General features: G+C 71.1%; 98 protein-coding genes (2 of these 98 running past the window's edge). 51 read left to right on the top strand and 47 right to left on the bottom strand.

Features of this window, described 5'->3' with window-relative positions; genetic code table 11:
• The 3 genes in view from QSK31_RS07895 to QSK31_RS07885 are tightly spaced (at most 4 nt apart) and all read left to right on the top strand, a layout consistent with a single transcriptional unit that may run on beyond the window.
• A protein-coding gene (locus tag QSK31_RS07895; RefSeq protein ID WP_285682364.1) for a basic amino acid ABC transporter substrate-binding protein crosses the window boundary here: on the top strand, positions 1–270 show its final stretch. The gene continues 534 nt to the left of window position 1, outside the view; the window shows 270 of its 804 coding nt (coding positions 535–804); its start codon lies beyond the left edge, outside the window; its stop codon occupies positions 268–270.
• Positions 267–1,055 carry an amino acid ABC transporter permease gene (locus QSK31_RS07890; protein ID WP_285682362.1) on the top strand — a complete coding sequence of 263 codons (789 nt, stop codon included), beginning with the start codon at positions 267–269 and terminating at the stop codon, positions 1,053–1,055. The genes QSK31_RS07895 and QSK31_RS07890 overlap by 4 nt, the downstream gene beginning before the upstream one ends.
• A gap of 4 nt (positions 1,056–1,059) precedes the next feature.
• A complete protein-coding gene (locus QSK31_RS07885; protein WP_285682361.1) occupies positions 1,060–1,800 on the top strand; it encodes an amino acid ABC transporter ATP-binding protein in 741 nt (246 codons plus the stop codon).
• A 107-nt stretch (positions 1,801–1,907) separates the two neighbouring features.
• On the opposite strand, the gene QSK31_RS07880 is transcribed toward QSK31_RS07885, so the two are convergent.
• Positions 1,908–2,312, bottom strand: a complete 405-nt coding sequence (locus tag QSK31_RS07880; protein WP_285682360.1) for a hypothetical protein — start codon at positions 2,310–2,312, stop codon at positions 1,908–1,910.
• Between the two features lie 357 nt (positions 2,313–2,669).
• Between QSK31_RS07880 and QSK31_RS07875 the strand changes: the two genes are divergently transcribed.
• Positions 2,670–3,401: a helix-turn-helix domain-containing protein gene (locus QSK31_RS07875; protein ID WP_352244389.1), complete on the top strand. Its 732-nt coding sequence runs from the start codon at positions 2,670–2,672 to the stop codon at positions 3,399–3,401.
• A 304-nt stretch (positions 3,402–3,705) separates the two neighbouring features.
• Here the strand turns inward: QSK31_RS07875 and QSK31_RS07870 are convergent, their stop codons facing one another.
• The 4 genes from QSK31_RS07870 to QSK31_RS07855 form a co-directional block, all read right to left on the bottom strand.
• Positions 3,706–5,814 carry a SulP family inorganic anion transporter gene (locus tag QSK31_RS07870; RefSeq protein WP_285682358.1) on the bottom strand — a complete coding sequence of 703 codons (2,109 nt, stop codon included), beginning with the start codon at positions 5,812–5,814 and terminating at the stop codon, positions 3,706–3,708.
• 69 nt (positions 5,815–5,883) lie between these two features.
• Complete coding sequence (locus tag QSK31_RS07865; RefSeq protein WP_285682356.1) at positions 5,884–7,599, bottom strand: serine/threonine-protein kinase; 1,716 nt, start codon at positions 7,597–7,599, stop codon at positions 5,884–5,886.
• Positions 7,600–7,679: 80 nt separating this feature from the next.
• A complete protein-coding gene (locus tag QSK31_RS07860) occupies positions 7,680–8,702 on the bottom strand; it encodes a LacI family DNA-binding transcriptional regulator (protein ID WP_285682355.1) in 1,023 nt (340 codons plus the stop codon).
• A 125-nt stretch (positions 8,703–8,827) separates the two neighbouring features.
• The gene (locus QSK31_RS07855; protein ID WP_285682354.1) at positions 8,828–9,913 is read right to left on the bottom strand and encodes a glycoside hydrolase family 26 protein; all 1,086 of its coding nucleotides are present in this window, start codon (positions 9,911–9,913) and stop codon (positions 8,828–8,830) included.
• A gap of 177 nt (positions 9,914–10,090) precedes the next feature.
• Between QSK31_RS07855 and QSK31_RS07850 the strand changes: the two genes are divergently transcribed.
• From QSK31_RS07850 to QSK31_RS07825, 6 genes are all read left to right on the top strand, one after another.
• Entirely contained in the window at positions 10,091–12,679 is a 2,589-nt protein-coding gene (locus tag QSK31_RS07850) for a carboxylate--amine ligase/circularly permuted type 2 ATP-grasp protein (RefSeq protein WP_285682352.1), read from the top strand.
• Between the two features lie 136 nt (positions 12,680–12,815).
• Positions 12,816–14,588 carry an N-acetylglutaminylglutamine amidotransferase gene (locus QSK31_RS07845; protein WP_285682695.1) on the top strand — a complete coding sequence of 591 codons (1,773 nt, stop codon included), beginning with the start codon at positions 12,816–12,818 and terminating at the stop codon, positions 14,586–14,588.
• Positions 14,589–14,607: 19 nt separating this feature from the next.
• Positions 14,608–16,386: a S9 family peptidase gene (locus QSK31_RS07840; RefSeq protein ID WP_285682351.1), complete on the top strand. Its 1,779-nt coding sequence runs from the start codon at positions 14,608–14,610 to the stop codon at positions 16,384–16,386.
• 922 nt (positions 16,387–17,308) lie between these two features.
• Entirely contained in the window at positions 17,309–18,616 is a 1,308-nt protein-coding gene (locus QSK31_RS07835; protein WP_285682349.1) for an MFS transporter, read from the top strand.
• A 55-nt stretch (positions 18,617–18,671) separates the two neighbouring features.
• The gene (locus tag QSK31_RS07830) at positions 18,672–19,427 is read left to right on the top strand and encodes a hypothetical protein (protein ID WP_285682347.1); all 756 of its coding nucleotides are present in this window, start codon (positions 18,672–18,674) and stop codon (positions 19,425–19,427) included.
• 12 nt (positions 19,428–19,439) lie between these two features.
• Positions 19,440–19,946, top strand: coding sequence for a mycothiol transferase (locus QSK31_RS07825; RefSeq protein ID WP_285682346.1), 507 nt, complete (start codon positions 19,440–19,442; stop codon positions 19,944–19,946).
• A gap of 4 nt (positions 19,947–19,950) precedes the next feature.
• On the opposite strand, the gene QSK31_RS07820 is transcribed toward QSK31_RS07825, so the two are convergent.
• From QSK31_RS07820 to QSK31_RS07805, 4 genes are read right to left on the bottom strand one after another with little or no spacing between them, the layout of a single operon-like run.
• Entirely contained in the window at positions 19,951–21,429 is a 1,479-nt protein-coding gene (locus tag QSK31_RS07820) for an ATP-binding protein (protein WP_285682345.1), read from the bottom strand.
• Positions 21,426–23,084, bottom strand: coding sequence for an NAD(P)/FAD-dependent oxidoreductase (locus QSK31_RS07815; protein ID WP_285682344.1), 1,659 nt, complete (start codon positions 23,082–23,084; stop codon positions 21,426–21,428). Before QSK31_RS07815 ends, QSK31_RS07820 begins: the two co-directional genes overlap by 4 nt.
• Positions 23,085–23,094: 10 nt before the next feature.
• Positions 23,095–23,388 (bottom strand): UBP-type zinc finger domain-containing protein, encoded by a 294-nt coding sequence (locus tag QSK31_RS07810; RefSeq protein ID WP_285682342.1) that lies wholly within the window; start codon positions 23,386–23,388, stop codon positions 23,095–23,097.
• 1 nt (position 23,389) lies between these two features.
• Positions 23,390–24,541: an NAD(+)/NADH kinase gene (locus tag QSK31_RS07805; protein ID WP_285682341.1), complete on the bottom strand. Its 1,152-nt coding sequence runs from the start codon at positions 24,539–24,541 to the stop codon at positions 23,390–23,392.
• Positions 24,542–24,731: 190 nt separating this feature from the next.
• Between QSK31_RS07805 and QSK31_RS07800 the strand changes: the two genes are divergently transcribed.
• The 4 genes from QSK31_RS07800 to QSK31_RS07785 all read left to right on the top strand — a co-directional run bounded on the left by QSK31_RS07800 (position 24,732) and on the right by QSK31_RS07785 (position 30,287).
• On the top strand, positions 24,732–26,258 hold the full coding sequence (locus tag QSK31_RS07800; protein WP_285682339.1) for a ricin-type beta-trefoil lectin domain protein: 1,527 nt from the start codon (positions 24,732–24,734) through the stop codon (positions 26,256–26,258).
• Positions 26,259–26,376: 118 nt separating this feature from the next.
• Positions 26,377–27,984, top strand: a complete 1,608-nt coding sequence (locus QSK31_RS07795) for a beta-1,3-glucanase family protein (protein WP_285682337.1) — start codon at positions 26,377–26,379, stop codon at positions 27,982–27,984.
• Between the two features lie 199 nt (positions 27,985–28,183).
• The gene (locus QSK31_RS07790) at positions 28,184–29,464 is read left to right on the top strand and encodes a multidrug effflux MFS transporter (protein WP_285682336.1); all 1,281 of its coding nucleotides are present in this window, start codon (positions 28,184–28,186) and stop codon (positions 29,462–29,464) included.
• Positions 29,465–29,486: 22 nt separating this feature from the next.
• Entirely contained in the window at positions 29,487–30,287 is an 801-nt protein-coding gene (locus QSK31_RS07785) for a PrsW family intramembrane metalloprotease (RefSeq protein ID WP_285682334.1), read from the top strand.
• Between the two features lie 626 nt (positions 30,288–30,913).
• Here QSK31_RS07785 and QSK31_RS07780 read toward each other — a convergent pair.
• Positions 30,914–31,840 (bottom strand): hypothetical protein, encoded by a 927-nt coding sequence (locus QSK31_RS07780; RefSeq protein WP_285682332.1) that lies wholly within the window; start codon positions 31,838–31,840, stop codon positions 30,914–30,916.
• 196 nt (positions 31,841–32,036) lie between these two features.
• Here QSK31_RS07780 and QSK31_RS07775 point away from each other — a divergent pair, with 196 nt between their 5' ends.
• The 6 genes from QSK31_RS07775 to QSK31_RS07750 are packed head-to-tail and all read left to right on the top strand — an operon-like array spanning position 32,037 to position 37,958.
• Positions 32,037–32,432, top strand: a complete 396-nt coding sequence (locus QSK31_RS07775) for a TOBE domain-containing protein (protein WP_285682331.1) — start codon at positions 32,037–32,039, stop codon at positions 32,430–32,432.
• Complete coding sequence (gene modA, locus QSK31_RS07770; RefSeq protein ID WP_285682330.1) at positions 32,432–33,217, top strand: molybdate ABC transporter substrate-binding protein; 786 nt, start codon at positions 32,432–32,434, stop codon at positions 33,215–33,217. Before QSK31_RS07775 ends, modA begins: the two co-directional genes overlap by 1 nt.
• Complete coding sequence (locus QSK31_RS07765; protein WP_285682693.1) at positions 33,214–33,993, top strand: ABC transporter permease; 780 nt, start codon at positions 33,214–33,216, stop codon at positions 33,991–33,993. Before modA ends, QSK31_RS07765 begins: the two co-directional genes overlap by 4 nt.
• Entirely contained in the window at positions 33,990–35,207 is a 1,218-nt protein-coding gene (locus tag QSK31_RS07760) for an ABC transporter ATP-binding protein (protein WP_285682329.1), read from the top strand. The genes QSK31_RS07765 and QSK31_RS07760 overlap by 4 nt, the downstream gene beginning before the upstream one ends.
• Positions 35,208–35,248: 41 nt before the next feature.
• Positions 35,249–37,369 carry a S8 family serine peptidase gene (locus QSK31_RS07755; protein WP_285682328.1) on the top strand — a complete coding sequence of 707 codons (2,121 nt, stop codon included), beginning with the start codon at positions 35,249–35,251 and terminating at the stop codon, positions 37,367–37,369.
• A gap of 10 nt (positions 37,370–37,379) precedes the next feature.
• Complete coding sequence (locus QSK31_RS07750; protein ID WP_285682325.1) at positions 37,380–37,958, top strand: DUF1684 domain-containing protein; 579 nt, start codon at positions 37,380–37,382, stop codon at positions 37,956–37,958.
• Between the two features lie 94 nt (positions 37,959–38,052).
• Here the strand turns inward: QSK31_RS07750 and QSK31_RS07745 are convergent, their stop codons facing one another.
• The 3 genes from QSK31_RS07745 to QSK31_RS07735 all read right to left on the bottom strand — a co-directional run bounded on the left by QSK31_RS07745 (position 38,053) and on the right by QSK31_RS07735 (position 40,875).
• Positions 38,053–38,799 carry a DUF8817 family protein gene (locus QSK31_RS07745; RefSeq protein ID WP_285682324.1) on the bottom strand — a complete coding sequence of 249 codons (747 nt, stop codon included), beginning with the start codon at positions 38,797–38,799 and terminating at the stop codon, positions 38,053–38,055.
• Between the two features lie 180 nt (positions 38,800–38,979).
• Positions 38,980–40,128 (bottom strand): outer membrane protein assembly factor BamB family protein, encoded by a 1,149-nt coding sequence (locus QSK31_RS07740; RefSeq protein ID WP_285682323.1) that lies wholly within the window; start codon positions 40,126–40,128, stop codon positions 38,980–38,982.
• Between the two features lie 51 nt (positions 40,129–40,179).
• Positions 40,180–40,875 (bottom strand): nicotinamide mononucleotide transporter family protein, encoded by a 696-nt coding sequence (locus QSK31_RS07735; RefSeq protein WP_285682321.1) that lies wholly within the window; start codon positions 40,873–40,875, stop codon positions 40,180–40,182.
• Between the two features lie 81 nt (positions 40,876–40,956).
• Here QSK31_RS07735 and QSK31_RS07730 point away from each other — a divergent pair, with 81 nt between their 5' ends.
• Positions 40,957–43,116: a carbohydrate-binding protein gene (locus QSK31_RS07730; protein ID WP_285682319.1), complete on the top strand. Its 2,160-nt coding sequence runs from the start codon at positions 40,957–40,959 to the stop codon at positions 43,114–43,116.
• A gap of 10 nt (positions 43,117–43,126) precedes the next feature.
• Complete coding sequence (locus QSK31_RS07725) at positions 43,127–43,678, top strand: GNAT family N-acetyltransferase (RefSeq protein ID WP_285682317.1); 552 nt, start codon at positions 43,127–43,129, stop codon at positions 43,676–43,678.
• A 6-nt stretch (positions 43,679–43,684) separates the two neighbouring features.
• Here the strand turns inward: QSK31_RS07725 and QSK31_RS07720 are convergent, their stop codons facing one another.
• Positions 43,685–44,026, bottom strand: a complete 342-nt coding sequence (locus QSK31_RS07720; protein ID WP_285682315.1) for a PNPOx family protein — start codon at positions 44,024–44,026, stop codon at positions 43,685–43,687.
• A 186-nt stretch (positions 44,027–44,212) separates the two neighbouring features.
• Between QSK31_RS07720 and QSK31_RS07715 the strand changes: the two genes are divergently transcribed.
• The 3 genes from QSK31_RS07715 (at position 44,213) to QSK31_RS07705 (ending at position 49,645) form a co-directional block, all read left to right on the top strand.
• Positions 44,213–46,462, top strand: a complete 2,250-nt coding sequence (locus QSK31_RS07715; protein WP_285682313.1) for a M4 family metallopeptidase — start codon at positions 44,213–44,215, stop codon at positions 46,460–46,462.
• Positions 46,463–46,892: 430 nt separating this feature from the next.
• Positions 46,893–47,708 carry an SAM-dependent methyltransferase gene (locus QSK31_RS07710; RefSeq protein ID WP_285682311.1) on the top strand — a complete coding sequence of 272 codons (816 nt, stop codon included), beginning with the start codon at positions 46,893–46,895 and terminating at the stop codon, positions 47,706–47,708.
• 224 nt (positions 47,709–47,932) lie between these two features.
• Positions 47,933–49,645 carry a putative bifunctional diguanylate cyclase/phosphodiesterase gene (locus QSK31_RS07705; protein WP_285682308.1) on the top strand — a complete coding sequence of 571 codons (1,713 nt, stop codon included), beginning with the start codon at positions 47,933–47,935 and terminating at the stop codon, positions 49,643–49,645.
• Between the two features lie 21 nt (positions 49,646–49,666).
• On the opposite strand, the gene QSK31_RS07700 is transcribed toward QSK31_RS07705, so the two are convergent.
• From QSK31_RS07700 to QSK31_RS07690, 3 genes are read right to left on the bottom strand one after another with little or no spacing between them, the layout of a single operon-like run.
• Positions 49,667–50,761 (bottom strand): NAD(P)-dependent alcohol dehydrogenase, encoded by a 1,095-nt coding sequence (locus QSK31_RS07700; protein WP_285682306.1) that lies wholly within the window; start codon positions 50,759–50,761, stop codon positions 49,667–49,669.
• A complete protein-coding gene (locus QSK31_RS07695) occupies positions 50,758–50,985 on the bottom strand; it encodes a helix-turn-helix transcriptional regulator (protein ID WP_285682304.1) in 228 nt (75 codons plus the stop codon). Before QSK31_RS07695 ends, QSK31_RS07700 begins: the two co-directional genes overlap by 4 nt.
• Complete coding sequence (locus tag QSK31_RS07690; RefSeq protein ID WP_285682302.1) at positions 50,979–51,383, bottom strand: hypothetical protein; 405 nt, start codon at positions 51,381–51,383, stop codon at positions 50,979–50,981. Before QSK31_RS07690 ends, QSK31_RS07695 begins: the two co-directional genes overlap by 7 nt.
• Before the next feature lie 87 nt (positions 51,384–51,470).
• On the opposite strand from QSK31_RS07690, the gene QSK31_RS07685 reads away from it, so the two are divergent.
• From QSK31_RS07685 to QSK31_RS07675, 3 genes are all read left to right on the top strand, one after another.
• Positions 51,471–52,085, top strand: coding sequence for a TetR/AcrR family transcriptional regulator (locus tag QSK31_RS07685; RefSeq protein WP_285682300.1), 615 nt, complete (start codon positions 51,471–51,473; stop codon positions 52,083–52,085).
• The gene (locus QSK31_RS07680) at positions 52,085–53,821 is read left to right on the top strand and encodes an ABC transporter ATP-binding protein (protein WP_285682298.1); all 1,737 of its coding nucleotides are present in this window, start codon (positions 52,085–52,087) and stop codon (positions 53,819–53,821) included. The genes QSK31_RS07685 and QSK31_RS07680 overlap by 1 nt, the downstream gene beginning before the upstream one ends.
• Before the next feature lie 112 nt (positions 53,822–53,933).
• Positions 53,934–55,838: an ABC transporter ATP-binding protein gene (locus QSK31_RS07675; RefSeq protein WP_285682692.1), complete on the top strand. Its 1,905-nt coding sequence runs from the start codon at positions 53,934–53,936 to the stop codon at positions 55,836–55,838.
• A gap of 65 nt (positions 55,839–55,903) precedes the next feature.
• On the opposite strand, the gene QSK31_RS07670 is transcribed toward QSK31_RS07675, so the two are convergent.
• Together QSK31_RS07670 and QSK31_RS07665 are read right to left on the bottom strand one after the other, a co-directional pair.
• A complete protein-coding gene (locus QSK31_RS07670; RefSeq protein WP_285682296.1) occupies positions 55,904–61,195 on the bottom strand; it encodes a Calx-beta domain-containing protein in 5,292 nt (1,763 codons plus the stop codon).
• A gap of 274 nt (positions 61,196–61,469) precedes the next feature.
• Positions 61,470–61,925: a hypothetical protein gene (locus tag QSK31_RS07665; protein ID WP_285682294.1), complete on the bottom strand. Its 456-nt coding sequence runs from the start codon at positions 61,923–61,925 to the stop codon at positions 61,470–61,472.
• A gap of 37 nt (positions 61,926–61,962) precedes the next feature.
• On the opposite strand from QSK31_RS07665, the gene QSK31_RS07660 reads away from it, so the two are divergent.
• The 4 genes from QSK31_RS07660 to QSK31_RS07645 all read left to right on the top strand — a co-directional run bounded on the left by QSK31_RS07660 (position 61,963) and on the right by QSK31_RS07645 (position 65,381).
• Positions 61,963–62,772 carry a glycoside hydrolase family 16 protein gene (locus QSK31_RS07660; RefSeq protein WP_285682292.1) on the top strand — a complete coding sequence of 270 codons (810 nt, stop codon included), beginning with the start codon at positions 61,963–61,965 and terminating at the stop codon, positions 62,770–62,772.
• Positions 62,769–64,013, top strand: a complete 1,245-nt coding sequence (locus QSK31_RS07655; protein WP_285682290.1) for a hypothetical protein — start codon at positions 62,769–62,771, stop codon at positions 64,011–64,013. Before QSK31_RS07660 ends, QSK31_RS07655 begins: the two co-directional genes overlap by 4 nt.
• 9 nt (positions 64,014–64,022) lie before the next feature.
• Positions 64,023–64,700, top strand: coding sequence for a GNAT family N-acetyltransferase (locus tag QSK31_RS07650; protein ID WP_285682288.1), 678 nt, complete (start codon positions 64,023–64,025; stop codon positions 64,698–64,700).
• Positions 64,701–64,778: 78 nt separating this feature from the next.
• Complete coding sequence (locus tag QSK31_RS07645; RefSeq protein ID WP_285682286.1) at positions 64,779–65,381, top strand: hypothetical protein; 603 nt, start codon at positions 64,779–64,781, stop codon at positions 65,379–65,381.
• On the opposite strand, the gene QSK31_RS07640 is transcribed toward QSK31_RS07645, so the two are convergent.
• The 3 genes from QSK31_RS07640 to QSK31_RS07630 form a co-directional block, all read right to left on the bottom strand.
• Positions 65,362–66,795, bottom strand: coding sequence for a sensor domain-containing diguanylate cyclase (locus tag QSK31_RS07640; RefSeq protein ID WP_285682284.1), 1,434 nt, complete (start codon positions 66,793–66,795; stop codon positions 65,362–65,364). The two genes, QSK31_RS07645 and QSK31_RS07640, sit on opposite strands and share 20 nt — an antisense overlap.
• A 62-nt stretch (positions 66,796–66,857) precedes the next feature.
• On the bottom strand, positions 66,858–67,745 hold the full coding sequence (locus QSK31_RS07635) for a sulfotransferase (RefSeq protein WP_285682283.1): 888 nt from the start codon (positions 67,743–67,745) through the stop codon (positions 66,858–66,860).
• Positions 67,742–68,896: a lipopolysaccharide biosynthesis protein gene (locus QSK31_RS07630; protein WP_285682282.1), complete on the bottom strand. Its 1,155-nt coding sequence runs from the start codon at positions 68,894–68,896 to the stop codon at positions 67,742–67,744. Before QSK31_RS07630 ends, QSK31_RS07635 begins: the two co-directional genes overlap by 4 nt.
• A gap of 151 nt (positions 68,897–69,047) precedes the next feature.
• Here QSK31_RS07630 and QSK31_RS07625 point away from each other — a divergent pair, with 151 nt between their 5' ends.
• On the top strand, positions 69,048–69,257 hold the full coding sequence (locus QSK31_RS07625; RefSeq protein ID WP_285682280.1) for a hypothetical protein: 210 nt from the start codon (positions 69,048–69,050) through the stop codon (positions 69,255–69,257).
• On the opposite strand, the gene QSK31_RS07620 is transcribed toward QSK31_RS07625, so the two are convergent.
• The 14 genes from QSK31_RS07620 to QSK31_RS07555 all read right to left on the bottom strand — a co-directional run bounded on the left by QSK31_RS07620 (position 69,238) and on the right by QSK31_RS07555 (position 84,864).
• Positions 69,238–70,512, bottom strand: a complete 1,275-nt coding sequence (locus tag QSK31_RS07620; RefSeq protein WP_285682278.1) for an O-antigen ligase family protein — start codon at positions 70,510–70,512, stop codon at positions 69,238–69,240. The two genes, QSK31_RS07625 and QSK31_RS07620, sit on opposite strands and share 20 nt — an antisense overlap.
• A 4-nt stretch (positions 70,513–70,516) precedes the next feature.
• Positions 70,517–71,428 carry a glycosyltransferase family 2 protein gene (locus QSK31_RS07615; RefSeq protein ID WP_285682276.1) on the bottom strand — a complete coding sequence of 304 codons (912 nt, stop codon included), beginning with the start codon at positions 71,426–71,428 and terminating at the stop codon, positions 70,517–70,519.
• Entirely contained in the window at positions 71,421–73,031 is a 1,611-nt protein-coding gene (locus QSK31_RS07610; protein WP_285682274.1) for a hypothetical protein, read from the bottom strand. Before QSK31_RS07610 ends, QSK31_RS07615 begins: the two co-directional genes overlap by 8 nt.
• A 40-nt stretch (positions 73,032–73,071) precedes the next feature.
• Positions 73,072–74,994: a WD40 repeat domain-containing protein gene (locus QSK31_RS07605; protein WP_285682272.1), complete on the bottom strand. Its 1,923-nt coding sequence runs from the start codon at positions 74,992–74,994 to the stop codon at positions 73,072–73,074.
• 8 nt (positions 74,995–75,002) lie between these two features.
• The gene (locus tag QSK31_RS07600; RefSeq protein WP_285682270.1) at positions 75,003–75,944 is read right to left on the bottom strand and encodes a glycosyltransferase; all 942 of its coding nucleotides are present in this window, start codon (positions 75,942–75,944) and stop codon (positions 75,003–75,005) included.
• On the bottom strand, positions 75,941–76,762 hold the full coding sequence (locus QSK31_RS07595) for a phosphatase PAP2 family protein (protein ID WP_285682268.1): 822 nt from the start codon (positions 76,760–76,762) through the stop codon (positions 75,941–75,943). Before QSK31_RS07595 ends, QSK31_RS07600 begins: the two co-directional genes overlap by 4 nt.
• A gap of 59 nt (positions 76,763–76,821) precedes the next feature.
• Positions 76,822–78,339 carry a sugar transferase gene (locus tag QSK31_RS07590; protein WP_285682265.1) on the bottom strand — a complete coding sequence of 506 codons (1,518 nt, stop codon included), beginning with the start codon at positions 78,337–78,339 and terminating at the stop codon, positions 76,822–76,824.
• A 380-nt stretch (positions 78,340–78,719) separates the two neighbouring features.
• Complete coding sequence (locus QSK31_RS07585; RefSeq protein ID WP_285682263.1) at positions 78,720–79,040, bottom strand: ferredoxin; 321 nt, start codon at positions 79,038–79,040, stop codon at positions 78,720–78,722.
• Between the two features lie 136 nt (positions 79,041–79,176).
• The gene (locus QSK31_RS07580) at positions 79,177–79,794 is read right to left on the bottom strand and encodes a response regulator (protein WP_285682690.1); all 618 of its coding nucleotides are present in this window, start codon (positions 79,792–79,794) and stop codon (positions 79,177–79,179) included.
• A gap of 17 nt (positions 79,795–79,811) precedes the next feature.
• Complete coding sequence (locus tag QSK31_RS07575) at positions 79,812–80,978, bottom strand: sensor histidine kinase (RefSeq protein WP_285682261.1); 1,167 nt, start codon at positions 80,976–80,978, stop codon at positions 79,812–79,814.
• Positions 80,979–81,235: 257 nt separating this feature from the next.
• Positions 81,236–82,045 carry an ABC transporter permease gene (locus QSK31_RS07570; RefSeq protein WP_285682259.1) on the bottom strand — a complete coding sequence of 270 codons (810 nt, stop codon included), beginning with the start codon at positions 82,043–82,045 and terminating at the stop codon, positions 81,236–81,238.
• Positions 82,042–82,866: an ABC transporter ATP-binding protein gene (locus QSK31_RS07565; RefSeq protein WP_285682257.1), complete on the bottom strand. Its 825-nt coding sequence runs from the start codon at positions 82,864–82,866 to the stop codon at positions 82,042–82,044. Before QSK31_RS07565 ends, QSK31_RS07570 begins: the two co-directional genes overlap by 4 nt.
• 286 nt (positions 82,867–83,152) lie before the next feature.
• Entirely contained in the window at positions 83,153–83,911 is a 759-nt protein-coding gene (locus QSK31_RS07560) for an ABC transporter permease (RefSeq protein WP_285682255.1), read from the bottom strand.
• Positions 83,908–84,864 (bottom strand): ABC transporter ATP-binding protein, encoded by a 957-nt coding sequence (locus tag QSK31_RS07555; protein ID WP_285682253.1) that lies wholly within the window; start codon positions 84,862–84,864, stop codon positions 83,908–83,910. The genes QSK31_RS07560 and QSK31_RS07555 overlap by 4 nt, the downstream gene beginning before the upstream one ends.
• A 273-nt stretch (positions 84,865–85,137) precedes the next feature.
• On the opposite strand from QSK31_RS07555, the gene rnhA reads away from it, so the two are divergent.
• From rnhA to QSK31_RS07540, 3 genes are all read left to right on the top strand, one after another.
• Positions 85,138–85,653 (top strand): ribonuclease HI, encoded by a 516-nt coding sequence (rnhA, locus tag QSK31_RS07550; RefSeq protein WP_285682251.1) that lies wholly within the window; start codon positions 85,138–85,140, stop codon positions 85,651–85,653.
• A gap of 73 nt (positions 85,654–85,726) precedes the next feature.
• On the top strand, positions 85,727–86,170 hold the full coding sequence (locus tag QSK31_RS07545; protein ID WP_285682249.1) for a hypothetical protein: 444 nt from the start codon (positions 85,727–85,729) through the stop codon (positions 86,168–86,170).
• Positions 86,140–87,684, top strand: coding sequence for a multicopper oxidase family protein (locus tag QSK31_RS07540; RefSeq protein ID WP_285682247.1), 1,545 nt, complete (start codon positions 86,140–86,142; stop codon positions 87,682–87,684). Before QSK31_RS07545 ends, QSK31_RS07540 begins: the two co-directional genes overlap by 31 nt.
• Before the next feature lie 20 nt (positions 87,685–87,704).
• Here the strand turns inward: QSK31_RS07540 and QSK31_RS07535 are convergent, their stop codons facing one another.
• A complete protein-coding gene (locus QSK31_RS07535) occupies positions 87,705–88,043 on the bottom strand; it encodes a MarR family winged helix-turn-helix transcriptional regulator (protein ID WP_285682689.1) in 339 nt (112 codons plus the stop codon).
• Positions 88,044–88,199: 156 nt separating this feature from the next.
• Here QSK31_RS07535 and QSK31_RS07530 point away from each other — a divergent pair, with 156 nt between their 5' ends.
• Genes QSK31_RS07530 through QSK31_RS07520 form a run of 3 tightly spaced genes read left to right on the top strand, consistent with a single transcriptional unit; the run spans position 88,200 to position 90,790 of the window.
• Positions 88,200–88,811: a TIGR03086 family metal-binding protein gene (locus tag QSK31_RS07530; RefSeq protein ID WP_285682245.1), complete on the top strand. Its 612-nt coding sequence runs from the start codon at positions 88,200–88,202 to the stop codon at positions 88,809–88,811.
• Between the two features lie 12 nt (positions 88,812–88,823).
• Complete coding sequence (locus QSK31_RS07525; protein WP_285682243.1) at positions 88,824–89,651, top strand: LLM class flavin-dependent oxidoreductase; 828 nt, start codon at positions 88,824–88,826, stop codon at positions 89,649–89,651.
• Positions 89,648–90,790, top strand: coding sequence for an epoxide hydrolase family protein (locus tag QSK31_RS07520; RefSeq protein WP_285682241.1), 1,143 nt, complete (start codon positions 89,648–89,650; stop codon positions 90,788–90,790). The genes QSK31_RS07525 and QSK31_RS07520 overlap by 4 nt, the downstream gene beginning before the upstream one ends.
• A gap of 280 nt (positions 90,791–91,070) precedes the next feature.
• Here the strand turns inward: QSK31_RS07520 and QSK31_RS07515 are convergent, their stop codons facing one another.
• A complete protein-coding gene (locus QSK31_RS07515) occupies positions 91,071–91,940 on the bottom strand; it encodes an NAD(P)-dependent oxidoreductase (protein ID WP_285682239.1) in 870 nt (289 codons plus the stop codon).
• Between the two features lie 76 nt (positions 91,941–92,016).
• Between QSK31_RS07515 and QSK31_RS07510 the strand changes: the two genes are divergently transcribed.
• Both QSK31_RS07510 and QSK31_RS07505 read left to right on the top strand, forming a co-directional pair.
• Positions 92,017–93,171 carry a hypothetical protein gene (locus QSK31_RS07510; protein ID WP_285682237.1) on the top strand — a complete coding sequence of 385 codons (1,155 nt, stop codon included), beginning with the start codon at positions 92,017–92,019 and terminating at the stop codon, positions 93,169–93,171.
• A gap of 81 nt (positions 93,172–93,252) precedes the next feature.
• Positions 93,253–93,606, top strand: coding sequence for an MmcQ/YjbR family DNA-binding protein (locus QSK31_RS07505; RefSeq protein WP_285682235.1), 354 nt, complete (start codon positions 93,253–93,255; stop codon positions 93,604–93,606).
• 239 nt (positions 93,607–93,845) lie between these two features.
• Here QSK31_RS07505 and QSK31_RS07500 read toward each other — a convergent pair whose 3' ends face one another.
• The 4 genes from QSK31_RS07500 to QSK31_RS07485 all read right to left on the bottom strand — a co-directional run bounded on the left by QSK31_RS07500 (position 93,846) and on the right by QSK31_RS07485 (position 98,070).
• Positions 93,846–94,733 carry a carbohydrate ABC transporter permease gene (locus QSK31_RS07500; RefSeq protein WP_285682233.1) on the bottom strand — a complete coding sequence of 296 codons (888 nt, stop codon included), beginning with the start codon at positions 94,731–94,733 and terminating at the stop codon, positions 93,846–93,848.
• Positions 94,730–95,602 carry a carbohydrate ABC transporter permease gene (locus tag QSK31_RS07495; protein WP_285682687.1) on the bottom strand — a complete coding sequence of 291 codons (873 nt, stop codon included), beginning with the start codon at positions 95,600–95,602 and terminating at the stop codon, positions 94,730–94,732. Before QSK31_RS07495 ends, QSK31_RS07500 begins: the two co-directional genes overlap by 4 nt.
• A gap of 73 nt (positions 95,603–95,675) precedes the next feature.
• A complete protein-coding gene (locus tag QSK31_RS07490) occupies positions 95,676–96,944 on the bottom strand; it encodes an ABC transporter substrate-binding protein (protein WP_285682231.1) in 1,269 nt (422 codons plus the stop codon).
• A gap of 118 nt (positions 96,945–97,062) precedes the next feature.
• Complete coding sequence (locus QSK31_RS07485; protein WP_285682229.1) at positions 97,063–98,070, bottom strand: LacI family DNA-binding transcriptional regulator; 1,008 nt, start codon at positions 98,068–98,070, stop codon at positions 97,063–97,065.
• A 160-nt stretch (positions 98,071–98,230) separates the two neighbouring features.
• Here QSK31_RS07485 and QSK31_RS07480 point away from each other — a divergent pair, with 160 nt between their 5' ends.
• From QSK31_RS07480 to QSK31_RS07460, 5 genes are all read left to right on the top strand, one after another.
• Positions 98,231–99,331 carry an acyltransferase family protein gene (locus QSK31_RS07480; RefSeq protein WP_285682227.1) on the top strand — a complete coding sequence of 367 codons (1,101 nt, stop codon included), beginning with the start codon at positions 98,231–98,233 and terminating at the stop codon, positions 99,329–99,331.
• A 67-nt stretch (positions 99,332–99,398) separates the two neighbouring features.
• Positions 99,399–100,421 (top strand): MerR family transcriptional regulator, encoded by a 1,023-nt coding sequence (locus QSK31_RS07475; RefSeq protein WP_285682224.1) that lies wholly within the window; start codon positions 99,399–99,401, stop codon positions 100,419–100,421.
• A 44-nt stretch (positions 100,422–100,465) separates the two neighbouring features.
• Entirely contained in the window at positions 100,466–100,807 is a 342-nt protein-coding gene (locus tag QSK31_RS07470; protein WP_285682222.1) for a hypothetical protein, read from the top strand.
• Positions 100,807–101,757 carry a non-homologous end-joining DNA ligase gene (gene ligD, locus QSK31_RS07465; RefSeq protein ID WP_285682220.1) on the top strand — a complete coding sequence of 317 codons (951 nt, stop codon included), beginning with the start codon at positions 100,807–100,809 and terminating at the stop codon, positions 101,755–101,757. The genes QSK31_RS07470 and ligD overlap by 1 nt, the downstream gene beginning before the upstream one ends.
• Before the next feature lie 10 nt (positions 101,758–101,767).
• Entirely contained in the window at positions 101,768–102,466 is a 699-nt protein-coding gene (locus QSK31_RS07460) for a class I SAM-dependent methyltransferase (RefSeq protein WP_285682218.1), read from the top strand.
• Positions 102,467–102,517: 51 nt separating this feature from the next.
• Here the strand turns inward: QSK31_RS07460 and QSK31_RS07455 are convergent, their stop codons facing one another.
• From QSK31_RS07455 to QSK31_RS07445, 3 genes are all read right to left on the bottom strand, one after another.
• Positions 102,518–106,732 carry a GH92 family glycosyl hydrolase gene (locus QSK31_RS07455; protein WP_285682217.1) on the bottom strand — a complete coding sequence of 1,405 codons (4,215 nt, stop codon included), beginning with the start codon at positions 106,730–106,732 and terminating at the stop codon, positions 102,518–102,520.
• Positions 106,733–106,828: 96 nt separating this feature from the next.
• Positions 106,829–107,488, bottom strand: a complete 660-nt coding sequence (locus QSK31_RS07450; RefSeq protein WP_285682216.1) for a response regulator — start codon at positions 107,486–107,488, stop codon at positions 106,829–106,831.
• Positions 107,485–108,588 carry an ATP-binding protein gene (locus QSK31_RS07445; RefSeq protein WP_285682215.1) on the bottom strand — a complete coding sequence of 368 codons (1,104 nt, stop codon included), beginning with the start codon at positions 108,586–108,588 and terminating at the stop codon, positions 107,485–107,487. The genes QSK31_RS07450 and QSK31_RS07445 overlap by 4 nt, the downstream gene beginning before the upstream one ends.
• 119 nt (positions 108,589–108,707) lie before the next feature.
• Between QSK31_RS07445 and QSK31_RS07440 the strand changes: the two genes are divergently transcribed.
• From QSK31_RS07440 to QSK31_RS07430, 3 genes are all read left to right on the top strand, one after another.
• Positions 108,708–109,247: a hypothetical protein gene (locus QSK31_RS07440; RefSeq protein ID WP_285682214.1), complete on the top strand. Its 540-nt coding sequence runs from the start codon at positions 108,708–108,710 to the stop codon at positions 109,245–109,247.
• Between the two features lie 182 nt (positions 109,248–109,429).
• A complete protein-coding gene (locus QSK31_RS07435; RefSeq protein ID WP_285682212.1) occupies positions 109,430–110,152 on the top strand; it encodes a histidine phosphatase family protein in 723 nt (240 codons plus the stop codon).
• Positions 110,136–110,990: an NAD(P)H-hydrate dehydratase gene (locus tag QSK31_RS07430; RefSeq protein ID WP_285682210.1), complete on the top strand. Its 855-nt coding sequence runs from the start codon at positions 110,136–110,138 to the stop codon at positions 110,988–110,990. The genes QSK31_RS07435 and QSK31_RS07430 overlap by 17 nt, the downstream gene beginning before the upstream one ends.
• 281 nt (positions 110,991–111,271) lie before the next feature.
• Here the strand turns inward: QSK31_RS07430 and QSK31_RS07425 are convergent, their stop codons facing one another.
• Positions 111,272–111,757: an anthrone oxygenase family protein gene (locus QSK31_RS07425; RefSeq protein ID WP_285682208.1), complete on the bottom strand. Its 486-nt coding sequence runs from the start codon at positions 111,755–111,757 to the stop codon at positions 111,272–111,274.
• A gap of 80 nt (positions 111,758–111,837) precedes the next feature.
• Here QSK31_RS07425 and QSK31_RS07420 point away from each other — a divergent pair, with 80 nt between their 5' ends.
• Both QSK31_RS07420 and QSK31_RS07415 read left to right on the top strand, forming a co-directional pair.
• A complete protein-coding gene (locus QSK31_RS07420) occupies positions 111,838–112,263 on the top strand; it encodes a PPOX class F420-dependent oxidoreductase (protein WP_285682206.1) in 426 nt (141 codons plus the stop codon).
• Positions 112,263–112,646 carry a VOC family protein gene (locus QSK31_RS07415; RefSeq protein ID WP_285682205.1) on the top strand — a complete coding sequence of 128 codons (384 nt, stop codon included), beginning with the start codon at positions 112,263–112,265 and terminating at the stop codon, positions 112,644–112,646. The genes QSK31_RS07420 and QSK31_RS07415 overlap by 1 nt, the downstream gene beginning before the upstream one ends.
• Positions 112,647–112,649: 3 nt before the next feature.
• On the opposite strand, the gene QSK31_RS07410 is transcribed toward QSK31_RS07415, so the two are convergent.
• Positions 112,650–115,343, bottom strand: the 3' portion of a protein-coding gene (locus QSK31_RS07410; RefSeq protein WP_285682203.1) for a GH92 family glycosyl hydrolase. The gene runs 516 nt beyond the window's last position; 2,694 of the gene's 3,210 nt are visible here — the last part of the coding sequence; the start codon falls outside the window, past its right edge — the gene reads right to left on this strand; it ends in the stop codon at positions 112,650–112,652.

Raw genomic sequence — 115,343 nt, 5'->3', positions numbered from 1 at the left:
GACCTCGGCTCCGAGCAGCAGGCACTGACCACCGGGCAGATCGAGGCGGCCGTCGGTGACCTGCCCGTGTGGAACGACTACCTGAAGAAGAACCCCGGCAAGGTCGAGGTACCGACCGGTTTCGACACCGGCGAGCAATACGGGTTCGCGGTCAAGAAGGGCAACGCCGACCTCCTGAAGGCGGTCAACGACGTGCTCGCGGCCGCGAAGTCCGACGGCACCTACGACAAGATCTACACCGAGTGGATCGGCCCGAAGCCGACCTCGTGAGACTCCGGACCCGGCGGCGCCTCACGCGAGGCGCCGCATACGCCATCTTCGTCGCCGTTCTGCTCGTGGTGGCCGTGGCCGCCGACTGGGGCCGGCTGGCCGACTCGTTCCTGCGCCCCGACGTCGCCGCCGGCATGTTCCCCGGCGTGGTCACCACGGCCCTGCTGAACACCATCATCTACACGATCCTGGCGTTCGCGTTCGGCCTGATCGCCGGCTTGGCGCTGGCGCTGGCGCGGCTGAGTCCGGTCGCGCCGTACCGCTGGTTCGCCACCGCGTACATCGAGGTCTTCCGCGGCCTGCCCGCCCTGCTGGTCCTGTTCCTGGTCGGCTACGGCATCCCGCTGGCGTTCCCCGACCGCGAGATCCCCGGCGGCCTGTACGGCTCGGTGACGCTCGGCCTGGGCGCCACCGCGGCGGCGTACACGGCCGAGACGCTGCGCGCGGGCATCCAGGCCGTTCCCCGGGGCCAGTCGGAGGCCGCGCGCTCGCTGGGCATGTCCGCCCCTCGATCCATGGTCTTCATCGTCCTGCCGCAGGCCTTGCGCATCGTCCTGCCGCCGCTGACCAACGAGTTCGTCAGCCTGACCAAGGACACGAGCCTGGTGTACGTCCTGGGCGTCACCGCGGGCACGATCGAGCTGACGAAGTACGCCGGCGACGCCCTCAACCAGGAGGTCAACGCGACCCCGTTGGTGGTGGCGGGCCTGCTCTACCTGGTCATCACGCTGCCGCTGTCACAACTGGTGCGCGCCTTGGAGCGCCGCACCTCCAGGGGAAGGTGACCGCGTGTCGACGGTCCGCATCCGCGACCTGCACAAGTCCTTCGGCGACCACGAGGTCCTGCGCGGCATCGACCTGGACGTGGCGGCCGGCGAGGTCGTCTGCCTGGTCGGCCCGTCCGGCTCAGGCAAGTCCACCTTGCTGCGCTGCGTCAACGCTCTGGAGTCGGCAACGTCGGGCACCATCCAGGTCGACGACGTCGAGCTGACCGACCCCGACACCGACCTGGACGCGGCCCGCCGCCGCATCGGCATGGTCTTCCAGCAGTTCAACCTCTTCCCCCACCTGACCGTCCTGGGCAACATCACCGTCGCCCAGCGCCGCGTCCTGCGCCGTTCCCGCTCCGCCGCGGAGAAGGAGGCAGGTTCCCAGCTGGCCCGCGTGGGCCTGGCCGAGCGTTCCCGCGCCTACCCCGCCCAACTTTCCGGCGGCCAGCAGCAACGAGTGGCGATCGCCCGGGCTTTGGCCATGCACCCCGGCCTGATGCTCTTCGACGAGCCGACTTCAGCCCTGGACCCCGAACTGGTAGGCGACGTCCTGGCGGTCATGCGCAAACTGGCCGACGAGGGCATGACCATGATCGTGGTGACCCACGAGATGTCCTTCGCCCGAGACGTGGCAACCCGTGTCGTCTTCATGGACGACGGCCGAGTAGTCGAAACCGGCCCACCCGCCGAGGTCCTGACCAACCCCCAACACGACCGAACCCGCACTTTCCTCCAGCGCATCCTGCACCCGGGCGCCTGACAGACCCTCCGCGAGAGCCAGATCCAGCGGCCAGGTCCAGACCCACCAAGCGCCTCCAGCGTTCCCGCCACGGATCGCCGAGCCGATCCTCTCGCGTCACCGAGCTATCAGCCGCCCAGGACCCGAACATACGCAAATGCGGCGACGTCGACACCGGCTCCGACCGCCCCGCGCAGCATTCCCCAAAGCTTGGTCCCGTCCCCGACCGCAGCAGGCCTCCCGGTCACATACCGCCTTCGTAGCCTCAGCATCAGCACCGGCCTGACCGCCTTCTTCAACGGCGTACAGCCGAAATCGGCCGCACGGCGAGCTCGGCGGCGATCTCCTGGATCCTGAACATCCAGATCCAGATCCAGATCCAGAACCTGGCCACAGGCGACGCCGCACACGGCCTGTACCGCCACATCGCCGAGCAACGCGATCCGACCTGTCCCCACACGACGGCCCTGGCACCCACGACCACAGCGCCGCTCTTTCAGCGTGGGCTGAGCCCATCCCAGGCCGCCCGTCATCCCAGATCCAACATCCGCCCCGCGCCAGCATCACCCCACAGTCCTCCGCAGCGGACACGCTCACCCCCTCATGGCGACGCCCACCGCATGGGTCATGCACCTCACAGAGCCGCCGCACGGTCATCCAACCGACCTCAATGCCCCCACACCGACTCCAGCACCCCGCACTCCCCGTGAGCGCCCGTCCGCCCGCAACCTCACCTCACCATCCCTTTGCTCTGCTTACACATACGCAACACGGCCGCTGGCCTGCGACGATTCACTGGGTCAAACCGCGGCGCCATGTCGCCTGCATCGCTCTGAGTGACAACCCGCCGCCCGAACGACGAGACGAACCCGTTCCGGCTCTGCTTACAAATGGGAAGCACCGCATTTGCGCCGGACAGCGCGTGGCAGCCCTGCGGCCTTGGTGGTCGCGCACAGCCTCGGTGGTGCGTATGTGTAAGCAGAGCAAAGGGGTGCCGGGAACAGGGGTGGGTTTTCCACAACGGGGCGGGGGGTGGCGGTTGTCCACAGGGGAGCGGCGGCAGGCAGGGCGTTTCTGTCACTGTCGCTGCCATGACGGAGCGGAGAGGTGGCGGGTTTCCGGCGGCTGGGCTGGTGCGGCGGGCTCGGCGGATCGCGGACTGCAGTCAGCGGGAGATGGCCGCGGCTGGGCGGGTTTCGGCCGGGTGTGTCGGGCGGATCGAGTCGGGCAGTTTGGCGCCCAGCCTGGCTGTGCTGTTGCGCCTCATGGAGGTTGCGGGGCTTTCGCTTGTCGTTGTGGATGCGCAAGGGCGGGTCGTGCTGCCGATGGATGACTGGGATGACACTCGGGACGGGGCGGAACGGCGGTATCCGAGTCATCTGGACACGATTCTGGATCCGGATCCAGGTGAGTGGTGGGGGGACGTCTATGGGCTTAGCCGGCCGCCGGAGACGTTTCATCGGGATCGGGAATGGCGGGATGTTCGGCGGCGGCGTAGTCAGTGGGAAGTGCGTGTGGCCAAGTATCGGCATGTGGCGCCGCCGCCTATGCCGGAATACTGGTGGCGGGTCAATCGTGCGGGCCGGGACGCTGTGCCCGCCGGCGCGGACGGGTATGGCTAGGCGACGAGGACCGGATCGCCGCGCCAGCCCGCGCCAGCCCGCGCAGGCGGGCGAGGCTCGACGGCGGGGACCAAGACTCTGCGCCAGCCCGCGCAGGCGGGCGAGGCTCGACGGCGGTACTGGGACGCTGTGCGGGCCCGCGTGGACGGGCGCGGCCTGACGACGGATACCGGGACGCTGCGCCGGACCGGGCGAACGAGTGTGACTTCACGGCGGGGCCTGGACACTGCGCCTGCCCCGCGCGGGTGGGGTGGCTTGACGGCGGGGCCTGGCGTTGTGCCGGCCCCGGCGCGGGTGGGTTTGGCTAGGCCGCGGCTATCGGGCGGTGCAGGCCGTGGTCTTCGTCCACGGTGTACATGCGGGTTTCGGCCAGGTCGAAGTAGAGGCCGGCCAGGCGTAGGCGGTTCTCGGACAGGGCCGTGCGGACGCTGGGATAGGTGCGCAGGTTGGTCAGTTGCTGGACGACGTTGTCGGCTATGCAGCGTTCCTCGTCGTCGCCCGCAATTGCGGTGTCGGAGGTGCTCAGCCAGCGGCCCAGGGACGAGTCCCTGGGGGCGCCGCCGGACATCATCGCGCGGACGGCGCCGCAGCCGGAGTGGCCGCAGACCGTGATCACCGAGACGCCCAGGACGTCTACCGCGTACTCGATGGCGGCGCCCACCGAATCGTGGGGGACGCCGAACGGTGGGACGATGTTGCCCACGTTGCGGACGCAGAAGAGGTCGCCTGGGCCGCTGCCCGTGATGAGGTTGGGGACCACGCGGGAATCGGCGCAGGTGATGAAGAGCTGCTCCGGTTGCTGGCCTGCCCTTGCCAGGCCGGCCAGGTGCGGGCGGACCAAGGGGGCCACGGAGCGTTCGAACTCGTCGATGCCCGCCGTCATCGCGTCCTGGCCGCCTCGGTCGTAGGCCTGCCAGCGTGACCAGGAACCCAGGAACCTGGGCGGGCCGCTGCGGGCGGAGCCCAAGCGGCCCGCCGTCGCCCGGTGGAACCAGCTGTCGTGGACCTCGCGGACGGCCACCCGGCCGCCGGAGCGCTCGTAAGCCTCGCGCCAGTCGCGGATGGCCTGGAAGGCGCCATGGTCCAGGTAGTCGAGGTGCAGCTCCACCTCCACCGAGCTCGCCTCGGGCAGCGACTGCAGCTCGCGGGCCAGCCGCGCCGAACCCACGAAGCAGGCGGTGCCGGTGATGTTCACCAGCCAGTGGCCGGGAGTCGTCTCGGTTCGGCGGATGTCGCAGCGCGCCACGCGCCACAGCATGGACAGCGCCGCCACGGCCATGCCCAGGGCCACGCCGGACAGCAGGTCCAGGAGGATCACGCCGGCGGCCGTCGCCAGGTAGGTGGGCAGTTCGCGGTGGCGTACGTACTCCCTGATCTGGCCGAGGTCCACCAGGCGCAAGCCGACCACCACCAGGACCGCCGCAAGGGCCGCGAGCGGGATCTGCTCCATCAGGCCGGCGCAGAGCAGCACGAACACCGCCATCCAGACGCCGTGCAGGATCGCCGAGGCACGCGTACGGGCGCCGGCCGCGACGTTCGCCGAGCTGCGCACGATCACGCCGGTCACCGGCAGGCCGCCCAGCATGCCCGAGACACTGTTCGCGGCGCCCTGGGCGACCAGCTCCTTGTTGAAGCGGGCGCGCTTGCCGTCGTGCAGCTTGTCGACGGCCACCGCGGACAGCAGCGACTCGACGCTCGCCACCAGCGCGATCGTGATGACGGCGACGGCGATCGCGGCCACCGGCGCGGACGGCCACCGCGGGAACACGATCGCGTCGAGCGGATCGTCGGGCAGGTCGACGCGGGCGACGTCCAGACCGGCCGCCATCGCCGTCACGGTGCTGGCCACCACCGCGATCAGGGCGGCGGGCAGCAGGGACGTGCGGACCAGGCGCGGCCAGACCAGCATGATGGCGCCGGCCAGCAGGCCGATCAGCAGCGACGGCGTGTGCGAGCCGAGGATCTGGGCGGGCAGGTCGCGCAGGTTGGCTACGCCGGAACTCTGCGGCCGGCCGCCCAGGACCACGTGCAGCTGGCTCAGGGCGATCACCACGCCGATGCCGGCCAGCATGCCGTGCACGACGGCCGGCGACAGAGCCAGGGCGGCGCGGCCGAGGCGGGCGGCGCCCAGGCCGATCTGCACCAGGCCGGCCATGGCCACCACGGCGGCGGTGCCCGCCCAGCCGAAGTCGGCGACAACCCCGGCGACGATCACGGTGAGCCCGGCGGCGGGGCCGCTCACCTGGAGCGGGGCGCCGCTCAGCGCCCCGGCGACCAGGCCACCGGCGACGGCGGCGATGAGCCCGGCCATCAGCGGCGCGCCCGAAGCGGCGGCGATACCGAGAGACAGAGGGACGGCGATGAGGAAGACCACCACGGAAGCTGGCAGGTCCCGTCGGAACAAATCCGGCATATCGGAAACCGTAGCGGGAGTCGGTTAACCCAGCGTTACGCGACGGCAGCGCACAGCAAAGACACAGTTTCAGTCGGGAAGCGAATATCCCCAGCTCAACCAATGTTCGCGCAGCTCGGCGGCCGGATCGGTGGCCTTCTGGTCCCAGGGAATGCGCATCGTCATCACTGTGGCGCCATCCGGCCGGGTGACCCCGTCGTCCCACCAGATGGCCGCATACCACCGGCCGTCGTCACCGGCCTTGTAGGTGTACTCGATGTACTGCCCGCGCCGCTTGTCGGGACTCATGCCGGTCTGGGACAGGCACCCCTCCGGCGAGTTCTTGTGGAGGTTCTGCACCCGCTTGCGCTCGGCGGTGCGTTCGTCGCGCGGTTCCCGCTTGTAGAGCGCATAGGTGACCGTCACGCCGTCCACCGGGCAGGAGCGCCGCGCGGTCTGCCGTTCGTTGGGGGTGCCGGGCAGGCAGTTGCCCAGCGGCCGGTCGCCGGCGAACGCCTGAAGCTCGGCCAGATCGGGGTCGGACTGGCCGCCGCCCTGCGCGCCGGAGCCGTCGTCGCCGGTCGCGGAGCGGTGCTGCGCCCGGTCCCACCACAGGTAACCGGAAACGCCCGCGCCGCTCAGGATCACCAGTACCAGAAGGAACATCAGCGCGACCTTGCCGCCGCTCCGGCGCAGCGGGGGCGGCGCCGGCACCGGATGGCCGGAGGCGGTCGGGTACGCCATGGCGGGGCCGCCGGACGGGACCGGCGGCTCGTAGATCGTCGGCTCGACCCGGCCGGGCGGCCCAGCGGGCGACTGCGGGACCGGCGGGATGTAAGGGGTGGCCGAGCCGGGCTGATAAGCGACCGGCTGGCCGGGCGGCGAGCCCTGCTGACCGGGGCGCGAGCCCTGCTGAACGGGCGGCGAGCCGGCCGGGCGCAGGCCGGGCGTCAGCATGGTGGGGGCGCTGGGTGGCGAGCTGATCGGGCGCTGGCCGGGCGGCGCCATCAGGGCCTGGCGCACCTGGGCGGCGGTGGGCCGGTGCGCCGGATCCTTGCGCAGGCACGCCCCCACGAGCTCGGCGAGCTGACCGGTGAGCCCGTGCAGGTTGGGCTCGGCCTGGACCACCGCGACGCCGACCGCGACAGGGCTGGAGCCGGGGAACGCGTACTTGCCGGTGGCCGCGAACACCATCGTCGAGGCCCAGGCGAACACGTCCACGGCAGGACCGAGCGGATGGTTCTCCACCTGCTCGGGCGCCATGAAGTGGGCGCTGCCGATGACCCGGCTGGCCGCCTGGTGCACCTGTTCCCAGGCGCGGGCGATGCCGAAGTCGATGACTTTCACGCCGCTCGGGCCGAGGATGATGTTCGCCGGCTTGAAGTCGCAGTGCACCACGTTCGCGCCGTGGATGGCCTCGAGCGCGATGATCGTCTGGATGGCCAGGTCGTTGAGCCGGCTGCCGCGCAGCGGGCCGCGCCCGGAGAGCACGTCCTCCTGGAGCGTCGGCCCGTCCACGAACTCGGTGACGATGTACGGCGGGTCGGCGTCCAGGTCGAACGTGATGACGCCGGCGGTGACGAAGGCGGCGACCGACTGCGCGCTCTCCAGCTCGCGGTTCAGCGTGGTTTTCAGGCGGCCGGTGTCGTCGAAGTCGGTGTTCAGCACCTTGACGGCGACGCGGTCGTCACCGCCGTCGGTGCCCAGGTAGACCGTGCCCTGCCCGCCCACGCCCAGCCTCTTGAGCAGGCGGTAGGGGCCGACCTGGCGCGGATCCCGCGCGCCCAGCTCCATCACACCCGACATGGATGGCAGTGTCCCTTACCCGCGCCAGCCTCGCCGCCCCAGGGTCCCGCCCCATGATCGGCGAAAGCGTCCACTGTGCACTACATGACGCTCGTGCGCCGGGTCAGCCGCGGCGGGATCAGGTCGATCGCCGGTGGCGGGCCGGCCGGGGTGGGTTCGAGCAGCCAGAACAGGGACTGCATGGCGCGGCGGGAAACGTCGCGCGGCTCCAGCGAGACGTTGGTGACCGGAGGTTCCATCTGCTCGGCCGCGACGTCGGTGCAGAGCCCGATGACCGAGAGGTCGTGCCCGGGCCGCAGTCCGCGAGCGCTGAGCGCGTGCAGGAACGGCTGCACGATCTGGGACTGGGGCACGATCACGCCGACCCGGCCGATCTCCACCAGGCCCGGCTCGATCAGGGCGGCCGCGTGGTCCGCCGCCGCGCGGTGCGGCTCGAGCGAGCCGATCACCTCGCACGGCATGCCGTGCCGGGCGGCGGCCGCGGTGGCCGCGTCGAGGAAGCGGCGCACGTAGTTGACGTCCCGATCGATGATCTCGGCCGGGTAGCCGAGCACCACCAGCCGGTCGTGCCCGGTCTCGGCCAGCTCGTCCACGGCCAGTTCGGCGGCCGCCGCGAAGTCCAGGTCGACGCAGCTGAGGCCCATCGGGTCGGCGGGCACCCCGACCAGGACCACCGGCAGACCGAGGTCGGCCGCCACCGGGATCCGGTCGTCGCCGTGGCCCAGGATGTCCATCAGCACGATCGCGTCGCACAGCTGGCGGCCGGCCAGCCGGCGCAACCCGTCCGAGCCCTCGTCCGACGTGTTCAGCAGCACCTCGTGATCCTGTGCCCGGGCCGAGCTGGTGATCGTCTCGATGAACGGCAGCACGCCCGCCGTGTCGACGCCGTGCCCGAACGGCACGATCAGCCCGATCACCCGGGTGCGCTGCGACTTCAGCGCGCGGGCGCCCTGGTTCGGCTGGTAGGTGAGCTCGTCGATGGCGGCCTGCACGCGCAGCCGGGTGGTCTCGGAGATCGGGCGTTTACCGGTCATCACGTACGAGACGGTGCTCTGCGAGACGCCAGCCTTGCGCGCGACGTCCTTGCTGGTGAACGCGACCATCCCGAGAACCTCCCGCGACCCGTCGATTCGTATCGTCGATACGAATCGATTAAGTGATCGTGACAGGCAGATTAAGCGGGTGTTCCACGGCCGCGCAATACCCTTCTCAGCCGGAGAAGCGTGTCTCAGCCGGAGAAGCGTGCGCTCCGGGCCATCGAGCGGTAGGCGGCGAGCGCGTCGCTGGACGTGTCGAACCGGAAGTTGTGCTTCGAGTCGTCCTGCACGTCGGTGTCGAACCAGACCACGGCGCCGATCGACGGCGTGCTCCGGACGTACGCGGAAAGCTTTTTGATCCAAGCGGCCTTGCTGCCGCCGCCGTGGTCGATCGCGGCGGTCTCGGTCACGATGATCGGCTTGCGTTTCCCATACGCCGAGACGACCGGCCGGAACAGTGTCGCCGGCGACTCCGAGTAGAAGTCGTAGCCGGAGACCCCGACCCAGTCCACGTAGTCGTCGCCGGGGTAGTACCTGCTCATCGCGTTCGACGAGGTGTTCGGCGACGAGTTCCAGTTGGGGCTCCACACGAACGCGACGTTGTCCGCACCCTTGTCCCGGAAGATCTTGTGGATCCGGCGGAACGCCTTCACGTACCGGCCGGGATCGTTCCCGTTGTTCGGGCCGCACCACTCGAACCAGTCGCCGTTCATCTCCCAGGCCCAGCGCAGGAGCAGGGGTTTCCCGTACGCGGCCAGCCTGCTCGCCGCCGCCTTGATCACCGAGTCCTGCGCGCCGCTCGCGACGGATGCGAGCTTCGTCCCGTGCCAGGAGATCATCAGCGTCGACGTGCCGATCGACGAGAACGACGACGGCATGCGCTCCGACCAGCCCCAGAACTGGTGCACGATTCGCTGCTCCCGGCCGAGCTGGCCACGCCGCAACGCCAGGCTCTGGGACAGCGACTTCCCACCGAGCGCCAGGTAGGAGCCGAGCATCGCCCGGTCCAGCGCCGGCACCGGCCCGCCCTTGCCGGTCTTCTTTGCGGCGACCGGCTCGGCTTCTTCTTCCGGCTTCGCGGCTTTCGAGGTGGCGGACGGCGTGGGCGACGGAGCGACCGACGGGACCGATATATCCGGTTTGGTCGACATCGGAGTGATCACGGGTGGTTGCGGCGTTGCCGCCGTCGGCGCGGTCCGTGAGCAGGCGGCCATCGAAGCGGTGAGCGCCGCCAGGGTGAGCACTCCACGGCGGCGCAGGCGTAAGTCATCGGTCACAACAACCGACGCTACAGGCCTCTGAGCTGCGCGAATACCCCTCAGGTCACATATTGATCAAGGTGATCACGGGCGCCGGGGTGCTTGACTGCCTCTGGAAATGGGCACGTCACATGCCTGGCACATGAAATGGCGAGGCTCCGGGGAACGACGAACCGGAGGAGCAGAGGCGGACGCATGACGGAGTCACTGAAGGTCACCGCGGACGACGGGGAGGAGGGCATCGACAACGGCACAGACCTCACCCTCGGGGTCGAAGAGGAACTGCACGTCGTCGACCTGAGGTCCCGCGAGCTCGTACCCCGGGCGCCCGACGTGCTGGAACGCCTCGACCCGGAGCACTACTCCGCCGAGCTGCACCGCTCGGTCGTCGAGACCAACACCCCGGTCACCGCGACCCTGGACGGCCTGCGGGAGGGCATCGTCCGGCTGCGCCGCGAGGCGATCGGGGTCGCCGAGTCGCTCGGCCTGGGACTGGTCGCCGCCGGCACCGTCCCGCTCGTCGACCTGGACTCGCTGCCGGTCACGCCGACCTCGCGCTACCGCCGGATGCTCGACGAGTACCAGATGCTCGCCCGGGAACAGCTGATCTGCGGCGCGCAGGTGCACGTCGGCATCCCCGACCGAGACGAAGCCGTGTCGGTCGCCCAGCGCGTGGCGCCCGCCCTGCCGGTGCTGCTCGGAATCTCCGCCAGCTCGCCGTACTGGATGGGCGAGGACTCCGGCTACGCCAGCGTCCGCTCGCTGGTCTGGCTGCGGTGGCCGACCGCCGGGGACAGCGGCGAGGTGACCTCGGCCGCCGACCACGACCAGCTGGTGGCCGACCTGATCGCCTCCGGCACGATCACCGACCCCAAGATGGTCTACTTCGACGTACGCCCGTCCGCCCACCTGCCCACGGTGGAGCTGCGGGTGACCGACGCCTGCCCCGACGCCGACACCGTCGTGCTGCTCGCCGGGCTGTTCCGTGGCCTGGTGCTGCGCGCCCGGCAGGACTACCGGGCCGGCCGGCCCCTGGAACGTGTCCGGCCGCCGCTGCACCGCGCGGCGATGTGGCGGGCGGCCCGCTCCGGGCTCGAGGGCGACCTGCTCGACCTGCCCCGCTCCCCGGTTCCGGTGCCCGCGGCGGTGGCCGTCGAACGGCTGATCAGCGACCTGCGCCCGCAGCTGGAGGAACTGGGCGACTGGGAGCAGGTGTTCGACCTGAGCGTGCAGGCGCTGAGCAGGGGCAGCTCGGCGTCCCGGCAGCGGCGGGCGATGCAGCGCCGCGGCCGGCTCTCCGACGTGGTCGACCTGGTGGTGGCCGACACCCGCGGCGGCGCGACCGCCATCGGGCCCGACGGGCAGACCGTCCCGGCGGGACTGTTCCCCTACGCGACCGAAGGCGACGAGGCGTTCCCGGGCGGGGACGTCGCTCACTCGTACACCGGGATCGTGAATGTCCTGTCGGCCCTGGGCAGCGCCGGTCTGCGCCGGCGGGAAGACGCTCGCGACGACGAACAGCGCGCCCGGGGCATCACGTTCTCGGTGGCGGGCGAGGCGGCCACCCGGCTGTTCCCCTTCGACCTGGTCCCGCGGCTGGTGCCGGCCGACGACTGGACGAAGCTGCGGGCCGGGCTGGTGCAGCGGGTCCGCGCGCTGGACGCGTTCGTCGGTGACGTCTACGGCGACCGGCTCGTGGTCAAGGACGGCGTGGTGCCCGACTGGGTGATCGACGGCTCGCCCGAGCTGCGGCCCAGCGGCGCCCTGGTCGTGCGGCCCCGGGTCCGTGCCCAGGTGGCCGGCGTCGACCTGGTGCGCGACGCCGAGGGCAACTGGTGCGTGCTGGAGGACAACCTGCGGGTGCCGTCGGGCATCGGCTACTCGATGCAGAACCGGCGGCTCACCGACAGCGTGCTGCCCGAACTGCCCCGGCCGGAGGGCCTGCTCGGCGTGGAAGGCACCCCGGCGCTGCTGCGGACCGCGCTGATCGAGGCGGCCGGCCCGGCCGCCGGTGACGACCCCCGGATCGTGGTGCTCAGTCAGGGGCCGGACGACTCGGCCTGGTTCGAGCACCGGATGCTCGCCGAGGAGATGGGCGTCCCGCTCGTCCGCAGCACCGAGCTGTTCGTCGACGACGGGATCGTCTACCGCACCCGGGACGGCAAGCGGCACCGGGTGGACGTGATCTACCTGCGGATGGGCGAGGACAGCCTGGTGCACTCCCCCGGCGCGGACGGCATGCCGCTCGGGCCCAGCCTGGTCGCCGCCCTGCACGCGGACACCATTGTGCTGGCCAACGCGCTCGGCAACGGCATCGGCGACGACAAGGCCGTGTACGCGTACGTGCCCCAGCTGATCGAGTACTACCTGGGCGAGAAGCCGCTGCTGGCGGACGTGCCGACGTACCTGTGCGGCATTCCCGAGCAGCGCGCCGAGGTACTCGACCGGCTGCCCGAGCTGGTCTGCAAGCCGGTCGACGGCTACGGCGGCGACCGGATCGTGATCGGCCCGCACGCCCGGCCGGAGGAGCTGTCCGCGGTACGCCGGCAGATCAACACCGCGCCGCACCGCTGGGTGGCCCAGGAGGTCGTGCAGCTCTCCACCCACCCGGTCTTCGACGGCCACCAGTTCGCGCCCCGGCACGTCGACCTGCGGGCGTTCATCTTCACCGGCCGCGAGTCGGTGGTCGCCCCGGCGGCCCTGACCCGCGTCGCGCCGGCCGGCTCGATGATCGTGAACTCGTCGCGCGGCGGCGGCTCCAAGGACACCTGGCTCCTCGGTTGACGCCGCGGCAGGTCCGGACATGTAAGCAGAGCAAAGCGGCCGCGCACCGACGTACGCACCGGGCTAAGGCCGTTACGGCTACGACATAGATCCGCAACATCCGACCCACACCCTGATGACCCTGGGAGGTCCCACTATGTGCGGCATCGCCGGAGAGCTCCGGTTCGACGGACGGCCGGCGGACGCCGAGGTCGTCCGCTCGATGCTGCCCTGCCTGGAGTCCCGCGGCCCGGACGGCGAAGGCCTGTTCGCCCGGGACGCGGTCGCCTTCGGGCACCGCAGGCTCAAGATCATCGACCTGTCGGACGCCGGGCGGCAGCCGATGACCGACGACGAGCTCGGCCTCACACTCGTGTTCAACGGCTGCATCTACAACTACCAGCAGCTCCGGGACGAGCTCCAGGGGTACGGCTACCGGTTCTTCTCCACCTCCGACACCGAGGTGATCATCAAGGCGTACCACCGATGGGGCGCCGACTGTGTGCGGCGCTTCCTCGGCATGTTCGCCTTCGCGATCCTCGAGCACGACTCCGGCACCGTCACGCTCGCCCGCGACCGGCTGGGCATCAAGCCGATGTACCTCGCCGAGGCGCCCGGGCGGCTGCGCTTCGCGTCCACGCTGCCCGCGCTGCTCGCCGCCGGGGACGTCGACACGTCGCTGGACAAGGTGGCGCTGCAGCACTACATGACGTTCCACTCGGTGGTCCCGGCGCCGCGGACGATCGTCACCGGGGTGCGCAAGCTGCCGCCGGCGACCGTACGGGTGATCAAGGCCGACGGGACCAGCACCGAGCGGGTCTACTGGGAAGCCGACTTCACCCGCAACCGTGACCTGAGCGCCGAGCAGTGGACGTACGAGGTCGGGCAGAAGCTGCGGGTCGCCGTCGAGCGCCGGATGGTCGCCGACGTGCCGGTCGGGGTGCTGCTCTCCGGCGGGCTGGACTCCAGCCTGATCGTGGCGCTGCTCGCCGAGCAGGGGCAGCGCGGGCTGACCACGTTCAGCATCGGGTTCGAGGCGGCCGCCGGGGAGACCGGCGACGAGTTCGCGTACTCGGACCTCATCGCCAAGCAGTTCGACACCGAGCACCACCAGATCCGGATCGGCCGGGACCGGTTCCTGCCCGCCGTCACGCGCACCGTGTCGGCGATGAGCGAGCCCATGGTCAGCCACGACTGCGTCGCGTTCAACCTGCTGTCCGAGGACGTCTCGCAGCACGTCAAGGTCGTGCAGTCGGGGCAGGGCGCGGATGAGATCTTCGCCGGCTACAGCTGGTACCCGCCGCTCGCCACCGTCCCGCGGGACGGCGCCGTCACGGCGTACGCGGCAGAGTTCTTCGATCGTGATTTTGCCGCCCTCGGACGTCAGCTGAGCCCCGAGTGGATGCTCGCCACCGACGAGAGCCAGGCGTTCGTGGAGCGCAACTTCGGCCGTCCCGGGGCCACCACCAGCGTGGACGCGGCGCTGCGGCTGGATTCGCAGGTGATGCTCGTCGACGACCCGGTCAAGCGCGTCGACAACATGACCATGGCGTGGGGGCTGGAGGCGCGGGTGCCGTTCCTCGACCACGAGCTCGTCGAACTTGCGGCGGCGTGCCCGGACGCGCTAAAGCTGGCATCAGGGGGCAAGGGCGTGCTCAAGGACGCCGCCCGCGGTGTGGTGCCCGACGAGGTGATCGATCGGACGAAGGGCTACTTCCCCGTTCCGGCCATCCGGCACCTCGAAGGGCCGATGCTGGACATGGTCCGCGATGCCCTGTTTGCGCCCGCGGCCAGGACACGCGGATTGTTCCGCCCGGAGTACGTTGACGCGCTCCTCGCGGACCCCAATACTCCTCGCACGACGCTCGGCGCGAACCAGCTCTGGCAGCTGGCACTGCTCGAGATGTGGCTGCAGGACAAGGGGATTTAGACCACGAAGGGAGACCTGGATGACCGGTCAGCTCAACCGTGTCGACGTCACTGTTCTGCCGATGGGATGGATGACCCGGGATCCGGGGTCCTTCCCGACGGAAGTCAGTGGCAGCTGGTCCCCGGCGCTGTCGCCGGACGGCCGGCACGCGGCCTACGTCTCCGATCGCAGCGGCGTCCCCAAGGTGTGGGTGCAGCCGGTCGGCAGTGAGCTGACCTTCCTCGTCGACACCGGTGAGGCGCCGGTGATGGCCGTCCAGTGGTCCACCGGCGGCGGCTGGCTGGCCTGCCAGCTGGCGCCCGGTGGCGCGCCCCGGCACGAGGTCTGGCTGGTCCGGCCGGACGGCTCCGAGCTGCACCAGGTGGCCGGCTTCGGGTCTGACACCGCGGACAACATGCGCTGGCTGCCCGGCCGCTCGCTGCTCGCGGTCACCGAGAACCTCACGCGCGCCCTGGTCATCGACCCGGTCACCGGCGAGCGCCGGGAGATCCTCGCCGAGGAGCTGATCTCGCTCTTCGACGTCAGCCCCGACTTCTCGCGGGCGTTGATCAGGCGCGGGTCGCGCGGCGCCCGGCACATCGCGGTGCGATGTCTGGAGACCGGCGCCGAGGAGTACGTGACCAGCGGCGAGGAAGCCGTCTTCGGGCCGGACGGGTCGATCTGGGCCCGCAGCGACGCCGGCGAGTTCCCGGTGCTGATCCGCGTCGCCACCACCGGCGAGGTGACCGTGGTCGCGGGGTCGGACACGGCCGAGGTGGAGTCGTTCGCGCTGACCGCCGACGGTCACCGGGTCGCCGTTCTGTGGAACGTACGCGGAGGCACCTCACGGATCTCCCTCTTCCCGGACGACGCCGAGGTCCCGGTGCCCGGTCTCGTCGCGAGCGGCCCCTCGTGGAGCACCGACGGCAGCACCCTGACCTTCACCGCCGAGGGACCGGGGCAGCCGCACGGCACCTGGGTCTTCACCGACGGCGGCCTCAGCCCGGTTTCCGTCGAGTCGCGATCCGACCGCGCCGTCGTGCCGACGCTGGAGGAATTCCCCGCCCACGACGGCACGGCGCTGACCGGATGGCTGTTCCGGCCGGCCGGCGACCAGCCGCACCCGGTCGTGCTCTGGTTCCACGGCGGACCCGAGGCGCAGGAGCGGCCCGGGCACGGCGCCCTGTTCCAGTCGCTGGTCGACCGGGGCATCGCGGTGTTCGCGGCGAACGTGCGCGGGTCGTCCGGCTTCGGCCGCACCTTCGTCAACGCCGACAACGGCCCCCTGCGGTACGACGCGATCCGCGACGTCGAGTCGTGCGTGCGGCACCTGGTCGGCACCGGCGTGGCCGATCCCGCCCGGGTCGGGGTGATGGGCCGGTCGTACGGCGGCTACCTGACGCTGGCCGCGCTGGTCACGTACCCCGAACTCTTCGCGGTCGGCATCGACGTCTGCGGCATGTCGAACTTCGCCACCTTCTACGAGCACACCGAGCCGTGGATCGCGGCCGCCGCCGTCAGCAAGTACGGCGACCCGGTCACCGACGCCGACCTGCTGCGCGACCTCTCCCCCCTCACCCGGATCGACCGCCTGCGCGCCCCGCTGATGGTCGTCCACGGCGAGAACGACAGCAACGTGCCGGTCATCGAGGCCGAGCAGGTCGTGGAAGCACTCCGCTCCCGTGGCATCGAGCACAAGTACCTGCTCTTCCGCGACGAGGGCCACGAACTGCTGCACCGCCACTCCCGGGCCGAGTACCTCCAGGAGACGGTCGCCTGGCTCACCCACCACCTCCGCGCCGCGGTCCCGGCGGTCTAGCAACTTCCACGGGCGGGCGTCCGGCAGGGCCTCGAACTGCCGGTCTTCTCCGTGCGTGCCCTTGCTGCCGGCGCTTTCGCGGGGCATCGGGTCAGGCAGGGTTGCCAGGCGGCCGGGCTGCCCGCTCGCCGTCGCCGCTGCTCACCGTCGCCGCCGCTCGCCGTCGCCGCCGCTCACCGTCACCGCCGCTCACGGTGGTAGCCGGGCACGAGGGTGGAAGGCTCGGGCGCCATCCCGCCTCGATGACCGCGCTCGGCTACCACTCCCGCGGACGGTGGTAGCTCAGCGCGGCGTTTCGGCCCGGATGCCGCATTGGCCCACCGCTGCGTGCCTGTCTCACCACTCGCGCAGGCTCCTACCACCAACCGCGCCGGGCCGGGGCCGCGAGAAGCGGCCGCGAGCCGCGAGCGACGGCGGCGAGCGACGGCGGCGAGCGGGCATCTGGCACACCCAGCAAATCCCCGCACCCGGTGGGACAACAAGTCGCAGAAATCGTCGGCCACTGAATCACCCACGCCTCACTCACAGTCAGCTCTGGCCCGCTCCGCCATCTCTCCCCGCCACCGCTTTGCTCTGCTTACCTATAGGAAGCGCCGCGCCCCGGCACCCGGCGTCGCGGCGCGGCCGCTGGTGCGTATATGTAAGCAGAGCAAAGCGGCGGCCGGGGAGGTTGTCGGGCTGGGGTGGGGGCGGGGCTTCGGGCCGGACGGAACAGTTACGGCCGGTAGCCGCTGCACGGCCTGGACGGGCCGCCTGGATCGCGGAGCGGGGACGGCGCTGTGGTGCGCGCGTACCTCGAAATGGGTTGATCTTGGGGTCGGTGACCAGGCACACGTGTGTCGTGCGCCCGATTCGTTGCAGGTTGGGGAGCGCCCGGAGAAGGGTGGGGGACGCACCTTGAAGTCCGGCTGGAAGGTTTGAGATGGCCCTGCGACGAGCCTGGGCCGTCTGGGCCGTGGGACTGGCCGCCTATGTGATCGCCGTGCTGCACCGCACCTCGCTGGGGGTCGCGGGGCTGGACGCGCAGGAGCGGTTCGGCGTCGGGGCGAGTGCGCTTGCATTGTTCGCCGTGCTGCAGCTGCTGGTCTACGCCGCGTTGCAGGTGCCCGCGGGGCTGCTGCTCGACCGGTTCGGGTCGTTGCGGATGGTGCTCGCCGGCGCGCTGGTGATGGCGGCGGGACAGACGCTGATGGCGTTCGCCGACGGTGTGACCGGGGCCGTGGTCGCGCGGGTGCTGGTGGGTGCGGGTGACGCCGTGACCTTCATCAGTGTGCTGCGACTGGTGCCACGGTGGTTCCCGGCGCGGCGGGTGCCGGTGCTCACCCAGCTGACCGGCATCATCGGGCAGTTCGGGCAGATCCTCAGTGCCGTGCCGCTGGCCGCACTGCTCGCCTACCGGGGGTGGACCGCCGCCTTCGTCGGCATGGCCGCGGCGGGCGTGCTGGTCGCGGTCGTCGCGCTGGTCGCGCTTCACGACACCCCTGATGTACGGATGAGCGCCGGACCCGCCATCACACCGCGGCAGGTGGCCGCCGACCTGAGGAACGCCTGGCGGCATCCGGGCACCCGGCTGGGACTGTGGACGCACTTCACCACGCAGTTCGCCGGCACGGTCTTCGCGCTGATGTGGGGCTTCCCGTTCCTGCTGGCCGGTGAGGGGCTGGACCGGGGCACCGCCAGCGCGCTGCTGACCGTCTTCGTGCTGACCGGCATGGCGGCGGGACCGGTGATGGGCGTGCTGGTGCAGCGGCATCCGCTGCGGCGGTCGTGGCTGGTGCTCGGCGTGGTCGTCGCCAACGCGGTCGGGTGGGGCATCGTGCTCGTCTGGCCGGGGCCGGCGCCGCTGCCCGTCCTGGTGCTGCTCGTGCTGGCGCTGGGGCTGGGCGGGCCGGGCTCGATGATCGGGTTCGACCTGGCCCGGACGTTCAACCCGCCGGCCCGGCTGGGCACGGCGACCGGAATCGTCAACGTGGGCGGGTTCACGGCCTCGCTGCTGACCATCTTGCTGGTCGGTCTGATTCTGGACTGGCGTACGGGCGGGGCCGCGGACTACGGCCTGGCGGACTTCCGGGTGGCCCTGAGCGTCCAGTATGTGGTCGGTGCGATCGGGGTGGTCGGCATCCTCCGTACCCGCCGTCTGGCCAGGCAAAGGATGGCCGAGGACGGAGTGGTGGTGCGTCCGATCCGCGAGATCCTGGCGGAACGGCGTGGTTTAGCAATACGCCGGTAGGTAAAGGCAGAGGCTTCCGGCGACCGAACTAGCGAGAGCGTGGAGCAAGGAGGACATGTCCGAGCAGGCAGTCGAACGGATCTGGTCCGGTATCGACATCGGTAAGACGCTGGCCGGCGCGCTGGCAGCGGTGTGCGCGGCGGTGATCGGCTCATTCCTGGGCGTCGCCGGCACGCTGATCGGCGCGGCCCTGGCCAGCATCATCGGCACGGTGGGAACGGAGATCTATCACCGCTCGATCAAGCACGGGGCCAAGAAGCTGCAGACGATCGCGCCCACCTTCGTGACGGCGACGGCCGCGGTGGGCACGCCCGACGTGGCCGCGGCGTCCGAGGACGACAAGCCGTCGGAGACGGTTCCGGAGCCGGAACGCACCACCGGGCGCCAGATCCGGTGGAAGCGCATCGCCCTGGTGACGGCCGGTGTCTTCGTGCTGGCGGTCGGGACGCTGTCCCTGGTCGAGCTCTTCGCCGGCAAGTCGGTGGCGTCGATGGTCGGCGGCAGTTCGTCGGGCAGCACGACGCTGAGCAGCGTCGTCGACGGCAAGAGTGGGCAGCACCACGAGCAGCCCGCCACGCCGGTGTCCCCGGGCACGGACGCGACGCAGGCGCCGGCCGACGGTGGCAGCGCCCCGGCCGGGACGCCGACGACCGAGCCGACGGACGCGCCTTCGACCGGCGCGACGACCGAGCCGGCCGAGGCGCCGACGACCGAGGCCCCGGCGACGGACGCGCCCACCGAGCCGGCCGAACCGGACAGTGGAACGGGCGAGGGTGGCGGGGAGCCGGACGGATCGGTCCCCAGCGAGTAGAAGGAGCACGTCGTGCAGGGCACCAAGGTGTTGATCGAGGCGTTCGGACGGCTGCCGGAACTGGTGGCCGGCGCGGTCGAGGGGCTCAGCCCCGAGCAGCTGCGCCAGGCCCCGGCCGCGGGCGCCAACACGATCGGCTGGCTGGTCTGGCACCTGACCCGGGTGCAGGACAACCATGTCACCGAGCTGATCGGCGGCGAGGAGGTCTACGCCTCCGGGGGTTGGGCGGTGCTGTTCGGGCTGCCCGCCGACTCCACCGACACCGGGTACGGCCACACGCCCGAGCAGGTGGCGGCGGTGGCCCCGGAGACCTCGCAGGCGCTGCTGAACTACTACGCCGCGGTGCACGAGCGCACGCTCGACTATCTGCGGGGGCTGTCCGACGACGACCTGGACCGGGTCGTGGACAAGAACTGGGATCCGCCGGTCACCCTCGCGGTCCGGCTGGTCAGCGTCTACGACGACGACGCCCAGCACGCCGGGCAGGCCGCGTACGTACGCGGCCTGCTCGGGATCTGATCCTCTAGGTGGACGAGGGTTCGCTGAGCGGCAGCCGCACGATGAAGCGGGTGTCGCCCGGCTTCGAGTCCAGCTTGATGTCGCCGCCGTGCCGGTTGACCACGATCCGGTACGAGATGTCCAGCCCGAGGCCGGTTCCCTCGCCCACCGCCTTCGTGGTGAAGAACGGCTCGAAGACCCGCTTGCGCAGCTCCTCGGGCACGCCCGGCCCGGTGTCGATGATCGCCACGACCAGCTGGTTGCCGTACAGGGCGGTCTTCACGGTCAGCGTGCCGACGCCCTGCATGGCCTGGACGGCGTTGTCGATCAGGTTGGTCCACACCTGGTTGAGCTCGGCCGGGTGGGCCGGGATCTGCGGCAGCGACCGGTCGTAGTCCTTGACCACCTTGATGCCGTCGCCGATCTTGTGGGTCAGCATGACGAGCGTGCTGTCCAGCCCGGTGTGCACGTCGATCCACTGGTGCGCGGCCCGGTCCATCTGGGAATACTGTTTGGCCGCCGTGACCAGGCTGGAGACCCGGCTGGTGGCGTCCTCGATATCGCTCATCAGCTGCTCGGTCTCGAGCGCGTAGCCGAGCCAGTGCACCGCCTGGTCGAGCAGCTCGGGCGCGCCGACCTTCCGCTCGATCTCGGTGAGGCACTCGACGTCCAGGCCGCCCTGGGCGAAGACCGGCGCGATGTCCCAGCCGCCGGTGATGTGATGCTCGTCCATCCACTCGCCCAGCTCGTCCTCCAGGTCGGAGGTCTGCATGGCGGTCAGGACGGGCGCCTTGGCGGCCCGCTCGATGACCTCCTCCTGCAGCTCCACCAGCGCGTCGAGCCTTGCCGGGTCGACCTTGCCGGCGGCGAGCATGCCCAGCTTGTGGCGCATGCCGGCGACCCGCTGGCGCAGCGAGCCGGTGGCCCGGGACGCCGCGGCGGCCGGGTTGTTCAGCTCGTGCATCAGCCCGGCGGTGAGCGCGCCCAGGGCGGTGAGCCGCTGCCGTTCGCCGATCGCGGCCTGCGAGCTGCGCATGCCCATGGCCAGGCCCTCGAGCAGGTGGACCGCCATCGGGAACCACTCGCGCATCATGTGGCCGAAGTCGAGGGCCTCCATGACGAAGAACTCGGACTGGTCCAGCGCGCGCATCGAGCCCATGTACTGCTGCTGCACGCCGTCGTCGCGCAGGTACGCGTTGGTCGCGCCCATGTACACGCCGCGCTGCTCGGTGCGGCCGGTCTCCACCTCGTCCTGGCCGACCATGCGGGTGAGCTGGATGGTGCCGCTGAGCAGGATGAAGAACTTCTCGGCAGCGTCGCCCTCCCGGAGCACGTACGAGCCGGCCTTGGCCCGCATGGTGCACCCGTGGTCGGCGATCCAGGTCAGCTGCTCGTCGGTCAGCTTCTCGAACAGGAAGAGGGTCCGCAGCTCGTCGATGGTGAGCTTGCCCGGTTCACAGGGTGCGAGAGTGATCTCCCCAGGTTCGGGTCCGGTGTCGGTCATTGCGCCTCCAGGTAGCGGTGCACGAGCGTCACGGCCATCGCTCCCTCGCCGACCGCCGAGGCCACCCGTTTCACCGAGTTGGCCCGGACGTCGCCGGCCGCGAAGATTCCGGGAACGCTGCACTCCAGGTAGAACGGATCGCGGTCCCGATCCCATCCCTTCGGGCGTGTGCCGTTCGTCAAAAGATCCGGCCCGGTGTAGACGAAGCCACGCTCGTCCCGGGCCACCGCGCCGTCCAGCCAGTCGGTCCGGGGCTCCGCGCCGATGAAGACGAAGAGGTAGCCGCACTCGACGGTGGTGCTCATGCCGTCCTTGCCGTCACAGATGGTGATCGCCTGGAGGTGTCCCTCGCCCTGTGCTCCGATCACCTCGCACCGCGTGCGTACCTGGATGTTGTCCTTCTTCTCGATCTGCTGGATCAGGTAGTAGGACATGGACGTCTCCAGCGAGTCGCCCCGCACCAGCAGCGTGACCTTCTTCGCGAACCGGGAGAAGTACATCGCCGCCTGGCCGGCCGAGTTCGCCCCGCCGATGATGTAGACGTCGGCGCCCTTGCACGCCGGCCCCTCGGAGGACGCCGAGCCGTAGTAGATGCCGGCCCCGGTGAGCTCGTGCACCCCGTCGGCGACCAGCGGCCGGTACGCCACCCCGGTGGCCAGGACCACCGAGTGCGCGGACACCTCGCCGCCGTCCGCGAGCGCCAGTGTCTTGGCCCCGCCGTCGACCCGCAGCCCGGTCACCTCGCGGGTGTTGAGCACCTCGGCCTCGAACTTGCCGACCTGCCGCCGCGCCCGGGTGGTCAGGTCGCCGCCGGAGATGCCGTCCGGGAAGCCCAGATAGTTCTCGATCCGGGAGCTCTGCCCGGCCTGCCCGCCGACCGCCTGCCGCTCGACGAGCAGCGTCCGCAGCCCCTCGGAGGCGCCGTAGACGGCCGCGCCCAGCCCGGCCGGCCCGCCACCGACGATGATCAGGTCGTAGAAGTCGCGGTCCGGCGCCGTGGACAGCCCGGCAGCCTCGGCCACCTCGGTGGTGCTCGGCTGGGACATCGCCCGGCCGTCCGTGGTGACCACCAGCGGCACCGCCTCGGGGCCGACCCCGGCGGCGTCGAGCAGGCGGCGGCCCTCCGGCTCCTCGGCGGAGAGCCAGCGGTACGGGACCAGGTTGCGGGTCAGGAAGTCGCGCACCTGGTAGGACTGCTCGTTCCAGCGGTGCCCGACGACCCGGATCGACTCCAGGTCACGGTCGCCGCTCTCCTGCCACGCGTCGAGCAGCGCGTCGATCACCGGGTAGAGCTTCTCCTCCGGCGGATCCCACGGCTTGAGCAGGTAGTGGTCGACGTCCACCTGGTTGATCGCCTGGATCGCCGCGTCGGTGTCGGCGTACGCGGTGAGCAGCGCCCGCCGCGCGTTGGGGAACAGGTCCATCGCCTGTTCCAGGAACTCGATGCCGTTCATCTGGGGCATCCGGTAGTCGGCCAGCATCACCGCCACGCGGCCGCCGCGGAGCTTGAGCTCGCGCAGCGCCTCGAGCGCGTCGGCGGCCGCCGAGGCCCGGATGATCCGATAGGTCTCGCCGTACCGCCGGCGCAGGTCACGGGCGATGGCACGGGAGACGGCGGGGTCGTCGTCGACGGTCAGGATCGCGGGATGGCCCATGTGTCAAACCTCAGGGGTGGGAGTACGTCGGGGCGCCGGGGACGGTGAACACCAGGTCGTCGGAGTAGCACCACCACCAGTCCTCGCCGGGCTCGTACGACTGGACCAGCGGGTGGCCGGTCTCGTGGAAGTGTGCGGTGGCGTGCTTGGCCGGCGAGGAGTCGCAGCAGCCGACGTGGCCGCACATCTCGCAGAGCCGCAGGTGGACCCAGCGGCCGCCGTTCTCGAGGCACTCGACGCAGCCGTCGCCGGACGGCTTGACGTCCTGCGCGTCGTCGAGGTGCGAGCACGGTTTGTTGCTCATGTCAGGTCCCTTCGATCAGGTCGGCGAACTCGGGGTGGCGTTCCAGCCACCCGGTGACGAACGGGCAGGTGACCCGGACCGGGGTGGCCCGGCCGCGGGCGTCGGTGAACGCGGCGGTGGCCAGCCGGCCGGCCAGCCCCCGGCCCTCGAACGCCTGGTCGATCTCGGTGTGCGCGAGCTCGACGAGGCTGCCGTGGCGGCGGTAGTGCAGCACTCCGGCCACCTCACCGCCGAGCAGGATCTCGTACCGGCTCTGCTCGAAGCTGTCCACGACGGTCGCGTCGCCGGCGTCGCCGGTGGTGATCTGGGCGCTGCCCTCGACCCGGAGCTTGCGGCGGGCCCGCTCGTAGAAGGAGGTGCTGCCGAGCCGGATCACCTGGGCGGCGGCCGGGACCGGGACGATCGAGAGCAGTTCGCCCTCGGTCACGTAGCCCTCGATGATGCCGTCCACCTCGACCGCGAGGCGCCCGCTGCGGGGCAGCACGTCGAGGTCGAGCCGTTCGTCGAGGGAGAGCATCAGCGAGCGGTTGAAGGACGAGTGGGCCGCGGAGGCGGAGACGATCAGGCCCTCGACGTTGGGCGAGACGATCGGGCCGCCGGCCGAGAAGCTGTACGCGGTGGAGCCGGTCGGCGTGGCCACGATCACCGCGTCCGCCGCGTAGCTCACGAAGTTTTTGCCCTCCACGCGGATGCCCACGTTGGCCAGGCCGTCGCCGGGCACCCGGACCAGGGCGATGTCGTTGAAGGCCGACACCTCCTTGCCGCCGGGCAGCGTGGTCCGGACCGCGGTGCGCGACTCGATGGTGAAGCGGTGCTCGTCGAAGGCCGACAGCGCGTCCGGCAGGTCGGGCAGGTCGACCTCGGCGAGGAAGCCGAGCCGGCCGACGTTGACGCCGAGGACCGGTGTCTTGCGCCCTTCGACCAGCCGCATGGTCCGCAGCATGGTGCCGTCGCCGCCCAGGCTGACCAGCACCCCTGCCCGCTCGACCATCTCGTCGGGGGTGACCGCGACCGCGTCGCAGTCGATCCGGTCGATCTCGTCCTGGAGGCCGAGCACGGTGACGTCCCGGCCTTTCGCCCACCGGACGATGGCGTCGATCGCGGCGCCGCAGTCGCGCCGCGGGTGCAGCACGAGTCCGACCACCCTGACCATGCCCACTTCAGCCCCCTGTATGTCGCTGTGCCCGGCACCAACCCTCGCACGTCGGCGGCTCGGCGGCGAGTCACCTCGTACGGTCCCCGGACCATGTTGCCTGGAGATTTCTTGACACATTGTTAATAGATAGACAGACTCCGATGAGAGCGCTCTCACCACCCCCTCTTTCCCCCTAAGTGAGGACTCGATGGACCGTCCCTACAAGGCGATCGTGGTCGCCGCTGCGGCTCTCGCCGCGGTCGGCCTGATCAGCCCGCCCAGCCACGCCGCCGAACCCGTTCCCGGACCGACCTTCGACATGGCGCCCGGGATGCTCGACGCGATGCGCCGCGACCTGAAGCTCGACGACAACCAGATCCGCGCCCGGCTCGCCACCGAGGCGGCCGCGCCGGTCGTCGAGAAGCGCCTGCGCGCCCAGCTCGGCAAGGCCTTCGCCGGCGCCTGGATCCCGATCGACGGCACCCGGCTGACGGTCGCGGTGACCTCGGCCGCCGCCGCGGAGAAGGCCCGGACCGAGGGCGCGGACGCGGTCGTGGTCGCCCGCGGCGCCGACGAGCTCGCCGCCGCCCAGGCGAAACTCGACAAACGTGCCACCCAGGCCGCGAAGAGCATCCGCGGCTGGTACACCGACGTCGCCACGAACAGTCTCGTCGTGCGGGTCGCGCCGGGCAGCGAGGCGGCGGCCCGGAAGTTCGCGGCGGACAGCGGCGCCGGCGCGGTCCGGGTGGAGACGGCGGCCGAGCAGGCCCGGCCGCTCTACGACATCCGCGGCGGCGACCAGTACGTGATCAACGGCAACACGCTCTGCTCGGTCGGCTTCTCGGTGGCCGGCGGCTTCGTCACGGCCGGGCACTGCGGCGGCACGGGCAGCCCGACGCTGGGCTACAACAACGTCAGCCAGGGCAACTTCGCCGGTTCGTCCTTCCCGGGCAACGACTACGGCTGGGTACGCACGAACGGCAACTGGGTCTCCCAGCCGTGGGTGAACAACTACTCCGGCGGCAACGTGACCGTGGCCGGGTCGCAGGACGCCGCGGTCGGCTCGTCGATCTGCCGGTCCGGGCGTACGACGGGGTGGCGCTGCGGGACGCTGCTCGGCCGCAACGAGACGGTCACCTACCCGCAGGGCTCGGTGTCCGGGCTGAGCCGCAGCAACGCGTGCGCCGAGCCGGGTGACTCCGGCGGCTCGTGGATCTCCGGCAACCAGGCGCAGGGCGTCACCTCGGGCGGCTCCGGCAACTGCACGTCCGGCGCGACCATGTGGTTCCAGCCGGTGAACGAGATCCTGGGCGTCTACGGCCTGTCGCTGACCACCAGCGGCGGGGGCGGCGGCGGGCAGCCGATCATCAGCAACTGGAACAACAAGTGCGTCGACGTGCCGAACGCCAACTTCTCCGACGGCGTCCGGGTGCAGATGTACACCTGCAACCAGACCAACGCACAGCAGTGGGCGGCCGTGGGCGGCACGCTCCAGGTGCAGAACAACAAGTGCCTGGACGTGGCCTGGGGCTCGACCGCCAACGGCGCGGCCATCCAGATCGTCGGGTGCAGCGGCAACCCGGCCCAGCAGTTCGTGCTGAGCGCGGCCGGTGACCTGGTCAACCCGCAGGCCAACAAGTGCGTGGACATCGACGCCTGGAACGGCAACGACGGAGCGGTGCTGATCCTCTGGGACTGCGTCGGCGGCGCCAACCAGAAGTGGCGTCGCGGCTGAGGAAAAACTGTTATCCGGAAGAGGGTCCGCCGTCGTGCGGGCCCTCTTCCTTTAACAAACTTTAATGATGACTTGGCGGAACGGTTTCACCCGCTGTGAGCAGGCATGATCCCCGGTCATGCGCTTGCGAACAACCCTGCTCACCCTCGCCGCGGTCGTCGCGGCCGCGGGCACCACCTGGATCGCCCTGCCGGCCTCGGCCGCGGCCGCCAGCGCCTCCGTCCGCACCGTCTCCGACTGGGGATCCGGCTGGCAGACCGAGGTCGTCATCGACAACGGCGGCGCCGCCGCGATGTCCGGCTGGAAGGTCGAGTTCGACCTCCCGGCGGGCGCGGCGATCGGCAGCTTCTGGGAAGCCGACCTGGCCGTCGCGGGGTCGCACCGCACGTTCACGAACCGTGCCTGGAACGGCGCGGTGCCGGTCGGCGGGAAGGTCACCTTCGGCTTCGTCGGCTCCGGCGCCAAGCCGGTCAACTGCAAGCTCAACGGCGCCCCTTGTGCCGGAGGCGGGGCCGAGCAGCCACCGGCCCAGCCGCCGGCCACCGAGCCGACGACCCCGCCCGTGACCAGCCCGCCCGCGACGACCGCACCGCCGGTCGAGCCGCCCGAGGAGGAGCAGCCCCCGCCGGCCGCCTCGAACGTCCTCCCGCTCACGGTCACCAACAAGACCGGCCGCAACGAGCAGGTCTTCCTGTACGTGCTCGGCGTCAACCTGGGCACCGGCAAGCTCGGCTACGTCGACGGCTCCGGCGCCTTCCACAACTGGACCGGCGGTCAGCCCGTACCCGTGCCCGCTCCGGACGTGGCGATCGCCGGACCGGCGAACGGCGGCGCGACCACCATCAAGCTCCCGAAGGGTCTCTCCGGCCGCCTGTACCTGTCGTTCGGCCGCAAGCTGGACTTCCGGCTCAGCACCGACGGCCTGGTGCAGCCCGCGCCGTGGGCCGGCGGCGACCCCAACCGGGACATCCTGTTCGACTGGTCCGAGTTCACGCTGAACGACTCCGGCCTGTGGCTGAACAGCTCACAGGTGGACATGTTCGCGGTGCCGCACGTGGTCAGCGTGCGCGGCGGCGACGGCCGGACGATCCGGACCGGCGAGGTCAAGCCGGGCGGGCGGCAGCGGGTGATCAACGCGATCAAGGCGCAGCCGGGCTTCGAACGGAGCGTCTACACCCGCTCGGACGGGACCGTGCTGCGGGTGCTGGCGCCGGGCAAGGCCGCGGACTCCGGCGCCTTCGACCCGAACTACCTGGACCCCTACATCGCCTCGGCCTGGAACGCGTACGCGAGCAAGACGCTGACCGTGACCCCGTTCGGCGACCGTCCCGACGTGAAGTACCTGGGGCGTACCGCCGGGACCGTCATGAACTTCACCGACGGCTCGGGCCGGACGGTGGCCTCGTTCAACCGGCCGAGCACCAGCAACGTGTGGGGCTGCGACGGGGCGCTCGGTGCGCCGAACGACCAGGTCGTCGGGCCGATCGCGCGGACGCTGTGCGCGGCGCTGCACCGGTCGACGCTGGGCACGATCGACACCCAGCCCGGGGGTACGGCCGGTGACTTCTACAAAGGGTCGCTGACCAATCACTACTCCCGGGTAATTCACGAGAACATGGTCGACGGCAAGGCGTACGGATTCGCCTTCGACGACGTCCAGAACCAGGAGTCGCTCGTGCACTCGGGTGACCCGCGAGCCGCAGGGGTCGAGCTCACGGCCTTCTGAGGAACCCAGGCCGGGCCCGGCGCGTCAAGCGAGATTCCACGGAATGGAGCGGCGCGCCGGGCTTTTTACCTGCCCGCAATGTTCGATTTCCCGGAGGTGTGATGGGCGGCACCAAAATGCATTTCCAGGAATTGTCCGGACGCGAGGAGACTTGTTCGTCGTTGTGTCAGACCTGAAGCCACGACGGACGGAACCGACCATGACCATGGCCTCGGAGAAGGCGCCACCAGCGCCCGAACTGACCCCGGGTGAGCTGATGAGCACCCGCCAGCGCGTCAAACTCGTGCTGGTGCTCGGCGCGTTGATCGCCATCGGCCCGCTCACCATCGACATGTACCTGCCCTCGCTGCCCGCGATCACCGTGGACCTGAGCGCCACCGCCGCCCAGGTGCAGCTGACGCTCACCGGCACGCTGCTGGGCCTCGCGCTCGGCCAGCTCGTGATCGGGCCGCTGTCGGACAAGCTCGGACGGCGTACGCCCCTGCTCGCCGGTGTCGCCGTGCACGTTCTCGCCTCGGTGCTGTGCGTGATCGCGCCGAACCTCGAGACGCTGGGCACGCTGCGGGTCCTGCAGGGCCTCGGCGCGGCCGCCTCGATGGTGGTGGCGATGGCGATCGTGCGTGACCTGTTCACCGGCCTGGCCGCGGCGACGCTGATCTCCCGGCTGATGCTGGTGATGGGCGCCGCGCCGATCCTCGCGCCGACGCTGGGCAGCATCACGCTGAACTGGACTTCGTGGCGCGGCGTCTTCGTCGTGCTGGCGGTGATCGGCATCGGCATCATCACGCTGGCCGCGCTGGCGCTGCCCGAGACGCTCCCGGTCGAACGGCGGCGCTCCGGCGGCATCGCGGGCACCCTGCGTGACTACGGCCGGTTGTTCTCCGACCGGGCGTACATCGGCCTGATCCTGGTGGCCGGCCTGGCCATGGCGGCGATGTTCGCGTACGTGGCCGGCTCCTCCTTCGTCTTCCAGGAGCAGTACGGCCTCAGCGAGCAGCAGTTCGGCTTCGTCTTCGGGGCCGGCGCCATCGGCCTGATCGCGGCCACCCAGGCCAACCCGATCCTGCTGCGCCGGTGGAGCCCCGCCCAGGTGCTCAGCACGGCGCTGGTGTTCGGCGCGGTGATGGGCCTGGTGCTGCTGGCGTTCGCGTACACCGGCTTCGGCGGCCTCCCCGGCATCCTGGCGCCGCTGTGGCTGGTGCTGGTCTCGGCCGGCCTGGCCCTGCCGAACGCCCCCGCGCTGGCCCTGTCCCGGCACGGCGAGGCGGCCGGCACCGCGGCGGCTCTGCTCGGCGCCGTGCAGTTCGGCGTCGGCGCGCTGGCCGCTCCCCTGGTCGGCACCCTGGGCACCGGCGCGATCGGCATGGCCCTGGTCATCGCCGGCGGCATGATCGCGGCCAACCTGGTGCTGCTCCTGGTGGCCCGGCCGTGGCAGATCGCCGTCGACGAAAATGAGCCCGCCGTGGCTGTCGCTCACTGAGAAGATCGGACAGACTACGAGCATGCGTGATCGTTCGCGCCGGTGGGCGTGGCTCGGTGTGCTCGTGGTCGGTCTGATCCTCTACTTCGTGGTGCTGCGCACCCTGGTGGGGACACAGAACCCGAACTTCGTACCGGCACTGATCCTGCTGGGCGCGACCGTGGTCCCGATGGCGTTCCTGACCTTCGCCCAGGCGCGGACCGGCCGCTGGCAGGTGCCCGCGTCCGCCCTGGTGGTGGCGGCCTTCTTCGGCGGCGTCATCGGCATCGTGGTGGCCGGCACGCTGGAGTACAACACCCTGCACAAGCTGGGCGTGCTGCCGATGCTGCTGGTCGCCCTGATCGAGGAGTCGGCCAAGCTCATCGTCCCGGTGCTGCTGCTGTTCACCGTGCTGGCGAGGCACCAGCGCCGGCTCCCCTCCGACGGCCTGATCATCGGCGTCGCCGCGGGCATGGGTTTCGCCGCCCTGGAGACGATGGGGTACGCGTTCACCGCCCTGCTGTCCTCCCAGGGCAACATCGGCTCGGTCGAGCAGACGCTCTTCATCCGAGGCCTGACCGCCCCCGCCGGCCACACCGCGTGGACCGGCTTGACGGCCGGCGCCCTGTGGGCCCTGCTGGCCAGCCCGAGCGCCAAGCGCCTCCTCGAGTTCGCCCTGACCTTCACGGGCGCGGTCATCCTGCACACCCTGTGGGACACCTTCTCCGGCGTCGTCGTCTTCGCCGTCCTGGCCGTGATCAGCCTCGGCTGGCTCTTCTGGGCCTTGCACCGCTACCGCGCCTTCAGCGACCGCCTCTTCGGCGCCCCGCTCCTCACCACCTAAGGGCATTGCGGTGGTTCGCGCCGCCTGAGCCGCCCAGCCTCGAAGATCAACACCGATGTCGTAGCCGGGTGGGTGGCCCGGACCGCAGCTACCGAGGTCGGCCCGCCTCCGGCGTCGCCCGTCTTCTGCGTGCGCACTCACCCTCCCCCTTTCTTCCTGCCCAGTCCCCCTCCGACCGCCGGCCCTGTGGCAACGAGCGACGCCGGAGGCCAAGGGTGAGCCCGGCCGCTTTGCTCTGCTTACCTATACGCACCACCCCAGCAGACGCCCAGCTCAGCCCTGGTCCGTCCAGGCTCTTTGCTCTGCTTACCAATACGCACCGCTAGTCGCGTGTCGAGGTCGGATTCGCTGTCACCGCCCGTCGAGGAGGCGGGCGGCGGGCCACAGACACGGCCGTGCGGCCGGAGCTGACGCGACGGCCGGGTGGGCCGTACAGGATGGCTGGCGCGGCGGCCGCGATGGCCGGGAGCGATGGCCGGGCGCGGCGGACATGACGGCTGGCGGGGGCGGACACGGTGGCCCGGGGGCCGGACATGACGGCCGGGCGCAGCGGCCTCGATGGCCGGGCGCGATGGCCGGGCGCGGCGGGCACGACGGACGGGCGGGGCTGGGGCTCTGGCGGATGTTTACGTGGGACGGCGCTGGTGGGGCTTTCCGCCGGCGGAGATGTAGGCGGCGCGGGAGCGGGCGGCCAGCGCCGGTGAGCCGCACTCCGTGGCGATCTGGACTCCCTCGCGGAGGACGCGGCGAGCCTGCGGGCGGCGGCGGGCCGCGTTCAACGCGGTGCCCAGTTCGACGAGCGCCTGGGCGTACTCGAATCGGCGGGGTGACCGCTGCAGCAACTTGACCGCCTCGTCGAGCGCGCCGATCCCGGGGCCGCCGGGGACGATCCCCTCGACCCGCAGCGCACGGCCGAGGGCCGACGCCGGACCGGACCGCCTGGCCAGACCCACCTCGGCGGCGACCAGGCGTGCGGCCGCCTCGGTGGCGCCGGTCGCCACCAGCGCCGCGGCCGCCGCCGATCGCCACGGCAGCACGCCGGGACGGTCGGCCTGCCGGGCCGCGAGGCGTTCACCGCAGGCGAAGAGGTCGGCCAGCGCCTCGCCGGGGTGGCCGGCGCAGCCGTAGAAGCGGCCGCGGGCGTAACGCAACGCGAGGGCGCTCGGCGAGTCGGGCAGGGTGCCGCGGAAGCCGATCAGCAGTTTCTCGGCGCCGGGTACGTCGCCGGTGTCCAGCCGGGTGGAGACGCGGCGGGCGCGCAGCAACAAGGCCGCGTCGTCCCAGGGGTCGTCGCCCTGCATGCGGGCGGCCAGTTCGCCGTCGCGTTCGGCGGCGGGCAGCCGGCCCATCCGGCGGCCCACCGAGGCGCGCAGCGAGTACGCCGCCGCGAGCGCAGGGCCGGCACGCCAGCGACCGGCGGCGTCGATCGCGACGGCGCAGTTGCCGAAGGCCATGTCCAGGTCGTCGGCGTCCGCGCGGGCCGCCGTGGCGCGCAGGTAGCGGGCGAGGTCGGCCTGGTCGGACGGTGGGGGGACGGGCGCGCGCAGGCGCATCTGCGGACGGGGAGTGAGGTTCCGAGCGGGGTCCGCCAACCCCAGACGGTTGTCACTGACTGGCATGCCTCGTTCCTACCCCTTCCGGCCCACGAATTACCATGTCGGACGGCATCGAATTCGGACGATGACAATTCCAGCAGATGCGAGCCTTCCGGCTGTCGCAGACTGGCAGTTGCGACCGTAAGGTGACCTTGTGACGACGTATCGCATCGGAGAGGCGGCCGAACTTCTCGGTGTCAGCCCGGACACGGTGCGCCGGTGGATCGACGCGGGCCGGCTCGGCGCGGCCCGCGACGGCCAGGGGCACCGGGAGATCGCCGGCGCCGACCTGGCGACGTTCGCCCGGTCGCTGGCCGACCAGCCGGATGCGGGCGCCGGCCGGTCGTCCGCGCGCAACCGGCTGCCCGGCATCGTCACCGCGATCTCCCGCGACACGGTGATGGCCCAGGTGGACATCCAGGCCGGGCCGCATCGCGTGGTGTCGCTGATGAGCCGCGAGGCGGTCGACGAGCTTCAGCTCGAGGTCGGTTCGCGGGCGGTTGCCGTGATCAAGTCGACCACGGTCGTGGTGGAACGGGGAGACAACTGATGAGGAAGCGGATCGTCGCGCTGGCAGCACTTCTGGTGCTCACCGGGTGCGGCTCGGACGACCCGGTGAAACCGGCGCCCGTCCCGCCGAGCCCCCAGGGCGGCGGCGTCTCCGGCTCGGTGACCGTGCTCGCGGCGGCCTCGCTGACCGAGTCGTTCACCCGCATCGGCAAGGATTTCGAGGCGGCCAACCCGGGCGCCAAGGTGTCCTTCTCGTTCGGTGGCAGCTCCGGCCTGGCCACCCAGATCACCTCGGGCGCGCCCGCCGACGTGTTCGCCTCGGCCAGCCCGGCCACCATGACGACGGTGATCGACGCCGGCGACGGCGCGAGCGCGCCGGCCACGTTCGTGAAGAACCAGCTCGTGATCGCGGTGCCGAAGGGCAACCCGAAGGGTGTGAGCTCCCTGGCCGCGCTGGCGAGGCCGGACCTCAAGGTTGCGCTCTGCGCCGGGCAGGTGCCCTGTGGAGCGGCGGCGAAGAAGGCGCTGGCCGCGGCGAACGTCAAGGTCACCCCGGTCACCCAGGAACAGGACGTGAGGGCCGCGCTCGCCAAGGTTAAGCTCGGTGAGGTGGACGCGGCGCTGGTCTACCGGACCGACGCCAGGGCGGCGGCCGCCGATGTGGACGGCGTGGAGTTCCCGGAATCCGCCAAGGCGATCAACGACTACCCGATCGTCGCCCTGAAGAACGCCGCCAACCCGGCCGCGGCCGCGGTGTTCGTCGCCTATGTCCAGTCCGAGCCCGCGCAGAAGGTGCTCGCCGACGCGGGGTTCCAGAAGCCCTGAGGCGGCGGGCTCCTCTCGCGCTGGCGCTGCCCGCTCTGATCGGGCTGGCGTTCCTGGTCCTGCCCCTGCTCGGGTTGCTGATCCGGGCGCCCTGGTCGACGCTGCCGCAACGGCTGACCGAGCCCGGTGTGCTGGCCGCGCTGCGCCTGTCGCTGCTGACCGCGTCGCTGGCGACGCTGCTGTGCCTGGCGCTCGGCGTGCCGCTGGCCTGGGTGCTCGCCCGCAGCGGGCTGCCCGGTCTGCGGTTCGTCCGGGCGCTGGTCACCGTGCCGCTGGTGCTGCCGCCGGTGGTGGGCGGGGTGGCGCTGCTGCTGGTCTTCGGCCGGCGCGGGCTGGTCGGGTCGTGGCTGGACGCGACGTTCGGGGTGAGCCTGCCGTTCACCACCGCCGGGGTGGTGCTGGCCGAGGCGTTCGTGGCGATGCCGTTCCTGATCATCTCGGTGGAGGGTGCGCTGCGCGCGGCGGACGCCCGGTACGAGGAGGCGGCGGCGACCCTCGGTGCGAACCGTTGGACCGCGTTCCGCCGCGTGACGCTGCCGCTGATCGCGCCGGGGGTGGCGGCCGGCGCGGTGCTCTGCTGGGCGCGGGCGCTGGGCGAGTTCGGCGCGACCATCACGTTCGCCGGCAACTTTCCCGGGCGCACCCAGACGATGCCGCTGGCGGTCTATCTCGCGCTGGAACAGGATCTGGACTCGGCCATCGTCCTCAGCCTGGTTCTGCTCGTGGTCTCGGTCGGCATCCTGGCGGCACTGCGCGACCGGTGGCTGACCGCATGAGCCTTGACGCGCGTCTAGTAGTAAGCAGAGCAAAGTTCCAGCTGGACCTCCCTTTGACCGTCGAGTCGGGCGAGGTGGTGGCGCTGCTCGGCCCGAACGGCGCGGGCAAGACCACCGCGCTGCGAGCGCTGGCCGGCCTTATCCCGCTGGAAGGGCAGAACAGGCAAGGCGGGAATGTCCGACGTGGAGGGAAAGGCGGGAACGCCGAGAAGGCCGCGAGAGACGGGCAAGGCAGAGTGGGGCAAGGCGGAGAGGGGCACGGCGAGCAAGCGGAGCAGGCCGAGCGAGACGCGGGGGGCGATCGGGCCGAGCGAGGCGAGCTGGGCGAGCGGGCCGGCGGCTACGTCACGCTGGACGGGCGGAGGATCGACGGGCTGCCGCCGGAGCAGCGGCGGATCGGCGTGGTGTTCCAGGACTATCTGCTCTTCCCGCATCTGAGCGCTCTGGAGAATGTGGCGTTCGGGCCGCGGTGCCGGGGTGTGGATAAGGGCGAGGCGCGGCGGGCGGCGGCGGAGTGGCTGGAGCTGGTCGGGCTGGCCGAGCACGCCCGGAAGAAGCCGCGGCAGCTGTCCGGTGGGCAGGCGCAGCGGGTGGCTCTGGCGCGGGCGCTGGTCACCGAGCCGCGCCTGCTGCTGCTGGACGAGCCGCTCGCCGCGCTGGACGCACGCACCCGGATGGACACCCGCGCGCATCTGCGCACGCGGCTGGCGAGCCATCCGGGCGCCACGGTGCTGGTCACCCATGACCCGCTGGACGCGATGATGCTGGCCGACCGGCTGGTCATCGTCGAGGACGGCGCGGTGGTGCAGGTCGGGGACGCGGCCACCATCACCAGCCGGCCGCGGACCGACTACGTCGCCCGGCTGGTCGGGCTCAACCTGTACCGGGGCGTCGCGAGCGGGCACACCGTACGCGTGAGTGAGGAATTCGACCTGACGACCGCGGACCGGGGCGAGGGCGAGGTTTTCGTGGCGTTCCCGCCGGCCGCGGTCGCGTTGTGGGCCGAGCGGCCGGAGGGGAGCCCGCGCAACACCTGGCCGGCCGAGGTCGCGGCGATCGCCCGGCACGGCGACAGCCTGCGCATCGAGCTCACCGGACCGGCGCCGGTCGCGGCCGATGTGACCCCGGCCGCGGCGGTCGACCTCGACCTGGCGCCAGGTCGGCACATCTGGGCGTCCGTCAAGGCTTCCGAAGCGCGTAGTTATCCCGCGTAGACTCACCGTCGTCAATCGCGGCGTACGGGAGCGAGGTGAGCGTGCGGGCCGGTCTGGCGATGCTCACCCTCCTCGCGGCGGGCCTCCTCTCCGCACCCTCGATCGCCCATGCCGCGCCCGCCCCGGCCCCCGAGCCGGTGACCGAGAGCCAGGCCCGCACCGTGACGCTGATCAGTGGCGACCGGGTGCTGGTGACGGCCGACGGGCGGTCCGCGGGGCGGGTTCCCGGGTCCGGGCGCGCCGAGGTGGCGCTGCTCTCCCGCTACGTCGACGGCCGCCTGTCGGTGGTGCCGGTCGACGCGCTCGCGCTGCTCAACGACGACCGTCTGGACCCGCGGCTGTTCGACGTGACGGGGCTGCTCGACGCCGGCTACGACGATCGGCGTGCCGACCTGCCGCTGATCGTGACGTTCACCGGCCGCGGGGCGTCGGCCGAGCTCTTCGCCGGGGCGCCGGCCCGTGAGCTGGCCGCGCTCGACGGTTCCGCGGTACGGGTGGAGCGCGCGCAGACCCCGGCCCTGTGGTCGGCCCTCACCCGTGGCACGGTCGGCTACCGCAAGGTGTGGCTGGACGGGCTGGCCGAGCCGCAGAGCGATGTGAGCATCCCGCTGGTCGGCGCGCCCGCCGCGTGGGCGGCCGGTCTGACCGGCAGCGGTGTGCGGGTGGCGGTGCTGGACACCGGCGTCGACGTGGACCACCCCGACCTGGCCGGCGCGGTCGCCGGGACGGCCGACTTCACCGGCGCGCACGGCGACGGCACGGTCGACCGGCAGGGCCACGGCACGCACGTCGCGTCGATCCTGGCCGGTTCCGGTGCGGCGTCGGCGGGACGATACCGGGGCATGGCGCCGGACGCGCGGCTGTACAGCGCGACGGTGTGCACGGCCGGCGGCTGTCCCGAGTCGGCGATCCTCGACGGCATGGACTGGGCGGTGCGCGACAAGGGTGCCAAGGTGGTCAACCTCAGCGTCGGCGAGCCCGCCACGCCCGGCACCGATCTGCTCGAGGAAGCGGTGGAACGGCTCAGTTCGGCGTACGGGACGCTCTTCGTGGCCGCCGCGGGCAACGACGGGACGGTCCTGTCACCGGCGTCGGCGCCCGCCGCGCTCTCGGTCGGGGCGTCCACTGAGGACGACATGCTCGCCCGGGAGCTCGTCGACAAGCCCGACATCGTGGCGCCGGGCGTGGCGATCACCGCTGCCCGGTCCGGCGACTCGGGACTGCCCGGGACGGCGTACACCACTCTCAGCGGCACCTCCGCGGCCGCGCCGCACGTGGCCGGCGCCGCCGCCCTGCTCGCGCAGCAGCATCCCGAGTGGTCACCGGCGCAGCTCGAGGCGTCCCTGATCGGCGCGGCGACACCGTTGCGCGATCGGGCGCCGCCCGGCGGGGTGGGCCGGCTGGACGTCGCCAAGGCCATCGCGAGCACGGCGATCCCGCAGCTCTCCCCCACGCCCGCGCCGCTGGTCCGCAGTTCGCTGGCGGTGGACTTCCGCGACCGCGCCGGGGTGGCGACCCGGCGCGTGCTGGCCGGGGCGTCGGACGGGACACGCTTCGTCGACCTGTCCCGCGCGGGGACCTTCGCGATGCCGACCGGCCGCTGGACCATCGACGCGGCGATCGCCGAGGCCGACGGCGCGGTGACGTTGATCCGCCGCACGGTCACCTCGCCGGGGAACGTGACGCTGGACGCCCGCACCGGACGGTCGGCGACGATGCCGCCGCCACGACCCGACGCCACCCCGGCGTACGCGATGGTCGGTCTCGCCGATCTCGCCCTGACCGCTCAGGCGCAGAGCTTCCAGCAGTTGTACACCGCGGTGTCCGGCCGGGCCGTGGCGGCCGCGCGCTGGACCGCCACCGACAGCGAGTGGTCGTTCCGCTCCGCGCGCGTGCCGGTGAGCGCCGCGCCGGTCGTCCTGTCACCGCTGGCCGGCGGGATGCTGGCCCTCACCCTGCCGCTGGTGCCGAGGTTCACGCTCGACGTCTCCTACGACGGCGGGCACACGTGGCGCCGGCCGTTCTACACGCGCGTCGGCGACCGCGGCGTCGCCCACCTGCGTCCCGCCGCCGGCGCCGACGTGTCGCTGCGCATCTCGGCGGCCGACGGCAAGGGCAACGAGGTCCGGCAAACCCTGCACCGGGTACGCGTCCCCGGATAGCGTGGTGCGGATGGACGCACTGGACCTGGCCACCTTCCGGACCGCCGTCGCCCGCATGTACCTCGCCGACACCGACGTCACCGGCTGGCGCGCCGCCCGGGACGAGCTGTTCCGCGACCACCCGCAGTCCCCGATCCCGCGCGGCTCACAGTTCGACGGGCTGCCGTACTTCCCGCCGGACGAGGAGGCCGTCGTCGAGGCGGTGGTGAGGCCCGCCGACGGCGAGATCGAGATCGACACCGGCGGGCCGGACGGCGTCTGCCGCTACACCCGGGTCGGCATCCTCGACACCCCGTACGGCGAGCTGTCCCTGTGGTGGCTGGCCGCCTACGGTGGCGGCCTGTTCCTGCCGGTGCGCGACGCCACGTGCGGGCCGTCCTCCTACGGCGGCGGGCGCTACCTCACGGACACGGTCAAGGGCACACACGGCCGCGGGGTGGTCCCGCTGTCCGCCGGCCGTGTGCGCCTCGACTTCAACTACCTCTACAACCCGAGCTGCGCGTACGACGACCAGTGGCTCTGCCCCCTGGCCCCGCCGGAGAACACGGTCCGGGCGGAGATCCGCGCGGGCGAACTCAAGTACCACTGAGCCGTCACGCGGCACTGAGCCGTCACGCGGCACTGAGCCGTCACGCGGCACTGAGCCGTCACGCGGCACTGAGCCGTCACGCGGCACTGAGCCGTCACGCGCTACTGGCCTTCAGGTCGGCGGCGTTCGCCAGCGCGCCGGAAGCCCGCTCCGACTCGCCGGCGGTCAGCTCGACCCGGCCGGCCCGGTCCAGCATCGCCGCCGCGGTGTCCGGGTCGTTCAGCACCAGCGCGAGCTCGGCGCGATAGACGAGGACCTCGACCAGCTCGACCGGATCGTCGCCGGGCGCCGAGCGGGCCAGTGCGCTGTCGAGGATCCGCACGGCCTGCCCGGTCTCACCCCGGGAGTCAGCCTGCACGACCGCGTTCGCCAGAGCCTTGCCCAGCCGCCCGGCAGGCGCGGCATCCCCGGCAGGCGCGGCATCCCCGCCCGGCGCAGCGTCCCCGGCCGGGTTGTGGTGCACGACGCGGATCCAGTTGCCGCCCGGGTCGATGACGCTGAACCCGCCCACCCCGTCGTTGTTCTTACGCGCCCGCGGCCGCGTCATGCGCGGCGTCCCGGACACCAGAATCTTCCCGTACGCGGCTCGCATCCCGTCGGCGAACGCCCGGTGCAGCCCCTCGATGTCGGACGTGAGAACGAGGCAGGACCCGTAGGACTGGGCCGGGTCGAAGCCGTCCATCTCGAAGAACTGCAGATGAAGGTCTTCTCGCCGCAGCCCCGCGCAGGGATAGGGCTTGCGTTGCCGGTAGGTCGTCTCGAACCCGAGCGCCCGGTAGAACTCCACGATGTCCTCGACGGACGCACACGGCAGAAGCGGAACAGTGACTTCGTTGGCCATGCGTCCTTCCTAGGCGCAACCGAGCATCACGCGCCCATGGAAATGGCCGTTCGGCGTCGCGGGCCGGCCGAACGGCTGGCCACTTCCAGATCGTGGCGTGCCGCGAACGCCGAAGCCCCGGAACGGCGTGTCGGCCGGCCCCGGAAGCGGGACCGGCCGACGCGCGTGACGAACTGCGGGTCAGGGGGTGTAGGCGCGAACCGTGGAGCCGCTGGTGGTGTAGAGGCGGCCGCCGGTGGCGACCACGTGGTCGGTCACGGCGCCGTAGGCGGTGCCGTTGACGACGGTCTTGCCGGTGGCCGGGGCGAGGATGACAAGCTTCTTGCCGGAGAGGGCGTAGAGCAGGCCGCCGGCCCGGATCAGCTTGCGTGGGTCGGCCAGGGCCCGGGTCCAGGTGAGCTTGCCGGTGGTGGCGTTGTACGCGTTGATCCGGTTGGCCGAGGCGACGAAGACCCGCTTGCCGTCCGAGATGAGGGCGCCGGACTCCTTCCGCACCGTCCACTTGGCCTTCATGGCGGACGCGTCGAAGGCGGCGATCCCGGCCGTGTTGAAGAGGTAGAACTGGGTGCCGGCCGGGTTGGCCGCGGCGACCTGCCAGGCCGCGGCGCCGCCCAGGACGTCACCGTCGGCGATGTCGACGATCTGGATCTGCGCGTGCCGGGTGTCGCGCAGCACGATCCGGCCGTTCGCCGACACCGGCCCGGCCAGGATGTGGTTGGTGCGGCTCCACAGGCGCTTGCCGTCGGAGATGCGGAACGCGGTGACGCCGTACTCCTCGTCGTCGCAGATGCCGCAGACGCCGGAGACCACGAAGACGCCCTTGTCGGCGACCGAGCTGGTGATGCTGTAGCTCTGGATCTCGTCCCAGACCAGCTGGCCGGTGTTCGGGTTGATGGCCACGACGTTGGTGGAGTAGTCGCTCTGCGAGAAGCAGTTGACCTCGGTGCCGAGGACGTAGCCGCCGGCCACCGTCATCCGGTTGCCGTCGAAGTAGGCCTGGCCGACCGTCCACAGCTTCTTGCCGTTGACGTTGTTGTAGGCGGAGATGGAGCCGTCGTTCAGCAGGAACATCTTCCCGTTGGCGACCAGCGGCGGCTGTGGCTTGGGCTCGCAGCCCTCCGGCTCGAGCGTGGCCTTCACGGTCCAGCGGAGCTTGAGCTTGGCGACGGTGCCGGTGTTGATCACCGATTCGGACGGGTTGTAGCCCGTCCGGCCGGGTCCGTAGCCGTCCTGGAGCCAGAGGTCGGGGCCGGCCGCCGCCGACGGGGCCGCCGCGGCGAGGAGGCCGGCCAGCACGCCCGCGGCAACGAGAGAGTTCCTGAGTCGCATGCCGCGAATAAACCGCACCGAGGATCACGGGGGCGGCGAAAAGGGGAAAGTTCAGCCGACCGCTTCCAGGCGGGGCGGCAGGATCGCGTCGCGTCGCGAGATCCGCAGCCACACGACGAAACCCCAGATCACGAACGCCGCGTAGAACGCGTACAGCAGGGCCGAGGGGTAATAGCCGAAGTGGAGCAGCTCGGGCACCCCGACCAGGTCGACGGCGATCCAGCAGAGCCAGAACTCGACCCAGCCGCGGGCCATGGCGTAGGTGGCCAGCATGGAGCCGACGAAGATCCAGGAGTCGGCCAGGTAGTACCACCACGGCACCGGGAAGCCGGCGCCGATCGCCCGGAACACCACGAAGCAGACCACCACCGCGGCCAGGGCGATGCCCAGCAGAGCCACCCGCTGCCGGTTGCTCGCCCAGCGCGGGGTCACCGCCACGCCGTCGCCGGTGCGCCTGTTCTGCCGCCAGCGCCACCACCCGTACACGCTGGTGATCAGGAAGAAGACCTGGCGGGAGGCCTGGCCGTAGAGCGGGGTGCCCTGGTCGTTGCCGACCGCCTGACCCATGAACACGGTGAACAGCAGCACGTTGCCGACGATGCCGACCGGCCACGCCCACACCATGCGGCGCAGCCCGAACAGCGCCGAGCCGAGCCCGAACGCGTTGCCGACGATCTCCCGCCAGTAGATCGACTGGGTGCCGGTGACCTGCCAGGTCGCGTGGTAGAAGGCGTCGAGCCAGCTCATGAGCCGAAGTCTGGCACCGGAGCCGATCATCCGCGATGAGTTATCGACCACACGTCACGGCTTTGTTTAAGGTGTTTGCCTATGAGGCGCATATTGACATCCGTCACGGTTACGCTCGCGCTCGTGCTGACGGCCGCACCGGCGGCGTCGGCCACGCCGGTTCCGTCGGTCGCCGGGACCTACTCCGACCAGGCGGGTCACCACTGGGCCAGGGCGCCACGAGCCACGAACGGCCCCGCGGACACCACCGTCGTCATCGACCCCAGCCGCGCCTCCCAGGCGTACACCGGGATGGGTTTCTCTCTTGATGAGACCAGTGTGTCCAATCTGTGGAAGCTCACCCCGGCCGAACGCAACCGGGCGATCCGCCTCCTCGCCGACCCGGGCAGCGGGGCCGGCTTCGACCGGTTCCGGCTCACCATCGGCAGTCCGGACCTGATCGAGCACCTGCCGTTCTGGTCCTACGACGAGTTGCCGGCGGGCGAGACCGAGGACTTCGAGCTGAAGCACTTCTCGATCCGGCGGGACGTCGACACCAGGATCATCGCCACGATCAAGGCGATCCAGCGGGTCAACCCGGAGGCCACCTTCTTCGCGTCGGCGTGGAGCGCGCCCGCGTGGATGAAGACGAACAACCGGTTCACCGGCGAGGTCGCGCCGCTCCCGGGCAGCGCGGGCGCGCACTACCAGGTCGGCAAGCTGCGCGACGACTGCATCGACGTGTTCGCCCGCTACTACGTCAAGTTCCTGCGGGCGTACGCGGCGCACGGCATCCACGTCGACACCCTGACCCTGCTCAACGAGCCGGGGATGGACGTGGTCTACCCGGCCATGGACATCAGCTGGGAGCAGCAGCAGAAGCTCGCGCTCGCCATCAGACGCGAGGTCCGCGCGGCAGGCCTGGACACCGGGCTGTACGTGCACGACTTCAACTTCTGGGACTGGCGCGATCCGAACAGCACCGAGACCAAGAACTACCACCGGATCTTCAACGACCCGCGCGTACGCCGGGCGGCCGACGGCATCGCCTTCCACCCGTACTGGGGTGACCCGGCCGTGATGCGCGACGCGCGGCGCGAGTTCGGCAAGCCGGTGCACATGACCGAGACCAGCGACCTCAGCCCCGCCACCGTGAGCAGCTACTTCCGGCTGGACGCGAGCTCGTACATCCTCTGGGCGCAGACCACCGACCAGGACGGCGGCACGCTGCACTGGACCGACAAGCGCGACAACAACGTGGACTGGGAAGAGGTCGGCCGCACCACCAAGTGGCCCAACCGGATGGTCAAGGTCAACACCGGGACCCGGAGCTTTTCGGTACGCGAGGAGCTGTACCAGCTCGGCCAGTTCGCCCGCTACCTGACGCCGCGGCACGTGCGCGTGGCGTCCAGCGCGCCCGCCGCCGGGGTGAGCAACGTGGTGTTCCGCGACGGCGACCAGTTCGTGGCGGTCCTGGGCAACAGCAACACCGTTCCCACCCCGGTACGGCTGACGATGGCCGGCCGTTCGTTCACGGTGCCGGTGCCGGCCGGGGCGTGGGCCACGTACCGCTGGCGCGCCGATCCGCCGTCCACGTCCCACGGGTTCTCGGTCGCCGCGGTCCCACCGGTGACGGCGGATCAGTGGAGCACGGTGACGATCCCGCTCCGGGCGACCGGTCGCGGGCCGATCTCCTTCTACGGCGCCGATCTGCCCGGCGACGTGACGCTCCAGGGCAGCTCCCTCACCGTCCGGCCCACCACCCCCGGCGTCCGGGAATTCGTCGTCACCGCGACCGACGGCGTCCGGAGCAAGGACGTGACCGTCCATCTGACGGTCGGCCCGGCGGGAGCTCCGGCCGGCGCGATCGTCGAGGCCGAGGCGTACGCCGCGCAGCACGGCTGGACCGAGGGCGGCGCCACCTTCATCGAGAGCACCGCGTCGGCCAGTGGCGGCAAGAACGTCGGCTGGACGGCGCCCGGCAACTGGCTGTCCTACCGGGTGAACCTCGCCGTCGCCGGCTCCTACGACCTGGAGTTGCGCGTGGCCAACGGATCCGGGGCCGCCGCGCCGGACGCCATCACGTTCCGGGACGCGGCCGGGACCGCGCCGGCGACCGTCTCCGTCCCGGACACCGGCGGCTGGGCCGCATACCGGTCGATCCACGTGCCGGTGACGCTCGCGGCCGGCGATCAGCTGGTGACGGTGTTCTGTGAGACCGGCGGCTTCAATCTGGATTACCTGAGGCTCACGGCCGGTTAGGCTCCGCGGTGTGTTCGTGACAGAGCTGAGCGAGGGGGCGCGGTTGCGCCCCCTCGAACCGTGGCAGGCCGAGGAATTCCTGGCGCACATCGACCGCGCCCGCGACTACGTCGACCCGTGGATCCCCTGGACGTCCCGCAGCACCGACCTCGAGTCGGCCCGCGGGGTCCTGCAGCGCTACGCCGACCTGCAGGCCGAGGACAAGGCCCGGCTGTTCGGCATCTGGCTGGACGGCACCCTGGTCGGCGGCGTCATGCTGATCAACGTCGACGCCGCCGCGGGCCAGTGCGAGGTGGGCTGCTGGCTGGAACCGGCCGGCGCCGGCCGGGGCCTGGTCACCCGCGCGGCGGCCCGGCTGCTCGACTACGCCTTCACCGAGCGCGGCTGGCATCGGGCGAACTGGAAGTGCCGCCCGGACAACGAGGCGAGCCGCGCGGTCGCCCGGCGGCTGGGCATGACCCTGGAGGGCACGCTCCGCGAGGATTTCCCCTACCTGGACAAGCGCCACGACACCGAGGTCTGGGCCATTCTCGCGCGGGAGTGGAAGGGCCTCCAGCGCTGATCTCCGTCAGGCGTCGAGGCGCACGGTCACGCTCACGCGGCCCTTGGCGTCGCGATGGGCGGTCGCGTGGCCGGTCCGGTCGGTGTCGTCGAGGCGCAGGGAGATCGGGCCGCCCTCGTCCAGGAAGTTGCGCCACCACGCCTTCGAGTCGGGCAGCCGCACGCCGATGACGACGCCGTCGTCGGTGCGGCGGTAGCCGACCGGGGTGCTGAACGTGCGGCCCGAGCGGCGGCCCGTGTAGGTGATGACGGTGAGCCGGCGCCGCGCCGCCGGACCCCAGCGTTTCGAGTTCTGCGCCGCCGTGACACAGCCGTTGAAGCGGTCGAGGAGCTTGCCCTGGATGCGCATGGACCGACCGTAGCCCCCGGTCCGGCCGCGGGGACGGAAGTGGAACAGCGGCCTTCGACCTATACCACTTCCCGGTACCGCCAAGAAACCTTAAATTTACTTACGTCAATGTCTTCCCAATGACGGTTGAACCTTCCATGATCTCAGATATCGAAGAAGGTTCATCTTTCGAGTGGGGAGACAAGCTTGAAAACGGCTCTCGCTCTGGCCGGCATCACCCTGCTGGCCGGAACCGGTCTCGTGGTCACCGCCACGACCGCGTCCGCCGCACCGCCGAAACCCGCACCGTCACTGCTCGCCGCCGCCGGCTCCGCGCTCCAGGCGCACCAGGCCGACGTCCGCGGCTCGGCCAAGGACACGTTCGCGGTCTACAGCAGCAAGACCGACAGCACCGGACTCGGGGTGACCCGCTACACCCGGACCTACAACGGCCTCCGGGTGTACGGCGGCGACCTGATCATCCGCACCAAGAAGGACGGCGCCTACGCCGGTTCCACGGCCGGCCTCGACAAGCCGCTGAACCTGGACACCACCCCGGCGTACGCGCAGGCCAAGGCCCGCACCGCGGCGACCGCGACCTTCAAGGGCAAGGTGACCTCGACCGGCAAGCCCGAGCTCTTCGTCGACGCGAGCAGCGGCACCGGCCGCCTCGCCTGGGAGACCGTGGTCACCGGCTGGGCGCCGGACGGCCAGACCCCGTCGAAGCTGCACGTCATCGCCGACGCCAGGACCGGCGCGTGGATCGGCTCGTACGACGAGATCGAGCAGGTCGTCGGCAGCGGCACCGGCATCTACACCGGCACCGTGGCCGTCGACTCGACGCAGTCCGGATCCTCGTACTCCCTGGTCGACCCCGCCCACGGCAGCGGACGCACCTGCGACATGGGTAACCGCACCTCGGGCACCTGCACCACCTTCACCGACGCCGACAACGTGTGGGGCAACGGCGCCAACAGCGACCGGGCGTCCGCCGCGGTCGACGCGCACTACGGCGCGGCGAAGACGTTCGACTACTTCACCAACGTGCACGGCCGCAACGGCATCTTCGGCAACGGCACGGGCGTGCCGTCGCGGGTGCACTACGGCAGCGCGTACGTCAACGCGTTCTGGGACGGCGCGCAGATGACGTACGGCGACGGCGAGGGCAACGCCCGCCCGCTGGTCGCGATCGACGTGGCCGGCCACGAGATGTCGCACGGCGTCACCGAGAACGTGGTGCCCGGCGGCCTCACCTACTCCGGCGAGTCCGGCGGTCTCAACGAGGCCACCAGCGACATCTTCGGCAACATGGTGGAGTTCTACGCCGACAACGCCACCGACCCGGGTGACTACGACATCGGCGAGAAGATCGACATCTTCGGTACGGGCGAGCCGCTGCGCTACATGTACAACCCGTCGCTGGACGGCGCCTCGCACAGCTGCTGGTCCACCTCGACCAAGAACGTCGACGTGCACTACTCCTCGGGCCCGGCCAACCACTTCTTCTTCAACCTGGCCGAGGGCAGTGGCGAGACCGAGTACGGCAACTCCCCGCTCTGCGGCGCGGCCGCCCCGGTGACCGGCATCGGCCGGGCCAAGGCGGAGAAGATCTGGTTCCGGGCGCTCGACACGTACTTCGTCTCGAACACCCCGTACGTCAACACCACGACGCCGTCCAACTCGGCCCGGGCGCACAGCCTGGCCGCGGCGACGGACCTGTACGGCCTGTGCAGCCCCGAGTTCAAGGCCGTGCAGTCGGCGTGGAACTCGGTCAACGTGGCCGGCGGCGACAACGACGACTGCGTGGCGAACAACTTCACGGCCGCCGCCACGCCGACGTCCCTCACCGTCGACCCGGGCGAGACCGCCACGACGACGGTGAACACCACGGTCATCGCCGGCGAGGCCGAGGACGTCACGTTCTCGGCGACCGGGCTCCCGGCCGGCGTCACGGTCGACTTCGACCCGGCCACGGTCACCGCGGGCGGCTCGACCACGGCCACGATCACCACGTCGGAGACGCTCGGCTCGGGCACCTACCAGCTCACACTGGTCGCCACGTCGCCGTCGGTCGCCCGTACGGTGACGGTGAACCTGACCGTGAACGGCCTTCCCGGCTGCAACGGCAGCAACGAGAGCGACGTCGTGATCAACGACAACTCCACCTTCGACAGCGAGATCATCATCAGCGGCTGCGAGGCCACGCCGTCGCAGAGCAGCACGGTGACCGTCGACATCACCCACACCTGGCGTGGTGACCTGGTGGTGTCGCTGATCGCACCGGACGGCACCGCGTACGTCCTGCACAACCGCGCCGACGGCAGCGCGGACGACCTCAAGAAGACGTTCACCGTCAACCTCAGCACCGAGACGGCGAACGGCTCCTGGAAGCTCCGGGTCCAGGACGCCGCGTCCCAGGACACCGGCGTGCTCAACCGGTGGGCCCTGACCCTCTGACAGGTGGTTCTTCCGGCCCTCTGACAGGTGGTTCTTCCGGCGGCCGTCCCGTTCCCTCCGGGGAGCGGGACGGTCCCGCCGGTACGGTGCGCACAGGGAACTCCCTCCAGGGCGGAAGGCCGGACCGCTCGCCTGGATCACCGACGACCCTCCCCGCCGGGCCTCTGGGGCTCGCCGCGGGCCGGCCACCACAGCACCGGCCGGTGGCCGCTGATCCTCGGCGAGAGCAGCTACTCGCCCGGCGAACCCGTGGAAAACCGCCGACGAGACTGGCTACCGATGAGCTCTGCTTACTAGTCGAGCGACTATAGTCGGGTGATGGCCGGAGGTTTTGCTGGTGATGCACGGTCCTGTGGTGGGACCGGGCGGCGGGTGAGCGGGCACATAGGATGATCGGCGTAACCCGATCGAGTGTGCAGCGGGGGTCACGGTGACGCAGAAACCTGATTGGGTGCCCGGCGGCGTGGACATCACCGTCCCGCACGCGGCACGGATCTACGACTACGCGCTCGGCGGTGACCACCACTTCGAGGTGGACCGCGAGTTCTGGGAGCGCGCCAAAGGGCTCATGCCCGGCGCGGAGGTTCTGGCGCGGGCCAACCGGGCCTTTCTCGGACGCTCGATCCGATGGCTGGCGGCGGCCGGGATCACCCAGTTCCTCGACATCGGGTCCGGCATCCCGACGATCGGCAACGTGCACGAGGTGGCCCAGGAGGCCGACCCCGAGGCGAAGGTCATGTACGTCGACATCGACCCGATCGCGGTCGAGCAGAGCCGCAGCCTGCTGCGCGGTAACCCGCGGGCCCGGGTGATCGAGGGGGACCTGCGCGAGCCCGACTCGATCCTCTATCACCCGGATGTGCTGGACCTGCTGGACTTCGCCCGGCCGGTGGCGGTGCTGACCGTCGCGGTCTGGCACTTCGTCCCGGACACGGCGAAGCCCGCCGAGATCGTCTCGAAGATCGGCGACGCGCTGGTCAAGGGCAGCTACCTGGTGGTGTCGCACCTCGGACCGGACACCACACCGGCGGGACTGGAGGAGCAGGCCCGGGTGGTGAAACTGTACGAGAACACCCCCACCCCGGCGACCATCCGGTCGGCCGCGGAGGTCGCCGCGCTGATCGGCCCCGGTTTCGACATCCTCGACCCGGGCGTCACCGCCGTGACCGACTGGTTCCCGGACCCGGAGGATGCCGACGACCCGCCGACGCCGACCGGGCTGGGTGCGGTGGCACGCAAACGCTGAGCGCCGTCACTCGTCCGGGGTCGCCGTTTCACCATATGGCGCTCAAACGGTCACGTCTCCGGTCGGTGGCCGGCCTCCTCCGGACCCGCGTCGACCTGCGCCTACCTTCTGGTTGATCTCGTGGGGACGGGCGTGCGGGCTCTGCTGGCACACGGCTGTCCACCATGGTCGGATGGTCCTCGCCTCCTCGGCCCGTGAGGCAGCCGAGTGAAGGGACCGCCGCGATGGCCGACAGCGATGCCGCGTCGCCGCCGCCACCACCTGCCGTTCAGGAGACCGCCCGCCGGTGGACCGCCGCGGTCGCCGCCGTGGGGTTCCTGCCCGCGGGCCGTGCTCGCACCCGGGCGTCCCTCGAACTGCTGCTGCACGACTTGCTTGCCGCTCTCCGCGCACCGGAACCCGATCAGACGGCTGGGCACGGGGTTGGGGTGCGGCTGGTCGAGCTGCGCATGGGCTCACCGGCGGCGATCGGCGCCACGATCGCGCTCCTCGCGGAACGGCTGCCGCGGCTGGTGTCCGGCGCCTCGGACCACGAGCGGATCCCGAGCGTGCTGGGCCGGATCGCCGCCGGGGCCAGCAGCGCGCAACGCACCGCGGCCGTACGCGCGGCGGAGACCCTCAACCGCGCCGAGAAGCTGCACTGGCGGCGGGTGTTCGCCGACCAGCAGGACCGTCTGCGCCGGCAGCAGCTGCACGATCCGTACTCGCTGCTGCCCAACCGCGCCCACCTGTACGACCACCTCACCGAACGGATCACCGAGGCCGCGGAGACCGGGCGGCTGGGCGTGTGCCTGCTCAGCATCGGCGACTTCGGCCAGCTGTCCGACGCCCATGGTGACGCCCTCGACGAGTTGCTCGCCGGCATCGGCGCCCGGCTGGACCGGCTCGCCACCGACGACGGGCACTTCGTGGCGCACCTGGGCGACGACCTGTTCGCCGTCGTCACCGCCACCGCCTCGCTCGACGATCTTGTCAAGGCCGCTGACCAGGCCAGGAGCGCCATCGCCGGTTCCGGGTCCGGCACCCGCGGCACGCCGCTCCGGGTCGTCGACGGCCTGGTCGAGGAGCCGGCGGCCGGCACGAGCCCGGATCGGTGGATCCGGGACGCCCGCCGGGCTCTGAGCTGGGCACGCCAGGACGGACACGAACGGGGCGTCTTCGAGCCCGGCCGGGCCGCCGACGACCTCCGCCGGCAGAACACCGCCGCGGCGATCCCGGACGCCCTGGAGAACCGTGAGTTCGTGTGCCACTACCAGCCGATCGTCGACCTGAACACCGATCGCGTCATGGGCGTCGAGGCCCTGGCCCGGTGGCAGCAGCCCGGCCGGCTGCTCGTACCGCGGGATTTCATCGCGCTCGCCGAGCAGAACGGGATGATCCACCGCCTCGGTGCGGCCGTGCTGCACCAGGCGTGCCGGCAGGCCGCCGCGTGGCGGGCAGGCGGACTGCCCCTGGTGATGAGCGTCAACGTGTCGCCGTACCAGCTGACCGACCCGGACCTGACCGCGACCATCGCGGGCGTCCTGGAGTCGACCGCCCTGCCCGCCGACCAGCTCCAGCTGGAGATCACCGAGAGCGCCGCCGTCGAACGCTACGAGCACGTGCTGCGCAACCTCGCGAGCCTCGGTGTCAGGATCGCTCTCGACGACTTCGGCACCGGATTCGCCAACTTCGCCGCTCTCACCCGGCTGCCGATCACCTGCGCCAAGCTCGACCGCCGGTTCATCCAGGAGGCCGCCGCCGGCAGCGACCCGGCGCTCGCCATGCTCCGGCACCTGCTGGGCCTGTTCGATCGCCTGCACTTCACGGTCGTCGCCGAGGGCATCGAAACCGAGGCCCAGCAGTACCTGCTCACCGGCCTGGGTTACCGCTACGGCCAAGGCTTCCTGCTCGGCCGCCCGCAACCGGCCGAACTCCTCGCCGAGCACCTGAGGTGAACGCGCTCGAGGTGTAACGGCTCAGGGTGTGACGACGAGCTTGCCGCGGGCCTCGCCCTCCATCAGGAGCCGCAGGGCTGCCGGGGTTTCGGCCAGGGCGAAGGTGCGGTCGATCAGCGGGGTGAGCGTGCCGGCGGCCAGCAGGGATGCCAGTTCCTCGAGGTCGGCGCGATTTTCCAGGGCCAGCACCGGGCGCAGGCGCTGGGTCGTGACGAGGTTGAGCAGGTGGGCGCGCAGCGAGCGGGTGGTGGCGCCGCCCACCCAGCGGCCGTCGTCCTCGCCGCCGATCAGGACCAGCGTGCCGTGCGAGGTGAGCAGCGCGCGCAGGTCGCCGAGGCCGCGCAGGCCGGCGATGTCGAAGACCGCGTCGTAGCCGACGCCCAAGGGGGACACGCGGTAGTCGATCACCGAGGCGGCGCCCAGCGAACGGACCAGGTCCAGCTTGGACGCGCTGCAGGCCCCGGTGACCAGCACCCCTCGGGACGCGAGAACCTGCACCAGCATCGTGCCGACGCCGCCGCCCGCGCCGATGACGAGCGCGCGTTGACCGGGCGCGAGGGAGGTCTTCGCGATCGCGCGCAGGGCGGTGTAGCCGGAGGTGGGCGTGGCGGCCGCTTGCACCGGCGTGACCGACGCGGGGCGGCGCACGACGAGTGACGCCTTGGCCACCGCGTACTCCGCGAAGGAGCCGTCGGCCACGCCGAAGACCTCGTCACCCACGGCCAGGGCCGTGACGCTCCCTCGCACCGTCGCTTTGCTCTGCTTACCCATAGGAAGCGCCGGTCCGAGCACCGTCGCTTTGCTCTGCTTACCCATAGGAAGCGCCGGGCCGGGCACCGTCGCTTTGCTCTGCTTACCCATAGGAAGCGCGGGGCCGAGCGCGACGACCGTGCCGGCCACGTCGCGGCCTCGGACCCGGGCGCGCGGGCGGGACAGGCCGAACGCGAGGCGGGCGGCGAGCGGCAGGCCGGCCATCATGTGCCACTGGCCGGGGTCGACACCGGCCGCGGCCACCCGCAGCAGCACCTGGCCCGCGCCGGGTGTCGGCCGGTCGATCTCCTCGTAGGTCAGCACCTCGTACGACCCGTACCGATGCTGGGTGATCGCCTTCATCATGGTTCGTCTCCTGACGGGTAGTGGAAGACCTGCTCGAGCGGCACCTGGAAGATGCGGGCGATCTGGAACGCCACCTCCAGCGAGGGCGAGTAGCGGCCCTGCTCGATGGCGATGACGGTCTGCCGGGTCACGCCGAGGCGTTCGGCCAGGTCCGCCTGGGTCATCTCGCCGGTGGCGAAGCGCAGCGCGCGGATCGCGTTGGTGATGCGGGTGGGTTTCACCACGGGTGGAACCCCCGGCGGTAGGCGACCAGCTTGGTGGTGGAGCCGAGCACGGCGGAGAGTACGAACGCCAGGTAGATCGTGTTGGCGATCCAGAAGTACGACGTCTCGGCCAGCGCCAGGGCGAGCGCCGCGACGCCGCCGATCACCAGCATCGACTGGCCGACGGCCTGCCCGAACCGGTCGATCTCGCGGTCGCGCTGATCCTTCTGGTTCGCGCCCTCGGGCCAGATCGCCACCGCCGCGACGTGCCCGGCGATGCCGGCCGCGATGGCGGCGCCGATGGTCCACAGCATCGCCGGTCGATAGCCCGCACCGGCGCCGACTGCGATCCAGTAGGCCGCATAGCCCAGCACCGCGACGATGCCGAGGATCCAGACCCGTCTCTCTTCCGCTCCCATGTAAAGAATTCTATACATGATGTCAAGAAAGATAGACATGACAAATGTCAGTGGCTGAGTGAGCACTCGCTCATTAGAGTGGGCGACGTGCAAGAGGAACGACGCCGGCGCGTGCCGGCAATGGCACCCGAGGATCGGCGCGCCGCCCTGATCGAGGCGACCGTGCCGCTCCTGCACGAGCACGGGCTGGAGATCAGCACCAAGCAGATCGCGGCCTCCGCCGGGGTCGCCGAGGGCACCATCTTCGGCGTCTTCAAGGACAAGAACTCGCTGGTCATCGCCGCTCTCCTCCAGGTGCTCGACCCGCAGCCGACACTCGACGGGCTGGCCGGCATCGACCCGGCGCTCCCGCTGCGGGAGCGGCTGGTGGTGGCCACCGACCTGATCCAGCAGCGGTTCCTGGTGAACGCTCGGCTCATGCACGCCGCCCGGCACATGGCGATGACGCACGACAAGGAGACCGCGCTCCGGATGATGCGCGGGCGCCAGGCACTCGAGGAGGCGCTCACCGCGGTGATCGAGCCGGACGGCGCGGCGCTGCGCCGCTCCCCCAGCGCGACCGCGCGGCTGCTGCTGCTCTTCGCCGGGGCCAACACGTTCGGGCCGTTCGGCGACCCGGAGAACTTCGACGCGTCCGAGCAGGTGTCCATGCTGCTCGACGGACTGCTCGTGAGGAAGCACGAGAGAAACGGGGAAAAGTAGTGCTGCTCAAGCTCCTCAGAACACACCTGCGGCCCTACCGCAGAGACATCTGGCTGGTCGTCGCCTTCCAGCTGGTGCAGACCCTGGCGACGCTCTACCTGCCGACCATGTTCGCCGACATCATCGACAACGGCGTGGTCAACGGCGACACCGGCTACGTGATGATGGTCGGCGGCGAGATGCTCGGCATCACGGTGCTGCAGATCGCGGCGCAGATCGTGGCCGTCTACTTCGGCGCCCGGACCGCGATGGCGGTGGGCCGGGACGTGCGGGGCGCGATCTTCGACCGGGTGCAGGAGTTCTCCGCCCGCGAGGTGGGCCAGTTCGGCGCGCCGTCGCTGATCACCCGGACCACCAACGACGTGCAGCAGGTCCAGATGCTGGTGCTGCTCACCTTCACGTTGATGGTGTCGGCGCCGATCATGTGCTTCGGCGGCATCCTGCTGGCGCTGCACCAGGACGTGCCGCTCTCCGGCCTGATCCTGGTCATCGTTCCGATCCTGGTGCTGCTGGTCGGCCTGATCATCCGGGCGATGCGGCCGCTGTTCCGCACCCTCCAGGTGAAGATCGACAAGATCAACCGGGTGATGCGCGAGCAGATCACCGGCATCCGGGTGATCCGCGCGTTCGTCCGCGACGACCGCGAGCAGCAGCGCTACGAGGACGCCAACGCCGAGGTGACCGACGTGGCGCTGAAGGTCGGCAAGCTGATGGCGCTGATGTTCCCGGTCGTGCTGCTGGTGGTCAACCTGTCCAGCGTGGCCGTGCTGTGGTTCGGCGCGGGCCGGATCGACGCCGGGGACATGCAGATCGGCGCGCTGACCGCGTTCCTCAGCTACCTGATGCAGATCCTCATGTCGATCATGATGGCCACCTTCATGTTCGTCATGATCCCGCGGGCCGAGGTGTGCGCCGAACGCATCGAGGAGGTTCTGGACACCGAGTCCTCCGTACGCATCGCGGCGAAGCCCGTGACCAGCCTGAGCCTGCACGGTGACCTCGAGTTGCGCGGGGTGGACTTCCACTATCCGGGCGCCGAGGCCCCGGTGCTCAGCGGCATCTCGCTGACCGCACGGCCCGGCGAGGTGACCGCGGTGATCGGCAGCACCGGCTCCGGCAAGACCACGCTGCTCAACCTGGTGCCGCGGCTGTTCGACGCGACCGGCGGCACGGTCCTGGTGGACGGCGTGGACGTGCGCGAGCTCGACCCGGCGCTGCTGTCCCGGGTGGTCGGCATCGTGCCGCAGCGGCCCTACCTGTTCACCGGGACGGTCGCCTCCAACCTGAGGTACGGCAATCCGGACGCCACCGACGAGGACCTGTGGGCGGCGCTCGACGTGGCGCAGGCCCGCGACTTCGTCGAGCGGATGGACGGGCGGCTGGACGCGGCGATCGCGCAGGGCGGCACGAACGTCTCCGGCGGACAGCGGCAGCGCCTGGCGATCGCCCGGCTGCTGGTGCACAAGCCGGAGATCTACCTGTTCGACGACTCGTTCTCGGCGCTGGACTACGCGACCGACGCGGCGTTGCGCGCGGCGCTGACGGACCAGACGGCCGACGCCACCGTGGTGATCGTGGCGCAGCGGGTGAGCACCATCCGCGACGCCGACCGGATCATCGTGCTGGACGACGGCCGGGTGGTCGGCGAGGGCACCCACTCCGACCTGATGGATTCCAACGAGACGTACCGGGAAATCGTGTTGTCGCAGTTGACTGAGCAGGAGGCCGCGGCATGAGGGAGCGGAGCGAGATCATGATCGCGTCCTTGTTTTTTTCCGGTTCGGGAGGCAGAGCGTGACCGCTCCCGCTCGCAGACCTGCCGGGCCGCCGATCGGCGGACCCGGGCGGATGATGATGGCCGGCGGCGCGCCGGCCGAGAAACTGAAGGACTTCAAGGGGTCGCTGCTGCGGCTGCTCGGGCTGCTGCGCCCGCACAAGGTGCAGGCCGGCGCGGTGCTGCTGCTGGGCATCACCAGCGTCTTCCTGACCGTGCTGGGCCCCCGGCTGCTCGGCCACGCCACCGACGTCGTCTTCTCCGGCGTCGTCGGCAAGACGCTGCCGGCCGGCGTGACCAAGGAGCAGGCGGTCGAGAACCTGCGCAACCAGGGCGCGGGCAACAAGGCCGACCTGCTGTCCGGCATCGACTTCGTGCCCGGCCAGGGCGTCGACTTCGACAAGCTGATGCACATCCTGGCCTGGGTGGCGCTGGTCTACGTCGGCGCGTCGGTCTTCGCCGCGTTGCAGGGCCGGCTCGTCGCGACCCTGGTGCAGCTGGTCGTCTTCCGGCTCCGGCAGGACGTGTCCAACAAGCTGGCCCGGCTGCCGCTGTCCTACTTCGACCAGCAGGCCCGGGGCGAGGTGCTGAGCCGGGCCACCAACGACACCGACAACATCGCGCAGACGCTCCAGCAGACCTTCGCGCAGCTGATCACGGCGTTGCTGACGATCATCGGCGTCCTGGCCATGATGTTCTGGATCTCCCCGCTGCTGGCGCTGATCGCGCTGGTCACCGTGCCCGTCTCGATCTGGGTGACCACCCGGATCGGCAAGCGGTCGCAGCCGCAGTTCGTCAAGCAGTGGGCGACCACCGGCAAGCTGAACGGGCACATCGAGGAGATGTTCACCGGCCACTCGCTGGTGAAGGTCTTCGGCCGCCAGAACGAGGCGGTGGAGACCTTCAAACAGCACAACGACGGCCTGTACGCGTCCAGCTTCCGCGCGCAGTTCGTCTCCGGGCTGATCCAGCCGGCCATGATGTTCATCGGCAACCTGAACTACGTGCTGGTGGCCGTCGTCGGTGGTCTGCGGGTGGCGACCGGCTCGCTGTCGCTGGGTGACGTGCAGGCGTTCATTCAATACTCGCGCCAGTTCAGTCAGCCGCTGACCCAGGTGGCGAGCATGGCCAACCTGGTGCAGTCCGGCGTGGCGTCGGCCGAGCGGGTGTTCGAGCTGCTCGACGCCGATGAGCAGTCCGGCGACCCGGCGCCGCTCGAGATGCCGCCGGTCCGGGGCCGGGTCGCGTTCGAGGACGTGTCCTTCCGGTACGTGCCGGATCAGCCGCTGATCGACGGGCTGTCGCTGGCGGCCGAGCCGGGCCAGACCGTGGCCATCGTCGGTCCCACCGGTGCCGGCAAGACCACACTGGTCAACCTGCTGATGCGGTTCTACGACGTGACCGGCGGGCGGATCACCCTGGACGGGGTGGACATCGCGTCCATGCCGCGCGAGCAGCTCCGCGAGCACATGGGCATGGTGCTGCAGGACACCTGGCTGTTCGGCGGGACGATCGCGGAGAACATCGCGTACGGGGCGGACTCGTTCGTGATGGCGGACGTGCAGCGGGCGGCCGAGGCGGCGCACGTGGACTCGTTCGTGCGGATGCTGCCGGACGGCTACGAGACGGTGATCGACGAGGAGGGCTCGAACGTCAGCGCCGGCCAGAAGCAGCTGATCACGATCGCCCGGGCGTTCCTGGCCGAGCCGAGCATCCTGATCCTGGACGAGGCGACCAGCTCGGTGGACACCCGCACCGAGGTGCTGATCCAGCGGGCGATGAACTCGCTGCGGTCGGGCCGGACCAGCTTCGTGATCGCGCACCGGCTGTCCACCATCCGCGACGCCGACGTGATCCTGGTGATGGACTCCGGCGCGATCGTCGAGCAGGGCACGCACGACGAGCTGATGGCAGCGGGTGGCGCGTACGCCCGGCTCTACTCGGCCCAGTTCGCGGAGGCGGCCGCCGAGGTCGACTGAGGGAGCGGAGAAACAGAACCGGGGCGGCCGATCGGCCGCCCCGGTTCTGTCCGTTCAGGGGTGCGTCAGCGGATCGTCACCACCCGGTTGGTCGACGTCCCGGCGGTCACGCCGTACGCCGCGTTGTCCGCGAGCACGGCCCGGAACGTCATCTTCGTGCGCGACCTCTGGCCGGTGAGCCGGAAGACGTACGTCCTCGCGGTGCCCGCCGTGACGCCGCGCGCCACGGCCGACCAGCTGCCGTTGGCGTTCTGCCGCTGGATGGTGACCGACAGGCCGTTCAGCTTCGGGCTGCTGCCGACCGCGAAGTTCACCGTCCCCGCCACCGTGGACGTGGCCGTGAAGGTCGGCAGGAGGCTGACCTTGACGAGCTTCGGCGTGGAGTTCCCGCTGCCGATCACCCGCGCCTGCAGCCAGTAGCCCATGTCGAAGGGCACCGCCACGGAGTACTGACCCTCGATGTCGGCGGTCGTGGTGGCCGCCGAGAACCACTTGGTCGGGGTGGACGGCGCGGCGGCGTAGACCCGCACCTGCGCGCCCTCGCGGGTCTGGCCGTAGACGGTGACCAGGCCGGGGCCCGGCCGGCTGTTGGCCGGGCTCGTCAGCAGCGTCGGCGCCACGGCGGCGTCGTCGTCGGTGATCTGGACCTGGCCGGTGCCCTCGTCGATCACGATGCCCTTGGGCATGGCGCCGGAGAGGGTGATCGAGAAGGACTGGGTCGGCTCCTCGACGCCGTCGTCCTCGATCGGAACGCTCGCCATGGCCTCGGTGACGCCGGCCGGGAAGTCGAGCACCTCGTCCTGCGTCGTGTAGTCGTAGCCCGCCTTGGCCGTGCCGTCGGTGGTCTTCCAGCCGACCGACAGGTCCTGCTCGGTCGAGGTGGCGTCGTTGGCACCGTCGAACATGAGGGCCACCCGCACGTCGACCGATTCCTCGCCCTCGTCGATCGTGGTGACCTCGTCGATCGCGATGGACGGCGGCAGGTCGTTCTGATCGTCGTTGATCTTGTAGACGCTGGAGACGTACCGGTCCGGGTCGTCGTGGTCGGTCGCGGTGATCCGGAAGAACTCGGCCGGCTCGTCGATCTGGTCCTGCTCCAGCGTCACCGTGCCCAGCGATAGCGGCCGGGTCGGGTTGTAGCCGCCGGGGATCACTCCGGAGAGCCCGTTGTCGGTGTAGTCGATGGACTCGGCCGGGTCGACGCCTTCCGTGCTGTACCCGGCGAAGGCCAGGTCGAACGGGAAGTCGCGCTGCGCGACGCCGGTGACCACGGCCCGGATCGTCAGGTCGGAGCCCTCGGTGCCGGACGTCGCGGTCAGCTCGACGGACGGCTTGGCGTCGTCGTCGGTGATGACCAGGTCGCTGGAGTCGGCCGATCCGGTCGCGTCGTCCTCACCCGAGGCCCGCTCCACCGTCAGGGTGGCCTCCTCCTCGCCCTCGTAGGCCGTGTCGTTCGCGACCGGCACCGAGAAGTCCACGTGGTCGGAGCCCGCCGGGACGGTGACCGTGGCGGACGGCTCGGTGAAGTCGTTCTGGCCGGGCCCGGTCATGTTCGAGCCGTGCGTCGCGGTGTCGTCGACGATGGTGACGTCGAACTCGACCGCCTGGGTGGTGACCTTCGAGAGGGCGACGGTGAAGACCGCGTCCCCGCCGCTGGCGCCCTCGGTGAACGCCACGTCGGCGACCGAGAACGTCGGCTTCCGCGAGTCGTCGTCGTCGGTGATCGTCACCGTGGACACGTCGTTCCCGAGGGTCGCGCCGGTCGGGAGCGGGTCGGAGATGGTGACCGTGAACGTCTCGTCCCGCTCGAAGAACAGATCGTTGGTGATCGGGATCAGGATGTTCTTGGTCGTGTCCCCCGCGGCGAAGGTGACCGTCGCTCCGGTCTGGGCGGCGGTGTAGTCACTCGTCGCCCTGGCGGCGCCGTTCGCGGTGGCGTACACGGCGGTCACGATCCGCTGGCTCGAGGTCGCGTCGTCGCTGTCGGTGAAGTCGAGCGACGCCGGCACCAGCGCGTTCCCGGCGTTCTCGACGACCGTGGCGGTCGGGTCGACGGCCACCGCCGGCGGCTTGTCGTCCGCGTTGTCGGTGATGGTCTGCCACGCCGTCACCGTCGAGGTCAATCCGGTCATGGTGACCTTGGCCGTCTCGTCGTACTCGTCGGCCTGGTCGTCGAGGAAGCTGATCGTGCCCAGGTCGACCGTGCCGCCCGGGATGTTGCCACCCGGGATGGCTTGCGCGCCGAGGCCGGACGCGTCGAAGTCCTCCGGTTCGGCGGGGTTACTGCCGGCGTTGACCGCACCGGCCGCCGCCAGGGTCACCGTGATCGGGTCCTGCGTCTGGCCGGCCACCGTGCCCACGATGTTCTGCGGTCCGGTTCCCTCGCCCATGGTGACGCTGCTCAGCGTCACCGCCGGCATCGGGTCGTCGTCGACGATGCTGAGGCTCGCCGTCACCGGGCTCATCGCGTCGACGGCGTCGTTCTCATCCGCGGCCACCTCGACGTGGACGGTCGCCGTCTCGCTGGTCTCGAAGACGGTGTCGTCCTTGATCGTGACCGGGACGGTCACCTTGTCCTGGCCCGCCAGGACCGTCACCGGCGTCGTCGGCATCAGGAAGTCGTCGTTGCCCGGCGTCAGGTCGCCGTGCTTGGCGGTGCCGTCGGTGATCCACACGCGGACGGCGACGTCCTCGGAGGCCGCACGGTCGAGCTGCACCGAGAAGTCCGCGTAGCCCACCGTGCCCTCACGGAAAGCCTGGGCCGGTGCGCCGAGCCCGTTCAGGACCGGCTTCTGGCCGCTGTCGTCGTCGGCGATCTCCACGGTCACGCCGGCCGGCGCGATCGGGGTGTCGGACGGCGACGGCGAGGAAAGCTGCACGGCGAAGGTCTCGGTGAGCTCGTACCGGTTGTCCTGCTCGATACTCACCGGGATCTGCGCGGTGGTGACACCGGCGTTGAACGTGACGGTGCCCGGCGTGGACGTGTAGTCGGCCGGCTTCTCGGCGGTGCCGTCGGCCGTGCTCCAGGCGGCGGTGATGTTCCGCTCGGTGGAGGTCGCCAGGTTGCCGTTCTGGGTGAAGTCCAGGTCCACCGGGATGTTCACGGCGCCGTCGGCCTCGTCGTGCTGCACCGGACTGGCCGCGGGCACGATGGTCGGCAGCATGTCTTCGTCGCCGTCGCCGATGGTCAGCCAGATCGGGGCGACCGCCGGGATGCCGGTGAGCGAGATCTTGACCGTCTGCGGATTCTCGTCGATGAAGTCGGTGAGCAGGTCGATCGTGCCGAGCGGGCGCGGGTTGCTGACCGCGCCGCCGGCCAGGCTGACGGTGCTGGTCAGGTTGCTCGCGTCGAAGTCCTGGGACTGCGCGGCGTCACTGCCCGACACCGAGTCGCCCGCCGCGGTGAGGCCGATGGTGATCGCGTCCTGCGAGACGCCCGTGACGGTGGCGCTGACCGCCGCGGTCTGGCCCTCCTTCTTGCCGGACTCGACGGACAGGACGACGGACGGCTTGCTGTCGTCGTTGGTCAGGGTCAGGGTCGAGGTCTTGTCGCCGGCGGTCACCGCGTTGTCGTCCATCTGCGTCGCGACCTCGATCGTGGCGTCCTCGTCGCCCTCGTACACGTCATCGCCGTTGACCTGGAACAGCACGGTCGCCGTGGTGTCGCCGGGCAGGATCGTCACGGTGCTGTTGGGCGCGTCGAAGTCGTTGCTGCCCGGGCCGCTGCCGTCGACCAGCGCGGTGCCGTCCGTCGCTGTCACGTCCAGCGTGATCGTCTGGGAGCTGGGGTTGGACAGGGCGACCTGGATGCTCTTGCCGACCGCGGTGTTGCCCTCGTCGACCGTCAGGTTCGGGAAGGTGTCCAGCGTCGGCTTCGCGTCGTCGTCGTTGATGGTCACCGTGTGCGCGGCGCTCGGCGCCAGGCTCGCGGTGCCCCCGGTGTTGGACAGGGTCACCGTGAGGGTCTCGTTGGGCTCGTCCTTGACGTCGCCCTTGACCTTGACGACGAACGTCTTGGACTGCTCGCCGGCGGCGAAGGTCAGCTCGCCCGGCGTGACCGCCTCGAAGTCCTCGCCCTCGGTCGCGGTGCCGCTCTGCACCGTGTAGCCGACCTTCACCTCACGGCCGGACGGGTTGTCCAGAGCCACCGTCATGGTCTTGCTGGAGGTGCCGGAGTCGCCCTCGGCGACCGTCGGCGGCGTCAGCGACACGACCGGCAGGACGTCGTCGTCGGTGACACTGCCGGTCGCCTCCAGTGTGCCGGCCGTGTAGTGCACCGGGAGTGCCGGAGCCGGCGAGGAGAGCTTGAGCTTGAACGCCTCCGGGTCGAGCTCGTTCAGGGCGTCGAGAGTGGTCTGTACGGACACCGTCTCGGACGTGGAGCCCGGCATGAAGATCACCGGCTGGTTGCTGAACGGCGTGAAGTCGGCCGAGGTGGCGGTGCCGGCCTCGGTGCTCGCCAGCACGGTGACCGTCCGGTTGGACGGCGCGGACAGAGAGACGGTGAAGTCGAGCTGGCCGCCCTCGGTGACCGCGCCCGGCGCGGCGATGTCCAGCGTCGGCATCACGTCGTTGTCCCCGATGTTGACCTGCAGCACCGAGCCCGTGCGCTGCTCGCCGTTGCTGCCGGTCGCACCGGTCACCTTGAAGAACTCGAGGTCCTCCTCGTCACGGGTGTCGTCGATGATCGGGACATCCTTGTAGCCGGTCAGCGAGCCCGCCGTGACGGTGATGACTCCGGGGCTCGCGGTGTAGTCGTCCGGCTGCACGGCCGTGTCGTCCGAGCTCGGCGCCGAGATCGTCACGTTGCGCCCGGAGACATGCGACAGGGTCGCGGTGATCCGCGCGCTGCCCGCGTTCTCGGTCACCGGGTCGGGCACCGAGAGGGCGTACGTCGGGGTCGCGTCGTCGTCGTCCAGAATGCCCTGGGCCTCGACGACCGGCGCCCCTCCGCCGGCACCGGTGATTCGGAGGGTGAAGGTCTCGTCGTCCTCGTCCAGGTCGTCGGTGAGCCCCTGCACCGTGATCTTCTTGGTGACGGCCCGCGTGCTGTTCGCCGGGAACGACGTGGTGGTGAGGGGAATCCCGGTGTAGTCCTTGCCGGCTTCCGCCGTGCCGTCGACCGTCAGGTACTCGAGGTCGAGCTTGGGGCTTCCGGGGCCGCCGGCCTCGCGGATCAGTTCGAAGACGAACGCGTCGCTCTCCACCGACTCCTGGTCGCTGGTGAAATCGATGTCGCCGGGGTCCGCGTAGGCCGGTGTGGCGACGGTCAACACCGGGATGAAGCCGATGAGCGCTGCGGTCGCGGCCGCGAGGGTCAGCCGGAGGGAGCGTTGCGTCCCCGGGAGGAAGTGCATGGCTCAACGACTCCTTCAGACGGGCAACAGACGTACGACGGACGTAACGTAACTGAAGAATTACCCGCAAAAGGCGCGAATCGATATCTGAGCGGCAGGGGCGCCAGGGCGATGGCGAGCAGAACGGTCGTCACCCTGCCCCCGGGCCGCGCCCATCGTCACCGCGGTGGCCGAGAGGCTGATGCCCAGCGGCAGCGGACCGGAGTCGACGTCGCCCTCGCCGGCCACGCCGGTCGGGAACTCCCGGATCGCCGGACCGAACGGTCGGAACCGCTCACGGAACACCCGGTACTGTCGCGCGGCGAACACCGGGTCGATGTCCACCAGGAACCGCTGGATCATGCTCTGCGAGGTGCCCCCGGGCCACCTCGAGCGGCGCGCCGGTGACCACGTCGGCGCGGTGCGGCAACAGGCCGGTCTGCGGGTCGAGCCGCTGCTGGGCCGCGCTCAGCCAGCGGCCGGCCGTCGCGGCGTACCGCGGCGTGAAGAGCTTGTCGTGCAGGCGCAGAGCCAGCACGCCGCCACGCAGCCAGTTCGTCCAGCCGCGGTAGAAGACGCCGTACGCCGGGGTGAGCCCCTCGTCGAAGGGCGCCCGCCCCTCGGCCGAGTCCAGGGCGGCCAGGGCCCAGCGGGCGGCGTCCAGCTCGTCGGCCCGCTCGGACGGCGGCTCGCCCAGGCCCAGGTCGACCTCGGTCAGCCCGTAGAGGGGGACCGGTCGCCTTTTTACCATGAAGCGCGCGATCGGCGTTTCTTAGTAGTTTGGCGGCGTGCGGCTTTTCTGGATTTCGCTTCTGCTGATCTCCGGCTGCACGCCGCCACCACCACCTCCGGCACCTCCGGCACGGACCGGGTGGCGGCTGGTCTGGGCGGACGAGTTCGACGCGCACACGGTCGACCGGTCGAAGTGGACCATCCGGGACGGCGAGGCCCGCGACGTCGACCTCGGGTGCAACGTGGACGACCCGGCCAACGCGTACATCCGCTACGGGTTCCTGGTGCTCCGCGGGCTACGGAAGACGGTGCGGTGCGGCAGCCGGACGCGGCAGTACACGCAGGCGTACCTGGACACCATCGGCCGGCACTCGTGGACGTACGGCCGGTTCGAGATCCGCGCCCGGTCACCCAACCGGCCCGGCACGTCGACCGGGATCTGGCCGGCCTTCTGGCTGCGCCCCGAGGACGGCGGCAAGGGTGAGATCGACGTGGTGGAACTGCCCGGCGGCGACAAATGGCAGGACCGGGCCACGGCCGCGATCTTCTACGACTACACACCGGTCAAACAGGACGAACGCCTCACGCTGCCCGGTGGCGGCACGCCCGGCGACGGCTTCCACACCTACCTGACGGAATGGACGCCCGACGCGCTGACCTGGTACATCGACGGCCGGCCGGTGTGGCGGCGGGACCGGGCCACCACACCGTTCTTCGACGAGGTCTTCCACAAGCCGTACAACCTGCGACTCAACCTGCAGGTCGGCGGATGGCTCGGCGCGCCCGACGCGGCCACCGCGTTCCCCGCCGATTTCGTCGTCGACCACGTGCGCGTCTATCAACGCTCGCCTATCGTCAACCCGTGATTCCGCGTCAGCGGCGGCCGGCTGCGGCGCGCCCGGACTTCCCCGCCGACGATCCCCGCTCGCGCACCGACGGCCTCGGCTGGGTCGCCCGGGCCGTTTTCCCCGGCCCGGCACTGCGGCTCACGGTCGGCAACCCGGAGCCCTCGGCCATCCGGTACGCCGTACTGCCGTCGCTCGATGACGCGAAGTTCCTGCTCCCGCTCGCCTCCCGCACGGTGACCGCGGCGTCGGTGCTGGCGTACAACGCGCTCCGCCCGCCGAGGGTCCGCGCCACCCGGGCCGTGATCGGCGGCCTCGCCCGCACCGGCCTGCTCGGCCTCACCCGCGCGCCCGTCCTCAACGTCACCGGCGGCCCGCTGCTCACCGACCACCTCGCCGGCCTGCTCGGCGTCCCGCGGCTGCACGCCGCGATCGGCGTCCGCCCGCCCGACCCGCACCACAAGCCGACCCTGCAGCTCTTCGACGACCAAGGCAGACCGCAGGGGTACGCCAAGATCGGCTGGAGTGACGGCACCCGGGCGATGGTGCGCGGTGAGGTGGCGGCGCTGACATCCCTGCCCGCGCCGGCCGGGGACTTCCCCGCCTCGCCCGGCCTGATCCTGCACACCACCTGGCAGGACCGGGAGGTCGCGGTGATCGCCCCGATGCCGCGGCACGTCCGGCGGATCCGGCGGCCGTCGCGGCCCCGGACGGCGGCGATGCGGGCGGTCGCCCGGGTGAGCGAACCGCGGATGCCGTTCGTCGAGTCGCCGTTCCTGGCCGGCTGGCGGCGCCGCTGCGCCGGGGGCGCCCTCGCCGGGGCGGTCACCCCCGGCGCCACCACGGTCGACGACGCCATCGACGCGCTCGTCGACCGGGACGGCGACCTGGACCTCGACTTCGGGCACTGGCACGGCGACTGGGTGCCGTGGAACATGGGCCGCCACCGGGGCAGGCTCCTGGTCTGGGACTGGGAGAACAGCGCCCCGGGCGTACCCCTCGGATTTGATCTCGCTCATCAGCACTTCCAGATCGCGCTGTCGACGCGCCGGCTGCCCGCCGCCGCATGTGCCGACGCCGTCGACGCCGGGCTGCGGAAACACGGACCCGCGCTGGGGCTGGACCCGGCGCGGCAGCGGTTCGTGGCCGACGCCTACCTGATCGAGCTGTGGCTGCGCACCTACCAGCTGTCGCACGGCGCGGACTGGAACCCGCGGCTGCATCCCGCCCTGCTCGACACCCTCGCCGCCCGGCTGGCATAGCGTGGCGGCGTGGATGACGCCGTACTCGACAACCCCGGCTGGGCCTCGCTGACCGGCCCGCACGCCCACCTCGCGGAACGCCGCGGCCGGGTGGCCCGCTACCCGGCCGACATGTCACCGTGGCACGGACTCGACGACATGTCCGACCCGCTGGCCTGGGCGGACGCCGCCGAGCTGGCCGGACCAGGCGGCAAGATCACGTTGATGGGCGCGCCGGACACGTTCCCCGCCGGATGGTCCTTCCACCAGGGCGTCGACGGGGTGCAGATGGTCGACGACGGGGTGAGCGCGGCGCCCGACCCCGACGCGATGATCCTCGGCCCCGGCGACGTGCCGGACATCCTCGAGCTGGTCGGCCGCACCGACCCCGGCCCGTTCGAGCCCCGGACCGTCGAGATGGGCACCTACCTGGGCTTCCGCGAGGGGGGCCGGCTGATCGCGATGGCCGGCGAACGCCTGCGGCCGCCCGGCTGGACCGAGATCAGCGCCGTCTGCACCGACCCCACGGTCCGGGGCCGCGGCTACGCCCGCCGCCTGGTCCACGCCGTGGTCGCCGGCATCCGCGCCCGAGGCGACGTCCCGTTCCTGCACACGGCGGCCTTCAACACCCCGGCGATCCACCTCTACGAGTCCATGGGCTTCAAGATCCGCCGCCCGACCCGTTTCGCCTCCTACCTGACGTCCTGACCCTGGCACGATCACGGGAGCACGGCGGCGGCCGCCGATCCCAGACTGGACTCCTCGACACAACATGGGGAGACAGGCATGTCGTACGTTCGCAAGACGGTCATCTTGGTCGTTGCCGCCTCGGCTCTGGTGGGATGTGCGAAGCCCGCCGGCCCGGCCGCCTTGCCGTCTGCTCCCTCGGTCGCGCCGCCTGCCGCCACCTCGTCGCCGAGCGCGGCGCCCACGTCGGCGCCGGCGAAGGGCTCCGGGGGCGGAACGGACAGCTGGGACGGCGTGGACTTTCGGGAGGTTCTGTTCCGGGAGCTCGGGTGCACTGATGTGCCGGAGTCGAAAGGGAAGGCCGTCGTGTTCAGCACGCAGCGGACCGACCTGACCGGGGACGGGCGTACGGAGGCCGTTGTCGCGGGGTCCTGCTTCGTGCGCAGCGGGGCCGACCACGCGTACGTGTTCGTCTACGACGGGGCCGACGCCGGCGAACGGCCGACGTCGCTGGTGCAGATCGGGAAGGACCAGGACCTGACCAGCGCCCGGGTGAAGATCGGCGGGGACAAGGTCACGGTCACCTCGGACGCCCTCAGCGGGCAGGCGCCGACCTGCTGCCCGGACCTGCGGATCACCCAGACCTACGTCTGGGACGGCGACGAGTTCTCGCGAGAGAACATCACTGAGAAGAACTTGTGACGCCGCTGAAGCTCACGTCCGCCAGGTGCGGGTCGGCGCTGACCGCGGTGCGGTCCCGGCCCGCGCGTTTGGCGGAGTAGAGGGCGGCGTCGGCGCGGGCGACCAGTTGCTCGGCCGTCTCGACGCCGGTCCACTGGGCGAGGCCGGCCGAGAACGCCTGACCGTCCGGCGTGACCCGGCGCAGGCGTTCCATGACGCCGTCGACGTCGCTGAGCCGGCACGTCAGGATCAGGCCGAACTCCTCGCCGCCGTACCGGGCGATCAGGTCCTCGGTGCGCAGCTGGCCGCGCCAGGCGAGCGCGGCGCCGCGCAGCAGCTCGTCGCCCTTCGGGTGGCCGTGCTCGTCGTTGTACCACTTGAAATGATCGAGGTCGATCAGGCCGACCAGCAGGGTGCGGCCCTGGCGGCGGGCGCCGGCCAGGCGGCGTTGCAGCTCCATGTCCCAGGCACGGCGGTTGGGGATGCCGGTGAGCGCGTCCAGGTACGCCATCGCCTCGAGCTGGGTGGCCTGGTCCTGGACCGTGCGGATCAGCTCGACCATTCGGCCGATCACCAGGCCGAAGACCGCGACGCAGCAGATCGACGCGGCCAGCCAGTCGGCCTTGCCGTCGCTCAGCACGCCGTCGACGATCAGCAGGACCGGGCTGAGCAGGCAACCCGAGCCGATCAGCAGCACCCGCGTCCGGGTGACCTCGCCGGTATGGGCGACCGAGCCTCCGCCGAAGGTCGCCATCGAAGGGTGCAGCACGGCGCCGCCGATGAGCAGGCCGCTCAGCACGAAGACGGGTGAGGCGCTGTCGTTGTAGATGCCGTGGATGTTCTGCCACACCCACGCGATGTGGGCCACGCCGAGCGTCAGCAGCGAGGCGGTGAGCTGCCAGAAGATGGCGGTACGCCGGGCCGCCGAGGTGAAGAACCGGATGAAGGCGGCCAGGATCATCAGATCGGCCAGCGGGTACGCGACGGTGACCAGCCGGGTCGCCGCCGGGATGCCGTCGAACTGGACCAGATCCTGCAGGAACAGCAGCCAGATGCCGAGCCCGAGGCCGACCGTGACGATCAGCGTGTCCAGGATGCCGGCCCGGTCCTGCCGCCACGACAGGCCGCGGATCAGCATCATCAGACCGATCGCCAGCAGCGGGTAGTTGAGCAGCCAGAAGATGTCCGACGACGACGGGTACGGGACCACACCCTGGCTGAGGTGGTAGGCCAGGATCAGGTTGCCGATCAGGCCGGACAGGGTGGCGCCGAGCACCAGGAGGAACGGCAGCCTGCTCGGCGGGCGGTTCAGGACCAGCCCGATGACGATCGCGATGCAGGTGAGCACCGCCGAGCCGCCGGTGATCAGGGTGGCGGCCGTGGACTGCTGGGGCACCAGCGCGCGCACCACGGTCAGAACGACCGACAGGACCATCCAGCACACCCAGAGTCGCCGCGTCACGCCCTCCTGATCGGCCGCCGTCCGCGGAACTGAGGTCAGGACCAGTCGAAGGTCATCCGCAGGTGCGCTGCCAGGGCCGCGTTGTGCGGGGCGTAGAACGCGGACAGCTCCGCCCGGACCGCCGGGTCCATGTCCGCGCCCGGGCGGTCGTTGTGCACCTCGTAGCGGGGCAGGACGAGCGGCGGCAGGCCGAGGAAGGCGAGGACGCGGGCGTACGTGGCGGCGGGGTCGGCGTAGAGGGACTCGCTGGGGAGCAGGAGGAACTGCGACTCGTCGAACCTGTCCAGCCACGGGTAGAGGTGGTCCAGGTAGACGCCGCGCTCACGGTAGGCGTACCAGTCGAAAGGTTGGGAGAAGTAGTGCGGGTCGACGATCATCTTGGCTCGTTCGCCGGCGACGCGCTGCTCCTCGGCCGCGAGAGCGTCGGCGAAGGACAGCGGCTCGACGCCCTCGCCGCGGCGCTCCTTCCAGTGCGAGTAGGCGCGCTCGACCGGGTCGCGGAGCAGGACCACGATGCGGGCCCGGGGCATCAGATGCGCTGCCCGGGAGGCCGCGAGCGGGTGGAACATGTAGAGCGGCGCGGCCTCACCCGCCTTGGGCGGCGAGCCGTGCCGGCGTTCCAGGGCCGCCCGGTGCCTCGCCGTCGGGAAATGCGACCTGAACCACGCCTCGCCGCGGTGGTAATTCTCCTCGAAGTAGTGCGTGGTCTTGGTGTTCCAGGCCGGGAAGAGGCGCGGGACCAGGGGATGCTGGACGAGGTAGCGCCACAGGGACGTGGTGCCGCCGCGCTTGGTGCCGATGATCAGGAAGTCGGGCAGCGGGCGCTGATCGCTGGTGCGTTCGCCGTACCGGACCAGCGCGCCGCGGAGATGCTCGCGCGCCTGCCTCGGCGCGACACCCTTGATCAGGTCCCGGACCGTCACTGTCTCCCCTTTTTACGGCTTCTCACGGCGGCTGCCAGACCGATCGGCAGGAACACCGCCAGGGCGACCGCCAGCCCGGGCAGGTTACGCCCGCCCGTCGCGACGCCCGCCGCCGCTGCCAGGACGGTGACCGCCGTCGCACCGGCCGCCGTCAGCCACAGTGGACGTGAGGATAGCGGCCGGCGCAAAGCACGGCGGGCCAGCCGCGCGGCCAGCAGGTTCTCGGCGACGATGCCCAGCGACCAGGCGAACGCGGCGCCCAGCGCGCCCCACCGGGGGATCAGCAGCGGGCAGGCCACCACGTTGAGGGCGAGGCCGAGCAGGGTGGCGTACAGGTGGCCCCGGCTCCTGCCGCTCATCAGCAGGACCGTCTGCACCAGGCCGACGCCGACGTTGACCAGCATCGCGACGCACAGGACGGCGAGCGGGGCGGCCGCCTCGGCGAACTCCGGGCCGAACAGGGAGAGAAAGGCCGGAGCGAAGATCCCGAGCATGAGGTACGCCGGGAAGGAGAGCGCAACGATCGTCAAGGTGGTGCGGCGGTAGAGGGTGGCGGCCTCATCCCTCCTGTCGTCGCCGAGCAGCTTGGACAACTGTGGCGCCATCGCCACGCGGAGGCCCTGCATGATGAGCAGGCCGGCCAGCGCGTAGCGGCCCGCGGCGGCGAACAGGCCCGCCTCGGTCTGGCCCGCCAGCGCGCCGGTCAGGAGGACGCCTATCCACATGCTGCTGGCGTCCACGGCCACCGAGACGGCCCGGGGCAGGGCGTAGGACCAGAACGGGCGCCAGCCCGCCGGGTGACGGCCCGGCCGCGGGGCCAGGGCGAACGCGATCAGCAACGCCGCCGTGATCGGGAGGAGCCAAGAGGTCAGGCCGAGCAGCAGTGAGCCGCCGGCCAGTAGCAGCAGGAGTGGGCGCAGGATCGGGACCAGGACGAACTGGATGCCGGCGTAGACGTGGATCGGGCGGGTGGCGCGGACCGCGGCCAGCAGGATCGTGGCGGCGACGATGAGCGGGACGCCGCCGAAGGCCAGCCGCAGGAGGGTCGGATCGTTCACATTCAGCGCATGGGCGATCGGGGTGGCCGCGGCTGTGCCTGCGGCCGCGACCAGGATCGCCAGGGCGGCGCCGGGGAGCAGGGCCACGGTCATGAGCTGACTCGCGTCAACATTTTCAAACTTGTTTCGCGCGCCGCCCCCTCCCCCGCCCCGGCACTGGGTGGGCGTCAATGTAGCTCGGGAATGTGACGGTTCTGCCTGGTTATCCACAGGGCGCAGACGTGGCAGTGCCCACATCAACGCCGTGTCCGCGCCCAGGCAGCACACCGCCCCGGCGATCGTGACCACCCCGATCACGCTGAACAGCACCCCGGCGCCGTCCGCCCCGTACACCCGGGTCAGCACCGTGGTGAGCACGAACCCGAACGCGCCGTTGACCGCCGCGCCCACCAGCCCGATCGCGCCGCTCCTCCCCGGCGCCCGCAGCGCCGCGGTCACCGCGTGCCCCGGTTGACCGGCCCGTCCACGGCGGCCAGTCCCAGCCCGATCCCGCAGCACAGCACCGCCATGTTCGGGTCGATGAACGCGTAGAACGGCGTGATCACCACCGCGATGACCGGCAGCGCGCTCAGCCACAGCCCGGTGCGCGTGACGGCGACGGAGGTCCGCCGGGCGACGACCACGAAGATCAGGTAGAAGACGATCGTGGCCGGGATGCCGTGGCTGTACAGCAGCTGCCAGATCATGCCCTGGGTGCCCAGCGGCTCAGCGGCGAACGTGGTGTCCACGGTCGACGGCTGGCCGTACCCGACCAGCGGCGACCGGAGCACCGCCGCCCACGTCTGCGCGTAGATGTCGAAGCGGTCCCGGGTGGTGTCGGTGGTCGACGTGCGGTTGCTGATCAGGTCGATCACCGGGATGAACAGGGTGACGATCCAGCCGATCAGCGCGATGCCCGCGACCGGCAGCAGCAGCCGCACCCGCCCGCGGACGATCTCCCGGCCGAGCAGGTAGAGCACGCCGGCGCCGAGCCCGAGGAACATGCCGCGGTTGAGCGTGAGGAAGGCGGGGACGATCGACAGCGGCAGCGAGACGATCAGCGCGACGCGGATCCACCTTCGGCGGACCGCGGTCAGACAGGCCAGGACGATGGGTACGAGGAAGCAGTACGCCGTGCCCCAGTTGTTGGTGTACGGGTACGGAGCGGTCGGCCGGTAGATCGGGTTCTGGCTGAGCGGGTTGAACTCGGTCGCCGACAGGGTCGTGAGCGCGGAGACGTACCGCTCGGACACGAGGTTGCCGGGCAGCAGCAGCGCGAACGGGCTGGGCGTGTGGAACGTGGGCGCCACCACGCCGAACCAGCCCAGGGCGATCAGGGCGAACCAGAAGAGGATCAGCGGCGCGGCGATCCGGGTCCACGGCACGCCGTCGCGGGCCAGGTTGTAGACGTAGACGCCGGCCAGGAAGCCGGTGAGCACGTGTCCCGCGCGCAGCGCGAAGACCGCCGCCACGGTCGCCTCGTGCAACCCGACCGCGCTGATCGCCACCAGGATGAGGAAGGCCAGCCAGAGCGTGGTGCCGGCCGGGCGGCGGATCCGGCCGCGGGTGGCCATCAGGACGAACAGGACCAGGGCGAAGAACGGCCAGACGAAGTACCAGACGCCGAGCGCCCACCAGAGCGGGATCAGCGCGAACATCCCGTACAGCGGCCACACCGGCAGGTCGGGGGTGCGCACCTCCCAGGCGGCGGTGACCGCGGGCGCGGCCACCGGCCTAGATTCCCTTGCCACGCTTCTGCGCCATCCGCAGGACCCGCTCCCCGGAGAGCAGGCCGAGGATCACCGGGACGATCACCAGGGTCCGTTTCTCCGCCGGGTTGAGCCGCAGGACCGCGGCGAGCTCGCGGACCGCCTCGACGCGGCGGCCGCCGGAGGCCAGCGCGAACGCGATCTGACCCCGGACGCGGGCCGTGCCGGTGCGGCTGCGTGCCAGTTCGGGATGCTTGCGGAGCAGGTAACGCTGGGCGTCGACGATGGTCTGCCACCGGGCGAAGTAGAACGAGCCGCCGTGCCAGTCGACGACCACCAGGGCCTCGCGGACGATCGCCACGTCGGTGTGCCGGGTGAGCCGCAGCAGCCACTCGTAGTCCTCGCTGTAGCCGCCGGGGATCTCCTCGTCCACCGGGCCCGCCGCGGCGAAGACGTCCGCCCGGACCAGCATGGTGCTGGAGTGCACCTCCATCACCCGGTCGGCGAGGAACTCCTCGAAGGTGACCCGGTCACGGTCCAGCGCGCGTTCCCGGTCGATGCCGGGGCCCTTCAGGTGCAGACCGCAGCTGACAGCGCCTTGACCGGTGCTCAGCAGGAGTTCGACCTGACGGGTCAGCTTCCCCGGGAGCCAGCGGTCGTCGTCGTCGCAGAAGGCGAGCAGCTCGCCGGAGGCCGCCTCGACGCCGCTGTTCCGGCCGCCGGGCAGCCCGCGGGTCCGCGAGTTGTGCAGGAAGCGCAGCTTGCGGCCGGGCCCGACGGGCACGTCGAACTCGCGGATCGGCACGTGGTCGTAGACGACCAGGCACTCGATCTCGCCGGCGTAGTCCTGGGCGAGGATGCTCGCGACCGCACGTTCCAGCAGGCCGGGACGGTCGCGGGTGGCGACCACGACACTGATGGGCGGCAGATCAGGCACCCTTGCCGCCGGTAAGCACGAACCCGGCGGTCTGCGCGCCGGCCGAGCGGAGCCGGTCGACCAGCCGGGTCAGGTCGCGGTTGCGGGTGCTGTCGCGGGCCACCACGAGTACGGCCACGCCGTACTGCGCCGCGCGTACGCCGCGCTCATCCACATCGGACGGGGGAGCGTCGATCACCGCGACACCGGCCATCGGCTGCTCGCCCAGCGCCACCAGCCGCACCACGCCCCCGCCGATCGCCACCACCAGGGGCCGGCGACCATCCCCCTCGCCCATCGCCGGCATGTACGGCCGGGGCGGCGCGAGGACCGCCTGACCCGCGGTGTGCTCGATGACCAGGGTCGTCTCCGGGTCGTCCGCCGCCGGCGGGCCGGGCACGGCGGGCAGCACGGTCACGCCCGGCGCCGGGGAGCCGTTGTGCCGCTGCATCTCGCCGGGCCGCAGCACGCGGGCACGCGGCGGGGTCCGTTTCTGCGCGGCGAAGAGCACCGTACGGATCCCGTCGTGAAGCTCCGGCGCCGCGACCAGCCAGACGTCCTGGCCGGACTCGGCGATCGCCACGGCCACGTTCACCGACACCGCGGACCGGCCCTCGTCGTCCCGGCCGGAGAGCATGACCACCGGGCGGCCGGGGTGCGTCTCGATCCACTTGAGCAGGGCCAGCGACACGTAGCGGGCGTCCGCGGCGGCGGCGTCCGCGGTGTGCCGGCCGGGCGCGCGCACCGCACCGAGCGCCGGGGTGCCGATCAGGTCGGCGGCCTGGTCGAGCGAGCGGACGCGGCGGTCCAGCGCCTCCCGCCCGTGCGCCGCGACGGTGCCCAGCAGCATGCCGCCGAGCACCCCGGCGAACAGGTAGAGCAGCCAGGCGTCGTGGCTGGACGGGAGCGGCGCGCGGGCCGACGCGGTGATCGCGCCCGGGCTCAGGTCTGCCGAGGCGATCTTCGCCTTCTGGTTGGCCTGCTGGGCGATCTGGTCGTTCAGCGCGGCGACCTGGTCCAGCGCGGCCTGGACCTGCGGATCGATGCCGCCGGAGTCCTCGGTGTCCTTCGGAATGCCCTTCTGCGCCGCCTTCCGCTGGTCGGTGAGCTGCCGCAGGGTGCTGTCGTAGGAGACCAGCAGCGCCTCCCGCTGCTTCTGGTAGATCGCCTCACGCACGCTCAGGTAGGTCTGCGCGGCCGTGTTCGCCCCCGCCGCCGCGCGCGCCTCACTGTCGTCGGAGTAGTCGAACCGCAGCACCGCGCCGCCGGTGGGCACCTCGACGCTGAGCGCGTCCCGCACGTCGTCCGGGTCGCGGCTCAGCGCCCGCGAGGTGGCGTCGACGACGTCGTTGCCGGTCGCGACGCCGGTCTCGGCGGTCATGTTGATGGCCCGGTCGGCCCCGCTGGACGGCAGGGTGAACGGGTCGGTCACCACCGGGCGCAGCACGACCACGGCGGTGCCCCGGTAGGTGGCCGGGAGCAGGAACAGGTACCCGGCCACCGCCAGGAGGACCAGGCCGGTGACGGCCAGCACGGTACGCCAGCGGCGCAGCGGGATCCGGACGACGTCGGCGAAGCCGACCACCCGCTGCCGGTTACCGGCGACGGAATCGATGGCATCCATGAAATGACTCCCCTGCGTTGTGCCGCGCTCTGGTGCGTTACTAGCTGGTGGCGAAGAACAGCGTCGGATAGGTCCAGCCGGACGTCGCGAGTGTCGTCGCCGACGAACCCACCACCGCGGTGGCCGCGCCCGGGTTGAACGCCACCGACTTGAGCGCGCCACTCGTGGAACCGAAGACGAGCTTGCCGTTCACCCAGGCCAGACCGCGTACGGTCGACCAGTCGACGCCGCTGGTCGGCAGCTGGAACAGCGTGCAGCCGAGGATCGAGCCGTCCGGTTCGAAGTAGCGGTACCAGAGCCCGTCGTAGCCGGAGACGGTCATGTACATCCGGCCGTTCAGGTAGAAGGCGCCGGTCAGCTCGGCCGCGTTGAACCACGAGTTGAACCCGCTGGCCTCCCACGGCGTGCCACCGGCGCCGCCGCTGAAGACCGAGGCGTTGATCTTGCCGGCGGTGGTGCTGTAGTAGACCTTGTTGCCCAGCGAGAAGCCGGCCTTCGCCCCGTTCAGCTGGGTCTGCGTGCTGCCCGTCGTGGCGCCCAGCGTGGTGCCGTTGAACGGGGTCTTGGTGAAGGCGGTCGTGCCCGGGCCGCGGTAGAGATAGCCGCTGGTCGCCGACGGCGCGTCCTGCACCCCGATGGTGCGCCCGCCGGTCGTCGGGAAGAGCGCCTGCCGGCCGTGGTACTCCAGCGCCACGCCGTCCGAGTCCTGCCCGACGAAGAGTCCGCCCGGGCCCTTCCACAGCTCCCAGACGATCGGGCCCCAGTCGGTGCCGCCCGGCGGCAGCGCGTCGCCGGGCGAGCGGCCCGGGTTCCACGCCACCGGCAGGCCGTTGTTCGGGTCCAGCGCGCCGAAACCGTACCGGTCGATGCCGCCCGCGCCCTTGCTGTCCCGGCCGTTCGCGTTGCTCAGCCAGCGGAAGTGGCCGCCGACGTAGACCAGGCCGTCGGCCGCCTCGATCGACGTCACCGAGTCGGCGCCGGTCGAGTCCACCCAGGTGGCGGTCACCGCGCCGCGGTGCGACGTCTCGAAGCGGGCGATCGCGTCGCAGTAGCCGGTGGCGCCGTAGCCGCCGTCCGCCGCGATCACGAAGTAGCCGCCGTCGTCGGAGAAGTCCACGTCCCGGGCGTAGAACGGGAACGCGGCCGAGGCGCAGGCCGGCACGTACTGGTCGGTGCTCCAATCCGCGACCGCGGGCACGCCGCTCACGTCGATCATCACCACCTGGTTGCGGCTCGCGCCGTTGACAGAAGTGAAGTTCCCGGTCGCGACCACCGTGTCGCCGTCCGGCGACACGGCCAGGGCCCAGACCAGTTCGGTGGAGTTCGGGTACGGCCGGGCGCCGCTCGCGTCCACCTGGAAGCCGCCGTCGATCGCCCCGGTCGTCGCGTTCAACCGGGCCAGCAGCGAATGTTCGGTCCCGTTCACCCAGTGGAAGGCGCCCGCGATGTAGAGCTGGTTGCCGTGCACGATCGCGCGCCGGACCACGCCGCCGTCGGCCCGGCCGATCCAGCCGGTGATCGTGGCGCCGGTGGCCGGATCGATCTCCACCAGGTTCTTGCGGGCCACGCCGTTCACCGTGCCGAAGTTGCCGCCCACGATGAGCTTGCCGTCCGGGCTGACCGCCAGCGTCTGCACATGATTGTCGAACGTCGGGGTGAACCCGGTCCGCAGGGCGCCGGTGCTCGCGTCGTAGGCGACCAGCCGGCTCACCGTCGTCCAGGCGGTGGCGCCGGGCGCCTTCACCCCGGTGAACGACCCGCCGGCGTAGACCGTGTTGCCGATCTGCGCGAACGCCCGCACGTCACCGTTCTGGAAGTGCGGCGTCCAGTCGACCGGGTTCGCCGAGACGATGGTCGCCGCGACCGGAGGCGGCACGTAGACCGCGCTGGCCGGGGCGGCGGCCAGGCCGACCACCAGAGAGGTGACGGCGGCCGGCACCAGGAGCCGACGGAGAAGTGACACTTGCCCTCCTACAGTTTCTCGATACGGAAAGGGGTGACGTCCGGGCTGCTCCGCACCGACCAGGAGGCAGCGGTCTCCACGTCGTCGAACGTGACCTCGTCGGCCTCGCGGGCCACGACCAGGTCGCGTTTCTCCAGCTCGTGGGCGATGGCGACCTGGTGGTCGTCGACGTGCTCGCCGTACGCCCGGCGCCGCGGCACGTAGAGCGCACGCCGCCCGGCCTGCATCGCCGCCAGCGCGGAACCCACCCCGGCGTGCGAGATCACCACGTCGGCCTCGCGCATCGCCCCGCGCATCTCGGCCGGCGGCACCTGCGCGCGGGCGCCGTCCGGCATCCGGTCGATCCGGGTCGCGCCGACCTGCCACAACACGTCCAGGCCGGGCGGCAGGATGTCGACCAGCCGGTTCAGCAGCCGCGGGAAGGCGTACCGGGGGTGGGTGCCCAGGGTGACCACGACCTTGCGGACCTGGTGTCGCGCCCGCGCCGGCTCCGCGTCGAAGCTGTCGAAGATGGACCCACCGTAGTGCCACGTCCCGCTCGCCCACGAGCGGTGCTGGGTGAACAGCCTGGTCCCCGGCAGCCGCGCCGCCAGCCGGCCGGTCAGGGACGGGCCCTCGGTGCGGGTCGCGCTCTCGATGTACGTGCAGCGCACGCCCGTGGCGACCGCCGGCAGGAAGAACGACAGCGCGATGCTCGCCCCGGTGCTGACCACCTCGTCGTACCGGCCGCTGCCCAGCAGCCGGCGGGCCACCACCATGGTCCGCAGCGCGCCGGGCAGGTCGCGGGTGGTCGTCGGGCGTACGTGCACCACGTCCTCCCCCTCCAGCAGCGACCGGCTCTGCGGGCTGTCGAACGTCACCCAGCGCCGGTCCGGCACGTCCAGCCGCGGCACCAGGTCGTGCAGCTCGGCCAGGTGACCGCCGGTGGAGGCGACCAGGAGCGCGGTCATGTCGCCGGCTCCAGGATTCGGGCGTCCCGGGGTTTCGCGGCGCCCTCGCGCGGCCCGGCCAGCACGCAGACGGCCAGGGCGAAGCCGGCGAACAGGGCCGGGCCGAACATCAGGCCGCTGATCACGTCGGTCAGCCAGTGCTTCTGCACGTAGATGCGGGAATAGCCCTCGTAGGTGGCGAGCAGCAGGACGAACGTGCCCAGGGCGACGTGGACTTTCTTGTCCAGCCGCCAGGTGAGCGCGACGAACAACGCCAACGTGCCGAACACCATGACGATCCGGGCGATGCCGCCGGACGGGTACGTGCCCAGCCCGGTCGGCGGGTGGCCGCGGTCGACCATCCCGGAGATGACCGCCTGCACGTACTGCTCCAGGACGAACTGGGCGGGGATCGCCAGCAGCGGGATCCAGAACCGGCGCCGCCACAGCACCGCGAAGATCACCGCGCCTGCGACGGTCACCCACTTCAGCGGGTAGCGGTCGCCCAGCGCGGTGTAGAACCAGTTGACGTCCTCGAAGCCCGGGCTGCGGCGGGTCGCCACCCAGCTCAGCACCGGCCAGTCGACCGCGTGCTCCAGGCTGTGCGCCAGCTCGCCGAGCGGCCAGAAGACGGCCACGATCGCCGCCGACCAGGCCAGCAGCACCGTGAGCGCGGCACCGGGCCGGCCGAACGCCGACACCAGGCCGGCCGTCGCCGCGCGTACCCGTCTCGCCGTCGTGCTCCGGGCGAGCCGCCGCCCGGGCCCGTACGCCAGCAGTGGTCCGAACACCACCGGCACGATCACCGCGAACGCGGCGATCACATAGAGCGTTACCACGTGCCCCTGTCCCATTCCCGCGGCCTGCCGTGACCGCTCGATACGCCCCCGCGCTCCTCCTAGTACGCCCCCCGGCCGCGCATGACGACCATCGCGGTACGCATCAGGATCACCAGGTCGACGGTCAGCGACCAGTTCTCCACGTACCGCAGGTCCAGCCGGATCGAGTCCTCCCAGGACAGGTCCGACCGGCCGCTCACCTGCCACAGCCCGGTCATGCCGGGCTTCACCACCAGCCTCCGGCGCATGTCCTCCGGGTAGCGCTCCACCTCGGCGTGCAACGGCGGCCGCGGCCCGACCAGCGACATCTCCCCCAGCAGCACGTTGATCAGCTGGGGCAGCTCGTCCAGCGAATGCCGCCGCAGCACCCGGCCCGACCGGGTCACCCGCGGGTCCTGCCGCATCTTGAACAGCACACCGGCGACGTCGTTGCTCGCGTCCAGCGTCTCCCGGCGCTGCTCCGCGTCGACGTGCATGGTGCGGAACTTGACCATCCGGAACGACTCGCCGTCGCGGCCCACCCGGGTCTGCCGGAAGAACACCGGGCCGCCCGTGTCCAGCCTGATCCAGGCCGCGATGGCCAGGAACAGCGGCGCGAACAGGACCAGCAGGAACGCGGCGCCGGTCACGTCGAAGACGCCCTTGATGAGCCGCCGGCCGCCGATCAGCCGCGGGTGCTCGACGTGCATCATCGGCAGGCCGTCGACCGGCCGCACCGTGATCCGGTCACCCGCGGTGTCCACAAGTGACGACGCCACGATCAGGTCGATGTCGTCGCGTTCCAGCTCCCAGGCCAGCCGCCGCAGCATCGGGCCGTCCAGCTCCGGGCAGGTCAGCACCATCACGGTGTCGGCGCCGGCCGCCGCCGCGGAGTTCGCCGCCGCGGCCAGCGCGCCGAACACCGGCACGTCCACCACGCTCGCGGCGCCGTCCAGCTGGTTGGCCGGCAGGCAGGCGCCGATCACCTGGAAGCCGTGGTGGTAGCGGCGGTGCAGCTGGCGGGTCATCTCGGCGACCGTGCCGGCGTGCCCGAGCACCAGCACGCGGTGCATGGCGCGGCCGTTCGCCCGGTCCCGGTGCAGGCTCTGCCGCAGCAGCCACCGGCCCAGCAGGCACAGGCTCGTGGTCAGCACCAGCACCAGCAGGACGTAGCCGCGGGCCAGCTCGGCCCTCAGCACGTAGGAGGCCAGGGCCAGGCCGACGGTGAGGCGGGCGCCCGCCCGGATCACCCGCTGGTACTCGTCGGTCCCGACGAAGAGCAGGCGTCTCTCGTACGCGTGGGTCATGGCGAGCAGGCCCAGCCAGACCGGCGGGAGCAACGCGGAGAACACGAGATACCACGTCGCGTACGCGGCGCCCTGGAACCGCAGCACGTAGGCCACCAGGGTCGCGGCGAGCGTGGCGCCGAAGTCCACCACGAACAGCCACTTGATGTAGCGCGCCTCCCACACCCAGCGGTCGGCGAGCCGGCGTCCGGCGGTGTCCCCGAGGTTCTGCTCGGTGACGCCGAAATACGAAGTCGTAGTCGGTATCGATCCCGTGTCGGCGTCGTCCGCCGTCATGTCCGTCGTCGTCACGACGCCCCTGTTTCGAGTGAGTCCCCACGCCCACGAGGCATTGCGATCCCCGCTCCGCCATTGCGGTGAACATCGGATGAGGTTCCGGAGATTACCGACCCCTCTCCCGACCCGCGTCACCACTTCTTTCGCCGGGAGTCAGGGACGACATCCGGGCGCAATTCGATCGACCCGGCTCTACATCGGACAATAGGACCCGTAAGACCGTGATTGAGCGATCACGGCCCACAAGATTCATTTCATCCGGTGCGAATGCGGGGGCATCGAACGTTAACACAGGAGGCAGGTCGCACCCGAGAGGCACAGAGGCATCCGTCGATGAATCGTGACCAGTTCCACTGGACAATGGACGGTGCGATCGAGGGGTCGGCGGATATCGATCAGGATAGAAGTCGCAGCGCCGGCGCCGGGCACCTGCGGACGGCCCGCTCGGCCATCGGCTCGAGGGCGCGGGGCCCGACCGGCTCCCGGGCGCCGTCCCGCGCTCCCGGGAAGCCCCAGTCGTCCTCGACCAGCAGCTCGGGCAGCAGCTCGGCACAGAGCCCCCGGCCGTCGCAGGCGGTCCAGTCGATGTGCAGGCGCGGGGTCGTCGCGGGGCTCCGTTCGCGAGGCAGCGGCCGGTCAGATGGGCGTCGACGTCGGCGGCGAAGAGGGCCAGGCTGCTTCTGATCAGGCGTACGGTGCCGTCCTGGTGGTGGCACGCGCCGCGCCCGTCGACCAGCTCGGCCAGCCACGCCACCTCGGCCGCCTTGGGCAGGCCGTTCGTCAGCGGCTTGTCACGACCCCCGGAGGTGGCCTGGCCCGACTCGTGCCCTCCCTGAGTGGGTGCTGTGGCTTTCAGAGGAGCCCGTGGGACATCGCCGTGGTCACCGCGGCGGTCCGGTCCGCGACGTCCAGCTTGCTGAAGACCCGCAGCAGGTGCGTCTTCACCGTCGCCTCCGAGATGAACAGCTCCCGGCCGATGTCGGCGTTCGTCCGGCCCAGCGCGACCAGCCGCAACACCTCCGCCTCGCGCGCCGACAGCGCCGGCGGCGCCGGCTTGCGGACCTGCCGGACCAGCGTCGAGGCCACGCTGGGCGCGAGCACGGTCTCCCCGCGGTACGCCGCCCGCACGGCATCCGCCAGCTCGGCCGGGGACGCGTCTTTCAGCAGGTAGCCGCAGGCGCCCGCCTCGATCGCGCGCAGGATGTCCCGGTCCGTCTCGTAGGTGGTCAGCACCACCACCCGGGCCTTCGGCATGCGCGCCAGGATGCGGCCGGTCGCGTCGACCCCGTCGCCGTCCGGCATGCGCAGGTCCATCAGCACGATGTCCGGCCCGAGCTCGACCGCCAGCGCCACGCCCGCGTCGCCGGAGGACGCCTCGCCCACCACGGTCAGGTCGGGCTCGGCGTCGAGCATGCCGCGCAGCCCGTGCCGGACCACGGGATGGTCGTCGACCAGCAGGATCCTGATCATGAACTCGCGTCGCTCGCTCATGCCGGTACCTCCAGCTCGATGGTCGTACCCGTCTCGGGGTCGCTCCGCACCAGCAGCGACCCCCGCACCTGCTCGGCCCGCGCCCGCATCGCCGACAACCCGAAACCGTGCGCCGCCTCCGGGTCGAAGCCCCGCCCATCGTCGCGCACCACCAGCCGGACCGACTCGTCCCGATAGGCGAGCAGCACATCCACCTCGCGGGCCTCGGCGTGCCGGCGAATGTTCGTGAGCGCCTCCTGCGCCGCCCGGAGCAACACCACCTCGACGGCGGTGGGCAGGACCCGGGGCTCACCGGTCACCCGCGCGACGGCCGGCACACCGGTCGCCTCGGTGAAGGACGCGGCCTGCCGCCGGACCGCCTCAGCGAGCGAGGCGTCCGCCAGCGCGGACGGCCCGAGGGCGGCGATCAGCGCACGGGACTCGTCCAAGTTCTCACGAGCGGTGCGTACGGCCAGAGCGAGGCGCTCGTTCGCCAGCGCCGGATCGGCCGCCTGCACCAACGTGATGATGCTCGTGAACCCCTGGGCGAGCGTGTCATGGATCTCGCCGGCCAGACGTGCCCGCTCGGCCGCGACGCCCGTCTCGTGCGACAGCCGAGCCACCTCGGCACGGGTGGCCTGAAGCTCGGCGATCAGAACGGCACGTTCCTTGCTCTGCTCGATGATCCGGCTGATCCAGGTGCCCAGCCACACCCCGAGGGCGGCCGAGACCAGGAAGATCGGCCCGAGCCGGGTGACGATCGACGTGTCCCAGCCGTCCCGCGCGAACGCGCAGACCACGGGCATGAGGCAGGCCAGCACCACGGCCAGGCCGGCCTGCCGGACCGGCAGCACCAGATAGATCAGCGGGCAGACCGCGAAGAGCAGATAGCTGACGATCGACGCGGAGTAGGTGCCGGCCGCGAACACCACGATCACGACGGCCGCGAAGACGGACGCCGCCCGCGGATCCTCACGCGTGACGAGCCGCCGTCCCCTGACCGCGTAGATCACGACGATCGCCGCGATGGCCGCGACACCGCCCAGCCGCCTGGCGAGGCTCAGCTCGGTCGCCGCGAACGTGGCCACGAGCACGCCGGCCGTCACGATCCCGAGGGACAGCTCCCACTTGCGGTCCGCCTCGGCCCCGCCGCCCAGCGTCTCGCCCCGCTGCTCCACGGTCATCGCCCCCACCTCCCGACCCCCGGCCTTCCAGGCCGTTTGCTCTGCTTACCCATAGGAAGCACCCCTGGCCGGGCCGCCGCTTTGCTCTGCTTACACATAGGAAGCGCCCCCGCCGGCCACGTCACTTCAGCTCTGCTTACACATACGCACCGCCCCCGCCGGCCACGTCACTTCAGCTCTGCTTACACATACGCACCGCCTCCGCCGGCGGGTGCTGCGCGCGCCGCGTACCCGAAAGCCCCGGGTCTTGGGGTTGGTCAGCCGTCGCGGCGGCCGGTCCAGCGGAACGTCATCAGCGACAGGATCAGCCCCGCCACACACCACGCGCCCAGGGCGAGGGCGATGCGGCCGAGCTCCCACGCGCCGCCGGCCTCGAACCGGGTCATCGAATCCGGCAGGAAGACCGAGCGGAAGCCCTGGCCGATCCACTTGACCGGAAAGACCGACGCGAGCGTGATCATCCAGTCGGGCAGCTGGGTGATCGGGTGGATGAAGATGCCCGACAGGAACTGCAGGGCGACGACCGGCACGTTCAGGATGGCGCCGGCGGTGCGGGCGTGCCGGACCAGCGAGCTGGCGGCGATGCCGAGCAGGGTGCAGGAGATCACCGACAGCACGAACAGCCACGCGAACGTCCACCAGCTGCCCGCGTCGCCAGGCAGCCGCATGTCGAAACCGAAGACACCGATGGCCAGCAGGACAGCCACCTCCAGCAGGCTCACCGTCGCGACGAAGATCCACTTCCCGATGAAGTACGCCGTGGCGGTGACGGGCGTTCCGCGCAGACGCTTCAGCGTCCCGTCCTCACGGTCGACAGCGATCCCGATGCCCATGGTGATGAACGCGGTGGACACGATGCCGTACGCGATCATGCTGGCCGAGAAGATCTGCGCCGCGTTCACGCCCGCGTCGTTGTACTCGTTACCGAAGATCACCCCGAACAGGATCAGCAGGATCGCCGGGAACGAGAACGTGAAGATCATCGCGGTCTTGTCCCGCGCGAACTGGAGCAGTTCCACCCAGCCGCGGCTGAGCCCGTTGTGCAGCGTCGACGGCAACGTGGTCATCGCTTCTCCCCGATCAGGGTCAGGTAGGTGTCCTCGAGCGTCGGCCGGGTGACAGTCAGCCGGCTCAGGTCGGCGCCCTCGGCGCTGAGCTTCACGATCAGGTCGGCCGGGTCGGCGGTGGTCTCGGTGTGGCCGTCCCAGCGCACGGTGGCTTCGGCGGTGGCGCGCCCGCCCAGGCCGGCCGGGGTGCCCTCGGCGACGATGCGGCCGGCGGAGATCACCGCGAGCCGGTCGGCGAGCGCTTCGGCCTCGTCCAGGTAGTGGGTGGTCAGCACGATCGTGGTGCCCTCGCGGGCCTGCGCCCGGATCAGATCCCAGAACTGACGCCGCGCCGCCGGGTCGAACCCGGTGGTCGGCTCGTCCAGGAACAGCACATCGGGCCGGCCGACGACGCCGAGCGCCACGTCGACCCGGCGCCGCTGCCCGCCGGACAGCGACCGGATCCGGGCCTTGGCCTTGTCCGTCAGCCCCACCATGTCGATGACCTCGGCGACCGGCCGCGGCCGCGGATAGAACCCGGCGACGTGCCGCACCATCTCGGTCACGGTCAGTTCGGCGGCGTCGGTGGCCGTCTGCAGCACGATCCCGATCCGGGCACGCCAGGCGCGGCCCGCCGAAGCCGGATCGGTCTCGAGCACCCGCACGTCGCCCGCGTCCCGGCGCCGGTGCCCCTCGAGAATCTCTACGGTGGTCGTCTTGCCCGCGCCGTTCGGCCCGAGCAGCGCGAACACCTCACCGGCCGGCACGCTGAGATCGATGCCGGCGACGGCGTCCCGGCCCCCGTACGCCTTCCGCAGCCCACGAACCTCAATAGCTTTCATGCCGTAGAGCGTCCCGCCGAAGGGCCCTCCGGCGCGACGACCGCGCGGCCGTCATTCGCTGTCCACCGATCGATGGACAGCGGCCCGGCCATCCGCGTGCTTGCCATCTGCTGGACCGCTCTTCCGGCGGCGCGCCCGCTCGCGGCGGCTCGCTCTTGCGCCGGCGCGCCCACCCTTGGCGGCCCGCTCCTGGCGGCCCGCTCCTGGCAGCCCGCTCCTGGCAGCCCGCTTTCGCGGCGGCGGTCTGCTCGGCCCGTTCCGGGGCGCGACGGACCTGGCGGCCGGGTTACTCCCAGCGGAAGAAGCGGGTCGCCGCGGTTACGCCGAGTGCCGCCCAGGCCGCCAGGCTCAGCCAGATCGCTCCGGGGATCGCCGAGCCGCTCAGCGCATCCCGCAGTGCCTGCGCATGGGCGGCGAGCGGCAGCACGAACCAACCGGCCACGCCGAGGTCCGGCGCCGCGAACATGATCCCGCCCACCGCCAGCATCACCACGTAGATCAGCGTCGCCCCGGCGGTGACCGTCTCCGGGCGTAGCAGACCGGCCATGGTCAGGGCCAGACCGGAGTACGCCGCCACGGCCAGCACCGTGATCCCCACGGCCGGCAGCACGTGCCCGAACTCCGGCCGCCACCCGACGGCCACCCCGACCAGCGCCAACGCCAGCAACTGCACGAGGACCAGCCCGAGGATCGCGGACGTCTTCGCGAACAGCAGCCCGGACCGCGTGAGCGGGGAAGCGCCGAGTCGCTTGAGGACGCCGTAGCTGCGCTCGTACCCGGTGGTGATCGCCTGCCCGGTGAACGCCGTGGACATCACCGTCAGCGCGAGCACGCCGGGCACCACGTAGGCGAGCCGGTCGTCACCCGGGACATTGGTCGCATCGGTGAGCCCGGCCCCGAGCAGCACCAGCAGCGGCACGCCCATGGCCAGCACGACCGCTTCGCCCCGCCGCGCCGTCAGCAGCAACTCCATCCGGATCTGCCGGCGGACCACCGTCCCGCGGGGAGCGCGCCCGGGCGCCGGCGCGAAGGTCCCCGCGCTCATCGCGGCGCCTCCGTCGAGGTCGTGATGCTCGTGGCCGCGGGCGCCCTCGTTGTGGTCAGCGCCAGGTAGACGTCCTCCAGCGTGCGCCGCCGGGAGTTCACCGAGGTCACCCGGGCGTCCGCCTCCGCGAACCAGGCCAGCACCGCCGCGATGGCCGCGCTGTCCAGTGCGCCGGCGATCGAGTACTCCCCCGGCGACGTCTCGTCGATCTTGGCGTCGATGCGATCGCCCAGCGCCGTCACCGGCAGGCCCGCGTCGGCGTGCACCTCGAGCAGGTCGATTCCCGCCGCGGCGGTGAGCTCGGCCGGTGTCCCGGTTGCCGCCACCCGCCCCGATCGCATGATCACCACCTGGTCGGCGAGTCGCTCGGCCTCGTCCAGCAGGTGCGTCGTGAGCAGGACGGACACACCGTCGGCCCGCAACTCCTCGACGAGCTGCCACGTGGTGTGCCGCGCCTCGGTGTCCATGCCGGCGGTCGGCTCGTCGAGGAAGACCAGTTCCGGCCGTCCGACCAGCGCGACCGCGAGCGCGAGCCGCTGCTGCTCGCCGCCGGACAGCCGCCGCCAGCGGGTGCGCCGGACACCGCGCAGACCGAGCCGGTCGAGCAGCATGCCGGTGTCGAGCGGCGTTGCGGCGAACCCGGCGAACAGCTCGAGGATCTCCCCGACGGTCGCCCACGGGTAGACGCCACCCGCCTGCAGCATGATCCCGAGCCGGGGCATCAGCGCGTCGTGATCACCGACCGGGTCGAGCCCGAGCACCGTGGCAACTCCGCCGTCCGGCCGCCGGAAACCCTCGCAGACCTGCAGCAGGCTGGTCTTCCCGGCCCCGTTGTTGCCGAGCAGGGCGAGCACCTGCCCGCGCGGCGCGGTGAGCGAGACGCCGTCCACGGCGGTGACGTCGCCGTAGCGAACCACCACATCCCGCACCTCGACGGCCCCGGCCTGACTCATCCCGCCCCATCGTCCAGGCGAATCCCGGCGGATCCGCTCCGGCCACGATACGTTGCGCCCGGCCGCCACCGGACGGCGAGCCGCGCGACGCTGTGTCACCAGCACTGTCCCACCCCTCCGGGTCTCGTCCTTCCTGTCTACCGGGCCGGCGGGCGCCGGGCCTCGTCCCGGCGGCCGCTCCGCTCCTCCCCAGGGTGGATCTGTTGCGTTCGCAACTGTCGTCCCCCGGCCGGGTGTGCGACTGGACCGCCCGTGGTCGGTAGGGTGCCCGCCATGACCGATCGAACCGTCGTCGAGATCTACACCGACGGGGCCTGCATCCCGAATCCGGGCCCCGGCGGCTGGGGCGCGGTCCTGCGGTACGGCAAGTCCGAGCGTGACCTCTGCGGCGGTGATGCCAACACGACCACCAACAACCGGATGGAACTGACCGCGCCGATCCGCGCGCTCGAGTCGCTGAACCGCGCGCCCCTGACGGTGATGCTCTACACCGACAGCGTCTACGTCCGTGACGGGATCACCAAGTGGCTGCCCCGCTGGAAGGCCAACGGCTGGCAGACCACCGCCCGGCAGCCGGTCAAGAACGTCGACCTCTGGCAGCTCCTCGACGCGGCGGTGAGCCGGCACGACGTGCGCTGGCACTGGGTAAAGGGCCACGCCGGCCACCCCGAGAACGAGCGCGCCGACCGGCTCGCGGCCCGCGGGCTGCAGGAGGCGGTCGCCGCCGGCCCCACGACACTGGCGGAGGCCCGAGCCGTGAGCGAACCGGGGGTCGGCGGCCTCTTCTGAGCTGCAGAAATCCGGCCCTCCCCTAGGTGCGGCGCCGGATCCGCGATCACGCCTTCGCCCGAAGGATGAAACCGTGCTCAAGAATCCGCTGTCCGCGACGTCGGCCACCCGCGCGGAGCCACCACCGATCCCGGCGCCCAGACCGGGCGCCCGCTGGCCCATCGGCGTGCTGCGCGCCGTCTCCGTCCTGGTGCTGATCCAGGTGCTGTTGCAGGCCGCGCTGGCCGGTGGATTCGTCACCGGGCAGGTGTCGCTGCTCGGCCTGCACAGCGCGAACGGCACCCTGCTCTTCCTCACCTCCGGCCTGCTCGTGGTCGGCGCCGTGCTGCTGGTGCGTCCGGGCCGGGGCCCGTGGTGGCCGATCGTGGTCGCCACCTCGGTGTGGCTCCTGATCACCTTCCAGGCCGGGATCGGGTTCGCCCGGCTGATCGGGCTGCACATCCCGATCGGCGTCGCGCTGATGGGCCTGATCAGCGGATTCACCTGGTGGGCCTGCGCGTACCGGACCCGGCGATGAGCCTGACCCGCCGCGGTCTGCTGACACTCGCCGGCGCGGCCACCGTCGCCGGCTGCGGGCGCCTGTCCGACGGACCGGGAACCGGCCGCCTGCTGACCAGCAAGGTCCACCCGCCACGCTTCGTCACGCCGCTGCCGATCCCGGCGACCGCCCGGCCCGTACGGGTCACCGCCGACGCCGACCATTACGTGCTCACCCAGCGGGTGGCCGACGTCAACCTGCTGCCCGACCGCAAGACCCGGATCTGGGGTTACGACGGCACCTTCCCCGGGCCGACCCTGCGCGGCCGGCGCGGCCGGCCGATGGTCGTGACGATCCGCAACGAACTGCCGGTGCCGACGTCGACGCACCTGCACGGCGGCGTCACCCCGCCGGACTCCGACGGGTTCCCCACCGACCTCACCACCCCGCGCGGGTACTCGCCCGCGCCGCCGGTGCAGCACGGCGCCCCCGGACAGGTGCACGAGATCAGCCGTGACTACCACTACCCGATGGCGCAACGGGCGGCGACGCTCTGGTACCACGACCACCGGATGGACTTCACCGGCCCGCAGGTGTGGCGCGGCCTGCTCGGCCTCTGCGTGATCACCGACCCGCGGGAAGAGGCGCTGCCGCTGCCCCGCGACGAGCGGGACCTGCCCCTGGTGATCTGCGACCGCGCGTTCGACGAGGACGGCTCGTTGCAGTACCCGTCGCAGGACATGGCGATGCACGCGCCCGGCGCCCGCGGTCAGTTCGTCACCGGCGTCTTCGGCGACGTGATCCTGGTCAACGGGGTCGCCTGGCCGCGGCACGAGGTCAGCGGCGTCCGGTATCGGCTGCGGCTGGTCAACGCCTCGAACGCCAGGCGGTACCGCCTGGCCCTGCGGGCCGGTGGCCGGCGGCTGCCGATGATCCAGATCGGCAGTGACGACGGGCTGCTGTCCGCGCCGATCACGCACACCGAGATCATCGTCACGCCGGGCGAACGGTACGACGTCGTCGTCGATTTCGCCGGCCTCCCGATCGGGACCGAGGCGACCCTGGTCAACGATTTCGGCACCGGCGGAACGACCGAGGTGATGCGGTTCGCCGTCGTCCGGCAGGCGACCGACGACAGCCGGGTGCCGGACCGCCTGGCGGCCGCGGAGCCCCCGCTCACCACGGCCGACGCGGTCACCGAACGGCAGTTCGACTTCCGTTACGACGAGGGGCGGTGGACGGTCAACCGCCGGCTTTACGACCCGGCCGGCAGCCTCGCGGCGCCTCGCCTGGACACCGTCGAGCTGTGGCGGTTCACCAGCGATTTCCACCACCCGGTGCACGTCCACCTGGCACATTTCCAGGTCCTGTCGCGGGCCGGGCGCTCGCCGGAGCCGTGGGAGACCGGCTGGAAGGACACGGTGGACGTACGACCGTACGAGACGGTGGAGGTGCTGGCGAAGTTCGCCGGCCACCGTGGCAAGTACATGTTGCACTGCCACAACCTCGAGCACGAGGACATGGCGATGATGGCGAATTTCGACGTCGTCTGACGCGCGCATCGGGACCTCCCTCAGTCGGCGTCAGGTTTAGCACCGCCCTCCGACAAAACCTGGAGGCAGCGGAGAAACACCTGCTCATCCCCTGTGGATAACGCTTCGAGGAGCCCTCGCTCGGCGGCGCGGATCGCCACCCGCACCACCGCGTGGACGTCTCGCCCGGCCGGTGTGAGCGCGAGCAGCCGGACCCGCCGGTCGGCCGGGTCCGGCTCCCGCTCGATCAGGCCGCGCCGCTGCAGATCGTCGAGCACCGGGATGAGCCGCGTCTTGTCCGCGCCGATCGACCGGGCCAGCGCCGCCTGGGTGCGCATCGGCTCGTCGCTCAGGGCCGAGAGCACCACATACGCCCACATCGAGAGGTCGTTCTCGGCGAGGATCGGCTGCTCGAGGGTGATCAGGCGGCGTGCCAGCCGGGCCGCCATCGCGCCCAGATCGGGCCGCTCCGTGTCGCTCATCACGCCGAAAAGATACCCGTTGACAGATCGTACGCTCAGGTATATCGTAAGCACATGCCTATTGATCTGCTCCAAGCCGACGCCGCCGCCGTTCGAGCCACTGTCGATCTGACGCACCGCGCCGCCCACGCTGACCTGGCTCGCCCCACGCCATGCTCGGGCTGGGACCTGCGTGCTCTGCTCGCCCACATGACGGTGCAGCACGAGGGCTTCGCCGCGGCCGCCGTCGGGCGCGGGCATGACGAGGCGGTCTGGCGACAGCGATGGCAAGACCCACAACCCTTTGAGGCGTACGCCGTGAGCGCCGCCGTCGTGCTATCGGCGTTCGAGGGCGAGGGCGTGCTGGACCGGCCGTTCCACCTGCCCGAGATCCGGCCCGAGCCGATACCCGGGCGTTTCGCCGTGGGTTTCCACCTGGTCGACTACCTCGCTCACGGCTGGGATGTCGCGGCCACGCTCGGGCTGCCGTGGTCACCTCCGCCGGACGCGCTGGCTGTGGCTCTGCCGATCGCCCGTGAGGTGCCCGATGACGAGGGCCGCACGCGTCCCGGCGCCGCCTTCGGCCCCGGCATCCCGGTCCCACCGGACGCGCCTGCGGAGATCGAGTTCCTCGGCCGTCTCGGCCGGTCGGCGGCCTGGCGGCCGGAAACTGTCGGACCTGCCTGATAGGACGGGGCCATGGCAGAGCAGATGATGCGATACGGCGTGATCCTTCCCGGCGGCACCGCGGCGCAGCAGCTCGAGCAGGCCGTGCTGGCCGAGCGCTCGGGGTGGGACGGGGTGTTCGTGTGGGAGGCGGCATATGGCGTCGACGCGTGGAGCCTGCTCGCCGCGATGGCCGCTCGCACCGAGCGCGTCCGCCTGGGCACGATCCTCACCCCTCTGCCGTGGCGCCGCCCGTGGAAAGTGGCGAGTCAGGTCGCGACCGTCGACCAGCTCTCCGGCGGCCGGGCGATCCTCGGGGTCGGCGTCGGCGCGGTGACCACCGACCTCCCGCTGACCGGGGAGGAGACCGATCTCCGTATCCGGGCCGAGATGATGGACGAGGGCATCGACCTGATGCGTGCGCTGTGGGCGGGTGAGCCGAGATTCGAGGGGCGGCACTACCGCTATGCGGTGGAGCGCAACGACCTCGGTGAGGTCGGCCGCCCGGTGCAGGCCCGGGTGCCGATCTGGGTGGTGGCGAAATGGCCCCGGCCGAAATCGATGCGGCGGGTCCTGAAATGCGATGGACTAATCCCCGGGCACGAGCAGACGCCGGAGACGATCCGGGCGACTCGTGCCTGGCTCACCGCACAAGGCGCCCCCGCCGACCTGGACATCCTCGCCGAGGGCGAGACGCCGGCCGACGACGCCGAGGCCGCGCGAGCCGTGGTGCGGCCCTTGACCGAGGCGGGCTGCACATGGTGGATGGAGACCCGCTGGGAGATGCCGCACAACAGCGACGAGCGGATGACCCAGATCATCGAGCGCATCGCGGCGGGGCCGCCAGGAGGGCCTGCATGACCACGATCGAGCCGTTCCGCTTCCAGGTCGGCGACGAACAGATCGCCGACCTGCGCAGCCGCCTGCGCTGGGCGCGCTGGCCCGAGCCCGCGACGACGGACGGCTGGGCGCAGGGGCCGCCGCTGGCCTACATCCGCGAGCTCTGCCGCTACTGGGCGGACGACTACGACTGGCGGGCCACCGAGGCACGGCTCGCCGCGGTGCCCCAGTTCCGCACGACGATCGACGGCCTCGGGATCCACTTCTGGCATGTGCGGTCGGCGCGACCGGATGCGACACCGCTGATCATGACCCACGGCTGGCCGGGCTCGGTGATCGAGTTCGAGAAGGTGCTCGGGCCGTTGAGCGAGCACTTCCACCTGGTGTGCCCGTCGCTGCCCGGCTACGGCTTCAGCGATCGGCCTTCCGGGCCGGGCTGGACGGTGGAGCGGATCGCCGACGCCTGGACCGAGCTGATGACGCGCCTCGGCTATGGCTGGTTCATCGCGCAGGGCCACGACTGGGGCACCAGCGTCAGCACGGAGATCGGCAAACGCCGACCCGACCGCGTGGCCGGGCTGCACCTGATGCCGCCGCTGGTGCCACCCGACCCGTCCACCGCCGGCGACCGGACCCCGGCGGAGGAGGCGGCCGCCGCGTCGCTGACGTCGGCCAGTACGGGAGACGGCTACTCACTGGAGCAGTCGACCAGGCCGCAGACCATCGGCTACGGCCTGGTCGACTCTCCCGCGCTGCTGTGCGCATGGATCATCGAGAAGTTCCAGGCGTGGACCGACTGCGACGGCGACCTCGAGAGTGTGCTGAGCCGTGACGAGTTGATCGACAACCTCATGTTCTACTGGCTGCCCGGCACGGGAGCGTCGGCCGCGCGGCTCTACACCGAGAGCTTCGCCCGGGTGCAGACCCGCTTCCGCGGCGGCGTCGCCGACAGGGTCGACGTGCCGACCGGTTGTTCGATCTTCCCCAAGGAGAACCCGCGCCCGTCCCGCCGCTGGGCCGAACGCCGCTTCACCGACATCCGCTACTGGAGCGAGCCACCGCGCGGCGGCCATTTCGCCGCATTCGAGCAACCCGACCTGTTCACCGCCGAGGTGATCGCCTGCGTTCGCGCCCTCACCGCCACACAGGGCTACAGATGACGACGCCGCGGTCAGACAGGCGAGCCACGAAGGCTGACGCTCCACAACGACGACCTGGGCGGGCTGCTCATCAGGCGGCCCTGCTCCCGGATCGACCTCCCCGGACCCGGATACCTGGCGTCAGCAGGTCACGCGCGCAAAGCCCTGCGCGGGCGCACGATCGGACCCATCGGCCGGTCCGCGGGCAAAGCGAAGGCCGGGGCTGCGGCTCGGGCCGTAGCGCGGACTGCGGCGGCCACTCAGGTCGGTGGGGCGGTCCGGGGGTGGCTGAGGCGGCCACTCAGGTCGGTGGGGCGGTCCGGGGGTGGCTGAGGCGGCTCACGATCTCGGCGGCCGGGAGGTTGAAGTCGGTCGTCTCGGGGTCGCCTTCGGCGAGGGCGGTGGTGGCCACGTCCAGGTATACGGCGGCGATCGCCGTGAACAGGTCGGGAGTCAGGCCCGCGCCGGCCTGGGTGGTGGCGATCTCGCGCATCTCGTCGGCGAAGCGGTCCGCCTTGGTGGCGGAGGAGACCACGCCGGCCAGGTGGGCGACGTCGTTGCGGGCCAGGTCGGCCACGACCGCGTCGAGAACGTCGTGGTGGCCGGCCGTGCGGATGGCCTGGGTGAGGAGGGCGCCCAATCCCTTGTAGACGCCGGCTGTGCACATCTTGGTCGCGCTGGCGGCACCGATCTTCGGGCCCACGATGATCGGCTGGACCTTACCGCCCCACGGCAGGTCGGCGATGGTGGCGGCGTGTTCGCCGCTCAGGAAGATGCGCGCGCCCGGGTGGACGATCGGTGGCGCTCCGGAAATGGCGCCGTCCACCACATGGGCGGGCGACAACTCCTGGGCCACGGCGGTCATCGTGGCGGGTGACACCGCGTTGAGGTCGGCCACGACGGCACGGGAACCGGTGGCCCTCAGGGCGCCGGCGATGTCTCGGGCGGCGGACAGGCTGTCGCCCGGCGGTGTTACCGAGAGGACGACGTCGGCCTCAGCCACGACCTCGTGCAGGCCGGGCAGCAGTTCCAGACCGGCGGCGCCGGCCAGGCGCCGGGTGCGCTCCGACCTCCCGGCGACGGTGGTCACCACGCGGGCGCCGCCCTCTCGCAGGGCCCAGCCAAGGCCGGACCCCATGTGTCCCGGGCTCACCAGTCCGACAGTCGTCATTCGTTGATCCTTACACGATCGGGGTAAATCAAACGGGCCATAGCTCTCAGTCGATACTTGTCGCCAGAATCGAGGGATGACCGCCCCCCTCGCGTCGTCGATCCTCGCTGTCCTCTTCGCGCTCGCGGGCTACGCCGCCGGCCGCTACCACCAGTCGCAGCCCAGCGCCGGCGATCGTGAGGACGCCTACCAGGAGGGCTTCGAGGCGGCCACGGCCAGCACCTTCAGCATGGCCGCACGCATCGCCTCCCCCGCCACGCCGGCGGCGACGCCCACCGATCTGCCGATCGCCGCCCAGACGGCGCTCGCGTCATCGGGCGTGCCCGCACCCGCGCCGATTCCACCGGCAGGTCCGGTGCTGGGCCCGGCCGCCGACGCGCGCGGCCACCGCACTCCGGCAGCCGAGATGCGCGGCACGCACGCTCCGGCAGAGGAAGCGAGCGGCGCCCACCCTCTGCCAGCCGAGTCGCACGGCACGCACACCCCGACAGCCGAGACACGCGCCCCCCACCCCGCGGCAACCGAAGCGCGCGGCACACACACCCCGACAGCCGAGGCGAGCGGCTTGCGCATTCTGGCCGCTAGTGGCATCGCGAGGGCTGGATCGGATGACGAAGACGACGGCGCGTCCGCGTTGTCGCCGATCGCGGGCTCGGCTGTCGGGATGCCGCTGGGACATCGGCACACGGCTCACGGCGGGCCACGTGCTGAAGGGTTTCCGGCGCCTACGCCGTTTGGGCACGACACGACTGAGCGTCGTGGAGGCTCGGTCGACCGAGAGCACGCGACTGACCGCCGAGGAGCCTTGGCGGGGCGTGACTCGTCGGTTGAGCGGAGGCAAACCTCGGCGGAGCATGACCCGGCAGTTGAGCGGAGGCAAACCTCGGCGGAGCATGACCCGGCAGTTGAGCGGAGGCAAACCTCGGCGGAGCGGGACGGAGGGATCGAGCGTCGGGAAGCGGTGGTGGAGGAGGAGCGCGGCGAGGGTGCGGGATCGGGGGCGTTCTTCGAACCGGTGCTTCGGGACGCGGCCGCCGATGTGCCTGGTCCTCAGGTGGGGCGACGTGGGCGGCACTTCGTGCCTGATGAGTTGGTGCAGGCTACGACCTATCGGCTGCCGGCTGATCGGGTTGCTCGGGCCAAGGTTCCGGACACCATCAAGCCGCCGGAAGTTGGGGACGACGAGTCGGATGGGTCGCGGGCCCCGGTGCCTCAACCTCGGTCGTCCTGAGGCAGGGCCACGTGTCGCACCCGGGCGATCGGCCGCCCTGAGGCAGGGCCGAATGTCGTACCCGGGCGATAGCGTCCTTGCATGGTCACCGTCGATGAGGTGCGGGAGGTTGCTCGCCGGCTGCCGCGCAGTACCGAGCATCTGATCCGGGACCGGGTGAAATTCCGGGTGGGGAAGATCGTTTATGTGGCTTTCTCGCGGGACGAGACGGTGATGGGGTTCGGGTTTCCGCGGGAGGAGCGGGCCGATCTCGTTGCCTCGCAGCCTCGGGTCTTTCATCTTCCGGGTGCGTCCGACATGCGGTTCCAGTGGGTACAGGCGTGGATGGCCGAGCTCGATCATGCGCTGATGGAGGAACTGGTCGTGGACGCCTGGCGGATGGTGGTGCCCAAGAAGGTTTCGGCTGCCTACGTCGCCGGACTGGCCGACCGCTGACCGCCGGCAGAGCGAACACTGAAAAGACGGGCGACACCGCCTCACCGGCAAGCGGGGCAGGCGGCGGCGAGCAGGCGGGCGGCGGCGACCCGCCAGGGACGGGGCGCGGGGCGGCAGGCGGCCTGAGAGCGGCGAGCAGGCGATCGGCACGGGGACGGCAGACAACGGCGAGCAGGCGGCGGCCGGTGGCGGGGCGGGCGACGCCGCCTCGGGGTGGGAGGCGGCGTCGCCGAAGGGGCTCAGCTTTTGACTGAGCCGGCCATCAAGCCGCCGATGAACCAGCGGCCCAGCAGGATGTACACCACGAGCGTGGGCAGCGACGTGATCAAAGCCCCGGCCATCGACGCGGCGTAGTCGGGGCTCTGGGCGCCGGCCAAGGCGTTCAGCGCGATCGTGATCGGGCCGTTGCGGGTGTTCGACAGGAAGATCGCGAAGAGGTAGTCGTTCCACGCCGAGGTGAACTGCCAGATGATCGTCACCACGAAGCCGGGGATGGAGATCGGCAGGATGATCCAGCCGAACGTGCGCAGCAGGCCCGCGCCGTCCATGCGGCTGGCCTCGATCAGGTCCTCGGGGACCGTGGTCGCGTAGTAGTTCCTGAAGATCAGCGTGCAGATCGGGATGCCGTAGATGCAGTGCACGAGGATCAGCGTGGGGATGCCGGGCTGGATGTTGATCGACGTCACGATCTCGCGGAGCGGGATCATCACCGCCTGGTACGGGATGAACATGCCGAACAGGATCAGCGTGAAGACCACGTCCGCGCCGGGGAAGCGCCAGCGGGACAGCACGAAACCGTTCGCCGCCCCGACCAGCGAACTGATCAGCGCCACGGGGATGGCCAGCTGGAACGTACGCAGGAAAGCCGGCTGCAGCGCGTCCCAGGCCTTGCCCCACGACGAGACCGTCCACTGCGACGGCAGGTTCCACTGGCCGGTCACACCGATCTCGTTGCCCGCCTTGAAACTGGTCACCACCAGCACGTACGCGGGCATCAGCACGACGATCAGGAAGAAGATCGCCAGGGCGTACTTGATGATCGGACCGACGATGCCGCGGCGCTTGGACGGCGGCGGCGTGGAACGCTTCTCCAGGCCGGTGGGTGGCGCGGAAGCGACAGTGGTCATCGGTTCTTCTCCGCCCGGTTGGTGTAGATCAGGTACGGCACGATGACCACCGCGACGAGGAGCAGCAGGATGATCGAGATCGCCGCGGCCTTCGAGTAGTCGCTCGTGAGCAGGGCCTGCCAGACGTAGACGGCGGGCACCTCGGTGAGCCACTGGGCGCCGGACACGCTCATGATCAGGTCGAACATCTTCATCGACATGTGGCCGACGATGATCAGCGCGGACAGGGCGACCGGCGTCAGCTGCGGGAAGATGACGTTGCGGTAGAGCCGGTAGGTACTCGCGCCGTCCATCGCGGCCGCCTCGCGCAGCTCCTGCGGGATGCCGCGGAAACCGGCCAGGAACAGCGCCATCACGTAACCGCTGAGCTGCCAGACGGCGGGCAGCGCCATCGCCGCCATGCCCCAGTCGGGATTGGTCCACCACGTGTTCTGCAGGAAGCCCAGGCCGAAACCGTCGAACACGGCGTTCAGGCCGCCGTCCGCCGGGTTCATCAGCCAGCGCCACACCACGCCGGACGCGACGAAGCTGACGGCCATCGGGAACAGGTAGACCGTACGGAAGAAGCCCTCGCCCTTGACCCCGCGCTCCAGCAGGAACGCCCACAGCAGGCCCAGCAGCATCGTGCCGACGAGGAAGACGACCGTGAAGATCAGCAGGTTCTTCAGCGAGTGCAGGAACCGGTCGTTGATGTCCTTGGTGAACAGGTCCACATAGTTCTGAAGCCCGACGAAGCCCTTCGAACCGCGGGCGTTGTGCTCGTCGGAGAGGGAGACCTTCGCGGTCCAGGCGATCAGGCCGTACACGAAGACGGCGAGCAGGATCAGGGACGGGGACAGCAGGAGCAGGCCCGGCCCCCATTGGCGCATGCGGCGCATCGGAGCTCCTCGGGTACACGCGTGGGACGGCCGGAGCCGTCCCACGCGTCGGTGACGCAGAAACCTACTTCTTCTTGCCGAACTGCTCGGCGGCGGCGACCAGTGCCTTCGTCAGGGCGGCGTCGTCCTGCTTGGTGCTGTACGCGCCGAGCGCCGAGTTCGCGGCACCCTGCCAGCCCTGCGAGCACCCCGCGCCGTGGGCGCACGACGGCACCTGCTTGGCGGACTTCCAGTCGGCCATGGCGGCCTGCTGGTACTTGGGGTAGTCGGCGGGCGCGGCGTCGGTCCGGGCCGGGATGGAGCCCTTCTTGGTGTTGAACGCCTTCTGGCCCTCGGCCGAACCGACCGTCTTCAGCCAGCACTTGGTGCCCTCGGCGTTCTTGGCGCCCTTGGGCAGCACGAACGAGTCGGCCAGCCACTGGAAGGTGGTGCCGTTGCCGGGGAAGGTGAAGAAGCCGTAGTCCTTGAAGCCCTTGGCGTCCAGGTCGGCGGCCTCCCAGTCACCCATCAGCTGGTAGCCGGCCTTGCCGTCCATGACCAGCTTCTCGGCGTCGGTCCAGTCCAGCGCGTCCCGGTCCTTGTTGGTGTACGTGAGCAGCCGCTTGAAGTCGGCGATGCCCTTCGCGACACCCGGGTCGGTCCACGGGGTGGTGCCGTTCCACAGGCCGGTGAACTTCTCCGGGCCCAGGTCGGTGATCAGCACCGACTCGAACAGCATCAGCTGGGTCCAGTCCTTACCGATGGCCAGCGGCGTGACGCCCTTGGTCTTCAGCTTGTCCAGGGCGGCGAAGAACTCGGTGAGGTCCTTCGGGTCGGTGGTGATGCCGGCCGCCGCGGTGACCTTCTTGTTGCTCCACACCACGTTGGCGCGGTGGATGTTGGCCGGCACCGAGTAGATCTTGCCGTCGACGGTGAGGTTGTCGATCAGGCCCTGCGGGAAGGCCTGCTTGAGTCCCCAGCTGTCGTAGTCGGCGCTGATGTCCTCGACCTGGCCGGCGTCGATGTAGTCGAGCAGCTCGGCGCCCGCGTGTGCCTGGAACGTGTCCGGCGGGTCGTTCTGCTGCAGGCGGCTGGCCAGCACCGATTTGGCGTTGGCGCCGGCGCCGCCGGCGACCGCGCCGTTCTCGAACGTCTGCCCGGCGCAGGCGGTGCCGAAGGCGCTGACCAGTCCGTCCAGTCCGGCCTTCTCGCCACCGTCGGCCCACCAGGTGAAAACCTCCACCTTGGTCGAACCGGATCCGTCGCCGCCCTCGTCGCCGCTGCCGCACGCGCCGGCAGTCAACAGGGCGGCTATGCCGACAGCCGCAACCGCGGCCCGTCGCGTGAAGCGCATATGTCCCCCAAGCTCGTTATTTGACATCGTTGTCAAAGACAACCGGAGGCACAATCCCGCTCAGGACCGAACATCGTCAAGGGTGATTGCGGCATCGTTTCCGGGCCGTAACGTGACGCTATGCGGGCGGACGCTCACCCGATCCGCGAGGGATCACCGTTGTGGACATCACGACCGTCCGGGCTGGACCGTCGTATCCGCTGATCCGGGCGTACGCGAGGCGCGCGGCCTCGCGTCCCAGCGCGACCATGTCGTGGGCCACGACCGTGATGCCCAGGACGTCGGCCAGGTCGAAATCGTCGAAACCGATCAGTGCCGGCGGCGTCCCGGGATGGTCGCGGAACGCTCGCAGGGCGCCGGTGGTGAGCCGGTTGTTGGTGGTGAAGATCGCGGTCGGCGGCTCCTCCAGGGCCAGCAACCGACGAACCACCTCCTCGGCGCGAACGACGTCGTGGACATCCCGGCGAATGAAGGGCTCCCAATCAGGGTTCCCAGAAGCGCGCATCGCCTGCACGAAACCCTCGATGCGGTCGCGCTGCGGCGCCTTGCGGGCCAGGTCCGAGACCAGGGCGATGCGCCGGTGGCCGCCGGCCAGCAGGTGCTCCCCCGCCGACCGGGCGCCACCCACGTTGTCGATCAGGGCGACATCCGCCTCGAGCCCGTCCGGCGGCCGGTCCAGGAAGACGAACGGGACACCGCCCGCGCCCTCGGCGGCCAGGTGGTCGTGCCGCTCGGCGCTGGGCACCACCAGCATCGCCCGCACCCGGCGTTCCAGGAACGCGTCGACCAGGTTGCGCTCGAGCTCGGCGTCCTCGTCGGTGTTCGCGGTGATCAGCTGGAGGCCGTGCTGGCGCAGCTCGCGCTCGATGCCGCTGGCCACCGCCGAGTAGAACGGGTTGGCCAGGTCGCCGCTGATCAGCCCGACCAGGGCCGAGGTAGCGCCGCGGCGCAGTTCCCGGGCGATCCCGTTGAGGCGGTATCCGAGCACGTCGGCGGCGTCACGAACTCGCTGGCCGGTGTCCTCGGCGACGTTCGGCTCGCGGTTGAGTGCCCGCGAGGCGGTCTTCAGGCTCACGCCAGCCATGGCCGCCACCTGCGTGAGCGTGGGGCGACGCAGCGCTGACATGGCGGCAAGTATGACATCGATGTCGTCGGAGATCATCGGCGGCGACCTGTCCGGTCGGAGTCCGGTGTCCGTTCGGGCGGCTCCCCGCCGAACCGGTCGGCACTACTCTCAGTGATTGCTGCCCGAAGCAGGATCGAGTGAACACCCAGGTAGGAGCCGTATGCCGAGCACGAAGTCGGCAAGCAGGGATCGGTACTTCGACACTCTGCGTGCATTAGCGATGATCCGGGTCGTGGTGTTCCACGCCTTCCCGTTCGCCGCCCTCGAGCTGGTCTTTCCCTCGATGGGCGTGATGTTCGCCCTGGGCGGTTCGCTCATGGTCAAGTCGCTCGACCGGTCGGTGTCGCGCACCATCCGCAACCGGGTGCGCCGCCTGCTGCCCGCGCTCTGGATGATGGGCCTGATCCTGGTCCCGCTGATGCTCCGGCTCGGCTGGGAGGATCACGCGCGGTGGTCGCTGCTGCTCTGGGTCGTCCCGGTCGCGCAGCCGCCGTCCTCGGAGTTCGGCTTCCCCGCCGCCGGTGTCCTGTGGTACCTGGTCACGTACCTCTGGCTGGTCCTGCTCTCGCCCCTGCTGCTGAAGCTCTACCGGCGGGCGCGCATCGCGACGCTGCTGCTGCCGCTCGCCTTGCTGGCGGTGTTCACGATGCGTCCGGACATGCTCGGCACCTCGGCCGGCGAGGTCGTGCAGAACGTGCTCGCGTACGCGACGTGCTGGATGCTCGGGTTCGCCCACCGCGAGGGTGACCTGGCCAAGGTCGGCAAGCGCTACGTCTACCCGCTCGCCGTCGCCTGCGTGGGCGGGGCCCTGACCTGGGCGTTCACCCATCCCGGCGGCGACGGCTTCGACCTGGTGGGCATCCCGCTGGCGTACTCGATCTTCAGCATCGGGTTCGTCCTGGCCCTGATGCGCTGGTCGCCGGACATGTCCTGGCTGGCCAAGGTGCGGCCGCTGGACGGGTTCGTGTCGATGGTCAACAACCGGGCCGTCACCATCTACCTGTGGCACAACGTGGCGATCACCATCGCGGTGGTCCTCTTCGACCCGCTGAAACTGTGGGAGATCCCGACCCAGTTCCTCGAGGACACGGTCGACTTCAGCATCGCGATCGCGCTGATCATCGTGGCGGTGCTCAGCCTCGGCTGGGTCGAGGACATCGCGGCGCGGCGCAAGCCACGGCTGTCCCCGTTCCCCCGGAAACGGCGCCGTGCCGCGCCCGTACCCCCGCGATCTCTCGAACCTCGGCCCGTCACCGCTTGACCTTGTCTCTGGGGGAAGGCCCAGGCTTGCTCGTGCCGGTCACCGGACCGGCACGAGGAGGGTACGGGTGGAGCTGCTGACGATCGGCGCGTTCGCACGTGCCGCCGGGCTGACCGCGAAGGCGCTGCGTCTCTACGACGAGCAGGGCCTGCTCCGCCCGGCCGCGGTGGACGCCGTGACCGGGTACCGGTTATACGCCCCGGACCAGCTCGACCGTGCCCGGCTGATCGCCCGCCTGCGCCGGGTGGACATGCCGCTGACCCGGATCCGGGAGGTGTGCGATCTGCCGCCGGACTCGGCCGCGTCGGTGGTCGCGACCTTCCGGGCCGGGCTGGAGGCGGACGCCGCGGCACGGGCACGCGAGGCCGGACTCCTCGTCGATCTGCTGAGAGGAACTCCGATGACCAAGCTGGGACTGACCTCCGCCGCGCGGACCGCGATCGGTCTGGTGCGAGAGACAAACGAGGATGTGGCGTACGCCGACAGCACGGTGCTCGCCGTCGCCGACGGGCTCGGCGGGCTGCCCAACGGCGAAGAGGCCAGTGCGGCGGCCGTGGCGGCGGTCCGTGCCGGCGCGTCCGATCTCGGCGAGCTCGCCGACCAGGTGGCCGCCGCCGGCCGGACGATCAAGGCGATGGACGGCCCTGGGACCACCCTGACCGCGTTGATCCGATCCGCCGACAAGCTGCTGCTGGCCCATATCGGGGACACCCGCGCCTATCTGCTGCGCAACGGTGAGCTCTTCCGGCTGACCCAGGATCACTCGTACGTGCAGACGCTGGTCGACGCCGGCAAGATCGGGGCGGGTGAGGCGGCGGACCATCCGAAGCGCGCGGTGCTGGTGCGAGCGCTGGGCGGGGGCAACGACGAACCCGACCTCGGGCAGCGGGCGTTGCTGGCCGGCGACCGCTATCTGCTCTGCTCGGACGGGCTGTGGGCCGCGGTTCCGCCCGCCGGACTGGCGGCGGCGCTCCCCGGCGACGACCCGGGCGCCGTCGCCGACCGGCTGATCGAGCTGGCACACACCCACGGCGCGCCCGACAACGTCGCGGTGGTCGTCGCCGATGTGATCGCGCTGGTCGCGGACTGATTACGAACCCTGCGAGCGAGGCCGCGCGCCCCTAGGCTGAGCGCGTGACGACGGTGGACGAGCAGCAGTCCGGACTTGCCATGCGCGTTGCCCTGTCGAAGGTCGAACCCCGCCGCGACGTGGCCCGGCGCACCGAGGTGGCGCTCCGGGTCACCGCGGTCACCCTGGCGTGGCTGGTCACCATGGCGCTGCTGCTCGGCTGGAGCCTCGCCACCCCCGGCCCGGCCGGCGGCGAGCGCTACCTGGCCGCGCTGGTCGCGATCCTGCTGCCGTTCGTCGCGGCGGTCATCGCGGTCAGCAACACGCAGTACCGCCTGGGCGGGGTGTACGTCGTGCTCACCCTGGTCATGGTCATTCCGGCGCTGGGCATGGCAGGGTGGTCGTGATGGAGCTTGACGGCGTCACCTTGACGAACCTGGACCAGGAGATCTTCCCGGACGCCGGGGTGACCAAGCGCGACCTGATCGACTACCTCGACGCGGTCCGCGACCGCATCCTGCCGGTCCTCGCCGACCGGCCGCTGACCGTGATCCGGGTGCTGCGCGGCCAGGATTCCTTCGTCCAGAAGAACCTGCCGAAATACACCCCCGACTGGGTCGAGCGGACCGAGGTGTGGGCGGAGGCCTCCCAGCGCAAGGTCAACTACGCGCTCTGCAACGACCGCCGCACCCTGCTGTGGTTCGGCAACCAGCGGGCCATCGAGTACCACCCCGCCCTGATGCGCGTCGGCAGCCACCACCCCACCCACCTGATCATGGACCTGGACCCGCCCGAGGGCGGCGCCTTCCCGCTGGTCGTCGACGCCGCCCGCCTGGTCAGGCAGGTCCTCGACGACCTGGGCATGGGCCACGCCGTCAAGACCAGCGGCTCCAAGGGCCTGCACATCTTCGTACCGTTGCCTTCCGACGCGGCCGTCGAGGACGTGGCCGCCGCGACCCGGGCCATCGCCGCCCGCGCCGAGCGCCTCGACCCGTCCATCGCCACGACGGCGTTCATCCGCGAGGACCGCCACGGCAAGGTCTTCCTGGACTCGACCCGGGCCGGCGGCGCGACCGTGGCGGCGGCGTACAGCCCGCGCATCCGCCCGAACGCGCCGGTGTCGTTCCCGCTGTCCTGGTCCGAGTTGGACGGTGTGACGCCGGCCGACTTCACCATCAAGACGGCGCTGGAACGCCTCGGCGACCGCGACCCGTGGGCCGAGGCGATGCCCGAGCCGCAGGCGCTGGACGCCGGGCTGGTCGAGGAGGGCCACACGATCCCGATCGCCCGGGTGGCGGCCATGCACGAGGGCAAGCGCCGCAAGGCCCAGCAGCGCCGCGAGTCCACCGAGGACTAGGGTTCCGGACATGCGTGAGGCCCGGTACGACGCGGTCGCCGACTTCTACGACGCGGGCTTCTCCGACCCCGCCGATCCCGTGCTGACCACCCTGCTCGATCTGCTCGGGCCGCCGCGCGGCCGGCGAGTCCTCGACCTGGCGTGCGGCCACGGCCGGGTGACCCGCGACCTGGCCCGGCGGGGCGCCACGGCCACCGGTGCCGACCTCTCCGGCGCCCTGCTGGCCAAGGCCCGGGCGGTCGCCGACCCGCCGGGCATCCGGTACGTGCACGCCGACGCGGCCGACGCACTGGACCTCGCCGACGGTTCCTTCGACGCCGTGGTCTGCAACTTCGGCCTGGCCGACATCGACGACCTGGACGGCGCCCTGGCCACGACCCGGCGCGTGCTCCGTCCCGGCGGCACGTTCGTGTTCTCGATCCTGCACCCGTGCTTCGCCGGCTCGGCCGCGGTCTCCGGCACCTGGCCCACCACCGGGACGTACTACGACGAGGGTTTCTGGACCGCCACCGGCGAGCAGTCGTCCCTGCGCCGCCGGGTGGGCGCCAACCACCGCACCCTGTCCACCTACCTCAACGCCCTCGCCCGGCGCGGCCTGCTCGTCACCGAGATGCGCGAGCCCCGCCCACCCGCCGAGTGGACGACCGGCGACCGCCACGAAGCGGCCCGCCAGCCGGTCTTCCTGGTGGCCCGCTGCACCCTGACGTAACAAGCGGGGCGCCGCTCGGAAGAACGGCGCCCCGCACGTACTCGTGTTACCTCAGAGCTTGGCGCACTGGCCCTGCTTGCTGCCGGTCACCCGGTTGGGCAGGCCGTTGTCGACCGGCGCCGGGTCGTTGCCGGAGCAGGCCAGGACGCCCGTGATGCGGTTCGCGGAGATCACCGTGGCGGTGTCGTTGCGGCGGATCGTGACCGCGCCTCGGACGACCGAGTTCTCCACGCTGACCGGGCCGGAGTCGGCCGCCTTGAGGGTGCCTGTCACCGTGCTGCTCAGGATGGACAGGGTGCCCGCATTGGTGGCGGTGACGTCGGCCTTGAGGGTGGCGCCCGTCGCGTAGAGCGAAGCGCCGTCCTTCACCGTGATGGAGCCGTTGACCGTGGCGCCCGCCGTGAGGCAGGTGACGCCGGACTTCACCGTGAAGCCGCCGACCACCTTGTCGCCGATCGTGGTGGTGCAGGCGGGCTTGGGCTTGCCGAGGAGTTCGATCTCGGACAGGGCCGCCGTGCCCGCCGTCACCTCCAGGCGGTAGTAGGCGTACGTGCCGGGGTTGGCGATCTTGAACGGGCGGGTCTGCAGGCGCCAGTCGAACTTCTGGGCGCCGCGTTCGTCGACCGTCGTCCACGTGGTGCCGTCGTAGGAACCGCGCAGCCGCCACGCCGTCGGGTCGCCTACGACGTTGCTCGAGGTGAGCGTGTAGAACGTCGGCTGCTCGCCGCCGGACGCGAACTGGTACTGCCACGCGTTGCCGGCCAGGGTGGCCCGGGTGGCCGTGGTGTCGTCGACCAGCGCCGGCTCGGACGCCGTGCCCTTGCCGGGGCCGGTCAGGTCGCGCAGCGGGTCGGCCACCCTGTCACCGGTGGTCAGCGACGGCGGCGGGCTGGAAGCACCCCACGCCGACGGCTGCGAGCCCATGTCGAAGTCCAGCGTCGCGCCGTCCGACAGCAGCGAGTGCGGCAGGGAGGTCGAGTCGTACGCCTTGCCGTTGACCTTGAGCGACTGCACGTAGACGTTCGACGCCGAGTTGTCCGGCGCGTTGATGACGATCTTCTTGCCGTTCTCCAGGTTGACCGTGGCCTTGGTGAAGAGCGGCGAGCCGACCGCGTACGCCGGGTTGCCCATCTGCAGCGGGTAGAAGCCGAGCGCGCTGAACACGTACCACGCGCTCATCTCGCCGTTGTCCTCGTCGCCGGGGTAGCCCTGGCCGATCTCGCTGCCCAGGTAGAGCCGCGACACCGCCTCGCGGGCCAGCTTCTGCGTCTTGGACGGCTGACCGGCGTAGTCGTACATGTAGATGATGTGGTGCGACGGCTGGTTGCTGTGGCCGTACTGGCCCATCCGGACGTCCCGCGCCTCCAGCATCTCGTGGATCACCGAGGTGTACGAGCCGCGTTTGGTGGCCGTTTCCGGCGTCGCGAAGAACGTGTCCAGCTTCTTCGCGAGTCCTTCCTTGCCGCCGTACAGGTTGGCCAGGCCCTGCCCGTCCTGCGGGACGTGGAAGGCCATGTTCCAGCCGTCCGTCTCGGTGTAGTCGTAGCCCCACACCTCCGGGTCGTACTGCTGCGGGCCTTGCCGCCAGCCACCGGCCGAGTTCTTGCCCTGGAAGAAGCCGACCGCCGGGTCGAACATGTTGACGTAGTTCTGCGCGCGGTTGCGGAAGTACTCCGCCTCCTCGTCGTGGCCGAGCGCCGCCGCCATGTTCGCGATGCCGTAGTCGTTGATGTAGCCGTCCATCGCCCAGGACATCGCCTCGCCGGTGGAGTCGCTCGGCGTGTAGCCCTTGAAGATCGACGTGGCCATGCCCTTGCGCCCGACGTTGCCGTTGGGCGGGGTCACGGTGGCGTTCTTCACCGCGGCCTCGTACGCCGCGTTCTTGTCGAAATCGATTCCCTTCAGGTACGCGTCCGCGAACGCGACGTCCGAGCTCGTGCCGACCATCAGGTCCGCGTATCCGGGCGCCGACCAGCGGGAGATCCAGCCGCCGTCCTTGTACTGCTGGACGAAGCCGTCGACCATCTCACCGGCCTGCGAGGGGGTGAACAGCGAGTACGCCGGCCAGGTGGTGCGGTAGGTGTCCCAGAAGCCGTTGTTCACGTACACCTTGCCGTCCTTGACCTGGGCCCCGGTCTCGGTCGGCGTGCTGGGCGGGGTGGTGGTCGACGACTGCACCGCGTGCTTCCACACCGGAGCGTCGGTCGTGCCGGTGTTCTCGTGCGCCGAGTTCGGGTAGAGGAACAGCCGGTACAGGTTCGAGTAGAGCGTGGTGAGCTGGTCCTGCGACGCGCCCTCCACCTCGATGACGTGCATCTTCTGGTCCCACAACGCCTGGGCCGCGGCGCTGACCGAGGCGACCGTCGCGTCGGCGGCCAGTTCCAGGTCCAGGTTCTTCTTCGCCTGGTTCACGCTGAGCAGCGACGTGGCGATGCGCATCGTCACGGTCTTGTCGGTGGTGGTGTCGAACTTCAGGTAGCCGGTGGACGGCCGGTTGCCACTGGCCAGCATGCCGCTGGCGGTGACCGGGGCGTCGACCGTGCCGTACACGAAGAGCCTGCTCTGTCCGGCCGAGCCGCTGCCGCTGTTCACGTCGGACCAGCCGGAGAACGCCCGGCCGGCCGCGTCGATGGTCAGGCCGGACTCGCCGTCCGCATTGTCCAGGATCAGGTTCGAGCTGGCGCCGGTGAACGTGAAGTCGAAGATCGCGGCGTGATCCGTGGGCGCGAACGACGTCTTCATCCCGTTGTCGAAGGTGACGCCGTAGTGGTACGGCTTGGCCTCCTCGTTCTCGTGACCGAACGCCAGCGCCCGGGCGGCCCGGTTCGCGTCCGGGGTGCCCGGCGCGGCCGACGGCATGACCTGGAAGGTCTGCCGGTCACCCATCCACGGGCTGGGCTCGTGGCTGGCCGAGAACGCCTCGATGGTCGGGCGGTTGGCGGCGTTGTTGTCCCGGTGGTACTCGTACAGCCAGCGGGTCGTGGTGGCGTCGGTCACCGGGGTCCAGAAGTTGAAGCCGTGCGGCACCGCGGTGGCCGGGAAGTTGTTGCCCCGGGAGAAGTCACCGGACGACTGCGTGCCGCGCCGGGTGTCGGCGTACTCGGACAAATGAGCCTTCGGGGCCGAGGGCTCGACGGACGTCAGCTTGATGTCGTCGAACCAGGCCTTGAACTGCGCCGGCCCGGCCGGTTTGTCGTAGCCGATCAGGATCCGGTCGACGGTCTTGCCCTCGGCGACGCCGCCGATCCGCGCGGTCTTGAGATTCCACTGCTGCGTGTACAGCGTCTTCGACTCACCCTGCGCCACCGGGCTGACCCGAGCACCGTGCTGGTCGACCGCGTTCAGCTCGGACAGGTAGGTGCCGTCGGTGAAGGCCAGGTCCACCGCGGTGTACGTCGCCGGGTTGCTCAGGTCGTCCTTGGTGAACTCGGGGAACACCAGGTACGACAGCTCGGTGTCGGCGGTGATCTCGACGTCCACGTCGTAGACCTTGTTGTACGAGTACCCGCGCCCGGTGGCGGTGTGCCGCCCGGCGATCTGGAACGCCCGCAGCCCGGAGTAGCCCACCCCGGTCTTGGCGGTCGGCGAGCTGGTCGGGCCCGTGCCGACGTGGCTGATCATGTTGGCCGGCGGCTCGGAGGTGGTGCCGTCGTTGAGCTCCCAGTCGGCCAGCTGGGTCAGGTTGCCGGACGGGTGGCCGGTGATGTTCAGCCGGTAGACGCTGAACGAGCCCGGGTTCGCGATCTCGTACGTGTTGGTGACGTACCGGTCGGCGAAGGTCTCACCGGTCCGCGAGTCCACGGTGGTCCAGTCGCTGCCGTTGTCGGAGCCGAGGATCTGCCAGTCGCGCGGGTCGCGTTCCTCCGCGTCGTTGGCCGACGTCATCGTGTAGCGGATCGCCCGCGCCGGGGCGTCCAGCGTGTACTGCGCCCAGCTCGTCGGCGTGTCCACCAGCCACTTGGTCTGGGAGTCGCCGTCGTTGAGGTTGTTCACACCCTCGGCGGAGTTCGGCGACGCGTTCGCGGAGATCGCGATCACGCTGTCCCGCAGGCTGCCGGGCGCGCCGGACCGCACCGGGCCGGCGACGCCGCTCGATCGGGGCCCGTCCGAGCCGGTGTCCACCGTGTCGGACCAGGTCGGCTGCGGGTCACCGGCCTCGAACGAGGACGCGAAGGGTGGGTCGGCGGCGTGCGCCGGGCTGCCGGTGGCCAGCGAGGCCAGCAGCGCCAAGGACGCCGTGACGGCGACCTTTCGAGCCGGTTGCATGCGGTCTCCTACGTCGGATGTGGGGGCGCGCTTAACACACCCGACACATCCTGACCGTCATGCCGGTCGATGCACAAGACCTCGCTGACATCGATGTCAGGAGGGTTCCACCAGCCCGTCCTCATAGGCCAGGATGACCAGCTGGACCCGGTCCCGGACGCCCAGCTTGGCGATCGCCCGGGTGATGTGCGTCTTCGCGGTCAGCGGGCTGATCACCAGCTCGGCGGCGATCTGCTCGTTGGACAGTCCCGTCGCGACCAGCCGGACCACCTCCACCTCCCGGGCGGTCAGCACGGCGAGCCGTTCGCCGGGAGCGCGCGGCGACTTGCCCAGGCTGAATTGCCTGACCACGCGCCGCGTCACCGACGGGGAGAGCAGAGCCTCCCCCGCGGCCACCACTCGCACGGCGTGCCGCAACCCCTCCGGGTCGACCTCCTTGGTCAGGAAGCCACTGGCCCCCGCCTCCAACGCAGCGAACACGTACTCGTCCGTCTCGAACGTGGTCAGGATGATCACCCGGCAGTCCGTCAGCGACGGGTCGGCGACGATCCGCCGGGTCGCCTCGATGCCGTCCAGACCGGGCATCCGGATGTCCATCAGCACCACGTCCGGCCGCGCCGAGCGGGCGGTCCGCACCGCCTCGTCCCCGGTGGACGCCTCGGCCACCACCGAGATCTCCCGGTCCCGCCGGAGCAGGCTGCGGAAGCCGGCGCGGACCAGCTGCTGGTCGTCGGCGAGCAGGACGGTGATCGTCATGGCAGCGGGATCGTCGCGCGTACCGTGAAACCGCCCTCGGAGACCAGCGCGAGATCGCCGCGCAGCGCGGCCACCCGCTCCCGCATCCCCGGAATGCCGTGCCCGTCACCGTCCGGCGACCCGCCACGTCCGTCGTCCGCCACCGAAACCTCCACCTCCGTCGGCCGGTAGTGCAGCCGGACGTCCACCCGGGATGCGCCCGCGTGCCGCACCGTGTTGGTCAGCGCCTCCTGCACCACCCGGTAGAGGGCGGTCGCCACCGGCGCGGGCACGTCCCGCCGGTCACCATCCTCGGTCACCGACACCTCCAGCCCGGCGCCGCGCACCTGGTCGGCGAGTCGTTCCAGCCCGCTCAGCTCACCGGCCGGCTGATCCGTCCGGGCGCCGTCCCGCAGCACCTCGACGAGCGCCCGCAGATCCAGCATGGCCCGGTTGCGCACGTCCTGTGCCAGCCGGAGCGCCTCCCGCGCCTCGGCCCGGTCGTCGTCGAACGCGTCGATCGCCACGTTCAGGTGCACGCCCACCACGGCGAGGGTGTGCGAGACGACGTCGTGCAGGTCCCGGGCGATCTCCACGCGTTCCTCGGCGCGGCGCCGGCGGGCCGCCTGCTCCCGCTCGTGCTCGTCGGCGGTGAGGCGGGCGGTGAGCTCGGTACGCCAGCGCAGGTTGTTCCGGTACGCCGTGGCTGCCGCCAGTGCCGCGGCGATCCACAGCGCTTCCGCCCCGACATGGGCCACCGCCCACGCGACGCCGTGATCCACGTCCACGAACGCGTCCCACTGCAGGCCGTACAGCAGAATCGCCGCCGCGACGATCGACGCCGCGCGCAGCCGCCCCCACAGGGCCATCGCCACGAACGCCGCCGTGGCCGGCCACGCCCAGCCCGCGCCGATCAGGTCCGCGCCGCGCATCGCCGCCACGGACGCCACCGACAGGATCAGCACGGTGAGCGGCCACCGCCGCAGGAAGAAGGCGAAGATCGCCAGCCAGACGGCCAGCGTCGCGGTCATCGTGGTGTTGATCGTCCCCCCGGTCAGCGCCATCCCCACCGGTACCCCGATGAGCGTGACCGCCGCCGTCGTCAAGTCGTGTCGTCGCATGCCCTGAACGCTAGGAATCCACCGGTGTCCGGCGCGTCGTCCGCTCGCGGTCACCTGCCGTTCCTCCATCCGGAGTAGGAACTACACCGTTCGCTGTATCCGCTGGCTAAGGTGGCGTAGTGACCGCCGCCGATTTATTGGCCGCCTCAGGCCGGTTCTCCATCCGCCCCGGCCTGTCCGATGCCGAGCTCGCCGCCGTCGAGCACGAGTTCGCCTTCAGCTTCGCCGACGATCATCGCGCATTCCTGGCCGGTGGACTGCCCTTCGGCCGCGGCTGGCCGGACTGGCGTGACGGCGACCGGGCCGCCCTCCGCGAACGCCTGGCGCTGCCCGTCGACGGCGTCCTCTTCGACGTGGTCCAGAACGACTTCTGGTACGGCGGCTGGGGCCCGCGCCCGGCGTCCGAGGAGGCCGCGCTCGACGTGGCCCGCACCGGCCTGGTCACGGCCCCGCGCATGATCCCGGTCTACGCCCACCGCTACCTCCCGGCCGGCCGCGGCGCCCACGGCCACCCGGTCATGTCGATCTACCAGACCGACATCGTCTGCTACGGCAACGACCTGGAGGACTTCCTCCACCGCGAGTTCGGCATCGGCCCCGGCTCCGGCGGCGAGCCGGCCCGCCCCACCGTCCCGTTCTGGAGCCGCCTGGTTCTCTAAAACATTCCGGGGTACGCGCTGAGCACAGCACCGTCCCCACTCCGCGAGCCAGCCGGTGCTCCCGCCTTTGCCGCGGCCGCCGGGCTCAGATCGGTGGTCCGGCCGGCCTCACCGCCGCGGCCCCCCATCGTCCCCGCGCGGGTGAGGCGATTATCCGGGCGGTCCTGGGTAAGACAGGCTGCGTGAGAGATGAACGCCTGCGGTGGCTGGCTGTGGTGCGCCACGGGCAGAGCACCGGCAATGTCATCGCGGAGCACGCGGAACGCGACGGGCTGGAGACGATCGACATTCCGGAGCGGGACGCCGACGTGCCGCTGTCGGACACCGGGCGGGACCAGGCCGCCGCGGTCGGGCAGTGGCTCACCGAGAACACGCCCGACGTCGCGATCGTCTCGCCGTACCTGCGCGCCCGGCAGACCGCCGAGATCGCCCTCGGCGACACCGGCGTGCCCGTGCTCGTCGACGAACGGCTGCGCGACCGTGAGCTGGGCGTCCTCGACCTGCTCACCGGGCGCGGCGTCCAGGCCCGGCTCCCGCACGAGGCGGCCCGGCGCCGGCGGCACGGCAAGTTCTACTACCGGCCGCCGGGCGGTGAGTCCTGGGCGGACGTGCTGCTGCGGCTACGGGCGCTGCTGCGCGAGGTCCGTGAGGACCATCCGGACGGGCGGGTCGTGCTGTTCGCCCACGACGCGACGGTCCTGATGGTCCGCTACCTGGCCGAGAACCTCAGCGAGGCCGAGCTGATGGCGGTCGCGGCCGGCACCGCCGTGGCGAACTGTTCGGTCAGCACCTGGCGCCGCGCCGGCGGAATGCTGGTCCCCGACCTGTTCAACCACGTCGAGCACCTCCACCACGAGGGCGCCACCCCGACGCGTCAGGAGAACGTGAATGCCGAACCGTCCTGAGGAACACGTCATCACGCCCGCCCTGCTGAGGTCGTGGCCGCTGCCCGACCCGCAGGGCGGCAAGAAGGACCGCGGCACCGTGCTGGTGGTCGGCGGCTCCCGCTTCACCCCCGGCGCGGTGCTGCTGGCCGGGGTCGCGGCCCTGCGCGCCGGTGCGGGGGTGCTCCAGCTCGCGGTCGACGGCGGCACCGCGACCGCGCTCAGCATCGCGGTGCCCGAGGCCAAGGTGGTCAGCCTGCCGGACAAGGACGCCGCCCTGCCCGGCGAACTACGGGAACTCGCCGAGCAGGCCGACGTGCTGGCCATCGGTCCGGGCCTCGACGACATCGACGAGACCGCCCGCCTGATGCGCGAACTGCTCGACGTCGCCGACAAGGACGCGGCCGTCGTGCTGGACGCGTACGCGCTGGGCGCCTTGAGCAACGACGCCGACGTGCTCGCCGGCCGGTCCCCGCGGGTCGTGCTCACGCCGAACGCCACCGAGGCCGCCCACCTGCTCGGCCGCGACCCCGGCGACGACCTGGCCGGCGCCGCCCGGGCGGTCGCCGGGCAACGCCAGGCGGTCGTGACGTTGCGCAGCCACATCGCCGCCCCCGACGGACGCACCTGGCGTGAGGAGAGCGGCGACTCCGGCCTGGGCACCTCCGGCAGCGGCGACGTGCTGGCGGGCATCATCGCCGGCCTGCTCGCCCGGGGCGCCGAGCCGGCCCAGGCGGCGTGCTGGGGCGCCTACGCCCACGCGGTGAGCGGCCGGCGCCTCATCCCCCGGCACGGGCGCACCGGCTTCCTGGCCCGCGAACTCGTCGACGAGGTGGCCGCGACCATCGCCACGGTCTGACCGCCACGAGCCCGGGCCGGAAGCTGCCCGAGCCCGACCCTGCTGTCAAGGCGCTTTGCTCTGCTTACCCATACGCACCACGGTGGCGCCGGACGCATCCGGACGGCGCCGGCCTCCGGTGCTTCCTATAGGTAAGCAGAGCAAAGCGCCACTGGGTAAGCAGAGCAAAGCGCCACGTCCGGCGGTCGCGGCACGGGCCGCGACCCACGTCCGAGCTCGCGGAGCGGGGACGGTGCCGTGGTGTGCGCGTACCTGAGAACGGTCTTGATCTTGGTGGGGGGTCAGGGTCGGGAAGCCGTCAGGGCCCAGCAGAGGGCGCCGAAGGCCGCCGTGGTGGCGAGGGTGCGGATCAGGTTCCAGGTGAGCCAGCGGGCCTCGTCGAAGCGGGCGCGGACGGCGGCCAGGTCGGGGATCTGGTCGGGGGCGCCGGCGGCCTTGAGGGCGTTGTTCATCGGGACGTTGACGGCCATCGTGATGATGACGACCGCCAGGTAGAGGGCGAGCGCCGTGAGGATCCAGGGCAGCGGGGCGCGGCCGGGGTTGAGCAGCGCGGCCGCGGCGGTCAGGAGCAGCGCGCCGAGGAAGCTGACCATGAACCAGGGGTTGATGATGGCGCGGTCGATGGCCTGGAAGGCGCCGACGAAGGTGCGGTCGTCGGTTCGGGCCAGGCCCTGCATGACGGTGTGCTGGTAGAGACCGAAGACGCCGGCCATCAGGCCGGTGGTCATCGTCGCCGCGATCAGTGCGGCCACCCGGAGTACGGACATGAGGACAGTCAACCGGCGGGCGGGGGCTCGAGCCATCGTTGAGCGTCTGCGCCGCATACGCGAAACGCTAGGGTGGCTGGATGGCTGTTGAACTGTGGGACGTGCTGGTGGCGGCGCACGACGGGACGCTGGCGACCATCAAGAAGGACGGGCGGCCGCAGCTCTCCGATGTCACGTATCTCGCCCAGCGGGAGCCGGGGCTGATCCGGGTCTCGACGCGGGAGCCGCTGGCGAAGGTCCGCAACCTGAAGCGGGATCCGCGCGCCAGCCTGCACGCGCGTGCCACGACCGGCCACGGGTACGTGGTGGCCGAGGGCATCGCCTCGTTCTCCGAGCCGGCCGCGGACGCGCACGACGCCACCGTGGACGAGCTGGTCGAGGTGTACCGGACGATCCGCGGCGAGCACCCGGACTGGGACGACTACCGGCGGGTCATGGTCGAGGACAACCGGGTCGTGCTGCGCATCCAGGTGGAGAAGGTGTACGGCTGGCACATGGAGGTCTGATGGCGCGCATCGGGGACATCGTCGTGGACTGCGCGCACCCGGCGTCGCTCGCGCGGTTCTGGGCGGCGGCACTCGACGGGTACGCGGTGGCGCCGTACGACGAGGCCGAGCTGGCCCGGCTGCGCGACACCGGGGTGGACGACCCCGAGGACGACCCGAGCGTGCTGGTCGAGGCCGGTCCGGGGCAGCCGCGCCTGTGGTTCACGCGCGTACCGGAACCGAAGACCGTGAAGAACCGCCTGCACCTCGATCTGCGCGCCGACGACCACCGCGCCGAGCTGACCAGGCTGGTCGGCGCCGGCGCGGAGGTGGTGGCGGATCAGGCGGGCTGGACGACGCTGCGCGACCCGGAGGGCAACGAGTTCGACCTGCTCAAGGGGTAAGGCTCAGCTGAGCGTCATCGCGTAGATGTTGAGGCGGGAGTCGTCCGGCAAGGTGACCGAGCGGATCTCCTTGCCCGCCGACACGGGAACGCGCAGGCCGAAGAGGCTGACCGGCGGCCCGTCCACACCCTGACCGGCCTTGATCCGGTGCGGCATGGCCAGGACCGCGCTGGTGCCTCCGGTGGGCGAGCCGCACCAGTCGGCGACCGTGATCGTCTGCGCCTCGGACGACCCGTCGGCGTACCCGATGGTCAGCGCGCCGGACACCGGGCCGTTGTGCGTGGTCGCCACCAGGTTGAGCCACGAGTGCGACTCCTGGGGCAGGACCAGCGACTGACCGGTGGCGGTCACGAAGTTCTTCGCGGTGCCGGTGGGATCCGGCGCCTGATAGACGACCCCGTCCCAGGTGACCGGTCCGGCGGCCGGGAGAAGCGCGGCGTCGTAGCTCCAGCCGCCGGTGTCGAAGTTCCCCTCGTCCGGCGAGCCGACCGTGGCCGTGCCGTCGCGGGTGAGTTCCGGCGTCAGGTCGAGCGCGCAGGCGGTGCCCGCCACGCAGGACAGCGCCGGGCGGATCACCACCCGGGCGGTGCGGGTCACGGTGTTCGCGCCGCCCACGGTCACTTCGATGGGGTACGAGCCCTCGGCAACCCCGGCCGGCGCGGTGACCGTGACGGTGGCGGTGGCCGAGACCGGCAGGTGCGACGAGATCAGGTAGTCCTGCTGATCGGGGGCGACCTTGACGGTCCAGCCGGCCGGGCCGGTGGCGCTGACCGTGGGCCGGATCGTGGTGGGCGCCTGCGCCACGATGTCCACGGTGAAGGTGGTGCTGCCGCCGGAGGGCAGCGCCGCCGTGGCGGGACGCAGCGACGCGTCGACGTGCTTGCGGGGGTCCTGCGGCGCCTTGTTCACCGACGGCGGCTCGGCGGACGTGGTGGTTCCCCACGTCGACGGCTTGGTGCCGAGCGTGTGCTTCAGGGTGCCGCCCCCGGCCACGTCGTCCCAGGAGACCCAGTTCCTGGTGACGCCGACGTTGTTCAGGTGGACGCTCTTGATGTAGCGCTTGGCGTCGGAAGCGCCGGGCGCGGTGATCCTCAGCGGGCCTCCGGCGGTGCGCACGGTGGCCGCCGGGAACTGCGGGCTGGACACGGCCAGGAAGTTCGCGCCGCTCATCGTCGGGTAGAGCCCGAGCGAGGAGAACACGTACCAGGCGCTCATGGTGCCCAGGTCGTCGTTGCCGGTCATGCCGTCGGGGCCGGTGGTGAACAGCGTCATCGCGGCGCGGACGACGGTGGCGGCCTTCGCGGGGGCGCCGGCCCAGTGATAGAGGTACGGGGCGAGCAGGTCGGGCTCGTTGTTCGGGTTGTACGTCGGCTTGGCGTAGTAGTCGTACGGCGCTTCGATCCAGTCGTTGCGGGCGGTGCCCTCGGGGTCGGTGAGCAGCTTGTCGTAGACGAAGAAGTCGTCCAGCGCCTTCTCCGACTTCTTCCGGCCGCCCAGGAGCGCGACCAGCCCGGACGGGTCCTGCGGCACCATCCACCGGTACTGGTATGCCCCGCCCTCGTGGAACTGCTCGCCGGCGTGCACCGGGTCGTACGGGGTGAGCCAGGTGCCGTCGACCGTGCGCGGCCGGAACTGCTTGGAGCCTTTGTCCCACAGGTTGCGGTACCACTGGCCGCGCCCGGCGAGCAGGGCGGCGTCGGCGGTCTTGCCCAGCCCGGCGGCCATCAGCGCGAGCGACGCGTCGGCGGCGGCGTACTCCAGGGTCGCCGAGGCCGGGTGGTCGCAGTCGTTGTCGCCGCCCTTGTGCACGCAGTCCGTGCCGAGCTTCAGCCCGGACGGTACGTAGCCGCGGTCGGCGTAGTACTTGACGCCGGTCCGGCCGTTGTAGGGCGAATCGGCGGGCGGCTCGCTCAGGACGTTCGCGCGGAGGAGCGCGTACGCCTCCTCCTCGTGCCCGGCGAGCAGCCCCTTGGACCAGGCCTCGACCAGGAACGGGGTGACCGGGTCGCCGGTCATGATGTTGGTCTCGCTGTTGGCCAGCGCCCACCTCGGCAGCCAGCCGCCGTCGCGCCCGATGGCGACCACGGACAGCGCCACGTCCCGGGCGACCTCCGGCACGAGCAGTTCGAGCAGCTGGTTCTGCGGGCGGTAGGTGTCCCACAGGGAGAGGTTCTGGTACGGCGTGTAGCCCTCCGCGGTGTGCACCTGCCGGTCGAAGCCGACGTACCGGCCGTCCACGTCGCCGGCCACGTTCGGGTGCAGCAGGGAGTGGTAGAGCGCGGTGTGGAAGGCGGCGCGGCGGTCCGTCGTACCCCCGTCGATCTTGATCCGGTCGAGCTCGTCCACCCACCGCGCGCGCAGCGAGGAACGGACCCGGTCGAAGTCGTAGGAGTCCGCGGTCTCGGCGGCGAGGTTCTTCCGCGCGCCCTCCACCCCGGTGTACGAGACGCCGACCTTGACCACCACGTCCCGGTCACCGCTCGTGTCGAAGGTGACGTACGCGCCGTTACCGCCCTCACCGGCCGCATCCCGGCTGTCCGGGGTGATCGTCGCACCGCGCCACGTTCCGTACGCGGCGAACGGCCGGTCGAAGCTGGCGGAGAAGTACACGGTGTGATCGTCCTTGCCGGCGCAGAAGTGCCCGGCGTTGATCCGCCCCTCCAGCGTCCGGTCCCCCACCACGTGGATCTCCGAGGA

It is taken from the genome of Actinoplanes sp. NBRC 103695, assembly GCF_030269485.1.
In the GTDB taxonomy this organism is placed as follows: Bacteria; Actinomycetota; Actinomycetes; order Mycobacteriales; family Micromonosporaceae; genus Actinoplanes.
Note: the sequence above shows the minus strand (reverse complement) of the source record. Positions and strands in the feature narration are given on the sequence as shown.

Bases quoted from the DNA above. Each gene is read 5' to 3' on its own strand.
- QSK31_RS07490 (WP_285682231.1), bottom strand. From the start codon at position 96,944: ATGCGCTTCACGCGACGGGCCGCGGTTGCGGCTGTCGGCATAGCCGCC.
- QSK31_RS07800 (WP_285682339.1), top strand. From the start codon at position 24,732: ATGGACCGTCCCTACAAGGCGATCGTGGTCGCCGCTGCGGCTCTCGCC.
- QSK31_RS07785 (WP_285682334.1), top strand. From the start codon at position 29,487: ATGCGTGATCGTTCGCGCCGGTGGGCGTGGCTCGGTGTGCTCGTGGTC.
- QSK31_RS07560 (WP_285682255.1), bottom strand. From the start codon at position 83,911: ATGAGCGCGGGGACCTTCGCGCCGGCGCCCGGGCGCGCTCCCCGCGGG.
- QSK31_RS07815 (WP_285682344.1), bottom strand. From the start codon at position 23,084: ATGGGCCATCCCGCGATCCTGACCGTCGACGACGACCCCGCCGTCTCC.
- QSK31_RS07780 (WP_285682332.1), bottom strand. From the start codon at position 31,840: ATGCGCCTGCGCGCGCCCGTCCCCCCACCGTCCGACCAGGCCGACCTC.
- QSK31_RS07445 (WP_285682215.1), bottom strand. From the start codon at position 108,588: ATGCGACGACACGACTTGACGACGGCGGCGGTCACGCTCATCGGGGTA.
- QSK31_RS07500 (WP_285682233.1), bottom strand. From the start codon at position 94,733: ATGACCACTGTCGCTTCCGCGCCACCCACCGGCCTGGAGAAGCGTTCC.
- QSK31_RS07705 (WP_285682308.1), top strand. From the start codon at position 47,933: ATGGCCGACAGCGATGCCGCGTCGCCGCCGCCACCACCTGCCGTTCAG.
- QSK31_RS07520 (WP_285682241.1), top strand. From the start codon at position 89,648: ATGACCACGATCGAGCCGTTCCGCTTCCAGGTCGGCGACGAACAGATC.
- QSK31_RS07510 (WP_285682237.1), top strand. From the start codon at position 92,017: ATGACCGCCCCCCTCGCGTCGTCGATCCTCGCTGTCCTCTTCGCGCTC.
- QSK31_RS07795 (WP_285682337.1), top strand. From the start codon at position 26,377: ATGCGCTTGCGAACAACCCTGCTCACCCTCGCCGCGGTCGTCGCGGCC.
- QSK31_RS07420 (WP_285682206.1), top strand. From the start codon at position 111,838: ATGGCTGTTGAACTGTGGGACGTGCTGGTGGCGGCGCACGACGGGACG.
- QSK31_RS07700 (WP_285682306.1), bottom strand. From the start codon at position 50,761: ATGATGAAGGCGATCACCCAGCATCGGTACGGGTCGTACGAGGTGCTG.
- QSK31_RS07850 (WP_285682352.1), top strand. From the start codon at position 10,091: ATGACGGAGTCACTGAAGGTCACCGCGGACGACGGGGAGGAGGGCATC.
- QSK31_RS07480 (WP_285682227.1), top strand. From the start codon at position 98,231: ATGCCGAGCACGAAGTCGGCAAGCAGGGATCGGTACTTCGACACTCTG.
- QSK31_RS07645 (WP_285682286.1), top strand. From the start codon at position 64,779: ATGTCGTACGTTCGCAAGACGGTCATCTTGGTCGTTGCCGCCTCGGCT.
- QSK31_RS07495 (WP_285682687.1), bottom strand. From the start codon at position 95,602: ATGCGCCAATGGGGGCCGGGCCTGCTCCTGCTGTCCCCGTCCCTGATC.
- QSK31_RS07820 (WP_285682345.1), bottom strand. From the start codon at position 21,429: ATGACCGACACCGGACCCGAACCTGGGGAGATCACTCTCGCACCCTGT.
- QSK31_RS07570 (WP_285682259.1), bottom strand. From the start codon at position 82,045: ATGACCACGTTGCCGTCGACGCTGCACAACGGGCTCAGCCGCGGCTGG.
- QSK31_RS07745 (WP_285682324.1), bottom strand. From the start codon at position 38,799: ATGGCCAACGAAGTCACTGTTCCGCTTCTGCCGTGTGCGTCCGTCGAG.
- QSK31_RS07430 (WP_285682210.1), top strand. From the start codon at position 110,136: ATGCCGAACCGTCCTGAGGAACACGTCATCACGCCCGCCCTGCTGAGG.
- QSK31_RS07555 (WP_285682253.1), bottom strand. From the start codon at position 84,864: ATGAGTCAGGCCGGGGCCGTCGAGGTGCGGGATGTGGTGGTTCGCTAC.
- QSK31_RS07720 (WP_285682315.1), bottom strand. From the start codon at position 44,026: ATGCGCATCCAGGGCAAGCTCCTCGACCGCTTCAACGGCTGTGTCACG.
- QSK31_RS07690 (WP_285682302.1), bottom strand. From the start codon at position 51,383: ATGGGAGCGGAAGAGAGACGGGTCTGGATCCTCGGCATCGTCGCGGTG.
- QSK31_RS07630 (WP_285682282.1), bottom strand. From the start codon at position 68,896: ATGACCGTGGCCCTGCTCCCCGGCGCCGCCCTGGCGATCCTGGTCGCG.
- QSK31_RS07580 (WP_285682690.1), bottom strand. From the start codon at position 79,794: ATGATCAGGATCCTGCTGGTCGACGACCATCCCGTGGTCCGGCACGGG.
- QSK31_RS07760 (WP_285682329.1), top strand. From the start codon at position 33,990: ATGAGCCTTGACGCGCGTCTAGTAGTAAGCAGAGCAAAGTTCCAGCTG.
- QSK31_RS07455 (WP_285682217.1), bottom strand. From the start codon at position 106,732: ATGCAACCGGCTCGAAAGGTCGCCGTCACGGCGTCCTTGGCGCTGCTG.
- QSK31_RS07565 (WP_285682257.1), bottom strand. From the start codon at position 82,866: ATGAAAGCTATTGAGGTTCGTGGGCTGCGGAAGGCGTACGGGGGCCGG.
- QSK31_RS07670 (WP_285682296.1), bottom strand. From the start codon at position 61,195: ATGCACTTCCTCCCGGGGACGCAACGCTCCCTCCGGCTGACCCTCGCG.
- QSK31_RS07880 (WP_285682360.1), bottom strand. From the start codon at position 2,312: ATGACGGGCGGCCTGGGATGGGCTCAGCCCACGCTGAAAGAGCGGCGC.
- QSK31_RS07830 (WP_285682347.1), top strand. From the start codon at position 18,672: ATGTCCGAGCAGGCAGTCGAACGGATCTGGTCCGGTATCGACATCGGT.
- QSK31_RS07750 (WP_285682325.1), top strand. From the start codon at position 37,380: ATGGACGCACTGGACCTGGCCACCTTCCGGACCGCCGTCGCCCGCATG.
- QSK31_RS07460 (WP_285682218.1), top strand. From the start codon at position 101,768: ATGCGTGAGGCCCGGTACGACGCGGTCGCCGACTTCTACGACGCGGGC.
- QSK31_RS07870 (WP_285682358.1), bottom strand. From the start codon at position 5,814: ATGCCGGATTTGTTCCGACGGGACCTGCCAGCTTCCGTGGTGGTCTTC.
- QSK31_RS07515 (WP_285682239.1), bottom strand. From the start codon at position 91,940: ATGACGACTGTCGGACTGGTGAGCCCGGGACACATGGGGTCCGGCCTT.
- QSK31_RS07790 (WP_285682336.1), top strand. From the start codon at position 28,184: ATGACCATGGCCTCGGAGAAGGCGCCACCAGCGCCCGAACTGACCCCG.
- QSK31_RS07600 (WP_285682270.1), bottom strand. From the start codon at position 75,944: ATGACCGCGCTCCTGGTCGCCTCCACCGGCGGTCACCTGGCCGAGCTG.
- QSK31_RS07675 (WP_285682692.1), top strand. From the start codon at position 53,934: ATGATGATGGCCGGCGGCGCGCCGGCCGAGAAACTGAAGGACTTCAAG.
- QSK31_RS07665 (WP_285682294.1), bottom strand. From the start codon at position 61,925: ATGGTAAAAAGGCGACCGGTCCCCCTCTACGGGCTGACCGAGGTCGAC.
- QSK31_RS07485 (WP_285682229.1), bottom strand. From the start codon at position 98,070: ATGTCAGCGCTGCGTCGCCCCACGCTCACGCAGGTGGCGGCCATGGCT.
- rnhA (WP_285682251.1), top strand. From the start codon at position 85,138: ATGACCGATCGAACCGTCGTCGAGATCTACACCGACGGGGCCTGCATC.
- QSK31_RS07425 (WP_285682208.1), bottom strand. From the start codon at position 111,757: ATGTCCGTACTCCGGGTGGCCGCACTGATCGCGGCGACGATGACCACC.
- QSK31_RS07530 (WP_285682245.1), top strand. From the start codon at position 88,200: ATGCCTATTGATCTGCTCCAAGCCGACGCCGCCGCCGTTCGAGCCACT.
- QSK31_RS07730 (WP_285682319.1), top strand. From the start codon at position 40,957: ATGAGGCGCATATTGACATCCGTCACGGTTACGCTCGCGCTCGTGCTG.
- QSK31_RS07805 (WP_285682341.1), bottom strand. From the start codon at position 24,541: ATGGTCAGGGTGGTCGGACTCGTGCTGCACCCGCGGCGCGACTGCGGC.
- QSK31_RS07810 (WP_285682342.1), bottom strand. From the start codon at position 23,388: ATGAGCAACAAACCGTGCTCGCACCTCGACGACGCGCAGGACGTCAAG.
- QSK31_RS07450 (WP_285682216.1), bottom strand. From the start codon at position 107,488: ATGACGATCACCGTCCTGCTCGCCGACGACCAGCAGCTGGTCCGCGCC.
- QSK31_RS07865 (WP_285682356.1), bottom strand. From the start codon at position 7,599: ATGTCGGGTGTGATGGAGCTGGGCGCGCGGGATCCGCGCCAGGTCGGC.
- QSK31_RS07845 (WP_285682695.1), top strand. From the start codon at position 12,816: ATGTGCGGCATCGCCGGAGAGCTCCGGTTCGACGGACGGCCGGCGGAC.
- QSK31_RS07535 (WP_285682689.1), bottom strand. From the start codon at position 88,043: ATGTGGGCGTATGTGGTGCTCTCGGCCCTGAGCGACGAGCCGATGCGC.
- QSK31_RS07525 (WP_285682243.1), top strand. From the start codon at position 88,824: ATGGCAGAGCAGATGATGCGATACGGCGTGATCCTTCCCGGCGGCACC.
- QSK31_RS07740 (WP_285682323.1), bottom strand. From the start codon at position 40,128: ATGCGACTCAGGAACTCTCTCGTTGCCGCGGGCGTGCTGGCCGGCCTC.
- QSK31_RS07875 (WP_352244389.1), top strand. From the start codon at position 2,670: ATGGGAAGCACCGCATTTGCGCCGGACAGCGCGTGGCAGCCCTGCGGC.
- QSK31_RS07610 (WP_285682274.1), bottom strand. From the start codon at position 73,031: ATGGATGCCATCGATTCCGTCGCCGGTAACCGGCAGCGGGTGGTCGGC.
- QSK31_RS07860 (WP_285682355.1), bottom strand. From the start codon at position 8,702: ATGGTCGCGTTCACCAGCAAGGACGTCGCGCGCAAGGCTGGCGTCTCG.
- QSK31_RS07735 (WP_285682321.1), bottom strand. From the start codon at position 40,875: ATGAGCTGGCTCGACGCCTTCTACCACGCGACCTGGCAGGTCACCGGC.
- QSK31_RS07835 (WP_285682349.1), top strand. From the start codon at position 17,309: ATGGCCCTGCGACGAGCCTGGGCCGTCTGGGCCGTGGGACTGGCCGCC.
- ligD (WP_285682220.1), top strand. From the start codon at position 100,807: ATGGAGCTTGACGGCGTCACCTTGACGAACCTGGACCAGGAGATCTTC.
- QSK31_RS07840 (WP_285682351.1), top strand. From the start codon at position 14,608: ATGACCGGTCAGCTCAACCGTGTCGACGTCACTGTTCTGCCGATGGGA.
- modA (WP_285682330.1), top strand. From the start codon at position 32,432: ATGAGGAAGCGGATCGTCGCGCTGGCAGCACTTCTGGTGCTCACCGGG.
- QSK31_RS07640 (WP_285682284.1), bottom strand. From the start codon at position 66,795: ATGGTCCTGTCGGTCGTTCTGACCGTGGTGCGCGCGCTGGTGCCCCAG.
- QSK31_RS07505 (WP_285682235.1), top strand. From the start codon at position 93,253: ATGGTCACCGTCGATGAGGTGCGGGAGGTTGCTCGCCGGCTGCCGCGC.
- QSK31_RS07415 (WP_285682205.1), top strand. From the start codon at position 112,263: ATGGCGCGCATCGGGGACATCGTCGTGGACTGCGCGCACCCGGCGTCG.
- QSK31_RS07575 (WP_285682261.1), bottom strand. From the start codon at position 80,978: ATGACCGTGGAGCAGCGGGGCGAGACGCTGGGCGGCGGGGCCGAGGCG.